Source organism: Streptomyces sp. NPDC127098, assembly GCF_042722465.1.
GTDB lineage: Bacteria > Actinomycetota > Actinomycetes > Streptomycetales > Streptomycetaceae > Streptomyces > Streptomyces millisiae.
In genome coordinates, this window is sequence record NZ_JBHXFJ010000008.1 from 1 (window position 1) to 115343 (window position 115343).

The 115343-nt window shown below is 74.3% G+C and carries 94 protein-coding genes, 1 tRNA gene and 1 pseudogene (1 of these 96 running past the window's edge); 44 read left to right on the forward strand and 52 right to left on the reverse strand.

The window, feature by feature from the left end; all coding sequences use genetic code 11:
- Positions 1-134 precede the first annotated feature (134 nt).
- Complete coding sequence (locus tag ACFWI8_RS07755; protein ID WP_387087043.1) at positions 135-803, reverse strand: DUF305 domain-containing protein; 669 nt, start codon at positions 801-803, stop codon at positions 135-137.
- A gap of 92 nt (positions 804-895) precedes the next feature.
- Entirely contained in the window at positions 896-1300 is a 405-nt protein-coding gene (locus ACFWI8_RS07760) for a DUF6153 family protein (RefSeq protein WP_387087045.1), read from the reverse strand.
- 106 nt (positions 1301-1406) lie between these two features.
- Between ACFWI8_RS07760 and ACFWI8_RS07765 the strand changes: the two genes are divergently transcribed.
- Positions 1407-1883 carry a general stress protein gene (locus tag ACFWI8_RS07765; RefSeq protein WP_387087047.1) on the forward strand — a complete coding sequence of 159 codons (477 nt, stop codon included), beginning with the start codon at positions 1407-1409 and terminating at the stop codon, positions 1881-1883.
- 27 nt (positions 1884-1910) lie between these two features.
- Here the strand turns inward: ACFWI8_RS07765 and ACFWI8_RS07770 are convergent, their stop codons facing one another.
- Positions 1911-2171 (reverse strand): HPr family phosphocarrier protein, encoded by a 261-nt coding sequence (locus ACFWI8_RS07770; RefSeq protein ID WP_387087049.1) that lies wholly within the window; start codon positions 2169-2171, stop codon positions 1911-1913.
- A gap of 160 nt (positions 2172-2331) precedes the next feature.
- Here ACFWI8_RS07770 and ACFWI8_RS07775 point away from each other — a divergent pair, with 160 nt between their 5' ends.
- The 3 genes from ACFWI8_RS07775 (at position 2332) to ACFWI8_RS07785 (ending at position 5596) form a co-directional block, all read left to right on the forward strand.
- Positions 2332-3159 (forward strand): IclR family transcriptional regulator, encoded by an 828-nt coding sequence (locus ACFWI8_RS07775; RefSeq protein WP_387087051.1) that lies wholly within the window; start codon positions 2332-2334, stop codon positions 3157-3159.
- Positions 3160-3260: 101 nt separating this feature from the next.
- Positions 3261-3890: a dihydroxyacetone kinase subunit DhaL gene (gene dhaL, locus ACFWI8_RS07780; RefSeq protein ID WP_387087053.1), complete on the forward strand. Its 630-nt coding sequence runs from the start codon at positions 3261-3263 to the stop codon at positions 3888-3890.
- Entirely contained in the window at positions 3887-5596 is a 1710-nt protein-coding gene (locus ACFWI8_RS07785; protein WP_387087055.1) for a putative PEP-binding protein, read from the forward strand. The genes dhaL and ACFWI8_RS07785 overlap by 4 nt, the downstream gene beginning before the upstream one ends.
- Positions 5597-5670: 74 nt before the next feature.
- Here the strand turns inward: ACFWI8_RS07785 and ACFWI8_RS07790 are convergent, their stop codons facing one another.
- Together ACFWI8_RS07790 and aroQ are read right to left on the reverse strand one after the other, a co-directional pair.
- A complete protein-coding gene (locus ACFWI8_RS07790) occupies positions 5671-8109 on the reverse strand; it encodes a SpoIIE family protein phosphatase (protein WP_387087057.1) in 2439 nt (812 codons plus the stop codon).
- Positions 8110-8308: 199 nt separating this feature from the next.
- Positions 8309-8779, reverse strand: a complete 471-nt coding sequence (gene aroQ / locus ACFWI8_RS07795; RefSeq protein ID WP_387087059.1) for a type II 3-dehydroquinate dehydratase — start codon at positions 8777-8779, stop codon at positions 8309-8311.
- Between the two features lie 148 nt (positions 8780-8927).
- Here aroQ and ACFWI8_RS07800 point away from each other — a divergent pair, with 148 nt between their 5' ends.
- From ACFWI8_RS07800 to ACFWI8_RS07855, 12 genes are all read left to right on the forward strand, one after another.
- On the forward strand, positions 8928-10223 hold the full coding sequence (locus ACFWI8_RS07800; RefSeq protein ID WP_387087061.1) for a nitrate/nitrite transporter: 1296 nt from the start codon (positions 8928-8930) through the stop codon (positions 10221-10223).
- Positions 10224-10356: 133 nt separating this feature from the next.
- Positions 10357-11361, forward strand: coding sequence for a hypothetical protein (locus ACFWI8_RS07805; protein WP_387087063.1), 1005 nt, complete (start codon positions 10357-10359; stop codon positions 11359-11361).
- Positions 11362-11604: 243 nt separating this feature from the next.
- Complete coding sequence (locus ACFWI8_RS07810) at positions 11605-13143, forward strand: ABC transporter substrate-binding protein (RefSeq protein WP_387087065.1); 1539 nt, start codon at positions 11605-11607, stop codon at positions 13141-13143.
- 50 nt (positions 13144-13193) lie between these two features.
- Positions 13194-13862 (forward strand): haloacid dehalogenase type II, encoded by a 669-nt coding sequence (locus ACFWI8_RS07815; RefSeq protein WP_387087067.1) that lies wholly within the window; start codon positions 13194-13196, stop codon positions 13860-13862.
- Between the two features lie 18 nt (positions 13863-13880).
- A complete protein-coding gene (locus ACFWI8_RS07820) occupies positions 13881-15158 on the forward strand; it encodes an NAD(P)/FAD-dependent oxidoreductase (protein WP_387087069.1) in 1278 nt (425 codons plus the stop codon).
- Positions 15159-15203: 45 nt separating this feature from the next.
- On the forward strand, positions 15204-16151 hold the full coding sequence (locus ACFWI8_RS07825) for an ABC transporter permease (RefSeq protein ID WP_387087071.1): 948 nt from the start codon (positions 15204-15206) through the stop codon (positions 16149-16151).
- Positions 16138-17022, forward strand: a complete 885-nt coding sequence (locus ACFWI8_RS07830; protein ID WP_387087073.1) for an ABC transporter permease — start codon at positions 16138-16140, stop codon at positions 17020-17022. The genes ACFWI8_RS07825 and ACFWI8_RS07830 overlap by 14 nt, the downstream gene beginning before the upstream one ends.
- A 77-nt stretch (positions 17023-17099) precedes the next feature.
- On the forward strand, positions 17100-17792 hold the full coding sequence (locus ACFWI8_RS07835; RefSeq protein WP_387087075.1) for a GntR family transcriptional regulator: 693 nt from the start codon (positions 17100-17102) through the stop codon (positions 17790-17792).
- A 17-nt stretch (positions 17793-17809) separates the two neighbouring features.
- A complete protein-coding gene (locus ACFWI8_RS07840; protein WP_387087077.1) occupies positions 17810-18856 on the forward strand; it encodes an ABC transporter ATP-binding protein in 1047 nt (348 codons plus the stop codon).
- Positions 18796-19899, forward strand: coding sequence for an oligopeptide/dipeptide ABC transporter ATP-binding protein (locus tag ACFWI8_RS07845; RefSeq protein WP_387087079.1), 1104 nt, complete (start codon positions 18796-18798; stop codon positions 19897-19899). Before ACFWI8_RS07840 ends, ACFWI8_RS07845 begins: the two co-directional genes overlap by 61 nt.
- Entirely contained in the window at positions 19880-21361 is a 1482-nt protein-coding gene (locus ACFWI8_RS07850) for an aldehyde dehydrogenase family protein (RefSeq protein ID WP_387087081.1), read from the forward strand. The genes ACFWI8_RS07845 and ACFWI8_RS07850 overlap by 20 nt, the downstream gene beginning before the upstream one ends.
- A gap of 86 nt (positions 21362-21447) precedes the next feature.
- Positions 21448-22107, forward strand: coding sequence for a GntR family transcriptional regulator (locus ACFWI8_RS07855; protein WP_387087083.1), 660 nt, complete (start codon positions 21448-21450; stop codon positions 22105-22107).
- 34 nt (positions 22108-22141) lie between these two features.
- Here ACFWI8_RS07855 and ACFWI8_RS07860 read toward each other — a convergent pair whose 3' ends face one another.
- The 4 genes from ACFWI8_RS07860 to ACFWI8_RS07875 form a co-directional block, all read right to left on the reverse strand.
- Positions 22142-22489 (reverse strand): ArsR/SmtB family transcription factor, encoded by a 348-nt coding sequence (locus ACFWI8_RS07860; RefSeq protein ID WP_387087085.1) that lies wholly within the window; start codon positions 22487-22489, stop codon positions 22142-22144.
- 2 nt (positions 22490-22491) lie between these two features.
- Positions 22492-24447 carry a heavy metal translocating P-type ATPase gene (locus tag ACFWI8_RS07865; protein ID WP_387087087.1) on the reverse strand — a complete coding sequence of 652 codons (1956 nt, stop codon included), beginning with the start codon at positions 24445-24447 and terminating at the stop codon, positions 22492-22494.
- A gap of 286 nt (positions 24448-24733) precedes the next feature.
- Positions 24734-25663, reverse strand: a complete 930-nt coding sequence (locus ACFWI8_RS07870) for a M56 family metallopeptidase (protein ID WP_387087089.1) — start codon at positions 25661-25663, stop codon at positions 24734-24736.
- 4 nt (positions 25664-25667) lie between these two features.
- Entirely contained in the window at positions 25668-26057 is a 390-nt protein-coding gene (locus ACFWI8_RS07875; protein ID WP_311600493.1) for a BlaI/MecI/CopY family transcriptional regulator, read from the reverse strand.
- 166 nt (positions 26058-26223) lie between these two features.
- Here ACFWI8_RS07875 and ACFWI8_RS07880 point away from each other — a divergent pair, with 166 nt between their 5' ends.
- On the forward strand, positions 26224-27603 hold the full coding sequence (locus ACFWI8_RS07880) for an LCP family protein (RefSeq protein WP_387087091.1): 1380 nt from the start codon (positions 26224-26226) through the stop codon (positions 27601-27603).
- Here the strand turns inward: ACFWI8_RS07880 and ACFWI8_RS07885 are convergent.
- The gene (locus tag ACFWI8_RS07885; protein ID WP_387087093.1) at positions 27600-28700 is read right to left on the reverse strand and encodes an N-acetylmuramoyl-L-alanine amidase; all 1101 of its coding nucleotides are present in this window, start codon (positions 28698-28700) and stop codon (positions 27600-27602) included. The genes ACFWI8_RS07880 and ACFWI8_RS07885 overlap by 4 nt on opposite strands.
- A gap of 132 nt (positions 28701-28832) precedes the next feature.
- Positions 28833-29603, reverse strand: coding sequence for a putative protein N(5)-glutamine methyltransferase (locus tag ACFWI8_RS07890; RefSeq protein WP_387087095.1), 771 nt, complete (start codon positions 29601-29603; stop codon positions 28833-28835).
- Between the two features lie 300 nt (positions 29604-29903).
- Here ACFWI8_RS07890 and ACFWI8_RS07895 point away from each other — a divergent pair, with 300 nt between their 5' ends.
- From ACFWI8_RS07895 to ACFWI8_RS07910, 4 genes are all read left to right on the forward strand, one after another.
- A complete protein-coding gene (locus ACFWI8_RS07895) occupies positions 29904-31598 on the forward strand; it encodes a thiamine pyrophosphate-binding protein (RefSeq protein ID WP_387087287.1) in 1695 nt (564 codons plus the stop codon).
- A gap of 11 nt (positions 31599-31609) precedes the next feature.
- Positions 31610-32839 carry a formyl-CoA transferase gene (gene frc / locus ACFWI8_RS07900; RefSeq protein WP_387087097.1) on the forward strand — a complete coding sequence of 410 codons (1230 nt, stop codon included), beginning with the start codon at positions 31610-31612 and terminating at the stop codon, positions 32837-32839.
- A 3-nt stretch (positions 32840-32842) separates the two neighbouring features.
- Positions 32843-35050 (forward strand): acetate--CoA ligase family protein, encoded by a 2208-nt coding sequence (locus ACFWI8_RS07905; protein ID WP_387087099.1) that lies wholly within the window; start codon positions 32843-32845, stop codon positions 35048-35050.
- Between the two features lie 119 nt (positions 35051-35169).
- Entirely contained in the window at positions 35170-36636 is a 1467-nt protein-coding gene (locus tag ACFWI8_RS07910) for an OFA family MFS transporter (RefSeq protein ID WP_387087101.1), read from the forward strand.
- Here the strand turns inward: ACFWI8_RS07910 and ACFWI8_RS07915 are convergent.
- The gene (locus ACFWI8_RS07915; RefSeq protein ID WP_387087103.1) at positions 36623-37300 is read right to left on the reverse strand and encodes a GntR family transcriptional regulator; all 678 of its coding nucleotides are present in this window, start codon (positions 37298-37300) and stop codon (positions 36623-36625) included. The two genes, ACFWI8_RS07910 and ACFWI8_RS07915, sit on opposite strands and share 14 nt — an antisense overlap.
- 274 nt (positions 37301-37574) lie before the next feature.
- Between ACFWI8_RS07915 and ACFWI8_RS07920 the strand changes: the two genes are divergently transcribed.
- On the forward strand, positions 37575-38177 hold the full coding sequence (locus tag ACFWI8_RS07920) for a CGNR zinc finger domain-containing protein (RefSeq protein WP_387087105.1): 603 nt from the start codon (positions 37575-37577) through the stop codon (positions 38175-38177).
- A gap of 10 nt (positions 38178-38187) precedes the next feature.
- Here ACFWI8_RS07920 and ACFWI8_RS07925 read toward each other — a convergent pair whose 3' ends face one another.
- Positions 38188-39084, reverse strand: a complete 897-nt coding sequence (locus ACFWI8_RS07925) for a hypothetical protein (RefSeq protein ID WP_387087107.1) — start codon at positions 39082-39084, stop codon at positions 38188-38190.
- A 185-nt stretch (positions 39085-39269) separates the two neighbouring features.
- On the opposite strand from ACFWI8_RS07925, the gene ACFWI8_RS07930 reads away from it, so the two are divergent.
- Positions 39270-40628, forward strand: coding sequence for an NAD(P)/FAD-dependent oxidoreductase (locus ACFWI8_RS07930; RefSeq protein WP_387087109.1), 1359 nt, complete (start codon positions 39270-39272; stop codon positions 40626-40628).
- 34 nt (positions 40629-40662) lie between these two features.
- Entirely contained in the window at positions 40663-42540 is a 1878-nt protein-coding gene (locus ACFWI8_RS07935) for a hypothetical protein (RefSeq protein WP_387087111.1), read from the forward strand.
- A gap of 10 nt (positions 42541-42550) precedes the next feature.
- Here the strand turns inward: ACFWI8_RS07935 and ACFWI8_RS07940 are convergent, their stop codons facing one another.
- From ACFWI8_RS07940 to ACFWI8_RS07955, 4 genes are all read right to left on the reverse strand, one after another.
- On the reverse strand, positions 42551-43207 hold the full coding sequence (locus ACFWI8_RS07940; protein WP_387087113.1) for a DsbA family oxidoreductase: 657 nt from the start codon (positions 43205-43207) through the stop codon (positions 42551-42553).
- A complete protein-coding gene (locus ACFWI8_RS07945; protein WP_387087115.1) occupies positions 43204-43347 on the reverse strand; it encodes a hypothetical protein in 144 nt (47 codons plus the stop codon). Before ACFWI8_RS07945 ends, ACFWI8_RS07940 begins: the two co-directional genes overlap by 4 nt.
- A gap of 92 nt (positions 43348-43439) precedes the next feature.
- A complete protein-coding gene (locus tag ACFWI8_RS07950; RefSeq protein ID WP_387087117.1) occupies positions 43440-44207 on the reverse strand; it encodes an NPP1 family protein in 768 nt (255 codons plus the stop codon).
- A 222-nt stretch (positions 44208-44429) separates the two neighbouring features.
- On the reverse strand, positions 44430-45473 hold the full coding sequence (locus tag ACFWI8_RS07955; RefSeq protein WP_387087119.1) for an NAD(P)-dependent alcohol dehydrogenase: 1044 nt from the start codon (positions 45471-45473) through the stop codon (positions 44430-44432).
- 439 nt (positions 45474-45912) lie between these two features.
- Here ACFWI8_RS07955 and ACFWI8_RS07960 point away from each other — a divergent pair, with 439 nt between their 5' ends.
- On the forward strand, positions 45913-47835 hold the full coding sequence (locus ACFWI8_RS07960) for a caspase domain-containing protein (RefSeq protein WP_387087121.1): 1923 nt from the start codon (positions 45913-45915) through the stop codon (positions 47833-47835).
- Here the strand turns inward: ACFWI8_RS07960 and ACFWI8_RS07965 are convergent, their stop codons facing one another.
- The 8 genes from ACFWI8_RS07965 to ACFWI8_RS08000 form a co-directional block, all read right to left on the reverse strand.
- Positions 47836-51645 carry a CHAT domain-containing protein gene (locus ACFWI8_RS07965; RefSeq protein ID WP_387087123.1) on the reverse strand — a complete coding sequence of 1270 codons (3810 nt, stop codon included), beginning with the start codon at positions 51643-51645 and terminating at the stop codon, positions 47836-47838.
- Positions 51642-52310, reverse strand: coding sequence for an RES family NAD+ phosphorylase (locus ACFWI8_RS07970; RefSeq protein ID WP_387087125.1), 669 nt, complete (start codon positions 52308-52310; stop codon positions 51642-51644). The genes ACFWI8_RS07965 and ACFWI8_RS07970 overlap by 4 nt, the downstream gene beginning before the upstream one ends.
- Before the next feature lie 4 nt (positions 52311-52314).
- A complete protein-coding gene (locus tag ACFWI8_RS07975) occupies positions 52315-52962 on the reverse strand; it encodes a hypothetical protein (protein ID WP_387087127.1) in 648 nt (215 codons plus the stop codon).
- A complete protein-coding gene (locus ACFWI8_RS07980) occupies positions 52959-54002 on the reverse strand; it encodes a hypothetical protein (protein ID WP_387087129.1) in 1044 nt (347 codons plus the stop codon). Before ACFWI8_RS07980 ends, ACFWI8_RS07975 begins: the two co-directional genes overlap by 4 nt.
- 184 nt (positions 54003-54186) lie before the next feature.
- Positions 54187-55176 (reverse strand): sugar-binding transcriptional regulator, encoded by a 990-nt coding sequence (locus ACFWI8_RS07985; RefSeq protein ID WP_387087131.1) that lies wholly within the window; start codon positions 55174-55176, stop codon positions 54187-54189.
- A 10-nt stretch (positions 55177-55186) separates the two neighbouring features.
- Positions 55187-56701 carry an FGGY family carbohydrate kinase gene (locus ACFWI8_RS07990; protein ID WP_387087133.1) on the reverse strand — a complete coding sequence of 505 codons (1515 nt, stop codon included), beginning with the start codon at positions 56699-56701 and terminating at the stop codon, positions 55187-55189.
- Complete coding sequence (locus ACFWI8_RS07995; RefSeq protein WP_387087135.1) at positions 56698-57723, reverse strand: transketolase family protein; 1026 nt, start codon at positions 57721-57723, stop codon at positions 56698-56700. The genes ACFWI8_RS07990 and ACFWI8_RS07995 overlap by 4 nt, the downstream gene beginning before the upstream one ends.
- Positions 57720-58601: a transketolase gene (locus tag ACFWI8_RS08000; RefSeq protein WP_387087137.1), complete on the reverse strand. Its 882-nt coding sequence runs from the start codon at positions 58599-58601 to the stop codon at positions 57720-57722. Before ACFWI8_RS08000 ends, ACFWI8_RS07995 begins: the two co-directional genes overlap by 4 nt.
- Positions 58602-58801: 200 nt before the next feature.
- Here ACFWI8_RS08000 and ACFWI8_RS08005 point away from each other — a divergent pair, with 200 nt between their 5' ends.
- The 7 genes from ACFWI8_RS08005 to ACFWI8_RS08035 are packed head-to-tail and all read left to right on the forward strand — an operon-like array spanning position 58802 to position 69163.
- On the forward strand, positions 58802-59794 hold the full coding sequence (locus tag ACFWI8_RS08005) for a sugar phosphate isomerase/epimerase family protein (protein ID WP_387087139.1): 993 nt from the start codon (positions 58802-58804) through the stop codon (positions 59792-59794).
- Between the two features lie 56 nt (positions 59795-59850).
- The gene (locus tag ACFWI8_RS08010) at positions 59851-61383 is read left to right on the forward strand and encodes an ABC transporter substrate-binding protein (RefSeq protein ID WP_387087141.1); all 1533 of its coding nucleotides are present in this window, start codon (positions 59851-59853) and stop codon (positions 61381-61383) included.
- 19 nt (positions 61384-61402) lie between these two features.
- Positions 61403-62344 carry an ABC transporter permease gene (locus ACFWI8_RS08015; RefSeq protein WP_387087143.1) on the forward strand — a complete coding sequence of 314 codons (942 nt, stop codon included), beginning with the start codon at positions 61403-61405 and terminating at the stop codon, positions 62342-62344.
- Positions 62341-64131, forward strand: coding sequence for an ATP-binding cassette domain-containing protein (locus tag ACFWI8_RS08020; RefSeq protein WP_387087145.1), 1791 nt, complete (start codon positions 62341-62343; stop codon positions 64129-64131). The genes ACFWI8_RS08015 and ACFWI8_RS08020 overlap by 4 nt, the downstream gene beginning before the upstream one ends.
- A complete protein-coding gene (locus ACFWI8_RS08025) occupies positions 64128-64955 on the forward strand; it encodes an ATP-binding cassette domain-containing protein (RefSeq protein WP_387087147.1) in 828 nt (275 codons plus the stop codon). The genes ACFWI8_RS08020 and ACFWI8_RS08025 overlap by 4 nt, the downstream gene beginning before the upstream one ends.
- Positions 64956-64957: 2 nt before the next feature.
- The gene (locus tag ACFWI8_RS08030; RefSeq protein ID WP_387087149.1) at positions 64958-66721 is read left to right on the forward strand and encodes a DUF5605 domain-containing protein; all 1764 of its coding nucleotides are present in this window, start codon (positions 64958-64960) and stop codon (positions 66719-66721) included.
- Between the two features lie 12 nt (positions 66722-66733).
- Positions 66734-69163 carry a beta-glucosidase gene (locus tag ACFWI8_RS08035; protein WP_387087151.1) on the forward strand — a complete coding sequence of 810 codons (2430 nt, stop codon included), beginning with the start codon at positions 66734-66736 and terminating at the stop codon, positions 69161-69163.
- Positions 69164-69269: 106 nt separating this feature from the next.
- Here the strand turns inward: ACFWI8_RS08035 and ACFWI8_RS08040 are convergent.
- The 3 genes from ACFWI8_RS08040 to ACFWI8_RS08050 form a co-directional block, all read right to left on the reverse strand.
- Positions 69270-69343: transfer RNA gene (locus tag ACFWI8_RS08040), tRNA-Thr, on the reverse strand.
- Positions 69344-69608: 265 nt separating this feature from the next.
- Positions 69609-71204 (reverse strand): alpha/beta hydrolase, encoded by a 1596-nt coding sequence (locus ACFWI8_RS08045; RefSeq protein WP_387087153.1) that lies wholly within the window; start codon positions 71202-71204, stop codon positions 69609-69611.
- Positions 71205-71248: 44 nt separating this feature from the next.
- Positions 71249-72451, reverse strand: coding sequence for a DNA polymerase III subunit delta' (locus tag ACFWI8_RS08050; RefSeq protein WP_311596229.1), 1203 nt, complete (start codon positions 72449-72451; stop codon positions 71249-71251).
- 145 nt (positions 72452-72596) lie between these two features.
- Here ACFWI8_RS08050 and ACFWI8_RS08055 point away from each other — a divergent pair, with 145 nt between their 5' ends.
- On the forward strand, positions 72597-73298 hold the full coding sequence (locus ACFWI8_RS08055; RefSeq protein WP_387087155.1) for a choice-of-anchor P family protein: 702 nt from the start codon (positions 72597-72599) through the stop codon (positions 73296-73298).
- Here the strand turns inward: ACFWI8_RS08055 and tmk are convergent.
- The 8 genes from tmk to ACFWI8_RS08095 all read right to left on the reverse strand — a co-directional run bounded on the left by tmk (position 73295) and on the right by ACFWI8_RS08095 (position 86449).
- Positions 73295-76270 carry a dTMP kinase gene (tmk, locus tag ACFWI8_RS08060; protein ID WP_387087157.1) on the reverse strand — a complete coding sequence of 992 codons (2976 nt, stop codon included), beginning with the start codon at positions 76268-76270 and terminating at the stop codon, positions 73295-73297. The genes ACFWI8_RS08055 and tmk overlap by 4 nt on opposite strands.
- A gap of 211 nt (positions 76271-76481) precedes the next feature.
- Positions 76482-79310 carry a type I DNA topoisomerase gene (gene topA / locus ACFWI8_RS08065; protein ID WP_387087159.1) on the reverse strand — a complete coding sequence of 943 codons (2829 nt, stop codon included), beginning with the start codon at positions 79308-79310 and terminating at the stop codon, positions 76482-76484.
- A 214-nt stretch (positions 79311-79524) separates the two neighbouring features.
- The gene (locus ACFWI8_RS08070) at positions 79525-81069 is read right to left on the reverse strand and encodes a methyltransferase (RefSeq protein ID WP_387087161.1); all 1545 of its coding nucleotides are present in this window, start codon (positions 81067-81069) and stop codon (positions 79525-79527) included.
- Positions 81070-81122: 53 nt separating this feature from the next.
- Positions 81123-81848 carry a small secreted protein gene (locus ACFWI8_RS08075; RefSeq protein ID WP_387087163.1) on the reverse strand — a complete coding sequence of 242 codons (726 nt, stop codon included), beginning with the start codon at positions 81846-81848 and terminating at the stop codon, positions 81123-81125.
- A gap of 114 nt (positions 81849-81962) precedes the next feature.
- Positions 81963-82916, reverse strand: a complete 954-nt coding sequence (locus ACFWI8_RS08080; protein ID WP_387087164.1) for a phosphorothioated DNA-binding restriction endonuclease — start codon at positions 82914-82916, stop codon at positions 81963-81965.
- A 50-nt stretch (positions 82917-82966) separates the two neighbouring features.
- Positions 82967-85312 carry a sodium-translocating pyrophosphatase gene (locus ACFWI8_RS08085; protein WP_387087166.1) on the reverse strand — a complete coding sequence of 782 codons (2346 nt, stop codon included), beginning with the start codon at positions 85310-85312 and terminating at the stop codon, positions 82967-82969.
- 223 nt (positions 85313-85535) lie between these two features.
- Positions 85536-85955 (reverse strand): ATP-binding protein, encoded by a 420-nt coding sequence (locus tag ACFWI8_RS08090; protein ID WP_387087289.1) that lies wholly within the window; start codon positions 85953-85955, stop codon positions 85536-85538.
- Positions 85956-86107: 152 nt separating this feature from the next.
- The gene (locus tag ACFWI8_RS08095) at positions 86108-86449 is read right to left on the reverse strand and encodes an STAS domain-containing protein (protein ID WP_052847650.1); all 342 of its coding nucleotides are present in this window, start codon (positions 86447-86449) and stop codon (positions 86108-86110) included.
- A 136-nt stretch (positions 86450-86585) separates the two neighbouring features.
- Here ACFWI8_RS08095 and ACFWI8_RS08100 point away from each other — a divergent pair, with 136 nt between their 5' ends.
- The gene (locus ACFWI8_RS08100) at positions 86586-88985 is read left to right on the forward strand and encodes a DEAD/DEAH box helicase (protein WP_387087168.1); all 2400 of its coding nucleotides are present in this window, start codon (positions 86586-86588) and stop codon (positions 88983-88985) included.
- Positions 88986-89084: 99 nt separating this feature from the next.
- On the opposite strand, the pseudogene ACFWI8_RS08105 reads toward ACFWI8_RS08100, so the two are convergent.
- The 7 genes and pseudogenes from ACFWI8_RS08105 to ssd form a co-directional block, all read right to left on the reverse strand.
- Positions 89085-89375: pseudogene (locus tag ACFWI8_RS08105) on the reverse strand (Rv3654c family TadE-like protein); the annotation flags it as partial.
- Entirely contained in the window at positions 89359-89733 is a 375-nt protein-coding gene (locus ACFWI8_RS08110; RefSeq protein ID WP_387087170.1) for a TadE family type IV pilus minor pilin, read from the reverse strand. The pseudogene ACFWI8_RS08105 and the gene ACFWI8_RS08110, both read right to left, overlap by 17 nt.
- A complete protein-coding gene (locus tag ACFWI8_RS08115) occupies positions 89720-89926 on the reverse strand; it encodes a DUF4244 domain-containing protein (RefSeq protein WP_387087172.1) in 207 nt (68 codons plus the stop codon). The genes ACFWI8_RS08110 and ACFWI8_RS08115 overlap by 14 nt, the downstream gene beginning before the upstream one ends.
- Before the next feature lie 62 nt (positions 89927-89988).
- Positions 89989-90606, reverse strand: coding sequence for a type II secretion system F family protein (locus tag ACFWI8_RS08120; protein WP_387087174.1), 618 nt, complete (start codon positions 90604-90606; stop codon positions 89989-89991).
- Complete coding sequence (locus tag ACFWI8_RS08125; RefSeq protein WP_387087176.1) at positions 90603-91481, reverse strand: type II secretion system F family protein; 879 nt, start codon at positions 91479-91481, stop codon at positions 90603-90605. Before ACFWI8_RS08125 ends, ACFWI8_RS08120 begins: the two co-directional genes overlap by 4 nt.
- Complete coding sequence (locus ACFWI8_RS08130; RefSeq protein WP_387087178.1) at positions 91478-92698, reverse strand: TadA family conjugal transfer-associated ATPase; 1221 nt, start codon at positions 92696-92698, stop codon at positions 91478-91480. The genes ACFWI8_RS08125 and ACFWI8_RS08130 overlap by 4 nt, the downstream gene beginning before the upstream one ends.
- Positions 92695-93765: a septum site-determining protein Ssd gene (gene ssd / locus ACFWI8_RS08135; protein WP_387087180.1), complete on the reverse strand. Its 1071-nt coding sequence runs from the start codon at positions 93763-93765 to the stop codon at positions 92695-92697. The genes ACFWI8_RS08130 and ssd overlap by 4 nt, the downstream gene beginning before the upstream one ends.
- Before the next feature lie 478 nt (positions 93766-94243).
- On the opposite strand from ssd, the gene ACFWI8_RS08140 reads away from it, so the two are divergent.
- Entirely contained in the window at positions 94244-95062 is an 819-nt protein-coding gene (locus tag ACFWI8_RS08140; protein ID WP_387087182.1) for an HAD family hydrolase, read from the forward strand.
- 266 nt (positions 95063-95328) lie between these two features.
- Here ACFWI8_RS08140 and ACFWI8_RS08145 read toward each other — a convergent pair whose 3' ends face one another.
- Complete coding sequence (locus ACFWI8_RS08145; RefSeq protein ID WP_387087184.1) at positions 95329-96201, reverse strand: oxidoreductase; 873 nt, start codon at positions 96199-96201, stop codon at positions 95329-95331.
- Positions 96202-96319: 118 nt separating this feature from the next.
- On the opposite strand from ACFWI8_RS08145, the gene ACFWI8_RS08150 reads away from it, so the two are divergent.
- Positions 96320-97309 carry an ATP-binding protein gene (locus ACFWI8_RS08150; RefSeq protein WP_387087186.1) on the forward strand — a complete coding sequence of 330 codons (990 nt, stop codon included), beginning with the start codon at positions 96320-96322 and terminating at the stop codon, positions 97307-97309.
- Here ACFWI8_RS08150 and ACFWI8_RS08155 read toward each other — a convergent pair.
- Positions 97297-98586: a hypothetical protein gene (locus ACFWI8_RS08155; protein WP_387087188.1), complete on the reverse strand. Its 1290-nt coding sequence runs from the start codon at positions 98584-98586 to the stop codon at positions 97297-97299. The two genes, ACFWI8_RS08150 and ACFWI8_RS08155, sit on opposite strands and share 13 nt — an antisense overlap.
- Positions 98587-98879: 293 nt before the next feature.
- On the opposite strand from ACFWI8_RS08155, the gene ACFWI8_RS08160 reads away from it, so the two are divergent.
- The 4 genes from ACFWI8_RS08160 (at position 98880) to ACFWI8_RS08175 (ending at position 104898) form a co-directional block, all read left to right on the forward strand.
- Positions 98880-101204 (forward strand): bifunctional SulP family inorganic anion transporter/carbonic anhydrase, encoded by a 2325-nt coding sequence (locus tag ACFWI8_RS08160; protein ID WP_387087190.1) that lies wholly within the window; start codon positions 98880-98882, stop codon positions 101202-101204.
- Positions 101205-101383: 179 nt separating this feature from the next.
- Positions 101384-103345, forward strand: a complete 1962-nt coding sequence (gene acs / locus ACFWI8_RS08165; protein WP_387087192.1) for an acetate--CoA ligase — start codon at positions 101384-101386, stop codon at positions 103343-103345.
- A gap of 180 nt (positions 103346-103525) precedes the next feature.
- Positions 103526-103963 carry a phage holin family protein gene (locus ACFWI8_RS08170; protein WP_311596275.1) on the forward strand — a complete coding sequence of 146 codons (438 nt, stop codon included), beginning with the start codon at positions 103526-103528 and terminating at the stop codon, positions 103961-103963.
- Complete coding sequence (locus ACFWI8_RS08175) at positions 103960-104898, forward strand: alpha/beta fold hydrolase (RefSeq protein ID WP_387087194.1); 939 nt, start codon at positions 103960-103962, stop codon at positions 104896-104898. Before ACFWI8_RS08170 ends, ACFWI8_RS08175 begins: the two co-directional genes overlap by 4 nt.
- A gap of 368 nt (positions 104899-105266) precedes the next feature.
- On the opposite strand, the gene ACFWI8_RS08180 is transcribed toward ACFWI8_RS08175, so the two are convergent.
- The 3 genes from ACFWI8_RS08180 to nth form a co-directional block, all read right to left on the reverse strand.
- Positions 105267-106466 (reverse strand): MarP family serine protease, encoded by a 1200-nt coding sequence (locus tag ACFWI8_RS08180; RefSeq protein ID WP_387087196.1) that lies wholly within the window; start codon positions 106464-106466, stop codon positions 105267-105269.
- Between the two features lie 13 nt (positions 106467-106479).
- Positions 106480-107166, reverse strand: coding sequence for an NUDIX hydrolase (locus ACFWI8_RS08185; protein WP_387087198.1), 687 nt, complete (start codon positions 107164-107166; stop codon positions 106480-106482).
- A 68-nt stretch (positions 107167-107234) separates the two neighbouring features.
- Positions 107235-108083 carry an endonuclease III gene (gene nth, locus ACFWI8_RS08190; protein ID WP_387087200.1) on the reverse strand — a complete coding sequence of 283 codons (849 nt, stop codon included), beginning with the start codon at positions 108081-108083 and terminating at the stop codon, positions 107235-107237.
- 287 nt (positions 108084-108370) lie between these two features.
- Here nth and ACFWI8_RS08195 point away from each other — a divergent pair, with 287 nt between their 5' ends.
- Positions 108371-109045: a Crp/Fnr family transcriptional regulator gene (locus ACFWI8_RS08195; protein WP_132933688.1), complete on the forward strand. Its 675-nt coding sequence runs from the start codon at positions 108371-108373 to the stop codon at positions 109043-109045.
- Between the two features lie 31 nt (positions 109046-109076).
- On the opposite strand, the gene ACFWI8_RS08200 is transcribed toward ACFWI8_RS08195, so the two are convergent.
- The gene (locus ACFWI8_RS08200; protein WP_387087203.1) at positions 109077-109910 is read right to left on the reverse strand and encodes an MBL fold metallo-hydrolase; all 834 of its coding nucleotides are present in this window, start codon (positions 109908-109910) and stop codon (positions 109077-109079) included.
- Positions 109907-110758, reverse strand: a complete 852-nt coding sequence (locus ACFWI8_RS08205) for an NUDIX domain-containing protein (protein WP_387087205.1) — start codon at positions 110756-110758, stop codon at positions 109907-109909. Before ACFWI8_RS08205 ends, ACFWI8_RS08200 begins: the two co-directional genes overlap by 4 nt.
- A 99-nt stretch (positions 110759-110857) precedes the next feature.
- Between ACFWI8_RS08205 and ACFWI8_RS08210 the strand changes: the two genes are divergently transcribed.
- Genes ACFWI8_RS08210 through ACFWI8_RS08220 form a run of 3 tightly spaced genes read left to right on the forward strand, consistent with a single transcriptional unit; the run spans position 110858 to position 112656 of the window.
- On the forward strand, positions 110858-111415 hold the full coding sequence (locus ACFWI8_RS08210) for a hypothetical protein (RefSeq protein ID WP_387087207.1): 558 nt from the start codon (positions 110858-110860) through the stop codon (positions 111413-111415).
- A gap of 10 nt (positions 111416-111425) precedes the next feature.
- Entirely contained in the window at positions 111426-112001 is a 576-nt protein-coding gene (locus ACFWI8_RS08215) for a SigE family RNA polymerase sigma factor (protein ID WP_387087209.1), read from the forward strand.
- The gene (locus ACFWI8_RS08220) at positions 111979-112656 is read left to right on the forward strand and encodes a hypothetical protein (RefSeq protein WP_387087211.1); all 678 of its coding nucleotides are present in this window, start codon (positions 111979-111981) and stop codon (positions 112654-112656) included. Before ACFWI8_RS08215 ends, ACFWI8_RS08220 begins: the two co-directional genes overlap by 23 nt.
- Before the next feature lie 609 nt (positions 112657-113265).
- Here the strand turns inward: ACFWI8_RS08220 and ACFWI8_RS08225 are convergent.
- Positions 113266-114492 (reverse strand): M20 family metallopeptidase, encoded by a 1227-nt coding sequence (locus ACFWI8_RS08225; protein WP_387087213.1) that lies wholly within the window; start codon positions 114490-114492, stop codon positions 113266-113268.
- A gap of 57 nt (positions 114493-114549) precedes the next feature.
- Positions 114550-115343: the 3' portion of an AbgT family transporter gene (locus ACFWI8_RS08230; RefSeq protein ID WP_387087215.1), read on the reverse strand. 796 nt of this gene lie beyond the right edge of the window; the window shows 794 of its 1590 coding nt (coding positions 797-1590); its start codon lies beyond the right edge, outside the window — the gene reads right to left on this strand; it ends in the stop codon at positions 114550-114552.

Genomic DNA, 115343 nt, shown 5'->3' on the forward strand with positions numbered 1-115343 from the left:
CGTGGCGGCTTCTCCGCCGGCCCGCGGCGCGGGAAAGGGCGGGCGGGTGGGAGAGAGCCCCGCGCGGGGCCGCGCCGGTGGGTGGGACGGCGACCCCGCGCGGGAGCGCTGCGCGGTGGTCCCGCGCGCCAGCGCTACGCCGCGTCGATGAGTTCGTTCATCCGGGCGATCTCGTCGCTCTGGGTGGCGACGATGTCCGCGGCCATGTCGAGCGCGGGCTGGTACGCCCCGCCGGACTGCTCGGTCTCCGCCATCTCGACGGCGCCCTCGTGGTGCTCGATCATCATCCGCAGGAACGCCGCGTCGAACTCGGCGCCGTCGGACTGCTCCAGGCTGGACATGTCGTCCGGCGACATCATCCCGGCCATGTCGTGGCCCGAGTGGTCCTCGTCCTCGGCCGGGACGTCCTCGCCCCAGGCCGTCAGCCACTCCGTGAGCGTCGCGATCTCAGGCGCCTGGGCGGCCTCGATCGCCTCGGCCAACTCGACGACCTCGGGCGACTCGGCGCGGGACGCGGCGAGCTCGGCCATCTCCACGGCCTGGCGGTGGTGCGGGATCATCCCCTGGGCGAACGCCACGTCGGCGTCGTTCCACTCGGCTCCAGGCTCGGACTGCTCGGGCTCCTCGGAGCCCTCCGACGGGGTCTGGCTCTCGGCGCTGTCGTGGCCGCCGGAGTGGCCGGCGTCCGAGTCGCCTTCCTCGGTGCCACAGGCGACGAGGACGGCGGTCGCCGCCAGGCCGGCGGCGGACAGGGCGGCGGCGCGGCGCAGCCGGGCGCGCAGGGGGGAACGGTGTGCGGTCATGGTGGTGCGACTCCTGTACATGTCCCGACAAGGGACGAAGGCATGGAAGGGCATGGCGTGGCGGCGGCCGGCGAGGCCGCCGTGGGTTGCCCCTATATGCGGAGGAGTTGCAGTTCGCTGAGCGAGGGCGGGGCCCGGCCGCCCGGGTCGTGCGCCGGGCCCGGGCCCGGCGCGCCGGCCTGGGTGGCCACGGCGGGGGCGAGCGGGGAGAGCGTGGGCGCCTGCGGCGCGTGGGTGCCGCCGACGGCGGCCGCGGCGCAGGCGGGGTCGGCGTGCTCCGGGTGGCCGCCGGACTCGTGACAGAGCCGCTCGGCCGTGGCCGACAGGCCGTCGTCCGCGGCCATCTCCGACTGGTGCCCGGGGGCCGCGGCGACGGTCACCGAGGGAGCCAGGCCGTGCATCGCCAGCAGGCCGGCGAGCAGGGCGAGCACGGTCAGCGGTCCCGCGGCCCAGCGCGGCACGCGCCATGCCGGGTGGGGGTATCGCTGCCGTGTCACGTGCCCATCCTAGGCCGATGGTCGGCCCGGGCGGGCCCGAGGGCTCGCGTTGCGGGCCGGCGGGGGCGGTCGCACGCTGGTGGGAGAGCCAGGAAGGGAGCCCGCGATGACCCAGCCCCCGGCGGTCGATCGGCCGGTCGTCGGCTCGTACCCGGACTACGAGGGTGCGCAGCGCGCGGTCGACTTCCTCTCCGACAACCACTTCCCGGTGGAGCACACCGCGATCATCGGCAACGACCTGCGGATGGTGGAGACGGTGCTCGGCCGGCTGACGCTGGGCCGGGCGGCGCTGGCCGGGATGGCCACCGGCGCCTGGTTCGGACTGCTGGTCGGCCTGTTCCTGACGGCGTTCAGCGCCAACAACCACCACGTGCTGGTGCTGATCTTCGCCGGCCTGGTCTACGGCCTCGTCTTCGGCGCGATCTGGGGCTTCGCCTCGCACGCCGTCACCAGGGGCCGCCGGGACTTCTCGTCGCGCAGCCAGATCGTGGCGGCGCGCTACGACGTGGTGGCGGACGAGAAGGTGGCGGACGAGGCGAAGAACCTGCTGATCAAGCTGGGCTGGCGGCAGGGCCAGCCGTGAGTCGCGCGCGGGCGGGCGCGTGGGAGGTCACTCGGCGGTCGCCAGGATCTCCGCTATGGCCTTGGCGGCCTCGTCGGCGTCCTCGCCGGTGGCGCGGACCGTGACGGAGGCGCCCGCGGTGGCGCCGAGTCCCATGACGCCGAGCACGCTGGCCGCGTTGACGGTGCGACCCGCGTAGTCGAGCTCGACGGTGCTCTGGAAGCCGGCGGCGGCCTTGGTGAGCTGGCCGGCGGGGCGGGCGTGCAGGTTGGCGGGCAGGATCACGGTGGTCTCGGAGCGTGCCGACATGGCGTGCCTCCTTGGGGGTTGCGGCGAAGGACGAGAGGTCGACCCCGCGGGCGGCGCGAGTACGATGCCGACGGGTGCGCCCATGAACGCCGATGTTAAATACCGGAACGTGATTCAGCAATACTGAACACTTCGCAGCTCAGGGGACGAGGGAGTGGCCATGGTCCAGGCGGTGCAGCGGGCGGTCCAGATCCTGCGGGAGCTGGCCACGGCGGGGCCCCGGCTCGGCGTCACCGAGCTCGCCGACCGCCTCGGCGTCGCCAAGCCCACGGCGCACGCGCTGCTGCGCACGCTGGAGGCCGAGGGCATGGTCACCCAGGACCCGGAGAGCTCCAAGTACCTGCTCGGTCCCGACCTGCTGCTGCTCGGCAACGCCTACCTGGACACCCAGGAGCTGCGGACCCGCTCGCTGACCTGGGCCGACCTGCTCGCCTCGCGGGCCGGCGAGGCGGTGTGGGTGGCGGTGCTCACCGGGGACCACGTGCTGGTGGTGCACCACGCGTTCCGGCCGGCCGGCGCCGTGCAGATCCTGGAGGTGGGCGCCAGCATCCCGTGGAACGCCTGCGCCCTGGGCAAGGCGATGGTGGCCTGGGCCCCGGACGAGGCGCGCGAGCGGCTGCTCGCCGGTCGGCTCGGGGTGCTCACGGGGGCCAGCGTGACCGACCCCGAGGCGCTGCGCGCCCAGCTCGACGCGACCCTGACCACCGGTTACGCCCTGGAGGACCAGGAGTCGGCGCTCGGCGACGCCGGGATCGCGGCCCCCGTGTTCGGGCGCGGCGGCGAGGTGGCCGGGGCGATCGGCGTGGTGGGCCCGGTCGAGCGGCTGCTCGCCGAGCCGGCCAGGCAGGAGCTCGCGGTGGCGGTGCGCGAGACGGCCCGAAACCTCTCGCGTGATCTCGGCGCCCCGCGCGGCGCCGCCCGCCCACCGCGGCGGGGCCGTGACCAGAGCGCGCCACCCACCGTGCCGACCCCCACACCCGCCGCTTGACACCCCCGGAACGCGTGCTTAACTTCCGATCAACGTTCAGCGATGACGAACCCCTTTCCGGGCATCTGGGGAGTCCGGCACCTGGGGAGTTGGGAGACCCCGTGGACACCGATCTCGCACTGTCCTGGGTGCGGGCCGTCGCCGCGGCCATGGCCCAGCACGAGGAGCGGCTCACGCAGCTCGACTCGGCCATCGGCGACGCCGACCACGGCACCAACATGCGGCGTGGCTTCGCCACGGTGGTCACCGCCCTGGACGACCGGCCGCCAGGCTCGGCCGCCGACCTGCTGACCTCCACCGGGCACCTGCTGGTCAGCGGCGTGGGCGGCGCCGCGGGACCGCTGTACGGCAGCGCCTTCCGGGCGCTCGGTCGCGCACTCGCCACCCCGGACGCCGACCTGGCCACCGCCCTCGCCGCGGCGCTGGACGCGGCCCGCGAGCTGGGCGCCGCGGCCCCGGGTGACAAGACCATGATCGACGCCTTCGCGCCCGCCGTCGACGCCTTCGCGCGCCGGACCGCGGCCGGCGACGACCTGCCGGCCGCGGCCGACGCCGCGGCCGAGGCCGCCGAGCGCGGCGCGCGCGACACCATCCCGCTCCAGGCCAGGCGCGGCCGGGCCGCCTATCTGGGCCCGCGCAGCGTCGGCCACCAGGACCCCGGCGCCGCCTCGACCGCCCTGCTCTTCCGCGCCCTGGCGGACGCGGCCGCCCGATCGGAGACCACGCGATGACCGCCCCCACCACGCCGCTGCGCTTCCCTGGACAGGCCGCCGCGCCCGGCATCGGCCTCGGCCGGCTGCTGCGCACCGACCGCCAGGTCGACCTCGACGCCGCCCCGGCCGGCGACCCGGAGTCGCTGGTCGGCGAAGCCCTGGAGGCGGTCGCCGCCCGGCTGTTCGCGCTCGCCGAGACGCTGCGCGGCCAGGGGCGGGCCGAGCAGGCCGACATCATGGGGGTCGGCGGCCAGATCGCCGGCGACCCCGAGCTGCGGGCCGGCGCCGTCGCCCGGGCCGCCGCCGGTCTGCCGCCGGCCAGGGCGATCGACGAGACGGTCACCCAGTACGCCGACGCGATGGCCGCGCTCGACGACCCGGTGCTCGCCGAGCGCGCCGCCGACATCCGGCAGGTGGGCCGCCGCGCCCTGGCCTGGCTGGCCGGCGAGCGCGCGCCGGGGACGGACGTGCCGGGAGAACCGCTGGTGCTCGCGGCCCGGGAGATCGGCGCCGCGGACCTGCTGGAACCGGGCCGCACGGTCGGCGCGGCCGTCACCCTCGCCGGCGGCCCGAACTCGCACGCCGCGATCGTCGCCCGCTCGCTCGGCATCCCGCTGCTGCTGGCCGCGGACCCCGGGCTGCTCGACCTCCCCGACGGCGTCGAGGTGCTGGTCGACGGCGGCACGAACGGCACCCCGGCCGCCACCGCCCACCCGGTCGCCGAGGAGCGGGCCGCCGCGCTGGCCGCACTCGCCACGGCCCGCGAGCGGCGGGCCGCGCTGGCCGCCGGCCGGCACCTGCCGGCGGAGACCACGGACGGCCACCGGATGGTGCTGCGCGCCAACGTGGCCACCGCCGACGACGCGCGGGCCGCGCTGGCCGCCAACGCGGAGGGCGTCGGCCTGCTCCGCACCGAGCTGCCGTTCCTGGACGCCGCCGCCTGGCCGAGCCGGGAGCAGCACGTGGCCGCCGTCGCGCCGGTGCTGCGGGCGCTGGCCGGCCGTCCCGTGGTGGTGCGCACGCTGGACTTCGCCGACGACAAGCTGCCGCCGTTCCTCGCCGCCACCAACCCGGGTGGCCGGATCGGACGCGGGCTGCCGCTGATGCTGGCCGCGCCCGACGCGTTCGCCGACCAGTTCCGGGCACTGCTGGCGGCGGCCGGCACCGCGGGCGCCGACCTGCGGATCATGATCCCGATGGTGGCCTCACCTCAGGAGCTCGCGGCCTGCCGCGCGCTGCTCGACCGGGCCACCGCCGAGCTCGGCGTGGCGGCGCCGCCGCTCGGCGTGATGGTGGAGCTGTCCGAGGCGGTGGCGGCGGTGGACGAGCTGGCCCGCGACGCGGCGTTCCTCTCCATCGGCAGCAACGACCTGACGTGCCAACTGCTGGGCGTGGACCGCAGGGACCCGGCCGCCACCCCGGCGCTCGCCGCCCACCCGACGGTGCTGCGGGCCATCGGCGAGGTGGCGGAGGCCGGGCGCCGGCACGGCCGGCCGGTCTCGGTCTGCGGCGACGCCGCGGCCCACCCGCTGCTCGTCCCGCTGCTGGTCGGCCTCGGCTGCGACGTGCTGTCGGTGGCCCCCGGCGCGCTGGACGCGGTGCGGGCCCGGGTGCGCGGGCTGCGGCACGCCGACTGCGTGGCGCTGGCCGCGGAGGCCCGCGCCCTGGACTCGGTCGAGCAGGTCTGGAAGCTGGTCGAGCGGGCGGCGCCGCCGCTGGACTAGCCACGGGATCCGGTCGCGCTCGACCGGTTCCTGTTCCGCCCCGCGCGCCCCGCGCCCCGGCCGACGATGCCTGACTAGCCCTGGCCGGAGAGCTGCTGCTCGGCCCAGATGGTCTTGCCGCTCGCGGTCTGCCGGGTGCCCCACTGCTGGGTGAGCTGGGCGACCAGCAGCAGGCCGCGGCCGCCCTCGTCGAAGGTGCGGGCCCGGCGCAGGTGCGGGGCGGTGCTGCTGCCGTCGGAGACCTCGATGATCAGCGAGGTCTCGCCGCGCAACAGCCGTAGCTGGATGGGCGGTTCCGCGTGCCGGATGGCGTTGGTGACCAGCTCGCTGACCACCAGCTCGGTGACGAAGGCCGCCTCGGTGAGGTCCCAGGCGACCAGTTGCTCGGCGGCCGCCTTGCGCGCGGTGGCGACCAGCGCGGGCTCGGCGGCCAGGTCGAGCGTCGCCACGTGCCGCGCGTCCAACGCCCTGGTCCTGGCCAGCAGCAGCGCGGCGTCGTCGGTCTGCCGCTCGGGCAGCAACTCGCCCAGGGCGCGGTCGCAGATCTCGTCCAGGCTCCCGGCCGGCTCGGCCAGCGCGTCGTGCAGCAGCCGCTGGCCCTGCTCGATGGCCCGGCCGCGCGGGGTGATGAGGCCGTTGGTGCTGAGCGCGACCAGGCTGCCCTCGGGCAGCACCACCTGGGTGGCCTCGAACGGCAGGCCGCCGACGCCGAGCGGCGGCCCGGGGCTGATGTCGACCGGGATGGCGGTGCCGTCGGGACCCGTGATGACGGGCGGCGGGTGGCCGGCGCTGGCCATGGCGCAGATCCGCGAGACCGGGTCGTAGACGGCGTACAGACAGGTGGCGCCGACCTCGCCGATGGTCGCGGCGGTCGGGTCGGCGGCCTCCTCCTGCTCCGCGAGGTGCGAGACCAGATCGTCCAGGTGGGTGAGCAGCTCGTCGGGCGGCAGGTCGACGTCGGCCAGGGTGCGCACGGCGGTGCGCAGCCGGCCCATGGTGGCCGAGGCGTGCACGCCGTGGCCGACCACGTCCCCGATGACCAGGGCCACCCGGGTGCCGGAGAGCGGCACCACGTCGAACCAGTCGCCGCCGACGCCCATCCGCCCGGCGGCCGGCCGGTAGCGGGAGGCGACGTCCACCGCGATCTGTCCCTGGAGCTGGCGGGGCAGCAGGCTGCGCTGGAGTGCCAGGGCGGTGCCGCGCTCCCGCGCGTAGCGGCGGGCGTTGTCGATGCTGACGGCGGCGCGGGCGCACAGCTCCTCGGCGAGCAGCAGGTCGTCGCCGACGAAGGTGTCGGGGCGGGTGCGCAGCAGCCGGGCGATGCCGAGCACGATGCCGCGGGCGCGCAGCGGGACGGTCATCATGGTGCGGAAGCCGTAGGTCTCGGCGCGGGCGCGACGCTCGGGGTCCTCGCGCAGCCAGCGGCTGAAGTCGGGATCGTCGAGGTCGCTGAGCACGAGGCCGCCGGTGGCCAGGGCGCGGGCGGGCGGCGAGTAGTCCGGGTAGCGGTCGAGCCGGCCGACGGGCAGCGCGGCCTCCGGGACGCCCTCGTGGAGGGAGCGCTGGGCGGCCCGGTGCATGGTGTAGCCGCCACGCTCGGCGGCCATGGTGGGCTCACCGCCGGTGGCGACCTGCGGCAGCAGGTCGACGATCGCGAAGTCGCAGAGGGACGGCACCAGGATGTCGGCGAGCTCCTGGGCGGTGGTGGAGACGTCGAGGGTGCCGCCGATGCGGTCGCCGGCCTCCTTGAGCAGCGTGAGTCGATCCCGGGCGCGGGCCTGCTCCGTGACGTCCACGGAGACGACGAAGACGCCGCGGACGACGCCGGACGCGTCACGGATCGGGGAGACGTTGACGGCCCAGGTGATCGCCTGGGGGTTCTCCGCCGTGCCCGCGGCGACCTCGAAGGCGATCTGCCGGCCGTCACGCCCCACCTCACGCAGTCGTTCCGCGACGTACCGCAGGGCCCGTGCGCCCTGGGAGTCGGGCTGGGCGAAGGGATTGTCCGGGTGCCGGTCCTCGCCGGGGGCGAAGAGACCGTCGAGGGGACGGCCGATCATCTCCTCCTCGGTGAGGCCGAGGTGACGCCGGACCGTGGCGTTGGCCCAGAGGACGTGGCCCTGAGCGTCGTAGATGGCCAGCGACTCGCCCGACTGTTCGTAGGCCAGGGCCAGTATCGCCAGCGGGTCCTCGGCGGGCCGCGCCGCCTTGGTGGCGAGCAGCAGCCAGCGGGGCTCGCCGCCGTCCTGGAGGGGGCTGGCCGCGACCTCGGCCGCCACGGTGTGGCCCGCGCGGTGCCGCAGCCGCAGCGTGCCGCGCCAGCCCTCGGGTCCCGGGGCGGCGGGCGGCGGGGCCTGGCCGAGCAGGGGCCCGGCCGACCGGCCGACGACGTCGCTGGCGGCGTGGCCGAGCAGCCGCTCGGCGCCCGGGCTCCAGGCCCGGATGACGCCGCCGGCGTCCACCACGGCCGAGGCGGTGTCCGCCCCGGGGGCGCCGCCGCCCGGTCCTTCCATCCCGCTCATCCTCACCATCGCGCCGTCAGGAGCAGGCCAGCGAAGGTCGCAAATCCGCTCATATCCAGGAAAACGGTATCGCCAGGCAGGTGAGTTCCGCCATGCACGGCTGCCATCAGCGGGACGCCAGGCGAGGTCCGCCGATGGTACAGCGCACCACGGCGTCCGGCGCCGCCCCGTTTCCTGACGGCGCGGCAGCTCAGCCGGTGGCCAGCAGCCGGCAGGCGTGCTCGACGGCGAGGGCGTAGCCGTGGACGCCGCAGCCGGCGATGACGGCGGTGGCGGCCGCGGAGACGTAGGAGTGGTGGCGGAACGGCTCGCGGCGGTGGATGTTGGAGATGTGCACCTCGATGACGGGCAGCCCGTCGCAGGTGGCCAGGGCGTCGAGCAGCGCGACCGAGGTGTGCGAGTAGGCGGCGGGGTTGATGACGATGGCGGCGTGGCCTGCGCGGGCCTCGTGGATCCAGTCGACGAGCTGGCCCTCGTGGTTGCTCTGCCGGCAGTCGACGGTCGCGCCGTGCCGGGCCGCCGTCTCGGCGCACAGCCGTTCCACATCGGCCAGGGTGTCGGCGCCGTAGATCTCGGGCTGCCGGGTGCCGAGCAGGTTGAGGTTCGGGCCGTTGAGGACCATCAGGGTGGGCGCCTCGGGCGCTGGCGTCACGTGGGTCATGGCCCCCATCATGGCGGCCGGCGCCGCCGCCCGGCCAAACGCGCCCACCGTCCCCGATCACCACGTATCCGGTGAGATCGGTCACGACGCCCGTCCTGGGTTTGGTCGCCGTCGAGGCCGGCTGGAATCCTTGACGATCGTGGAGACGGTGCGGACTGGGACGGCGGAGCGGAGCGGGACGAGTCCGACCGGAGCCACCCTCCCCACCCGGCGTTCCTACGCCATCTGGGCCGTCGGCGTGCTGGCCTACGCGTTCTCCATCATGCAGCGGACCACCCTCGGGGTGTCGGGTCTTGAGGCCGCCGAGCACTTCGCGGTCTCCCCCGCCCAGCTGTCCACCTTCGTCTTCGTGCAGGTCATCGTCTACGTGTCGATGCAGATACCGGCCGGCCTGCTGGTGGACAGGTGGGGCGCGCGGGTGACGGTGTGCCTCAGCGGCACGGTGGCGGCGGCCGGGCAGTTCCTGCTGGCCTTCGCGGGCGACCTGACCACCGCGATCCTGGCCCGGGTGGTCGTCGGCATGGGCGACGGGCTGATGTTCGTGTCGGTGCTCGCGCTGCTGCCACGCTGGTTCCCGGCCCACCGGGTGCCGCTGGTGACCCAGCTGACGACGATCCTGGGGCAGTTGGGGCAGATCCTGTCCGCGCTGCCGTTCCTCGCGCTGCTGCGCGCGGCCGGCTGGTCGACGGCCTTCGGCTCGGCCGCGAGCCTGAGCCTGCTGGGCGCGGTGCTGGCGCTGGCCGTGCTGCGGGACGCTCCGCCCGGGTCGCGGCCGGCGCGCGGGGGCGTGTCGGCGCGGGCGGTCCTCGGGCAGTTGGGCGAGATCTGGCGCCGCCCCGGCACCCGGCTCGGCTTCTTCGGGCACATGGCGACCCAGTTCTCGATGATGGCGTTCTCCCTGCTGTGGGGCGTGCCGTACCTGGTGTCCGCGCAGGGCCTCTCCGCGTCGGCGGCCAGCGGGCTGCTGACCCTGTTCGTGCTGGGCACCATCGCCATCGGGCCGGTGCTCGGGGTGCTGACGACGCGCCACCCGATGCGCCGTTCCTGGTTGCTGCTCGGCGTGCTGGGCTCGACGGTGGCGGTGTGGACGGTGCTGCTCGCGCTGCCGGGCCGGGCGCCGTTCTGGCTGCTCGTGGTGTTGATCGTGGTGCTGTCGGCGGGTGGCCCCGGCTCCGTGGTGGGCTTCGACATCGCCAGGACGACCAACCCGGCGGGCCAGCTCGGCGTGGCGCAGAGCATGGTGAACCTGGGCGGCTTCACCGCCTCGCTCGCGGTGCTGGTGTCGATGGGCGTGGTGCTCGACGCGGCGGGCGGATACACCTTCGACGCCTTCCGGCTGGCGTGGCTGGTGCAGTACCCGTTCTGGGCGCTGTCGCTGACGGGGCTGCTGGTCACCCGGCGCAAGGCCCGCCGGGTGGCGGCCGCCGCGCCGGTCGCCGACTGAGCCGCGCGGGGCCCGTGGGGTCGGGTGACCTCAGTCGGCTTCTTGTGAACGCGTCGGCTTCTTGTGAACGCGGCGACTCCCGTGATCAGATGGGGACTCGACCGTTACCCAACCGAGATCCAGGGAGGCCGCGTTGCCCATCTCGAGCCCCGCTCCCCTCAGCCGCCGGCGTTTCCACCGCGCCGGCGGCGGCCTGCTCGCCGGGGCGACGCTGGCCGGCCCCGTCGCCTTACTCAGCGCGAGCCGGGCGGCGGCCGCCGTGCCCGACTCGCCGCGGTTCCGGTTCGAGGGGGCCGGCGGCAACCCGATCTGGCGCCGGTCGTTGCACGCCAACTGGGTGATGCAGTCGTTCGCTTACGACAACGAGCGGCAGCACGTCTACTTCGTCCAGCACAACTCGACCAACACCGACCCGGCGCGCGTCGGCGACCTCTGGGTGACCAGGACCGACACCTCGGGGAACCAGCTGGGCTCCATGGCGCTGCACGGCTTCGGGCACGGCGTGCAGATCGGCGTCGAGCCCTACCAGGGTGAGGTCTACCTGTGGACGGAGTGGCGCACCAGCCCCAGCGGGTTCGGTACCAGGATCGGCCGGTTCCGCTTCGTCAACGGGGCCACGCTGGCCGCGGACGACCCGTCGATCCAGGACCGCACCCCCACCATCGGGGACGCGATGATCGCGCCACAGCCGGCCGTCGACCCGTGGACCAACCGTTTGCTGGTGCGGTACAAGGTGGCCGAGGACATGCCGCGGCTCGCGGTCTTCAGCCTCGACGACGCGCGGGCCGGGCGGCTCGGCAGGGAGCACCGGCTGGCCGAGCGGGCCCTGCCGTCCCGGGGGGCCTGGGGCGCGAGCAACCCGTTCCAGGGCTTCGCCGGCTGCGGTCGCTACGCGTACCTGCTGGAGGGGGCGGTGGGCGGCGACGCCTGTCTGACCGCCGTCGACATCAACGCCACCGGACAGTCGACCGTGGTGGACCGGTTCGTCACCGACGCGGGACAGTCACTGGCCGGGCGTGAGCCACAGGGCATGGCCGTCTGGATCGCCTCGGGGGCACCCCGGTTGGCCTTCGGCTTCCACTCGAACACCGCGGGCACCCGGCAGGCGACCGTCTTCTACAAGAGCGAGTTCGCCTGATCCCACGTCGGCGCCCGCCGGCATCACCGCAGTTCAGCACGGCACCGCCCCGGTGCTCGCCCCTCGGCCAACGGCCCGGGTGAGCGCCGGGGCGGTCGCGTTCGTGCCGCCGCCGGCAACCTCTTGTTTACGAAAGATTGTAGACAAGAGGCAGTTGACGCTCCTAACGTGCTCCCTCAACAGCCGGCGCGAGGCTGGGCTGGGCCCGCGGCCCTCAGGGCCGTCGTCGAATGGGTGAGTGCTATGCGAAAAGCGCGTGTGACCTGCGGACTGTTGGTACTGGCCCCGGTGCTCGGAGCCTGCGGCATGGGGGGCGCCGGCTCGGCCGACGACGGGGGCGGCGGCGCCGGGGGCGAACGCGCCGTCGTGATCGACGAACCCTTCGGGCCCGCGGCCGGCTGGGCGTTGGAGACCGACGACTCGTTCGTGCTCTCCAAGGTGGGCTGTCTCGAGACGCTGGTGCGGCGCGAGGCGGACGGCTCGATCGAGCCGATGCTGGCCACCTCGTGGGAGCAGGTCGAGCCCACCGCCTGGGAGTTCGACCTCCGCACCGGCGTCAGCTTCCAGAACGGCGAGCCGATGGACGCCGAGGCGGTGGCCGGCGCCCTGACCCACGCCCTCGACGTCACCGCCCCCGCCTCGGTCTTCTCACCGGAGACGGTGACCGGGGTGGCCCCGGTGGACGGGGACACGGTGCGGATCACCACCGTCGAGCCCGACCACCTGATGCCCGAGCGGCTCTCCACCCCCAACACCGGGGTGCTCGCGCCGGGCGCCTACGGCGAGTCGGCCACCGATCCGCAGACCACCTGCACCGGACCCTTCACCATCGTCGAGGAGGTGCCCCAGCAGTCGGTGCGGCTGGAGCGCAACGCCTCCTACTGGGGCGGCGAGGTGCGACTCGACGCCGCCGAGGTGCGGTTCGTCACCGACGCCACGCTGCGGGCCACCCAGATCCAGACCGGCGAGGCCCAGATCTCCCGGAAGATGCCCATCACCAGCGTCACCGCGCTCAGCGAGACGGACGGCGTCACCGTGGAGACCACCGAACTCTCGCGAACCACCCAGCTGGTGCTCAACAACGCCCGCGCGCCCTTCGACGACGAGCGGGTGCGGCGCGCCGTCCAGGCCGCCGTCGACACCGCGGAGATCAGCGACGCGGTCTACCCCGGCGCCTCGCGGCCGGCCGTCGGCCCCTTCGCGCCCGACGAACCGTTCGCGCCCACCGGCGCCGAGCCGGTGACCGCCGACCCCGAGGCGGCGGCCGCGCTCTTCGAGGAGGCCGGCGTCGACCCCGGCTCGCTCGACCTCACCCTGACCGTCTACACCGAGGGCACCGGCTTCGCCGACCTCGCGGCCGTCATCCAGGAGCAACTGCGCTCCACCGGCGTGCCGGTGGAGATCGAGACCGCCGACTACGCCTCCGTCGAACCCAGCCTGCTCGACGGCGACTTCGACCTGGCGCTGCTCTCCCGCAACCACCTGGGCGACATGCCGGACCCGCTGGGCTTCCTGACCGCCGACTACTCCTGCGACGGCGGGTTCAACATCACCCAGCTGTGCGACCCCGAGGTGGACGAGCTGATCACCCGGGCCCGTGGCACGGCCGACCGGGACGCGCGCTACGCGCTCTACGCCCAGCTGGCGGCCGACCTCCAGGAGCGGGCCGTCAACGTCTTCCTGGTGCACGAGACCGAGACCGTGGCCCACTCCGGCGTCACCGGCTTCACGCTGCACCCCTACTACACGCTCACCGCCGACCTGGCGCTCGCCGACGGCTGAGCCGCCCGCCGCACCACCCACGGGAACACACCGCTCAGAGAGGGAGACCGATGATCGACTTCCGCCCCAAGTTCATCAGCTTCGACTGCTACGGCACCCTGACCCACTTCCAGATGTCCGCCGTCACCCGGGGCCTGTACGCCGACCGGATATCCGAGGAGCGGATGGAGGACTTCCTCGACGACTTCGAGGCCTACCGGATCGACGAGGTGCTCGGCGCCTACCAGCCCTACCCCGAGGTCATCACCAACGCCCTCAGGCGGGCCACCGCCCTCTGGAACCTCCCCTACCGGGACTCCGACGCCGAGGCCATCGTGGCGGCGGTGCCCACCTGGGGCCCGCACCCGGACGTGCCGGAGGCGCTGGCGAAGCTGGCCGAGGCGTTCCCGCTGGTGATCCTCTCCAACGCGGCCGACGACCAGATCGGCGGCAACGTGGCCAAGCTCGGCGCCCCCTTCCACGCCGTGCTCACCGCCCAGCAGGCCCGCGCCTACAAGCCGCGCCTCGCCGCCTTCGAGTACATGTTCGCCCAACTCGGGTGCGCGCCGGGCGACCTGCTGCACGTCTCGTCCAGCCTGCGCTACGACCTGATCCCCGCCCACGACCTGCGGATCACCAACAAGGTCTACCTGAACCGGGGTTACGAGCCGAGCACCCCCTACTACGGCTACACCGAGATCACCGCGCTGACCGAACTGCCCGCGCTGCTCGGCCTGTGACGGAGAGGAGGTAAGGACGTGAAGTCCGTTCCCTACTGGCTGGACACCGCGCCGGCCGTGCCCGACCGCACCGGAGTCGCCCTGGACGGGCGGACCGACGTGGCGATCGTGGGCGCCGGCCTCACCGGTCTCTCCGCCGCGATCCACCTGGCCCGCAAGGGCGCCGACGTCACGGTGCTCGAACAGGACACCGTCGGCTTCGGCGCCTCGGGCCGCAACGGCGGCATGTGCACCACGGGTCTTGCCATCGGCTTCCCGACCGCCGTGGCCCGCTACGGCGTCCCCACCGCCAAGGCGCTCTACCTGGCCTACAACGACGCCATCGACACCGTCGAGAAGCTGGTGACCGAGGAGTCCATCGACTGCGACTTCGCCCGCACCGGCAAGCTCAACCTGGCGTGCAAGCCGGCCCACTACGAGCGACTGGCCCGCACCCACGAGGCGCTGGCCGAGATGATCGGTTACCAGACGGAGCTGATCCCCAGGAGCGCGCTGCGCTCCGAGGTCGGCACCGACCACTACCACGGCGGCCTGGCCGACCCGCAGGGCGCGGGGCTGCACGTCGGCAAGTTCGTGCGCGGCCTCGCCGACGCGGCCGAGCGCCTCGGGGTGCGGATCCTGGAGGGCACCCCGGTGACCCGCACCCGGCGGATCGCAGGGCACCGGCACGACGTGGTCACCCCGATCGGCACCGTCCGCGCCGACCAGGTGCTGTTCGCCAGCGGCGCCTACACGGGCTCCTCGTTCCGCTGGCTGCGCAACCGGATCGTTCCGGTCGGCAGCTTCATCGTGGTCACCGAGCCGCTCCCGCAGGAGCTGGTGGACGAGCTGATGCCCACCCGCAGGATGGCCTCCGACACCAAGAACATCCTCTACTACTTCCGCATCACCCCCGACAACCGACTGCTGTTCGGCGGCCGGGCCAGGTTCGCCATGTCTGGCGCGGCCTCCGACCTCAAGAGCGGCAGGATCCTCCGCAAGGGCATGCTCACGGTCTTCCCGCAACTGGCGGGCGTCCGCCTCGACTACTGCTGGGGCGGCCTGGTCGACCTCAGCCTCGACCAGATGGTGCACGCCGGCGAGCACGAGGGGCTCTTCTACTCCGCCTGCTACTCGGGGCACGGCGTCCAGATGGCCACCCACATGGGACGCCAGATGGCCGACGTGCTCGGCGGCGACCCCTCGGCCAACAGCTTCCGCGGCCTCGCTTTCCCGCGCGTGCCGGGACACTTCGGACCGCCGTGGTTCCTGCCGTTCGCGGGCGCCTACTACCGGGCGCTCGACGTCATCCGCTAGCGAGCCCGCCGGCCGACGACGGACGGCCGGAAGGAGGTGCGTCCCATGCTCAGATTCGCCCTCAGACGGGCCACGGTCACCCTGGCCACGCTGCTCGTCGTCTCCCTGCTCGCCTTCCTCATCCCCTACCTCAGCGGTGGCGACCCGGCCCGGGCGGTGCTGCGCTCCCGGGTCTCCGACAACGCCCTCGACCCGGCCGCCGTCGAGGCGCTCAAGGCCGACCTCGGCCTTGACCGGCCGCTGCTGGCCCAGTACGTCAGCTGGCTCGGCCGGGTACTCGGCGGCGACTTCGGCCTCTCGTTCACCAGCCGGGCCCCGGTCGCCGAGCTGCTGGGCGACGCGCTGGGCGTCTCGGTCACCCTGGCCGTGATCGCCCTCTCCACCGCCGTGCTGATCGCGGTGCCGCTCGGCACCCTGGCGGCCACCCGGCACGGCGGCCGCCTCGACCACGGCATCACCCTGCTCACCCAGGGCTTCGTCGCCATCCCCGAGTACTGGCTGGCGCCGGTCCTCGTCCTGGTCTTCTCCCGCTACCTGGGCTGGCTGCCGTCGGCCGGCTGGGAGACCCCGGCCTCGCTGGTGCTGCCCGCCCTCACCCTGACCCTGCGGCCGCTCGCCTACGTGCTGCGGATCACCAGGGCCGCCATGATCGACGTGCTGGCGGCCCCCTACATCACCGCGGCACGCGGCCGGGGCCTCGGCCCGGGCGCCACCCTGCTGCGGCACGGCCTGCGCAACGGGCTGCTGCCGGTGCTGACGCTCTCCTCGGTCTGGTTCGCCGGGCTGCTCGGCGGCTCGGTCGTCATCGAGGTCCTGTTCAACATCCCCGGCATGGGCCAGCTGGTCTACAAGGGGGTCGTCAACCAGGACATCCCGGTGATCCAGGGCGGGCTGCTCTGCGTCGTCGCGCTGGCCATCGCCGTCAGCACCATGGCCGACCTGGTCGGCGAACTGATCAATCCCACCGCGAGGGTCCGTCATGACGCTCACTGAACAGGCCCCGGCCTCCCACCCGTTGGCCCGCGCCCCGGGCCGGCTGACCGGCACGCTGCGCCGGGTCCGCGGCCAGCGCGCGACGGTGCTGGTCGGCGGCGCGGTCTTCGCCGCCGTGGTGCTCGTGCTGCTGCTCACCCCCTGGATCGCCCCCTTCGACCCGGCCGCGCAGGACCTGACCCGGCGGATGGCCGGACCGAGCGCCGACCACTGGCTCGGCACCGACCACCTCGGCCGGGACGTGCTCAGCCGGCTGATGCACGGCGGCCGGTTCTCGGTCACCGTGGCCGCCGTCACCCTGCTGCTCTCGGCGCTGATCGGCACCCTGGTCGGGGCGTTCAGCGCCCGGATCGGCGGCCTGCTCGACGAGGTGCTGATGCGGGTGGTCGACCTGCTGATCGCCATCCCCGACGTGATCGTGGCGCTCTTCCTGATCGCCGTTCTCGGCACCGGGCACTCCACTCTGATCGCGGCGCTCACCGTCGTCGGCTGGACCCCGTTCGCCCGCCTCGCCCGGGGCCTCGCGCTGGAGATCAACGGCCGGGACTTCGTCGAGGCGGCCGAGGCCCTGGGCTGCTCGCGGACCTTCATCGTGGTGCGGCACGTCATCCCCAACGCGCTGCGGCCGGTCACCGCGCTCGGCTTCCTCCGCTTCGGGCACAAGCTGATCACTGTCGGCGGCCTCTCCTTCCTCGGGCTCGGCGTGCAGCCACCGGACTCGGACTGGGGCGCGATGCTGCTCGACGCCCAGCCCTACCTGGAACAGGCGCCGCTGCTGGTCCTGGTGCCCGGGCTCGCGATCTTCGTCACCGCGCTCAGCGTCACCCTCGTCGGGCAGGGGGTGGAGCCACACGCCGACGACCGCGCCTGACCAGCCCGAGGACAGACCCGACGACAGGAACGCCCCGATGACAGAAACGCTGCGATGACAGAAAAGAAGTGCCCGCGATGACCACCTCACCCATCACCCCCATCCCCCGCCGCACCCTCGTCTCGCAGGTCACCGAGCAGCTGAGGGAGGGCATCTACCACGGCGTCTTCCTGCCGGGCAGCCAACTGCACGAGGCCGAACTCGCCGAACGCCTCGGCGTCAGCCGGGGACCGATCCGGGAGAGCCTGCAACGCCTCATCCAGGAGGGGTTGTTGTCCAGCCAGCCGCACCGGGGGGTGTTCGTCCCGGTGCTCAGCGAGGCGGACATCGTCGACGTCTTCTTCGCCCGCGAGGCGGTGGAGGCCGCCGCGTTCCGCCAGGTGATGGCGGCCCCGGCGCCGGCCGGCCTGCTCGACGCGCTGCGCCGGGTGGTCGACGAGATGGCCGACGCCGTCGACACGGACAACTGGCGGGCGCTCGGCGACATCGACGTGCGGTTCCACCGGCTGGTGGTGAACGCAGCCGGCAGCCACCGGCTCAGCCGGATGTTCGACACGCTGATCTCCGAGACCCGGCTCTGCCTCAACATGTACGCCGACCTCGAACCCGCCAGGCTCGACCTGCTCCCGGAGCACCGGGAGCTGGTGGAACTGATCGCCGGCGCCGACCTGGAGACCGCGCTCGCCACCCTGCAACGGCACTTCGCCGAGGCCGTGGTGACGCTGCGGCACCGGCTGCGCCAGTCGCAACGCTCAACTCCCGCCAGCTGAGGACAAGGAGGCCGGAGATGAACCGGCGATCCCGACCGCAACCGAGCACCGCCACCCCGCCACCCGCCGCCGCCCCGGAGGCGACCGACGTCGCGCTCGACATCCGGGGCCTGCGCGTCGCGTTCGGCGACGCCACCGTCGTCGAGGGCCTGGACCTGACCGTCAGGCGCGGCGAGATCCTCGCGCTGGTCGGCGAGTCGGGCTCGGGCAAGAGCGTCACGGCCCGCGCCGCCATGGGCCTGCTGCCGTCGGGCGCCCGGATCACCGGCGGCTCCGTGACGCTGGACGGCGAGGACCTGGTGGGCCTCGCCCCGCGCCGGATGGACCGGATCAGGGGCAGCCGGGTGGCCATGCTCTTCCAGCAGCCGCGCGCCATGCTCGACCCCACCGCCACCGTCCGCGACCAGGTCGCCGAGCCGCTGTGGCTGCACCGTGGCCTCAGCCGCCGGGAGGCCAGGCGGCGGGTGCCCGGGCTGCTGCGCGACGTGGGCATCCCGGAGCCGGAGCGCCGGGCCAGGGCCTACGCCCACCAGCTGTCCGGCGGCATGGCGCAGCGGGTGATGATCGCCGCCGCGCTGGCCGGCGACCCCGGGCTGCTGATCGCCGACGAACCGACCACCGCGCTCGACGTCACCGTGCAGGCCCAGATCCTGCGGCTGCTGAAGCGCCGGCAGCGGGAGTCCGGCATGTCGGTGCTGCTGATCACCCACGACCTGGGGATCGTCGCCACCACCGCCGACCGGGTGGCCGTGATGTACGCCGGCCGGATCGTCGAGGACGGGCCGGTCGCCGAGCTCTTCGACTCCCCCCGACACCCCTACACCCAGGCGCTGTTGCGGGCCTCGCTGCTGCGCCGGGAGGCGGACCGGCTCTACACCATCCCGGGCAGCGCGGCCCGGGCCCGCGAGCTGCGTCGAGGGTGCAGGTTCCGGCCGCGCTGTCCGGTGGCGGACGGCACGGACGTGGCGGGCTCCTGCGAGAACGAGGAGCCGACGCTGAGCAGTTGCGGCTCCGGACACCGCTGCCGCTGCTGGGCGCGGCCGGCCGAGGCGGTGGGCGGGTGAACGCGCCGCTGCTGAGCGTGGAGGGACTGGTCAAGCACTTCCCGGTGGGCGCCCGCTCGTTGACCGGGCGGCGTAGCGCCGTGCACTCGGTCGACGGCGTGTCGTTCGCCGTCGAGCCCGGCGAGGTGCTCGGCCTGGTCGGCGAGTCGGGCTGCGGCAAGACCACCCTCGCCAGGGCGGTGCTCGGCCTGGTGCGCGCCGACCGGGGACGGGTGGTGTTCGACGGCGCCGACATCGCCGGGCGCGGCCGGGCGGGCCGGCGGGCGTTGCGCCGGGAGATGCAGCTGGTCTTCCAGGACCCGCACGCCGCGCTCGACCCCAGGATGCGGCTCGGCACCAGCCTGGAGGCGCCGCTCGCGCAGCACGGCGTCGGCGACCGGGCCGAGCGGCGCGCCCGGATCGCCGCCGTCCTCGAACAGGTCGGTCTCGACGAGTCGTTCCTCGGCCGGCGGCCGGCCGAGTGCTCCGGCGGCCAGCTGCAACGCGTCGTGGTGGCACGGGCGTTGCTGCTGCGGCCGCGCTTCCTGGTCTGCGACGAGCCGACCTCGGCGCTGGACGCCTCGATCCGCGCGCAGATCCTCAACCTGCTGATGGAGCTCAAGGAGAGGCTCGGCCTCACCCTGCTGATCATCTCCCACGACCTGCGGGTGGTCCGGCACGTCTGCGACCGGGTGGCCGTGATGTACCTCGGCCAGCTCGTCGAGGTCGCGGCGCGCGACGACCTCTTCGAGCGGCCCGCGCACCCCTACACCAGGGCGCTGCTCGCCGCCTCACTGCCCGAACGCCCAGCGGCGGACGCGGAGTTCGGCGCCCTGCGCGGCGAGCCACCGAGCCCGCTCGACCCGCCGCCGGGATGCCGGTTCCGGCTCCGCTGCGACCTGGCCGGAGACCGCTGCGCCACCGAGGCGCCGCCGCCGCTGGCGGCCGGCGGCGCGGGGCACACCGTCTCCTGCCACTACTGGGACTCCCGGCCGGCCGGCCCGTCGTCGCCCGGCGCCGGAACACACGCGAGAGAGGCACCCGATGCACACCACGACCGATGAGCAGCCGGCCGCGACCAGGCCGGGCGCACGGCCCTGGCTCCCGCCCGCCGGGGCGTTCTGGGCCGGCCGGTGGCGGGACGGCGCCGAGGCGTTCGCCGTCCACGACCCGGAGGACGGCCGCCGCCTCGGCGAGGTCGCGGACGTCACCCCGGCCGAGGTGGACGCCGCCGTCCGGTCGGTGGCGGCGGCCGTGTGGGGCGGCGCGCCCTGGCCCGCCTGGCGGCGGCGCGAGGCGCTGCACCGGGCCGCCGAGCTGTTGGGTGAGCGCCGGGCCGAGTTGGTCGGGCTGATCTCGGGCGAGGGCTGCAAGACCGTGCGGGAGGCGACGGCCGAGGTGGCGCGGGCCGCCGAGACGCTGCGTCTTTCGGCCGAGTGCACCGGCCGGCTCACCGGCGAGACCCTGCCGTTCGACGACACGGCGCGCGGCGCGGGCCGGCTCGGCTGGTACACACGTGAGCCGGTCGGCGTGGTGGCGGCGATCACGCCGTTCAACGACCCGCTCAACCTGGTGGCGCACAAGCTGGGTCCGGCGCTGGCCGGCGGCAACGGGGTGGTGCTCAAGCCGGCCGAGGCGACGCCGCTCACCGCGCTCGCCTTCGCCGCCGCGCTGCTCGACGCCGGCGTGCCGGCCGGCCGTCTCGCGGTGCTGCCCGGCGCCGGCGCGCGGGCGGGGCGGGCGCTGGTGGGGCATCCGCTGGTGGACCTGGTGTCGTTCACCGGCGGGCACCGCACCGGTGCGGCCGTCGCCAGGGCGGCGGGGGCGAAGAAGACGCTGATGGAGCTGGGCGGCAACAACTGTGTGCTGGTGCTGGCCGACGCGGATCCGGCGCGCGCGGCCCGGGCCGTGGTCGAGGGCGCGTTCGGGGTGGCCGGGCAGAACTGCCTCTCGGTGCAGCGGGCGTTGGTGGCGGCCGAGTCGTTCGACGACTTCCTCGCCGAGACGCTGGCGGCGACCGGGCGGCTGCGGGTGGGCTCCAAGCGCGACCCGCTCACCGACGTGGGCCCGCTGGTCTCGGCCCGGGAGGCGGCCCGGGTGGGCACGTGGGTGGCCGAGGCGGTGGCCGGCGGCGCCCGGGTGCGCGCGGGCGGCCGGCGGGAGGGCGCGTTCCACTGGCCGACGGTGCTCACCGACGTCCCGGCCGGGGCCCGGCTCACAGCCGAGGAGGTGTTCGGCCCGGTGCTGACGGTCGGCGCGTTCGGCGACCTGGATGAGGCGGTGGCGCTGGCCAACGCCACCGACTTCGGCCTCCAGGCCGGCGTGTTCACCGCCGGGATCGACGCGGCGCTCACGGTGGCCGAACGGCTGCGGGTGGGCGCGGTGATGATCAATGACAGCAGCGACTTCCGGATCGACGCGATGCCGTTCGGCGGGCCGAAACGCTCGGGCGTCGGCCGGGAGGGGGTGCGGTACGCGGTGGAGGCCATGACGGAGCCCAAGATCGTGGCGATTCGGCGCGGTTGATTTTCGGCCGTGCTGCGGGACCCGCGGCCGTGGGCCGACCCCCGCGCTGTAAGCTGTCAACAATCCGAATGACAGCTAGGGGAATCGTGACCGAAGTGATTGAGGGACTCGTCCCGATCACGCGCCGCACCACCTCGAGTCTCATCGTGGACCAGCTCAGGGAACGCATCGTGGACGGCACGTTCCCGCCGGGCAGCCAGATGGCCGAGGCCCAACTGGCGGCGACCTTCGGGATCAGCAGGGGCCCGGTGCGCGAGGCCCTCCAGCGCCTGGTGCAGGAGGGGCTGCTGGTCAACATCAAGAACCGCGGCGTCTTCGTCATCGAGCTCGGCCCCGGCGATCTGGCCGACGTCTGTCTCTCCCGGCGGTTGATCGAGCGCAAGGCCGCGTCGCTGCTGTGGAAGAGCAAGGACGAGCGCCACCTGTCCCGCCTGGCGGCGGCCGCCGGTGAGCTCGCGGCGGCCGAGGGCGAGAGCTGGGCCAGGATCGTGGAGCTGGACCTCGCCTTCCACGAGATCCTGGTGGCGTCCGCGGAAAGCCCGCGGCTCTCCCGGATGTTCGCCACCCTCGCCGCCGAGACCCGCATCGGGCTGGCGACCAGGCCGGGCGCCGGGCGGCGGCCGACGGAGCTGGCCGCCGAGCACCGCACGCTCGTCGAGCTCCTGCGGGACGGCACCGAGCGCCGACTGCTGGCCGCGGTCGACGCCCATCTCGACGCCACGCTGCGGCAGTTGACCGACGCGTAGGGCGCGGTCGCGCCGAGGGGCAGCCGGCCGGGCCTCAGGACGGTTGGGACGTGACCGGCTCGGCCGCCGCCTCGGGCGCGGCGGCGCCGAGCACCGCCCGCAGCACCGTGTGGATCGCCGGGTCGGCCACCGTGTAGTACATGAACGTGCCCTGTCGGCGCGCCCGGACGGCGCCCGAGAGGCGCAGCTTGGACAGGTGCTGGCTGACCGCCGCCGGGTTGGCGCCGACGATCTCCGCCAGGCAGGCCACGTTCGTCTCGCCCTGGGAGAGCGCGTACAGCAGCCGGAGCCGGGTGGGGTCGCTGAGGATCCGCAGCAACTCGGTCGCCTGGTCGACGACCTCGGGCTCCGGTACGTGAAACCCCTCGATACCCGCGTGCATGGCTACATGCTAGCGCCGCGGGCGCGCCGCCAGGCGGCCGTGCGCAGCAGCCGGAGGCCGTTCAGGCCGACCAGCACCGTCGAGCCCTCGTGCCCGGCGACGCCGAGCGGGAGCGGCAGGGTGCCGACGAGGTCCCAGAGCACCAGCACGGTGATGAAGGTCCCGGCGATCACCAGGTTGGCGACCACCACCCGGCGGGCCCTGCGGGCCAGCGCGATCACGGCCGGCACCGCCACCAGCTCGTCCCGGACGACGACCGCGTCGGCGGTCTCCAGGGCCAGGTCGGAGCCGGCCCGGCCCATGGCGACGCCGAGGTGCGCGGCGGCCATGGCGGGCGCGTCGTTGACGCCGTCGCCGACCACCAGCGTCTGCTGCCCGGCCGCCTGGAACTCGCGCACCGCGCCCACCTTGTCCTGCGGCAGCAGCCCGGCGCGCACCTCACTGATGCCGGCCTCCCCTGCCACCCGCTCGGCGGCGTCGGCGTTGTCGCCGGTGAGCAGCACCGGCGGCGCCGCGGTCAGGGCGGCGACGGCCCGCACCGCCTCGGCGGCGTCGGGGCGCAGCCGGTCGGTGATGCCGAGCACCGCCGCCGGCTCGCCGTCCACCCGCACCAGCACGGCGGTGCTGCCGGCCGCGACCAGCTCGCGCTCGCCGCCCGTGCCCGCCGCGCCGACCTCGACCAGCCGGCCCGCCACGCGCGCGGTGACGCCCCGGCCGGGGGCCGAGACGAAGTCCTCGACCGGGCCGCCGGGCTCGATGCCGCGTTCCGTCGCCGCGGCGACCACGGCGCGGGCCAGCGGGTGCTCGGAGCGGTGCTCGGCGCCGGCGGCCAGCCGCAGGATCTCCTCCTCGCCCAGCGCCACGCCGGGCAGCGGGCACAGCTCGCTCACCCGCGGGCTGCCCTCGGTGAGGGTGCCGGTCTTGTCGAAGGCGACCCGTCCGGTGTCGGCGAGCCGCTCCATGACCACGGCCGACTTCACCAGCACGCCGTGCCGGCCGGCGTTGGCGATGGCGGACAGCAGCGGCGGCATGGTGGCCAGCACCACGGCGCAGGGCGAGGCGACGATCATGAAGGTCATCGCGCGCAGCAGGGCGTCGTCGAAGCCGTGGCCGAGCAGCAGGTAGGGAATGCCGAACACCAGCAGCGTGGCGACGACCACGCCGGCCGAGTACCGCTGCTCCACCTTCTCGATGAACAGCTGGGTGGGGGCCTTGGTGTCGCTGGCCTCCCGCACCATGGCCACGATCCGCGCCACCACGGAGTCGGCCGCCGGCCGGTTGACGCGCACCCGCAGGGCTCCGCCGCCGTTGAGGGTGCCGGCGAACACCTCGTCCCCCGGCAGCTTCGGCACCGGCAACGGCTCGCCGGTGATGGTGGCCTGGTCGACGTCGCTCGCCCCGTCGACGACCTCGCCGTCGGCGCCGAGCCGCTCCCCCGGCCTGACCAGGATCTCGTCCCCGACGACGAGCTCGGCGGCGGGCACCGTCTCCTCGGCCCCGTCCGGGCCGAGCCTGGTGGCGTGCTCGGGCGCGAGGTCGAGCAGCCCGCGCACCGAGTCGGCGGTGCGCTGGGTGGCGAACGCCTCGAGGGCGCCGGACGTCGCGAAGATGACGATCAGCAGTCCGCCGTCCAGCACCTGCCCGATGGACGCGGCCCCCACGGCGGCCACGATCATCAGCAGGTCGACGTCGAGTGTCTTCTCCCGCAACGCGTTCAGCCCCGCCACGAGCGGCTCCCAGCCGCCGGCGGCGTAGCAGGCCAGGTACAGCGTCCACGCCAACCAGCGCGGCCCGCCGGCCAGATCGACCACAAGACCGCATCCGAACAGCGCCGTCGCGGCGGCGGCCCAGCGGATCTCGGCCAACTCCCACATCCGCGTGGCACCGCCGCGCGCGGGCGGCGCCGGAGGCGCCGGGGCGGGGTTGTTCGCGGTCTCTGTCGCCTGTGTCGTCGCCATGCGGTGTCACTCCGTTCGGTCGGGGCCGCGACGGACTCTATCGCATACTCGCGCACATACGCATATACGCGGGTGCGCGGCGGTGGCTGATCGCCGCCCGTGGTTCCCCACCCACCCGCCCTCTCACGTGGCACGGCGGTGACGGCGCCCGCGAAGCCGCCGCCGGTCGGCCGGAGGCCGAAAGGCGGGTGGGTGGGTGGGGGGAAAACCCAAGGCCGGCGTCGGCTCCGCACCAACCGCCACCACCACACCCCGAAAGGGCGGGTGAGTGGGGGCACATCCCCGGCTACGCGGCCAGCGCCGCCCGCAGGATCACCGTCAGCGCCACGGCCGCGTTGAGCGAGGAGAGCGCCGACGCCGCCGCGCCGCCCGCCGCGATCCACGCGGCGAGCCCGGCCGGCGTGTACGCCGGTGGCCAGCCGGCCGCCGGCGGCACCGGGCCGAGCAGCGCCGCGACCCGCCGCGGCACGGGACCCGGCGCGGCAAGAGCCGCGAACGTCGGCGTCGGGGTGGCCGCGCCGACCAGCGCCGCCCGGCCGACGGCCCGCGCCATCAGGCGCCGGTCGCCGACCAGTTGGGCGGCCTCCTCGTCGGCCCACCGCTCCGCGCCGTAGGCGACGGCCGTCCGCAGCGGTCGCAGGAACGGGTGGGCGCGGGCGGCGAGTTGCGCGACGAGCAGGAAGCGGTGATGGCGGTGCGTGAGGTGGGCGCGCTCGTGCGCGAAGAGCGCCCGCCGCTCCCGGCCGGTCAGGCAGGCGAGCATCGCCGTGGAGACCACGACCCGTCCTCGGACACCGGGGAGGGCGTAGGCGTAGGGGGTGTCGTCGGGCAGCACGGCGACCGAGGAGGGCGGCAGGCCGACCAGCGCGCGCTCCGCCTCGCGGCGGACGCGGCGGTGGCGCCAGAGCGTCAGGCCGGCGGCGCACGCGACGGCCACCAGGGCCGGGATCGAGGCGCGGCCCATGACGTCGTCGAAGGGGACGGCGGCCCGCACCTCGGGGTCGGACCAGCTGTCGGGGAGCGGGTTGCCCGGCACGGCGGCCGTGCCGACGACCGCGATGAGGGCCAGGCAGAGCGTGCTGCACAGCGCGAGCACCGCGCCGACACCGGTCAGCAGCCAGGTCGCCCGGCGCGGGTGGAGGTGCTGCTCGGCGAGCCTGGCGATGGGCCAGGCGGTGACGGGCAGGACGAGCGGCAGCAGGACGAACAGGCCCATGGCGTCAGTCCTCCGGCTCCTCGGTGGCCTGGGCGAGCAGCAGCCGCAGCAGCCGCTCGTCGTCCGGGGAGAGGCCGGTGACGAAGCTGGCGAGCACCGCCTCGCGGTCCGACTCGCGGTCGAGGACCCGGCGCATCCGCAGGGCGGCGAGCGCGGCCTCGTCGGCGGCGGCCGACCAGACGAAGGAACGGCCGGCACGCTCCCTGGTCACGGCCTGCTTGGCCAGCAGCCGGGAGAGGATGGTCATGACGGTGGTGTAGGCGAGGTCGCCGCCGAGCCGCTCCTGGACCCAGGCGGCGGTGACCGGTCCGGTCGCCTCGTGCAGGGCGGCGAGCACCTGGGCCTCGAGCTCCCCCTGTCCGCGCCGGCGCGCGCGTGCGTCCCCTGCGGTCACGTCAGCCGCCCTTCGACCCTGTGCGCACGCGCACTTCCGCTCGTCCGTCCCGGGGTTCATGGTACTGACCAGGAGGCCGCGTCACAGCCACCTTCTACAGTGCTGTAGATTTCAGCCCCCTGATCCACCACCCACCTTGGGCCCGACACCGAACGGGGGGACCGGCGTGGCCGGCACACACCGAAGCAGGCGCGCGCGGTCGGCGCCGCCCAGCCGGGGCAGGCGGATCCTGCTGTGGACCGCCGGCGGTCTCGCCGTGCTGGTCCTGGCGGCGACCGGCGCCCTCGGCTGGCTCTACTACCAGCTCAACGGCAACATCCAGGCCGCCGAGATCGAGGACCGGCTCGGCGACGACCGCCCTGAGGACCTGAGCCCCGACGCCATGACCATCCTGGTGGCGGGCTCCGACACCAGGGAGGGCACGGACGGATCGTACGGCCAGGCCGAGGGCATGCGGTCGGACACCATGATGGTCGTGCACGTCGCGGCGAACCGGGAGTGGGCCACCGTGGTCTCCATACCCCGGGACTCCTGGGTCTCCATACCCGCCTGCGACCTGGGCGACGGCACCGAGTCCGAGCCGCACCAGGGCAAGATCAACGAGTCCTTCGCGCTCGGCGGCATGAACGGGGACGTGGGCGGCGCCGCGGCCTGCACCATCAGGACGCTGGAGCAGAACACCGGGCTGCGCATCGACAACTTCGTCTCGCTCGACTTCCTCGGCTTCCAGGACATGGTCGACGCGCTCGGCGGCGTCGACGTCTGCCTCGACGAGCCGATCCAGGACGACAAGGCCCACGTCGACCTGCCGGCCGGCTGCCAGACCCTGGACGGCGAGGACGCGCTCGGCTTCGTCCGGGTCCGCTACAGCGTCGGCGACGGCAGCGACATCGGCCGCATCGAACGCCAGCAGGACTTCATGCGCTCGCTCGCCGAGAAGGCGCAGTCCAAGCTCACCGACCCGACCGCGCTCTACGACTTCCTCGACGCGGTCACGAGCTCGCTCACCACCGACCCGGAACTGGCCGGGCTCCGCCCCCTCTACGACCTGGCCGAGGACCTCCAGGGCATCCCGGAGGAGAACCTGACCTTCCTCACCGTCCCCAACTACCCCCGCCAGCTCGACGTCCCCGAGGACACCGCCAACGTCGTCTGGGAGTACCCGTCGGCCGGTCTGCTGTTCGACGCGCTGGCGCGCGACGAGCGGATGACCGAGGACGACCTGGCGGCCGCCGCCGAGGAGTCGCCCGCCCTCCGACCGTCCGAGGTCCAGGTCCTGGTGCTCAACGGCACCGGGGTCGCCGGCCAGGCCGCCGAGGTGGCCGAGCGGCTGGGCGACGCCGGCTTCACCGTGGTGGGCACCGGCAACGCGGAAGGCGAGGTGGCCCGCACGGTCGTCGGCCACCCCGAGGGACTGGCCGAACAGGCCGAGCTGCTGGCCTCCCGACTGCTGCCCGCCGCGGCCACCGAGCCCGACGCCACCGGCCAGCCAGGAGTCCTGACCCTCACCGTGGGCGCCGACTTCGCCGGCGTGCGCGGCGGCTAGTCGGCGTTCACCAGGTCGAGGTAGTGGTCCCAGTCCCAGTTGGGGCCCGGGTCGGTGTGGTCGTTGCCCGGCACCTCGACGTGCCCGACGATGTGCTCGCGGTCGCGCGGGATGTCGTAGCTGTCGCAGAGGAAGCGGGTGAGCGCGGCCGACGAGCGGTACATGGTCTCGGTGAACCAGGCGGGCTCGTCGATGAAGCCCTCGTGCTCGATGCCGATCGACGAGGCGTTGGCCGACTTGGCGTGCCAGGCGGTGTCGGCGTCCCTGACCATCTGGGTGACCTCGCCGTCGCTCGACCGGACCACGTAGTGCGAGCTCACCCGGGCCGCCGGGTTCTGGAACCAGGAGATGGTGCCGTCGTAGTAGCCCTGGGCGACGTGCACCACGACCGTGGTGATCGGCGATGTCCTGCCGGGCTCGAAGTTCTCCTCGTGCGCCGGCTCCCAGCGGGCCGACGGGTAGTCGGGGCCCGGGTCGTCCGCGTCGGCCAGCGAGTCGAGGAGGTCCGCGTACCGGCCGCGCTCCGGGATCACCGGCTGGCCGTGGACCAGCACGGTCTCCCCGGTCGGGGTGCGCGCCTCGACGCCCTCGGTCAGCAGCGCGTAGACGGCGTCCGCGTAGCCGGCGGCCGTCGCGTCGTCCCCGCCGCCGTAGCGGGCGACGACCTGGTACCAGGCGCCGGGGTCGGCCCGCTCGGCCGCGTCGAGGCCGAGTCCGTCGGCGTACGAACGGAGCACGGCGGCGGCGCCCATGATGTTGTCCCCCTGGTCGTGGCGCAGCTCGTCGCGGTCGGTGCCGGTGAGCTCGGCGGCCAGCGCGAGGGTCTGCTGCACCGGGTTCTCGACCAGGTGCATCACGCCGTAGCCGCCGGCCTGGCTGGGCCGCCCCTGATGTCCGTCGAGCCGGGTCTGGCCGTACCCGACGGCGACCAGCAGGTCGCGGGGCATCCCGTAGACGTCGGCGGCGCGCGTGAACGCGTCGTTCATCGGCCCGGTGCCGGGGCCGTGCGCGGCGGCGGCGCCGGCGGTCCCGGCGACCAGGGTCAGCAGCGCGGCGCTCAACGCGACGCCCACGGCGAACGGCCGGTGTGTCGTCATGGGCCTGCCCTTCCTCACTGCGGCGCGGTCGGCCGGTGAGAACCGGCCAGGAGAAGTCATGCCACGCCACTTGCGCACCGAAGCGGACCCCACCCGAAAGCGACCGAAACCAATCGCTCGGCCGATGGCCCGTCAGGTCGCCGCGCGGGCCCCGACGACGACGGTCGCCTCGTGTTCCGACGAGTGGTCGAGCCGGGCGACCAGGCCGGCGGCGGTGAAGGCGGCGAGGGCCGCGGGCGCCTGGCGGTCGCTGGTCTCCACCAGCAGGTGGCCACCGGGCGCGAGCCAGTCGGGCGCGCCGTCGGCGACCCTGCGCAGCACGTCGAGGCCGTCGGCGCCGCCGTCGAGGGCGAGCCGTGGCTCGTGCTCGCGCGCCTCGGCCGGCAGCAGCGCGACGTCTCCGGTGGGCACGTAGGGCACGTTCGCGACCAGCACGTCCACCCGGCCGCGCAGCGCCGCCGGCAGCGCGTCGTACAGGTCGCCCCGGTGCACCCGGCCCCCCGTCCCTTCGAGGTTGCGGCGGGCGCACCGGACGGCGGCCGGGTCGAGGTCGGCGGCGTGCGTCTCGGCCCCGTCGAGCAGCGTGGCCAGCGCGGCGCCCAACGCGCCGGAGCCGCAGCACAGGTCGACCACCACGGGCCTGGGCGGGGCGAGCGCGGCGGCCCGCTCGACCAGGAACTCGGTGCGCCGCCTCGGCACGAAGACCCCGGGCTCGACGGCGATCCGCAGCCCGTGGAACTCGGCCCAGCCCAGCACGAGTTCGAGCGGCTCGCCGCCGGCCCTGCGGTCGACCAGCGCGTCGAGCTCGGCGGACGTGCGGGCCGCCTCGGCCAACAGCCGGGCCTCGTCCTCGGCGAAGACACAGCCGGCGGCGCGCAGTCGCGCGACGGGATCGGACATCATCCGCCGTACGTTACCGGCCTGCCGGCCTGAGCGGTCCGAAGGCCCCTCGCTCACCGCCCGGCCGCAAGGCCGTCCGCACCGACCGGCTCCGCTTGTCGCCGTACTCGCCCGATACCCGTACACATGCGGAACCTTCGGACCGCTGCGGCCGGCAGGCCGTAAAGGGTTGGCGAGAATCTGCCAACGCCCCCTGGACACAGTCCTGTCGATGCGAGATAACAGGCACATACAGTATTCGTCGACTGTATGCAATAAACCATGGCCCCGACCATCGCGTCGAACGAAGGGACGGAACTGGTCATGCCCAAGGACACCCCGGACACCTCAGAACAGCTCATATCAGGCGGGCACCTGGTCGCCAAGGCCCTCAAGAACGAAGGTGTGGACGTCATCTACACCCTGTGCGGCGGCCACATCATCGACATCTACGACGGCTGCGTCGACGAGGGCATCGACGTCATCGACGTGCGGCACGAGCAGGTGGCCGCGCACGCCGCCGACGGACACGCCAGGATCACCGGCAAGCCGGGCTGCGCGGTGGTCACCGCGGGCCCCGGCACCACGGACGCGGTCACGGGAGTGGCCAACGCGTTCCGGGCCGAGAGCCCGATGTTGCTGATCGGTGGTCAGGGCGCCCACAGCCAGCACAAGATGGGCTCGCTCCAGGACCTGCCCCATGTCGACATGATGGCGCCCATCACCAAGTTCGCGGCCACCGTGCCGGTCACCGAGCGGGTGGCCGACCTGGTGTCGATGGCCTTCCGCGAGTGCTACCACGGCGCCCCAGGGCCGTCGTTCCTGGAGATACCGCGCGACGTACTGGACGCCAGGGTGCCGGTGTCCAGGGCGCGGGTCCCCAAGGCCGGCGGCTACCGCGCCTCCACCAGGACCGCCGGCGACCCGGCGGCGGTCGAGCGCCTGGCGGACCTGCTGGTGCACGCCGAGAAACCGGCCGTACTGCTCGGCAGCCAGGTGTGGACGGCCCGGGCCACCGAGCCCGCCATCGAGCTGGTCAGGCAGCTCAACCTGCCGGCCTACATGAACGGCGCGGGGCGTGGCACGCTGCCGCCCGGCGACCCCAACCACTTCCAGCTCTCCCGCCGGCACGCGTTCAGCAACGCCGACGTCATCGTGATCGTCGGCACGCCGTTCGACTTCCGGATGGGCTACGGCAAGCGTCTCTCCCCCGACGCCACCGTGGTCCAGATCGACCTGGACTACCGGACCGTCGGCAAGAACCGGGACGTGGACCTGGGCATCGTGGGCGACCCGGGACTGATCCTGGCCGCGGTCGGCGAGGCCGCCACGGGCCGGCTCAACGGCGGTGCCTCGCGGCGCAAGGAGTGGCTGGAGGAGCTGCGGGCCGTGGAGGCGAAGGCCATCGAGAAGCGCCTGCCGCAGCTGCGTTCCGACGCCTCGCCGATCCACCCCTACCGGCTGGTCAGCGAGATCAACGACTTCCTCACCGAGGACTCCATCTACATCGGCGACGGCGGCGACATCGTCACCTTCTCGGGGCAGGTGGTGCAGCCCAAGTCGCCGGGGCACTGGATGGACCCCGGGCCGCTCGGCACCCTCGGCGTCGGCATCCCGTTCGTGATGGCCGCCAAGCACGCCAGGCCCGAGGCCGAGGTGGTGGCGCTCTTCGGCGACGGCGCGTTCTCGCTCACCGGCTGGGACTTCGAGACGCTGGTCCGCTTCGACCTGCCGTTCGTCGGCATCGTCGGCAACAACTCCTCGATGAACCAGATCCGTTACGGCCAGAAGGCCAAGTACGGGGACGCCAGGGAGCGGGTCGGCAACACCCTCGGGGACGTGCCGTTCGACCAGTTCGCGCGGATGCTCGGCGGCTACGGCGAGGAGGTCAGGGACCCGGCGGACATCAGGCCGGCGCTGGAGCGCGCCCGCGAGTCGGGCAAGCCGTCGCTGATCAACGTCTGGGTGGACCCGGACGCCTACGCCCCGGGAACGATGAACCAGACCATGTACAAGTGAGGAGGCCGACGATGGCCAAGGCACTCGAAGGCGTACGGATCCTGGACATGACGCACGTCCAGTCCGGGCCGTCGGCGACGCAGATGCTCGCCTGGCTCGGCGCCGACGTGGTCAAGCTGGAGGCCCCCACGGGCGACATCACCCGGCAGCAGCTGCGCGACCTGCCGGACGTGGACAGCCTCTACTTCACGATGCTCAACTGCAACAAGCGCAGCATCACGCTCAACGCCAAGTCGCCGCGCGGCAAGGAGCTGTTGACCGAACTCATCGGCCGGTTCGACGTGCTGGTGGAGAACTTCGGGCCCGGGACCCTGGACCGGCTCGGCTTCCCCTGGGAGCGGATCCAGGAGATCAACCCCCGGATGATCTACGCCAGCATCAAGGGCTTCGGCGACGGCCCGTACACCAAGTTCAAGGCGTACGAGGTGGTGGCCCAGGCGATGGGCGGCTCGATGTCGACCACCGGCTTCGAGGACGGGCCGCCGCTGGCCACCGGCGCCCAGATCGGCGACTCCGGCACCGGCATCCACTGCGTGGCCGCCATCCTGGCCGCCCTCTACCAGCGGCACGCCACCGGGCGCGGCCAGCGGGTCAACGTGGCGATGCAGCACGCGGTGCTCAACCTCTGCCGGGTCAAGCTCCGCGACCAGCAGCGTCTCGCGCACGGCCCGCTCGCCGAGTACCCCAACAAGACGTTCGGCACCGAGGTGCCGAGGTCGGGCAACGCCTCGGGCGGCGGCCAGCCCGGCTGGGCGGTGAAGTGCGCGCCCGGCGGCCCCAACGACTACGTCTACGTGATCGTGCAGCCGGTCGGCTGGGCCCCGATCGCCGAGCTGATCGGCCGGCCCGAGCTCAAGGACGACCCGGAGTGGGCCACCCCGGCGGCCCGGCTGCCCAAGCTGGCGAAGATGTTCCAGCTGATCGAGGAGTGGTCGAGCACGCTGCCCAAGTGGGAGGTGCTCGAGCGGCTCAACGCGCACAACATCCCCTGCGGCCCGATCCTCTCCACCGAGGAGATCATCGCCGACCGCAGCCTCGCGGACAACGAGATGATCGTCGAGGTGGAGCACCCCGAGCGCGGCCGGTTCACCACGGTCGGCAGCCCGTTGAAGCTCTCCGACTCCCCCGTGGACGTCGAGCGTTCCCCGCTGCTCGGCGAGCACAACGAGGACATCTTCCGAGGCGAACTCGGCCTGGACGACGAGGAGTTCCGGCTCCTCGCGGCGAATGGAGTGATCTGAGCGATGACCACGGAGAGCACGGAGACCACGGATTCGGAGGATTCGACGGCGCCGGCGCCGCACGAGCGGCAGGCCGTGCGCGACCTCCTCGACACGGTGCGGGCCGAGGGCCGGACCGTCCTCACCGCCCCCGAGGGCAAGGTGGTCGCCGACGCCTACGGGATCGCGACGCCGGCCGAGGGGGTGGCCGAGACCGCAGACGACGCCGTCGCGCTCGCCGACCGCATCGGCTTCCCCGTGGTGCTGAAGATCGTCTCCCCCGACATCTCGCACAAGAGCGACGCGGGCGGGGTGCTGGTCGGCCTGGGCGACGGGGCCGCGGTGCGCGCGGGCTTCGCGACCGTCGTCGCCAACGCCAGGGCCTACGACCCGGAGGCCAGGATCGCCGGCGTCCAGGTGCAGCGGATGCTGCCACCCGGGCAGGAGGTCATCGTCGGCGCCGTCACCGACCCGACGTTCGGCAAGGTGGTGGCGTTCGGGCTCGGCGGGGTGCTGGTCGAGGTACTGAAGGACGTCACCTTCCGGCTCGCGCCCGCCTCCCGCGAGGACGCGCTGTCCATGCTCGACGGCATCGGCGCCGCCGAGGTGCTGCGCGGGGTGCGGGGCGCGCCGCCGGTGGACCGGGAGGCGCTGGCCGGGCAGATCGTCCGGGTCTCCAGGCTCGTCGACGACTTCCCCGAGATCGCCGAGGTGGACCTGAACCCGGTGATCGCCACGCCCGAGGGCGCGGTGGTCGCCGACATCAGGATCGTGCTGGCCGGCGAGCAGCCGAAGCAGCGCCGACGGCACTCGCGCGAGGAGATCCTGCGCACCATGGGTCGGCTGATGAAGCCGCGCGCGGTGGCGGTGATCGGCGCCTCGGCCGAGCGCGGCAAGATCGGCAACTCGGTGATGCGCAACCTCATCGACGGCGGCTTCGCGGGCGACATCTACCCGGTGCACCCGAAGGCCGACGACATCGAGGGCCGCAAGGCGTACCGCAGCGTGCTGGACATCTCGTCCGAGGTGGACGTCGCGGTGTTCGCGATCCCGGCGAAGTTCGTGCCGGCGGCGCTCGAGGAGGTCGGCCGCAAGGGCATCCCCAACGCGGTGCTGATCCCCTCGGGCTTCGCCGAGACCGGCGAACACGAGCTCCAGGAACGGGTGGTGGCCATCGCCGAGGAGCACGGCGTGCGGCTGCTCGGGCCCAACATCTACGGCTACTACTCCACCTGGCAGGACCTCTGCGCCACCTTCTGCACCCCCTACGACGTCAAGGGCGGGGTGGCGCTGACCTCGCAGAGCGGCGGCATCGGGATGGCGATCCTCGGGTTCGCCCGCACCACCAACACCGGCGTCTCCGCGATCGTCGGGCTCGGCAACAAGTCGGACCTGGACGAGGACGACCTGCTCACCTACTTCGGGGAGGACGAGAACACCGACTGCGTCGCCATGCACCTGGAGGACCTGAAGGACGGTCGGGCCTTCGTCGAGGCGGCGCGGCAGACCGTGCGCAAGAAGCCGATCGTGGTCCTCAAGGCCGGTCGCACCGCGCTCGGCGCGCGCGCCGCCGGCTCGCACACGGGCGCGTTGGCGGGCGACGACGCGGTCTACGACGACATCCTGCGACAGGCGGGCGTGGTCCGCGCGCCGGGCCTGGCCGACATGCTGGAGTACGCCCGGGCGTTGCCGGTGCTGCCGACGCCGCAGGGCGACAACATCGTGATCATCACCGGCGCCGGCGGCTCGGGCGTGCTGCTGTCGGACGCGGTGGTGGACAACGGACTGAGCCTGATGACGATCCCGCCCGACCTGGACGAGGCGTTCCGCAGGTTCATCCCGCCCTTCGGGGCCGCGGGCAACCCGGTGGACATCACCGGCGGCGAGCCGCCGTCCACCTACGAGGCCACCATCAGGCTCGGCCTCGAGGACCCGCGCATCCACGCCCTGGTCCTGGGCTACTGGCACACCATCGTCACTCCGCCCATGGTCTTCGCGGAGCTGACGGCACGGGTGGTCGGCGAGTTCAGGGACCGGGGGATCCACAAGCCCGTCGTGGCGTCGCTCGCCGGAGACACCGAGGTGGAGGCCGCGTCGGCCTACCTCTTCGAGCGCGGCGTCGTCGCCTATCCGTACACCACGGAGAAGCCCGTGGCCGCGCTGGGTGCCAAGTACCAGTGGGCGCGGGCGGCGGGGCTGCTGCCGCCCAGGGGGGCCACCCCCTCGGGCTGACGGCAACCGCACCACCTCAGCACGCCGGTCCCCCGCGCGCCCCACGCGCGGGGGAGCCGGTGGCGAAGAGAACCGGACAGGGGGCGCTGACCAGACTCTTCGGACGCGAGGGAAACGTTATGACCACAGCGAACGCGCCGGCGACGGCGCGATTCCGCGAAGTGACGGACGCCAACGGGCGGGTCTACCGGGTCGGCGAGACCGACCGGGACATCATGGGCCGGCCACGATGGACGATGGTGCTGCTGCCGTGGATCGCGATGATGGGCATCAGCATCTGCGAGTACGCCTTCGGCGCGGCCGAGGAAACGCTGCACGACGCGCACGGTTGGTCCTCGACCAACATCTTCTGGCTGCTGAGCGTCTGGGTGTTCTTCCAGGCGGCGGTGGCCTTCCCGGTGGGGCAGTGGCGCGAGAGCGAGAAGCTGTCGGCCCGCTCCGCCATGCTGCTGGGGGCGCTCGGCGCCTTCCTCGGCTTCCTGGCGCTGAGCCACGCGCCCAACGTGTTCTGGGCCTACCTGGGCTTCGGCTTCTTCGGCGGGACCGGCGCCGGCTTCGTCTACGCGACCAGCGTGAACATGGTGGGCAAGTGGTACCCGGAACGGAAGGGCGGCAAGACCGGCTTCGTCAACGGCGGATTCGCCTACGGCGCGGTGCCCTTCGTGTTCCTCTTCACGTCCTACATGGACACGGACAACTACACCGTGGTGCTCGACTGGGTCGGCGTGTACGCGCTGCTGGTGGTGGGCATCTCCGGGCTGTTCTTCAAGGACCCGCCGAAGAACTGGTGGCCGGACCACGTCGACCCGCTGCAGAAGCACGCCGACGCCAGGACCGCGCGGGCGCTGCAGAAGAACCCGCCGGCGGTGCGGCAGTACACCCCGGCGGAGGCCAGGCGCACCCCGGTGCTGTACCTGATGTGGTTCTGCCTGCTCTGCACGGCGGGCGTGAACATCTTCGGCATCGCCTTCCAGGTGCCGTTCGGCGACGACATGGGCTTCGCGGGCGGGATCGTGGCCACCGCGATGTCGCTGAAGGCCATCGTCAACGGCACCGGGCGCGGCGTCATCGGCTGGATATCCGACCTCTACGGCCGGCGCCAGACCCTGACGTTCGTGTGTGTGGTGCTCGGCATGGCGCAGTTCGGCGTGTTGTGGTCGGGCTCCATCGGCAACATGCCGCTGTTCCTGTTCTTCTCGATGATCTCCGGATTCGGCGGCGGCGCGATCTTCCCGCTGTTCGCCGCGATGACCGCGGACTTCTTCGGCGAGAACCACAACGCCACCAACTACGGGATGGTGTACAGCTCGAAGCTGGTCAGCGGCCTGCTCGGCTCCGGCATGGGCGCGGTCGTGGTCGCGGCGTGGGACTACGAGGGCGCGTTCATCCTGGCCGGCGCCATCGGTCTGTTCTCCGCCGGACTCTCCCTGCTGCTACGGCAGCCGGGCCGCGAGGGGCCGCGCAAGGTCGCGCCCAATCCACACCCCATCAGCCGGGACGTGGAGGCGGAGACACTGACGGAACCGGCGACGGAACCGGCCGTGGGGCTCACCGAGCCCGTGCACAGGGAGGTCAGGAGGGCCTGAGCTCATGGTAGGAACGCCGGGTGTGCTCGGTGTGCTGGCGCATGATGCGGGTGGCGCGCTCGCCGTCACCGTCCCTGAGGGCGGCGACGAGTTCGCGGTGCTCGATCCAGGACGCCATGCCGCGCTGCCGTGCGACGGGCGAGTAGTACCAGCGCACCCGGCGGCCCACCTGACCGATCAGCTCGGCCAGCACGGCGTTGGCCGCCATCTCCAACACGGAGGCGTGGAAACGGGTGTTGAGCTCTATGACGCTCTCCACGTCCTCCGCGCGGGCGGCGGCCTCGCCGCGGTCGCACAGCTCCTCCAGGGCGGCGATGCCCTCGGCGTCGGCCCGCCCGGCGGCCAGCCGGGCGGCCTCAGCCTCCAGCAGGGTGCGGACGGTGAGCAGCTGGTCGGCCTCCTCGTCCGTGGGCTCGTGCACGAACGCGCCCTGCGCCGGCCGCAGATCGACCCACCCCTCGGTGCTGAGCCGCTGCAGCGCCTCGCGCACGGGCTGCCGGCTCACGCCGAGGTGGGTGGCCAACTCGCTCTCCACCAGGTGCTGTCCAGGGCGGAGGGCGCGGGACGTGATGAGCTCGAGCAGGGTCTCGTACACCCGCTCACGCAGCGGGCCCGGCCGCTCGAGCCGGGGCACGGTGCCCTGCGTCAGCCCCTTGGACAGCATCCCGACGCCCCTCCCGATTGCATTTCGTCTACAGGATCCTGGAGACCCAGGGTACGAGAGTGCCCCACCCAACGGGTGCCCCGGGACGCGTGATCTGTTTCACAACCGCACGCTTTACCTTCCCTTTCCCCATCCCAGAACGTGTACGCGGCCGGGGTGTTCAGATGCGCCTTCGCCTCGGCCACGCACACCGAAGGGGGCCGGACGGCGGGATGCGCCCCCTGCGCCGTCCGGCCCCCGTCAACTCCCCTGGCGCGCCCGGCAGAATGGAGCCATGGTGGCCGGGGACAGCTGGATCAGGGACGGAGGCAGGGTCTGCCTCGACTTCGTCAACACGCTGCTCGACCGGGGGTGTTCGCCGCGCGAGACCCTGCCGGCCCCGCCGGAGCTGGTCGGCTGGCTGGCGGGCGCCGGGCTGCTCGCCGCCCCGGGCGCGCCAGCCGGGCCCCCGGCGGCTGAGGAGGGGTTGCTGACCACCGCGCACCGGCTGCGGGAGGCGATCGACCGCACGGTGCTGACCGTGCGGGACGGCCGGCTGCCGGCCCACGTGGACGTCGAGGTGATCAACGAGGCGGGCACGGCCGCGCCCGCCCCCGTGCGCCAACTCGTCGTCGCCGATGACGAGCTGGCGCCGGGCAGTGCCACGCGGGAGGCCGGCGACCCGGCCGCCGCCCTGGGCCTGGTGGCCCAGGACGCGATCGACCTGGTGCTGACGCCGGCCGTGCGCCGAGTGCGGGTCTGCGGCGGCGAGCGTTGTGCGCTGCGCTTCCTCGACCGTTCCCCGGCGCACAACCGCCGCTGGTGCTCGATGGCCCGCTGCGGCAACCGGGTAAAGGCCCGCCGTCACCAGGCCAGGCACGGCGCCGCGCGGGCCTGAGCCGCGGGACTCACAGGCCGTAGCGGCTCCGCAGATGGCGCCAGAAGTCCCTGGCCATCCAGCGGTCGAACTCGGTGATCTGGCTGGCCGTGCCGGCCTTCATCAGGAAGCCGCCGACGCCCGTGGGCGTCCAGTCGTAGAAGTCGTCGAGCCCCAGTGTGTGCCCCATCTCGTGGAGCAATATATGGATGTTGTCCTGGTTGACGGCGCCCATGTAGTACTCGCGGCCCATCCGCTGGCCCCAGTCCCCGCCGGCGCCGCCGCCGAAGCCGTCGGTCAGCCACAGCGACTGGTCGAAGTGGCGTGCCGCGCCGCCCGGACAGCGTGAGTAGTTGCCGTCCTGGTGGTGGAAGCGGTCGCACTCGGGGGCACAGCGCGGGGCGCCACCGCTGTCCAGGTTCCCGATGTAGAGGTCGACCGAGTTGTCGTTCCACTGCAGCAGCGAGCGGTCGCGGGCGGCCCAGCCGACGACCTGCACCGGAACCTGGGCGTAGGGGAAGTTGCCCCAGCCGCGCAGGCCGTCGAACCACTTGGTCCACTGCCGCTGGACGGACGCGTTGATCTGGTCACGCAGCTGCGCGGTCACCGGCGTGTTGGACTCCCAGCGGACGCAGTACTGGAGCCGGCCGCCGTTGGCCATCAGCTGGTCCCAGCCGTAGTTGCGGAAGCCGTAGAGGTTGCCGTAGGTGCTCTCCACGTGCCGCCAGACCTCGTCCAGGCCCTGGGCCAGGTTGGCGGGCGGGGTCCAGTCGTCGGCCGCCGCCTGTTCGGCCGCCACCTCGGCGGCCGCCTGCCGGTTCGCGGCGGCCGAGGGGCTGGCGTACACCGCGGCGACCACCATCGTCAGCGCCGCGACCAGGCCCGACCGCCATAAGCGGCGGGCCAGGGCGCGCGTGCGTCGTGGCATGCGCGTTCCTCTCTGTTGGGGGGTGCAATGTCACCCACTAGTGGCCGCCGAGGCGCCGATGGTTGCCGGGCGCGCGCCGTCCGGCGGCGCTGCGCTGGCGAGCCCCGGCGTCCCGTGTAAGCCTGGGCTGAGCCGATGGGCCCCAAGGCCGATCGCGCCGGCAACCGTCGCAGAGGGAACCAGCCATGGGTACACCGAACGACCGAACCAGCATCGTGATCGTCGGCGGCGGCTTCGCCGGGGTGGAGTGCGCCCGCCGCCTCGAACGCCGGCTGCGCCCGGAAGAGGCCCGCATCACCCTGGTCTCCCCCGCCGACTACCAGCTCTACCTGCCGCTGCTGCCGCACGTCGCGGCCGGCGTCGTCACCCCGCAGTCGGTGGCGCCCTCACTGCGCCGGCTGCTGCGCCGCACCGACCTGGTGCCGGGGCGGGCGCTCGGCGTCGACCCGAGGTCCCAGGTCTGCGTGGTCCGCACCATCAACGGCCGCACCCTCGACCTCTCCTACGACCACCTGGTGCTGAGCCCCGGCAGCGTCACCCGCTCCTTCGACATCCCCGGCCTCCGCGAGCAGGCCCGCGGCATGAAGACGCTGGCGCAGGCGGCCTTCCTGCGCGACCACGTGATCGCCCAACTCGACCTGGCGGCCGCCACCCTGGACGAGGCGGAGCGAGCCGCCCGACTCCAGTTCGTGGTGGTCGGCGGCGGCTACGCCGGCACCGAGACGCTGGCCGGGCTCCAGCGCCTCACCGCGGCCGCCGCCCGCCGCTACTACCCGCGGCTCAACGCGGACCTGATCCGCTGGCACCTGCTCGACGTCGCCCCCCAGCTGCTGCCCGAGCTGGGCGAGCGGCTCGGCGCCGAGGCGCTGCGGCTGCTGCGCGAACGCGGAGTGCACATCTCGCTCGGCACCACGGTGCGGTCCGTCAGCCCGGACTCGGTCACCCTCACCGACGGCCGCACGCTGGCCTCGCACACCCTGATCTGGACGGCCGGGGTGGCCGCCAGCCCTCTGGTCGACTCGCTCGGCTGCGAGACGGTGCGCGGCCGGATCGCCGCCAACCCCGACTTCACGGTGCCAGGACTCGACCGGGTGCTGGCCCTCGGCGACGCCGCCGCGGTGCCCGACCTGGCCAGGGGCGACGGCGCGGTCTGCGCCCCCACCGCGCAGCACGCCACCCGGCAGGGCCGGCACGCGGCCGAGAACCTGGTGGCGCGGCTGCGCGGCCACCCGATGACGCCGTACCGCCACCGCGACCTCGGCCTGGTCGTCGACCTCGGCGGGCGGGAGGCGGTCTCCAAGCCGTTCGGCATCCAACTCACGGGTTTCCCCGCGCAGCTGGTGGCCCGCGGCTACCACCTCGCGACGCTGCCGACCAGCGCGGCGCGCTTCCGCACCGGCGCCAACTGGCTGCTCAACGCGGCGGTCGGCGACGACTTCGTACGCATCGGCTTCCTCGGCGAACACTCGGGCACGGTACGGGAGTTCGAGCAGACCGACGCCTACCTGAGCCCGGAGGAGGTGCGGGCGCGCAGCCGGCGGTGAGGGGCCGTCGCCGACCGGCCCTCATAATGCACGGGTGATCGAACGCGAGATCGTTCCGCTGCCGCCCGACCGGATACCGGGCGGCACCCGTGACTGGCGCTCCGCCGACGCGCACCGCTGGCTCGCGGCGGGGCCCGCCCGCTGGTCCCGGCCCTGGTGGGCCGTGGGCGCGCTGCTGGTCGCGGGTGTCCTCGCGCTCGCCGCGTCGCCGGTCCCGGTCTGCTCGGAGGCGGCGCCCTGCGGCCCCGAGTGGCCGGGGGCGCTGCTCGCGGGCCTCGCGCTGCTCCAGCTCTACTGGGTCTGGCGGCTGCCGGGCCTCGCCCTGCTGACCCTGGGCCCGACCACCGCCCTCTGCCTGCTGACCGACTCGGCGCTCGGCGCGGCCGAGGACGTCGGCCGGCTCGCGGTGCTGCTGGCCGCCGGCTTCGCGCTGGCGAGCGCGGGCCACCGGCGGGCCGCGTACCACGCGCAGCGCCGGCTCGCCCTGGACGCGGCGGGACCCGCGCGACACCCGCTGCCACCGGCCGCCGCCGCGTTCAACCGCGGCACCTTCTCGCTCGCCGTCGGCTCGCTGCTGCTCGCCGGCGCGACGCTCGCGGCCTGGCAGGGCGCGCGCGGCGTCTCCGACTTCGAGGCACGCGCCGCCCGGGCCACCGTGGTCAGGGCCGAGGTCACCCGGCAGGGCGAGGACGAGATCTCCCTCACGCTGCCCGGCGAGGAGGAGCCGAGGACCGTCGGCGCCTACGCCGAGGACTACCCGGTGGGCGGCGAGATCGCGGTGCTGGTCGACGGCGACTGGCTGCGTCTGGTCGCCGAGCCCTACGACGCGGCCGGCTGGCAGTTCCTGATGCTGCTGCTCGGGGTGCCGGGCGTCGGCTTCCTCGCCAACGGCCTGGACGGCCGGCGCCGCGCCCAGTCGCTGCGCTCCACGCCGCTGCCGACCCTGCGGGTGCTGGTGGCCGAGGACCACCGGGGCCGCACGGTGGTGCACCCGGTCGACGACCCGGCCGGCGCCCGGCCGGTGCTCTCCTTCGACTCGCTGACCGCCCTGGACGACGCGGAGGAGGGCACGGACGCGGACGCGGGGTCGGCCGCCAGGGCCGCGCTCGACGCGGCCCTCGGCGCGCTGCGCGACGCCGACGAGCCGTCGCCGCTGCGCGAGGGCGTGCTCTACGGCGCGCCCCGGCCGGGCGGCGAACTCGCCCTGCTCGCCGTCGCCTTCGACGAGCCCGTGCTCGAGTGCTCCACGTCGCCGGTCAGGGCGGCGCGGCCGGCGGCGCCGCGGCCCGCGCCTGAGCCGCGCCCCCGCCGCTCCCGACGCCGGGCCGTGGCGGCCGACCCCGTCTCCGGCGCGGCCGTGGAGGCCGCCGCGGCCAGGCTCGGGCCCAACACCGAGCCGCTGAGCTGGTCGGCCGGCGCCGTCTCGCGGTTCGTCGGCCTCGGACTGCTCCTCGCCCAGCTCGGCCTGGTCAGCACCCTCGGCTCCGGCGAGCCGGCCCCGCACTGGCTGCTGCTGCTCGGCCTGCCGGCCACCCTCGGCGCCAGCGCCACCGCCCTCAACTGGCGGATCACCGCGGACCGTCGGGGCCTGTGGCTGGCCGGCGGCTGGCGGGTGCGGCACATCCCGTGGGAGCGGCTGACCACCGTGCGGCACGACGGCGACGACATCCGCTTCGGCGTCGGCGGCGCGGAGCCGGTGTCGCTGGCCTTCACCGGATTCGCCTGGCTGGAGCGCCGTCTCGGCCACCAGCCGCGCGCCGCCCGGGCGGTCGAGGAGATCCGCGCACTGCTGCGCCACCCGGAGCTGCGGCCCGAGCACGACGCACGGGCCGCCGACCACGGCGCCCCGCTCGGCCCCGTGCTCGTCGCGGTGATCGCGCTGACCGCGATCACCGTGCTGCTCCTGTGGTGAGGTTGCCGCGTCAGCGGCCGGCGGCGGCGCCCTCGTAGGCCTGCCGGAGCGCGGCGGCGAAGGTCTCGGTGGGCTGGGCGCCCGAGACCCCGTACCTGCCGTCCAGCACGAAGAACGGCACGCCGCTGATGCCGAGGCGCCTGGCCTCGGCGAAGTCGGCCCGCACCTCGGCCGCGTAGGCGTCGCCGGCCAGGGTCTCGCGGATCTCGTCCTCCGGCAGGCCGACCTCGACGCCGAGCCGCACCAGCGTCTCGTGGTCGTCGACGACCTGGCCCTCGCCGAGGTGCGCGGCGAGCAGCCGTTCGTGGGTGCGGTCGCCGAGGCCGTGGGCGGCGCCGAGGTGGGCGAGCCGGTGGGCGTCGAGGGTGTTGACCGACACGGCGCGGTCCAGCCGGTACGTCAGGCCCTCGGCGGTGGCCAGCTCTGTGACCCGCTGGGTCATCTCGCGCACCTGTGCCGGCGAGCCGCCGGTCTTCCTGGCCAGCACGTCGAAGGTGGGCTCGCGGACGCCCACGGGGTGGGAGGGGTCGAGCTGGAAGCTGTGCCAGCGCACCTCGACGTCGTCGGCGTGCTCGAAGGATGCGAGGGCGGTCTCCAGGCGGCGCTTGCCTATGAAGCACCAGGGGCAGACGACGTCCGACCAGACGTCCACGCGGAGGGTGCTCACAGCTGGCACACCCCGTCCACGCAGACCGGGCCGGCGTCGGAGCCGAGGACGATGAGCCCGGGCGCCTCCGCCGGCGCCTCCGCCACGGTTTCCACCTCTTCCACGTGCTCCGGGGTCTCGGTGGGCTGAGAGGTCGGCATGGTGGCTCCCACGGGGTCGGGGTCGGTTACTTCTTGTGCCTGACCCCACTGTACGCAACCGCCGGGGCGATCCGGCGGGCCGGGCGCCGCGCTCAGGAGTAGGGGTCGAACGGCACCCCGTCGGGCAGGGCGCGGTCCAGGTGGGAGGCGAAGCTGGCGTCCCTGAGCCCGAAGGTGGCGGAGCCGAAGTCCGCCTGGCCCAGCCGGTCGCGCAGCCCGGCCGGGTAGCCGTTCCAACCGACCAGCGGCGGGTACTGCCAGGTACCTTCGTGGTTCTCCGGCGGCTCGTCGTTGGAGTTCGCGGGGCGGAAGCAGTGGGTGCTGACGCCGTCCTTGTGGTACACGATCTTGGGGTGGGTGCCGTCCCAACGGATCTGGTCGGCGCGGTAGATGTCGAAGTCGCCGTGGGCCGACGTGGCGACGTACTGCGCCTGGTCGTTCCGCACCCAGACGACGACGTGCTCCCAGTCGTGCCGATGGCCGCCGAGGCCGCTGCCCGCCACCGCCTGGTCCTTCTCGAAGTAGAGCGCGTACATCACGGCGCACCACTCCCCGTCGCACCTGGTGCGGGCGTACCCGTTGGTGTTGTCCAGGTCCCAGGCGTCGCGGCACTGGCCGTTGAGGGCGCCGCTGGGGTTGAGTCCGCCGTTCAGGGTGCCGTCCGGGCCGATGGCGGGGGTGGGGTAGCAGCCGTCGGTGTCGTAGTCGTAGGCCGGCTGGAAGGTGCGCTCCAGCGCGTCGGCGTTGGCCGGCAGCGCCCGCGGCGGGTCGGCGAGCGCGATGCCGGGCAGGCCGACGACCAGCGCCAGCGCGCCGCCGATGACGAGGGCGGCCCTGCGGATGTGCGCTCTCTTCTCCATGCGTCCTCCCGGTCTGCGCCCAGCGGATCCCGTCGGCATTGTCATGCCCAGACCATGATTGGGGAACCCCGGTGACGCCGGCCCGCGCGACGCGTGTCCGCCGGTTGAAGCCTCGGCCAACAACGCACGCCCGTCGAGGAGTTCACCCCCGGGCCCGGACAGCGCCGCGCCCCGCGCGGAGCGCTCGGGGGCGGCGCTCCGCACGGGGCGGGAGGTGGCGGTTCAGTTCAGCGTCGAGACGTCGATCACGAACCGGTACCGCACGTCGGAGGCCAGGACCCGCTCATAGGCCTCGTTGATCTTCTCGGCCGGTATGACCTCCACGTCGGCGCCGATGCCGTGCTCGGCGCAGAAGTCCAGCATCTCCTGGGTCTCCCGGATGCCGCCGATGGCCGAGCCGGCGAACGACTTGCGGGCCATGAGCAGCGAGAACACGTTGAGCGACAGCGGCTCCGGCGGGGCGCCGACGTTGACGAGGGTGCCGTCGACGGCGAGCAGCGAGAGGAAGGCGTCGAGGTCGATGCCGGCGCTGACCGTGTTGACGATGAGGTCGAAGGAGCCGGCGAGCCGCTCGAAGGTGCCGGGGTCGCCGGTGGCGTGGTAGTGGTCGGCGCCCAGCCGCAGCCCGTCGTCGCGCTTCTTCAGCGACTGCGAGAGCACGGTGACCTCGGCACCCATCGCGTGCGCGAGCTTGACGGCCATGTGCCCGAGCCCGCCGAGGCCGACGACGGCCACCCGGCGGCCGGGGCCGGCCTTCCAGTGCCGCAGCGGCGAGTACGTGGTGATGCCGGCGCACAGCAGCGGCGCCGTGGCGTCGAGCGGCAGCGCCTCGGGGACGCGGACGACGAAGTCCTCGGTGACGACGACGTGGGTGGAGTAGCCGCCCTGGGTGAGGGTGCCGTCGACGTCCACGGCGCCGTAGGTGCCGATCATGCCGTTGGCGCAGTACTGCTCGTCGCCGCGCCGGCAGGCGTCGCACTCGCGGCAGGAGTTGACCATGCAGCCGACGCCGACCCGGTCGCCGACCGCGTGCCGGGTGACCTCGGGGCCGACCTCGGCGACGATCCCGACGATCTCGTGGCCGGGCGCCAGCGGGTAGCTCACGGGACCCCACTCGCCGCGGACGGTGTGGATGTCGGAGTGGCAGATGCCGGCGTACCTGATCTCGATCAGCACGTCGTGCGGGCCGACGTCCCGGCGCTCGATGGTGGTCGGGGCCAGGGGCCCGGTGGGGGATGTCGCGGCGTAGGCCTTGACGTTCAGCACGTTTCTCCAGCGTGGAAGGCGGGTGGGGTCTGGTGGTACGTGCTCCACCCTGCTGCCCCGGCACGTCACCAGGAAGACCGTGGCGCGCCGGGGAGCCGTGTTCCGGGTTGTGCCAGGGCCCCCCACGGGCCCCGGCGCGGGGGGGGGCCCGCCGCGCGCCGGCGGCGCTCACCGCCGGCGCGCCCCCCCGCTCCGTGCCGACCGGCCGCACGATCCGGCGTGGTTGCTCGTAATGCGCCACATGTCCCCCGACTGCCCGAGCCGTTCGCGGTCGCGCGCCTGACCTGGCATCAGCTCCCCCGGGCGGCTCCCAGCATAGAGACCCGACGCCTCCCCGGCAGCCGATTGACGACTCGTGGTCAAAAGACGCCCCGAATTCGCCCGGCAACCGACCGGGGCCGCCCCCGGACCGCCCGGGCGCACTGCCACACTTGCGGCCGTGGGCACGCTGTACGCACTCCTCGTGGGCATAGACGACTACTCGACGCACGGCGAGCGGTCGCTGCGCGGCTGCCTCAACGACGTGGCCGCTGTGGAGGAATGGCTGCGGCAGCGGGTCCGTGACCGGTTGCGTCCGCTGGTGCTGCGCGACGGCGAGGCCACCGCGGCGGCCGTCGCCGAGGGCGTCTCCGAGCACCTGGGGCGGTGCGGCCCGGACGACAGCGCCCTGTTCTGGTTCTCGGGACACGGCACCAGGTTTCCCGCCGAGCGGCCGGAGGACGTGCGCAAGGAGGCCACCGGCTGGTGCCAGGCGCTGGTCTGCGCCGACCGACCGCTCGTGGACAGCCGGCTCGGTCAGCTGCTCGACGCGGTGGCCGCCGGCGGCGGGCACACGGTCGCCGTGCTCGACTGCTGCTACTCGGGAGGCGCGACGCGCCAGAGCCGGCTGGTCGCCCGCTTCCTGCCCCCGGCCCCCGGATGGCGCGCCCCACGCGACGCCACGGCGACCGCCTCACCCGCCCAACCGGCCGGGCAGCGCCACGTGTTGCTCGCCGCCAGCCGCCTCGACCAGCTCGCCCACGAGGACGTGGTGGACGGCCGGACGCACGGCCTCTTCACCCACGCGCTGCTCAGCGTGCTCGGCACCGGCGCGTACCGGGGCGCCACCTGCCGCGAACTGCTCGCCGCCGCACACGCCCGGGTGCAGGTGGCCGCCGAGGCGCAGCACCCGGTGCTCCACCCCCACCACCCCGGCGGCCCCGCCGACCGACCGTTCCTTGGCACCACCGGGGCCACGGCTCCGGCGCCACACCTGCTGCGCCTCGGCCGGGACGGCTGGGAGGTGGACTGCGGCGGCGCGCACGGGCTTCGGCCGGGCGGCGACGGCACGGAGTTCACTGTGACCGGCCGGGCCACGGCCGGACCCGCCCACACCGTGCGGGCGAGGCAGATCCTGCGCGACCGCACCCTGGTGTGGCCGGCCGGGTGGGAACCGGACCCGGAACGCGTGTACCCCGTGGCGTTGTCGGCCCTCGACCTGCCGCCTGCCATGGTCACCGTGGAGGCGGCGGGCCGGGCCGAGTCCGAGTTGCTGGAGGACGCGCTGCGCACCGTGGGGCCCGGCGGCATGCCTTCCCCGCTGCTGCGCCGGGAGGCGTCGGCCGACGCCGCGGCCGGGCTGCTGCTGCTCCGCGTCCGGGCCGCCGCCGGGCGGGCCGAGGTGTTGCGCCGCGACGGCAGCGCCTTCGTGGCGCCGCTGCCCCTCGGCGATCCCGGGGACGCCCGCCGGGTCGCCGCCTGCCTGGTCCATCTGGCGCGCTGGCACCAGATCCGCGACCTGGAGAACCCCGCGGCGCTGGCCCGCTCCCCGGTGCGCGTGGAGGTCGTCCCGGTCGAGGGCGACGAGGGGGCGCTGTCTCCCGGTGACGGGGTACGGGAGTTGGTGTGCCGGTACACCAGGACGGCCAGCGGCTGGCGGGCCCCGCGCGTCGCGATCCGGCTGCGGAACCGCTCGCACCGCACGCTGTGGTGCGCGCTGTTCAACCTCACCGACAGCTATCGAAGCCACTCGGTGCTGTTCCCCGGCGACTTCGTCGGCCCGGGCCGCACCGGTCACGCGCTCGACGGCGACCCGGTGCAGCTGTCCCTGCCCGCCGGCAGCGTGCCGAGGTCCGGGGCCACCGTCCGCGACTGGCTGAAGCTCGTCGTGGCGGAGGGAGAGCTGAACACCGTGCCGTTCCACCTCGACGCCTGGGACCCGGCCACCGCGGCCCACCGGATCGCCTCGGGCCAGGCCGTCGACGGGACGTTGCGGCTGGCGCCGCCCGGGGGCGCCCACCGCGACCTGGGCCCGGCGCCGGTGGAGCGCGGCCCCGGCGACTGGACGACGTACACGCTGTCGCTGCGCACCGTCGTGCCGTGATCACCTGCCGAGGTGGATGAAGCCGGCCCAAGCCGCCAACTCGTGCGGGTCGGCGGCCCGCGCCCGCTCGGCGAGCGAGGTGGGCATGGCCGGCGGGATCCGCCGGTCCGGGTCGAGCATCCACAGCTGGGCCCGGCGCACCGCACGGCCCGGCGGTTCGCCCTCCCGACGCAGGAACCAGTGGGTCATGAACATGAGCACCGACGTGGCGTCGTCCGGAACCGGCCACAGGGAGCCCACCACCGAGCGGGCCCCCGCGACCAGGAAGGCGGTCGACAGGCTGTACGCCTCGTTGTGGCCACGCCCGGAGACGTGGCTACGGCAGGCGGCGAGAACCACGAGACTGGCCCCGGCCGGTCCCGCGCCATGTGCCTCGGTCAGCGCCTCGGCGGCCAGGTCGCCGCCGGCGAGCGAGAGATGAGCGCTGTGCGCGGCCCCCTCCGTCACCGTGCCGTGGCAGGCGAGATGGAGCACGGCCCCGGCGCTGGCGGCGCCGCGCAGCCACGCCAGCACCTCGGCCGGGGTGCCCGCCCCGTCCACGGGGCCGTCCGCGCGCCGGCCGAGGAAGCGGCCAGCCGGGTAGAGCACCCGCTGCACGGCATCCGCCTCCTCACCCGCGTACCGCAGGTCACCCGTCGGGTCGCCGACCACCAGCGCCGCGTCGCCGGGCGGCGCGGGGATTCTCGCGGCCACCTCACACAGCAGCCGGGCGGACGCGGCGTACGAGATCTCGGCGCGCTCGATCGCGTACCGCCGCCCACCACCGGCCGCCGGCCCCCAGGCGGCGTGCCAGGGCACGACGCCGAAGGAGCCCATGGGAACCAGCACCAGCTTGAGCGGGCGCCCGGACGTCGCCTCCGGCGCCAGGACGTCGAGCAGCGGGTCCATCGCCGCGTACCAGGCCCAGGAGCACAACCGGTCGAGCTGTCGGCGCGGCGAGGAGCCGGCGGCCCCCTCGTCCACCGGCCCCAGGTCGCGGGCGTCCCGCCCCGCGGGTCCGTACGCCCGCAACGGCGCGGCCCGTTCGTCGAGTCGCGGCAGCGGCATCGAGCCAACCCGGCCGCGCGCGGTGACGATGACGGCGGCACCGCCACCGTCGTCCGACGCGGGCACCAGATAGGCGAGCGCGTCGGCCTCGGTGGCCCGGAGCGCGCGAGCGATGTCCTCCGTCTCCGGCGGGTCGAGCAGCGCCTGCCTGGCCGTCGACTTCCCGGCCTGCCCGGTGAGCACGTCGAACACCCGGCGCCGCAGGTCGCTGCCGGGCCCGTCGCGCTTCCCGGTGGCGGCGCGCCACTCGCGGGCCAGGTCGGCACGCCCCTCGGTCTCCAGCCGCTCGGGCACCGAGGCCGACGTCAGCGCGGAGTGGAGCACCAGGCCACGGCACGCGTCGAGCGCCCGGACGGCCTCCGCCGGCGCCCCGTCGGCCAGGCACCAGGCCGCCACCTCGAGGGCGCCGGCGGTGGCCGCGCGGGCGGCATCGGCGGCGTGCCCGGTGCCGGCCTGGAGCAGCGTGGCCCAGGCGAGACCACGCAAACCCGCCAGTCCGGTCCGGCGGCCAGCGAGGCGGTCGCCGACGCCGTCCCGGGCGCGGTAGGCACGGGCGAGCGCGAGGTTGGCGTCGGCCCACACCGGGCTGGCCGGACCCTCGGCGACCTGGACCGCCCGCTCCAGCAGGCCGACGCTCCGGGCCAGGAGCGCGGCGCGGCGGGACGGCAGCGGCTCGACGCCGGCCAGTGCGAGGTGGTTCGCCCCGAGCGAGGCCGCGAAGCGCAGCCAGGCCTCGGAGCCCTCGCCGACCAGCTCCAGGGCCTCCTCAAGCAGGCCGTTCGCCTCCCTCACCCCGCCCGGGTCCCGCCGTTCGAGTGCCCGGGCGGCGCGCACGAGGCCGGTCGAGCCGAGCACCCAGCCGCCGTGGCCGCGCGGGAACATGGCCGCGCCCCGCCGCACCTCGGCCACGGTCCTGCGGGCCGCCGGCGAGGGGCGGGACGGGAGGCCCGACGCGCGGGCCAGGCCGTCGCGTTCCAGGGCCAGGTTCTCCAGCGCCACCCAGAGGTCCACGCCGGCCGGGTCGTCGGCGGCCAGCGTCGCGAGCACCTCGACCACCCGGTCGACGGCGCCGTCCACCGCGGGAAGGTCCCGGCGCCGAACCGCCTCGCCGCCCGCCATGACGGCGGCCTCCGCGGCCAGCAGCCGCCCCCGGTAGGAGTCGGGTGCCACGGCCCGCATCGCCTCCTCGGCCGCCCTCAGCCCGGACTCCAGGTCGTCCCGGCCTCCGAGCAACCGGCCGCGTTGCGTCGCCTCGATCATCCGCAGGCTGACGAGTGCGGGCCCGGAGGCGCCGAGTTCCTCGGCCAGGTCCAGGTGGTGGCGCACCTCGTCCAGCCGGTAGTCGCCGGTGGCCGCGCCCTCCTGGAACCGGGCAACGGCTGTCACCAGGTGCGCCCGGGCCCGCCAGGCGTCGTCCCGTCCTGGGGCGTTCAGGGCCGCGTCGATCAGTGCCCCCCGCTGCTCCTCGGTGATGTGCGTGCCCCGGGGGTCGAACTGAAAGAGGGTGGAGAGCAGGTACAGGGCGGCCTCGGCGTGCCCCGCCGCGCCCTCGTGTGCCGCCCAGTCCGCGTACAGCCGGTCGAAGGTGGCGGCCGCCCGTTCTGGTCGGTAGGACAGGTCGGTGGTCGTGGCCCCGGCGTCGGCACGCTCACTGAAGTCGACGTGGGCCAGCCCCTCCTGGATGCTCCGGCTGACCGCTCGCAGACTCGCCATCAGCTCGCCCGGCGCGGGGAGCTCTTCGGCGCCCGGCGGGAGCAGCCCGAGCTCGGCCTGCTCATGCCGTGCCCACAGCAGCGCGACCCGGCAGGCCCGCCACACCAGGGGTTCCAGGTCCGGGCAGCTCAGCGCCCGCTCGGCGCCGGCCACCACGTCCGCGAGCCGGTCCGGGTCCCGGTCGTCCAGGTAGCGCTGCTGTTGGAGGCCGACCAGCAGCGCCCCGGGGATCCAGGCGGTCGTGCCGTCCCCGGCGTCGTCCCAGGCGTCGACGGTGTGCCGCAGGAGGCGAAGCGCCCGCTCGCGGCCGGCCTCGTCGTCCCTGGCCGCGGCGCGTTCGTACAGCAGCCGGGCGAACAGGTCGAGGAAGACGGCGGGCACGACCGTCAACGCGTCGGGTTCCGCGAGCAGTCGCTCGATCTCCGTCTCGGCGAGCGCGGCCTGCCGCGTGTCCCGCCGCCGCAGGGCGAGAGCGGCCCTGAGGTAGGCGCGACGGAGCAGCGCCTCCCGGAGCCACCAGGTCTCCCGCCCCTCGCCCGGCACGTCCTCCAGCAGCTGGTCGAACTCCCGCCGCGCCGCCTCCAGATCGTCCGAGTCGTCGGTGGCCATGCCGGCCAGCATCAGCGACCTGGCGAGGCCGAACCGCAGCCCCGCGGCGTCGGCCTCGGGCAGCCCGGCATCGAGCAGGGCCCGGAAGTGGCCGGCGGCGGCGAGGAAGTCGGCCACGTCCCTGGTGCGGGCGCCGCGCTCGTGCCGCAGGTCGGCCAGGTGGGCGTGGAGCGGGGCGACGTCCGCCGCCTCGCCCGGCCGCTCCCGCTGTTCGGCCAACGCCTCCTCCAGCAGGGGCAACGCCTCCTCCGCCAACGCGGCCCGCTCGGCCATCTCCTCCGTCTCCTGGTAGCGCTCGGCGAACGCCAACGCGAGGCGCAGGCGGTCCTCGGCCTCCCGCGGGTCCGGTGCCGTGCCGTCCCGCTCGTGCCGGGCCGGGCTCGACGCGCCGGCCGGCGACCGGTCACGGGCCACGCGCGCGGCGGGCTCGGTCTCGCTCACGCCGCCCCGCTCTCGGGCGGCACGGCGGCCAGGTAGCCCTCGAGCACGGCGTTGAGCCAGCCGGTGCCCCGTGGCGTGTCCAGGTCGACCGGGGGAACGTCGGCGTTAACGAGCGTGCCGTCCGCGCAGCGGTCGCCGAAGAGGACCAGGGCCCGGTCGGCGGGCTCCCGCTTGGACGGCCAGAGGAAGCCCTGGGCGTCGGGCCCCGCGCCGGCCCTGATCCAGTGACCCCAGTCGCGCGTGAAGGGATACTCGGCGGCCTCGGCCTGCACCAGCCAGGAGTCCTGGCCCACCGCGGCCAGGTCGCGCCCGGAGACCAGCGGCACCACCCGCACCTCGCGGGCCAGCCGCAGCACCGAGACGCGCCGCCCGCGCACGGTGCGGCGTGGCAGGAGGCGCGGCCGGTCGGACGCCTCGAACGGCACGGATCTCAGCAGCGTCTCGCAGATCGCGGCCTCGACGGTGAGGCCGGCGTACAGATAGCCGTAGGGGTCGCAGCGCGTGCCGTCGAACCGGCCCCCGCCGTAGAGGCAGTGGGCCGGCACGGGGTTGAAGGCGGTGGCGGCGCGCCTGGCCGAGTGCACCCGGTACAGGAGCGTGCCGGCGGCGAGCACGTGTCGTCGCGGCGTTCCCGGCAGCGCGGGCGGCGGCGGAAACCTCCCCATGCGGTCAGTCTCCCTCCAGCAGGTAGCGGGCGGTGGCCGGGAGCGCGCCGCCCGCCGCCGTGCCGACCAGGTGGGCCGGGACGGCACCGGCGAGCCAGGCGTTCGGCGACAGCCACCAGTCTGCGGCGCCCCAGGGGTCGCGGGCGGCGTCCAGCACGCCGTTCACCTCCACGGCCTCGGGCCACGGGCTGCCGTCCGCGGCGAACTGGAAGGAGGGGTACCGGGGTTCTCCGCCCTCGCCCGGCAGCCGGAGCAGTCCTGGTGCCTCCGGGTCGCCGCCGCGGCGGCGCAGTTCGTCACCGTTCACGGCGGCCGCGGCGAGCAGCCGATCGCGGACCGGGCCGAGCACGGGCCCGACCATGCGGTGGCCGTCGAGCAGCAGGACCGCGAGGTCGGCGGCGGTGAGGCCCTGGACCTCGACCTCCGTCGCCGGGCCGGACCAGCGGCCCGCGACACCGTCGGGGAACCGCTCGGGCAGCAGTCGCGCCACCGCGCGCGCCGCGCGACCCGCCGCCAGCGCACGGCGCTCGCTGCCCGCGGGTGCGGCGCGCATCTCGCGGAGGAGCGCGCGGAGTTCGGCGTCGCCGGTGACGCGGGGACCGATCTCCTCCCACTCGGCGGCGGCCGTCGCGAGAACACCGAACGCGTTCATGCGAGAAGCAGCCGCTCGACGAGCGCCCCCCGGGCGGGGTCACGCACCACGAAGTGGACGTCCCAGTCGGCGCCGCGGGCCAGTTCGGCCTCGACCGCCGACCAGACAGCGGCCAGGCTCGCCTCGTGCGACAGGCCGCCGCGGCCGGAACCCAGCAGGGGTAGGCAGACCGAACGCAGGGGCGGGTCGAAGGCTGGGGACTCCGCGCCGAGCACCGCGAACGCCCGGGTGACGGCACGGGTCACGTCGCTCGGCAGCACGTCGTAGTCGTTGGTCCCAGCACGCGGCACCGCTATGGCGGCGTGGTAGACGCGGCGCACCCCCTGCGCCGCCAGGGCGCCGGAGCCGGTGGGCACCACGGTGCCGGGCAGCGCCGGCCGGCCGAGCAGTCGATGCCCGGTCAGCCACTCACGCACCTCGTCCTGGATCGGGTCCTCGACCAGCCCTCCTCCGGCGTCGCGCACCGCGCCGGCTCGCCGCAACGACGCCGACACCGAGGACTTGTACGCCTCGGGCAGGGCGAAGAAGACGTTGGCCGGCGAGACCACCACGTCCACGTCACGGAGCAGGTCCACCGGGTGCGCGTGCAGGACGACCGGCACCTCGGCGCGGCCCACCGTGACGCGCAGCGTCCGGTGCGTCGTGGCACGCACCGCCGTCACGCCGGACGCCGACGGGTCGGCCCCGCTCGCGATCCGCACCACCTGTTCCGCGACCTCGCCCAGGACCACCACCTCCTGGTGCTTGCGGAACCGCTCGACGCTCACCCCGTACAGTTCGGCCGCCCGTCGCCGCCGGTCGGCGGCCGGCCAGTCCCTGGTCCCCCGGGCGAGGCCGAGGCTGTACGCCGCCGCCTCGCGCAGCGTGCCGGCGTCCACCCGCGCCACACCGGCGCGCAGCAAGCCCTCGACGTCGTCGTACGCCGCGGCGGCCGCGGTCAGCGACGGCACCGCGAGCTGACGCAGGCGCGGCAGGCCGAACCGGCGAATCTCCCTCACCTCGCCGAGAATTGACTCGTAGTCGGGCAACGCGGCGGACATGCCGATCAGCATGGCACCGCGCTTTCCGGCCTCACAAGCGGCAGCCCCCGCACCCGTGATGACACCACAGGCGGTGGGGCGGAACCGGGTCGTCGCCCGGTCGCTCCCCGGGCGGCGGGCGACGGGCGGCGCTCCGCCTCAGGCCAACGGCGGCAGCGAGTCGGCGAGTTCGCCCACCGCGTGATCAGGGCTCTTCGAGCAGGCGGCGGGCCGTGGCGATGTCGGTGACGAGCGCGGTGATCCACCGGCCGCGGACCGCCGCGCGCACCGCGGTGTACTTGCGCTCCCAGCCGGCCACCGCGATGCGGCGCGGCACGGTGCGCAGCTGGTCGACCGAGATGCCGACGGTCCGCTCGCCGAGGCCGGCGTCGACGTACACGCCGTTCTCGTCGAAGAAGCGCTGGCAGATGTCGCCCACCGCGCCGAGGGCGCGCAGCCGCGCGATGTCGTCCTCGGTCACCGCGTTGCCGCTGAGCCGCAGCAGGGGCGAGGGCTCCAGGCTGCCGATGCCGACCAGGGCGGCGGTCAGCTGCTGCCACGCCTGGCTGACCTCGCGGACCGCCGGGTCGTTCAGCAGCGAAAGGCGGGCCTCCACCGAGCCGACCATGCCGGGGGCGCGGACGAACAGCGGGGTGGCGCCGGTCAGTTCGGCGAGGCCGGCGGTGAGCCGGGTCGCCTGCACCTGGCCCTGCGGGTCGCCGACGCCGCCCATGAGCTGGACCACCTTGGCGGCGCCCGGCGCCTTGGCCGGCCGCATCGCGTCGACGGCGGCGAGCAGCGTCTCGCTCCAGGTGGAGATGCCGATCAGGTCGCCGGGGTGGAAGGCCGTCTCCAGGTAGCTGGCGGCGGCGGTGCCGAGGGCGCGCAGCAGGGTGTGCGAGTGGCCCGGCAGGTCGTCCCCGTCGACGACCACGACGTCCGTCAGCTGGTAGCGCTCGGCGAGCGCGTCCTCCAGGTCGCTGTGGATGCCGGGCGGGGCGACCACGACGGTCCTGACCACGCCGAGCTCGGTCGCGGAGCGCAGCAGGCGGGAGACCCTGGCCTGGGACAGGCCGAGGGCGCCGGCGATCTCGGCCTGCCGCATGCCGCGCTCGTGGTACATGCGGGCCACGCGCACGATCAGGCGGAGCCGGTCCACGGAGTCGCGGTCGGAGAGGTCTGGACGCTGGGGCACACCCCGAACCCTACTGACCGCCGGGCCGATGAGGGCCCGGGGCCGGCTCGGGGCGGAGCCGCGCCCGGGCGACGGCGTCGTGCCAGGCGGCGACGCGGCGGGCGCGCTCCGGCTCGGGAGACCGCGGCCGGTACACGTCCTCGGGGCCGCGCGCGGCCGCGAGACGCTCCGGGGTGGTGAGCCCCAGGGCGCGTCCGGCCAGGTGCGCGGCGCCCAGCGCGGACAGGTTGCCGGCGTGCGGGCGGCGCACGGTGCGGCCCGAGGTGTCCGCCTGGAGCCGCATCAGCGTGGCGTTGCCGGTGGCGCCGCCGTCGGCGAGCAGCGTGTCGATCCGCCGGCCGACCGTGTCGAAGCCGGCCACCAGGTCCTCCACCTGGAAGGCGATCGACTCCAGGGCGGCCCTGGCCAGTTCCGGCAGCCCGGTGGCGAAGGTGAGCCCGGAGACGAGGCCCGTCGCGTCGTTGTCCCACCAGGGCGCGGCGAGGCCGCCGAAGGCCGGGACCAGGTGCACCCCGCCGGAGTCGGCGGCGGCCCGGGCGGCGAGGTTCGCCTCGTCGGTGCCGAACAGGCCGGCGAGCCAGCGCAGGGTGGCGCCGGAGGAGCGGATGTTGCCCTCCAGGGCGTAGGTCGGGGCGCCGTCGTCCCAGGCCACGGTGAGGCAGAGCGGCGAGCCCTCGGCCTGGGCCGGGGCGTCGATCAGCCCCATCACGGAGGAGCCGGTGCCGTAGGTGACCTTGACGCTGCCCGGCGCGCGGACGCCGTGGGCGAGGAGCGCGGCGTGCGAGTCGCCGAGCACCGCGGCGACCGGGGTGCCGTCCAGCAGCGGGGGCAGCCCGCGCACCGGCGGGAAGGGACCGGTCGAGGCGGTGACGCGGGGCAGGACGGCGCGCGGGACGCGGAACAGGTCGAGCAGCCGCTCGTCCCACTCCCTGGTGTGGACGTTCAGCAGCTGGGTGCGGGAGGCGTTGCCGACCTCGACGAGGTGTTCAGCGTGCCCGGCGCCGCCGCCGAGCCGCCACAGCAGCCAGGAGTCGACGGTGCCGAGGCAGAGCTCGCCGCGCCGCGACCTGACGCGCTCCGGGTCGTGGCGGTCGAGCAGCCAGCCGGCCTTCAGGGCGCTGAACATGGGGTCCAACGGCAGCCCGGTGGCCGCCCTGATCTCGGGCCCGACGCCCGCGGCGAGCAGCTCGGCGCGGGCGTCGGCCGTGCGCCGGTCCTGCCAGCCGAGCATCGGCCCGAGGGGGCGCCCGGTGGCCCGCTCCCACAGCAGGCAGGACTCGCGCTGGCTGGAGAGGCCGACCCCGGCCACCCGGGCGGGGTCCTGCCCGGCCAGGCAATCGCCTACCGCCCGGACCACGCTCGCCCAGATCGCCTCGGGCGACTGCTCGACCCAGCCTGGTCGGGGGTGGGCGACGTCGAGGGGCGCGGACGCCGCGGCCACCACCCGCCCGGCGCCGTCGACGAGCAGCGCCTTGGTGGCGGAGGTGCCCTGGTCGACGGCGAGGAGCAGCGGATCCCTGGTCATGAGACCGAGGATGGCAGGCCGAGGACCTCGCGCGCGGCCCGGTGGATGCCGTCGACGGTGAGGCCGAAGTGCTCCAGCAGGTGTTCCGCGCTGCCGGTCGGCGCGAACCCCGACACGCCGAGCAGCCGCAGCGGGGTGGGGTGGTGCTGGCCGGTGAGCGAGGCGACGGCGGCGCCGAGCCCGCCGCTGACCGTGGCCTCCTCGGCGACGACGATGCCGCCGGTCTCCTCGGCGGCGCGCAGCAGCGTGGCCTCGTCCAGCGGGTCGACGAACGGGGTGTTGAGGACGCGCGCCGAGACGCCCTCGGCGGCCAGCCGCTCGGCCGCGTCGAGGGCGCGTGGCACGAGGGTGCCGACGGCCACCAGCGTGACGTCGGTGCCGTCCCGCAGGACCAGCGCCCGGCCGGGGGCGAACGGGGCGTCGGCGGGGACGACGTCGGGCACCTTGAACCGGGGGACGCGCAGGTAGCTCGGCCCCTCGTGGGCGTACGCCCAGCGCACGGCGGCCCTGGTCTGCGCCCGGTCGGTGGGCACCACGACCGGCAGGTCGGCGACGGCGCGCAGCCAGGAGAGGTCCTCGACGGAGTGGTGCGTCGGCCCGAGTTCGCCGTAGGCCATGCCGGGGCTCTGGCCACACAGCACCACCTTGAGCCCGCTGTAGGCCACGTCGGCCTTGATCTGCTCCAGGGCGCGGCCGGTGAGGAAGGGGCCGGCGGCGGAGACGAAGGGGACGAGCCCTGCGTTGGCGAGGCCGGCGCCGACGCCCACCATGTTCTGCTCGGCGATGCCGACGTTGATCAGCCGGTCGGGGAACTCCTCGCGGAAGGCGACCAGGTTGCTGGAGCCGACGGAGTCGTTGCAGACGACGACCACCCGCTCGTCCTCGCGGGCGAGGTTGCTCAGCTCCTCGGCGAAGGTCCCGCGGCAGTCGTACGCGGGGGCGTCGGCGAACGGCCGGCCGCTCGTCTCGGGACCGGCTGCGGACACGGCTTCGGGCACTGCTTCGGGCACGGTCTCGGTCACCTGCTGAGCTCCTTCGCGGCGGCGCGCACCTGGTCCTGGTTCGGCACCTTGTGGTGCCACTCGGCGCGGTCCTCGATGAACGACACGCCCTTGCCCTTGACGGTGTGGGCGACGACGGCGACGGGCCGTCCGGTGGTGGACGGGGCGAGGGCGGCGCACAGCGCGGCGTGGTCGTGGCCGTCGACCTCGCGCGCCTCCCAGCCGAAGGCGGTCCACTTGTCGGCCAGCGGGTCGAGGCCGACGGTGTCCTCGGTGCGGGCGCCCTGTTGGAGCCGGTTGCGGTCGACGATCGCGGTGAGCCGGTCGAGGCGCTGGTGTCCCGCGGTCATGGCCGCCTCCCAGTTGCTGCCCTCCTGCAGCTCGCCGTCGCCGAGCACGACCACGGTCCGGCTGCCGTCGCCGCGCAGCCGGGCGCCGATGGCGGCGCCGACGGCCACCGGGAACCCGTGCCCCAGCGGTCCCGTGTTGGTCTCCACGCCGGGGACCTTGCGGCGGTTGGGGTGGCCGTTGAGGTCGGAGTACGGGGCCATGAAGGTGGCCAGCTCGGCGCGCGGGAAGTAGCCGCAGCGGGCGAGGGTCGCGTACAGGGCGGCGGCGCTGTGGCCCTTGCTGAGGACGAAGCGGTCACGCCCTGGCGCGTCGGGGTGCTCGGGGTCGACGTCGAGGACGGCGCCGAAGAGGGTGACCAGGATGTCGGTCACCGAGAAGTCGCCGCCGATGTGGCCCATGCCGGCCCGGTCGATCATGTCCAGCACGTCGAGCCGGACGTCGGTGGCCATGGCGCGCAGGAGCGGGGCGGCCCGTTCCGGTTCCTCGGCGCGAACGGTCGACCGCAGCTCCCGGTAGCGCGCCACCGCGGGAGGGTCAGAGCGCAGCATGTGAATATCCATTCAATTGCTGATGTTTATTACCCCGATACTGCGGCGCATCCCTCGGCACCGTCAAGCCCGCGCCGTTCCATCCCCTTTTGCGGGGCCACAAGAACCATCCGCAACAACCTTGACACGCGCCATTCACCGGTTCTACGGTCCCGACCGTCAAGAAGATGCAGTGCTGAATAAAAATTCAGGGAGCGCCAATGACGTCCGCACCGCCCTCAGCAACCCGCGCCTTCGCCGGTGGGATGTGGTCCTTCGGTCGGATCATCGACAGGTACGCGACGGACGGCTACGGGCCCGAGGTCGGGACGCTGCGGACCATCGAGCTGGCCGCCGCCTCGGGCGAGCTGGTCGGGCTCGACCTGAACTACCCGTTCGACCCCGGGGTTTCGGTGGCCGAGGTGAAGGCGGCGCTGGACACGCACGGCCTGGTCGCCACCAACATCACGCCGGTGATCTACGACCGCCGGTTCCGCAGCGGCTCGTTCACCGCGCCGGACGCCGCGACCCGGGCCGCGGCGCACGAACTGGCCGAGGAGGCCGTCCAGGTCGCCGCCGACCTCGGCGCGCGCTACGTGAAGTTCTGGCCGGGCCAGGACGGCTACGACTACCCCTTCCAGGTCGACTACGCCACCCTGCGCCGGCACGCGATCGAGGGCGTCAGGGACGTCGCCCGCAACCACCCCGACGTCACCTTCGCCATCGAGTACAAGCTCAAGGAGCCCCGCAACCGGCTGTTCTGGTCCACCGCCGCGGCCAGCCTGCTGGCCATCGAGCAGACGGGCGTGGACAACGTGGGCCTGGTCGTCGACTTCGGCCACTCGCTGTTCGCCAAGGAGAACCCCGCCGAGGCCCTCACCCTGGCCCACTCCATGGGCCGCCTGGTCGACATCGAACTCGACGACAACTACCGCGAGTGGGACGACGACCTCACCGCCGGCGCCCTCCACCTCGTCGAGACCCTGGAGTTCCTCCACGTCACCCGCGAGATCGGCTGGTCGGAGCCGTTGAAGCTCGACCTCTTCCCCTACCGCGAGGACCCCACCGACGCCGTCCGCGAGTCCGTCGCCACCCTCCGCGCCCTCGAGGACCGCGCCGCCCACCTCGACCTGGACCGGCTGCGCGCCGCCCAGGCCGACCACGACGCCATGACCGCCCAGCGCCTCGTCAGGGCCGCGCTGCTCGGAGCATGATCCACCACTCCACCACCATCGCATTACGATGACGTAATAAGCCGAGGAGTCACCTTATGCGTTCATTGCGACGAACGCGCAGCGCGATCGGCATGGTCGCCGCCGTCGGACTGTTGTTGACGGGCTGTGCCGGCTACGTCGACCAGGGCGGCGGCTCGGCCGACGACCTGGTGCTCGGCAGCACGGTGGTGCCCGCCTCCTTCGATCCGGCGCAGGCCGGGGACGCCAACTACGTCCCCTACTTCCAGGCCGCCTACGACACCCTGATCCGCCGGGAGCCGGACGGCGGTCTCGCGCCGATGCTGGCCACCGACTGGTCGTACGACGAGAGCAGGACCGTGCTCTCCATGGCCCTCAGGGACGACGTCACCTTCAGCGACGGCGTCGCCTTCGACGCGGACGTGGCCAAACAGAACCTCGAACGGTTCCGGGACGGCACGGGCCCGCTCGGCCACTACCTCGCCCTCCTCGAGGAGGTCGTGGTGGTGGACCGGAACCACGTCGAGCTCCACCTGAGCGCCCCCGACCCCTCGCTCCTCGTCCACCTCGGCGACGCGGCCGGGCTGATGGCCTCCCCGGCCGCCTTCGACTCACCGGACCTCGCCACGGTGCCCGCGGGATCTGGCCCCTACGTGATGGACACCTCGGCGACCGTCCAGGGCTCGTCCTACGTGTTCACCCGGCGCGACGACTACTGGAACCCCTCGCTCCAGCACTACGAGCGGCTGAGCTTCGACATCTTCCCCGACGAGACGGCCCTGCTGAACGCCCTCAAGACCGGCCAGGTCGACGCGGGCAACCTGAGCAACCGCAACAACGTCAACGAGGCGGAGCGGGCCGGCATCGAGATCGTCAGGCCCGACATCCACGTCTCCTGGGTCGGCCTGATCATCTTCGACCGCACGGGCACCACCATCCCGGCCCTCGGCGACGAGCGGGTCCGCCGCGCGATCAACCACGCCTTCGACGGGCCGCGCATCCTGGAAGCCCTCTACGACGGGCAGGGCACCCCCACCCAGCAGATATTCAGCGAGGCCTCGGACGCCTACGACCCCGCGCTCAACGACACCTACGACCACGACCCGGCGCTGGCCCGCGAGCTCATGGCCGAGGCCGGCTACCAGGACGGCTTCGACATCACGATGCCGACCAGCGCGTTCTTCGACCAGCCGACGCTCCAGATCATCCGCCAGTCACTCGCCGACATCGGCATCCGCGTCACCTACGAGGACGCGGGACAGGACCTGATCAGCCGGATGCTCGCCGGCGACTACCCGATGAGCCTCATGTTCCTCGGGGCCCCCGTCGACTGGACGCTCGTCAACTCCTACCTGACGCCCGACTCCGCGTGGAACCCCTTCCACGCCCAGGACCCGGAGCTCAGCGCGCTGATCGACGCCGTGCCCGCGGCCGACGACGGCGAACAGGCCGAGCTCTTCGGCGAGATCAACCAGTACATGGTGGACCACGCCTGGTTCGCCCCCTGGTTCTGGATCGACGAGACCTACGCGGTCAACGACGGCACGGACGTGGTCCTCCAGACCCAGCAGAACGTGCCCTCCGTCTACAACTACACGCCGTCGGCGTGACCGGGGAGGACGACCACCCATGCTCTCCTACATCGTCCGCAGACTGGCGGCCGGCGTCGTCCTGCTGTTCGTGATCAGCGGCATCGCGTACGCCACCATGTTCCTCTCCGGCGGCGACATCGCCCGCCGGCTGCTCGGCCAGATGGCCACCGAGGACCAGGTCGCCGCCAAGGCCGGCGAACTCGGCCTCGACGAACCCCTGGTCACCCGCTACTTCGACTGGCTCGGCTCGGCCCTCGGCGGCGACTTCGGCCGCTCCTGGTTCACCGGCGAACCCGTCGCCCAGGCGCTCGAGAACCGGCTGCCGGTCACCCTCACCCTGGTCATCGGCACCACCCTGGTCGTCGCGGTCGTCTCGGTGCTGCTCGGCACCGCGGCCGCCGTGCGGCGCGGCTGGCTCGACCGGGCCGTCCAGCTCCTCTCCGTGGCCGGCTACGCCCTCCCGGGATTCTGGATCGCGCTCCTCCTCGCGCTCGTCGTCGCCGTCGAGCTCGGCTGGTTCCCCGCCACCGGCTACGTCCCGTTCTCCCTCTCGGTGGCCGGCTGGCTGTCGACCATCACCCTGCCCATCGCGGCCCTGTCGATCGGCGCCGTCGCGTCCACCACCCAGCAGGTACGCGGCGCCATGATCGACGTCCTGCGGCAGGACTACATCAGGACCCTCCGCAGCCGGGGCCTGCCCCGGCACCGGGTGCTGCTCCGCCACGCGCTGCGCAACGCGAGCGGGCCCGGGCTCACCGTCCTCGCCCTGCAGTTCATCGGGCTCATGGGCGGGGCCGTCTTCGTCGAGCAGATCTTCGCCCTGCCGGGCATCGGACTGCTCGCGGTCAACGCGACGACCAGGGGCGACATCCCCATGGTGATGGGCGTCGTCGTCGTGACGGTCGTGCTCGTGACCGTCGTCAACCTGCTCATCGACATCGCGGTGGGCTTCCTCAACCCGAAGGCGCGCGTCCGATGACCACCGAAGCCACCGCGGCCCCGGCCGTCGGTCCCGACCGTCGCGTCGAGCGACGCGGACTGACCGCCCAGGTACTCAGAAACCCCCTCGGCGCCACGGCCGCCGCCGTGCTGCTGCTCATCGTCCTCAGCGCCGCCCTGGCGCCGGTGCTCGCCGCCCACGGGCCGAACGACTCACAGCTGGCCGACGTGCTCGCGCCGATGTCGGCCGACCACCCGCTCGGCGGCGACAGCGCCGGACGCGACCTGCTCTCCCGACTGCTGCACGGCGGCCAGCTCAGCCTCCTCGGCGGGGCCTTCGCCCTGGCGGTCGCGCTGTCCTTCGGCGTGCCGTCCGGGCTGGTCGCCGGCTACTACGGCGGCTGGGCCGACGGGATCTCAGGATGGCTCACCAACCTGGTGATGGCCCTCCCCGGGGTCATGGTGCTGCTGGCGGTCAGGGCCGCCGTCGGCCCGTCGATCTGGATCTCCATGGGCGTCTTCGGGGTGCTGCTCGCGCCGTCCTTCCACCGCCTGGTCCGCTCCTCGGTGGTGGCGGTGCGCAACGAGCTCTACGTCGACGCGGCGCGCGTCGCCGGCCTCTCCGACCGGCGGATCATCGCGCGGCACGTGCTGCGCGCCGTCCGGGCACCCATCGTCATCCAGGCGGCCATGATCATGAGCCTGGCCATCGCCATCCAGGCCGGCCTTGAGTTCCTCGGGCTCGGCGACCTGACCAGGCCGAGCTGGGGCATGATCCTCAACGAGGGCTTCCAGAACATCTACCGGGCCCCCGGCATCCTGCTCTGGTCGGGGCTGCTGCTGAGCCTGACCAGCGCCTCGCTGGTGCTGCTCGGCAACGCCGTGCGGGACGCGCTCCAGGGCTCCGGTGAGTCCGCGGCCACCCCACGACCCGCGACGCCCGCCCCAGTGGCGGAGGTCGACACGCCGGACCCGACGCCCGCGCCGGAGTCCGCGCTGCTGGCGATCGACCGGCTGACCGTCGGCTACGGCGACGGGAACGACGGCTGGCGGCCGGTCGTGGACGGCGTCTCGCTCCACGTGTCGGCCGGCGAGGTGCTCGGCCTGGTCGGCGAGTCCGGCTCCGGCAAGACCCAGACCTCCCTCGCGGTGCTCGGCCTGCTGCCCGAGGGCGGCGCCGTGCTCTCCGGCGCGATCAGGTTCGACGGCGTCGACCTGGCGACCGCGCCCCGCAAGGCCCGCGAGTCCCTGCTCGGCACCCGCATCGCCTACGTGCCGCAGGAGCCGATGAGCAACCTCGACCCCTCGTTCACGGTCGGCGACCAGCTCGTCGAACCCCTGCGGACCCGCCTCGGCATGTCGCGGACCGGCGCCCGCGAGCGCGCGCTCGAACTCCTCGCCCGCGTCGGCATCCCGGAACCGCGCCGCGCCTTCGCCTCCTACCCGCACCAGATATCCGGCGGCATGGCGCAGCGCGTCCTCATCGCCGGCGCCGTCTCCTGCGAACCCGACCTGCTCATCGCGGACGAGCCCACCACCGCGCTGGACGTCACCGTCCAGGCCGAGATCCTCGACCTGCTGCGCGACCTCCAGCGGGAGCACCGCATGGCGCTGGTCCTCGTCACGCACAACCTCGGCGTGGTGGCCGACGTCTGCGACCGGGTCGCCGTGATGCGCGACGGGCGCCTCGTCGAGGTGGCGGGCGTCCGGGAGATCTTCGCCGACCCCCGCCACCCCTACACCCGCCAGCTGCTCGGCGCCACGCTGGAGGGCGCACCGCCCAGGGCCGCCTACCAGGCCCCCGCCACCACGGAGGTCACGGCATGACATCGCCACTTCTTGCCGTCGAGGACCTGGTCGTCGACTTCCCGACCCGGGGCTGGCGCCGGCCGCCGTTCCGGGCGCTCAAGGGCGTCAGCCTCGACGTGCGCCCCGGCGAGACCGTCGGGCTCGTCGGCGAGTCGGGCTCCGGGAAGACGACCCTGGGCCGGGCCGTGCTGGGCCTCGCGCCCGTCACCAGCGGCCGGATCGTCTTCGACGGACGGGACATCACCCGGGCCGGCCGGGCCGAGCGCCGCGCCCTCGCCTCCGACATCCAGGTCGTCTTCCAGGACCCCTACACCTCGCTCAACCCGTCCATGCGGATCACCGAGATCCTCGCCGAGCCGCTGAGCGTGCGCGGCGCCTCTGCGCGCGACGCCGAGCGGCGAGTGCGGCAACTGCTGGACCAGGTCCGGCTGCCGAGCGACGCCGGGGACCGGCTCCCCCGCGAGTTCAGCGGCGGGCAGCGGCAGCGGATCGCGATCGCCAGGGCCCTGGCGCTCGGCCCCCGCCTCGTCGTGTGCGACGAGCCGGTCTCCGCGCTCGACCTCTCCACCCAGTCCCACGTGCTCGACCTGCTCGTCGACATCCAGCAGTCCACCGGCGTCGCCTACCTCTTCGTCTCGCACGACCTGAGCGTGGTCCGGCACATCAGCCACCGGGTCGCGGTGCTCTACCACGGCGAGATCGTCGAGACCGGGGACGGCGCCGAGGTCACCTCGGCCCCCACCCACCCCTACACCCAGCGGCTGCTCCTGGCCTCCCCGGTCCCCGACCCGGCGGCCCAGGAGCGCCGCCGGGCCGAGCGTCAACAGCTGCTGAGGAGCTGACCGTGTTCACACCGACGTCCAGGATCTCGGCCGCCCTGGAGAACGACGCCGCGCGCGCCGTCCTCGCCAGGTACCTGCCGGGGGTCGTCAACTCGCCGATGCTCGGCCAGCTCAGGGGGATGCCGATCGGCGTCGTGGTCGAGCACGACACCGCGGCCGCCGCCGACCCCACCCTGCGCGAGCGCCTCTTCGCCGAACTGGCCGCCATCGACGACCAGGGCGCGGGCGACCCGCGGCCCGAGGAGCCGCCGATCCCGCCCGACCCGGCGTACGAGGGCGCCGACGTGCCGCGCGCCTCCGCCACGGCCCGGTTCCCCGACCAGTGCGCCCAGTGGGACGTGTTCGAGATCGAGATCGCGGGACCCGCGCACGGCAACCCCTTCGTCGACGTCGACCTGACCGCGACCTTCGACGACGGCGAGCGCGAGCTGCGGGCCGGCGGCTTCTACGACGGCGACGGCACGTACCGCATCAGGTTCATGCCGGACCGCGCCGCCGTCTGGACCTTCACCACCTCGTCCACCGCCCGCTCCCTCGACGGCCTCACCGGTTCGTTCGTGAGCGGCCCCCCGGCCCCCGGCCGGCACGGCCCGGTGCGCGTCGCCGACGGCCACCACTTCCGGCACGCCGACGGCACCCGGTACCTGCCGATCGGCACCACCGCCTACGCCTGGACCCACCAGCCGGAGCGGCTGCGCACCGCCACCCGCCGCGCCCTGGCGGAGAGCGCCTTCAACAAGGTCCGGATGTGCGTGCTCCCCAAGGCGTACCTCTACAACACGGAGGACCCCGAGCTCTTCCCCTTCCCCCGGTGCGCCTCGGGCTCGGGCGACTGGGACACCACCCGCTTCGACCCCGCCTTCTTCCGCCGCTTCGAGGACGAGGTCCTGGCACTGCGCGAACTCGGCGTCGAGGCCGACGTCATCCTCTTCCACCCCTACGACCGCTGGGGCTTCGCCGAGCTCGGCCGGGCCGCCGACGACCGGCTCGCCCGCTACGTGGTGCGGCGCCTCGCCGCGTTCTCCAACGTGTGGTGGTCGATGGCCAACGAGTACGACCTGATCCGGACCAGGACCGAGGACGACTGGGAGCGGCTCGCCGCCCTCGTGACCGAGGAGGACCCGGCGGGACACCTCACCTCGATCCACAACTGCTTCGGCTTCTACGACCACTCCCGGCCGTGGATCACACACTGCAGCGTGCAACGCGTCGACGTCTACCGCACCGCCGAGAACACCGACGAGTGGCGGAAGCGCTGGGGCAAGCCCGTCGTGATCGACGAGTGCGGCTACGAGGGCGACATCGACCAGGGCTGGGGCAACCTCACCGGCGAGGAGATGGTGCGCCGGTTCTGGGAGGGCGCGGTCCGCGGCGGGTACGTGGGCCACGGCGAGACCATCCTCAACGAGGCCGAGGAGCTGTGGTGGTCCAAGGGCGGCGAACTGGTCGGCGACAGCCCGGCCCGCATCGCCTTCCTGACCGAGGTCGTCGCCGACTCCCCCACCGGGGTGCTCGACCCGCTGCCCTCCGAGTGGGACGCGCCGCGCGGCGGGGTCGCGGGCGAGTACGAGCTGGTCTACTTCGGCTTCAACCGCCCGCGCTTCCGCAACGTCGTCCTCCCGCCGGACGGCCGGTTCGCGGTCGACGTGCTCGACACCTGGGCCATGACCGTCGACCGCGTCGCCGACGCGGCGAGCGGCACCCTGCGCGTCGAACTCCCCGGCCGCCCGTACACGGCCATCCGCGTCACCCGCGTGACCGACTGAAGGAAGAAGTTCATGCCCCTCACCCTCGACTCCCCCGAACTCCACCGGCTGGTCGCCGAACTCCCCCTGGAGACCAAGGTCAAGCTACTGACCGGCCAGGACTTCTGGACGACCTGGCCCGTCGAGTCGATCGGCCTGCGCCGCATGGTGCTGTCCGACGGGCCGTCGGGGGTGCGGGGCGAGGTGTGGGACGAACGCTCGCCCTCGCTCAACCTGCCGTCCGCGACCGCCCTCTCCTCCTCCTGGGACCCGGACCTCGCCTACCGCTACGGCGCCGTGCTCGCCGCCGAGGCCCGCCACAAGGGCGTGGACGTGGTCCTCGGCCCGACCATCAACCTGCACCGCTCACCGCTCGGCGGCCGCCACTTCGAGGCGTTCAGCGAGGACCCCGTCCTCACCGCCGACCTCGCCGCCGCCTTCGTGCGCGGCCTCCAGGACCACGGCGTCGCCGCGACCCCCAAGCACTACGTCGCCAACGACTACGAGACCGAACGCTTCACCGCCAGCACCGAGGTCTCCCAGCGCGCGCTGCGCGAGCTCTACCTCCTCGCCTTCGAGAAGGCCGTGGTCGAGGCGCGCCCCTGGCTGGTCATGTCCGCCTACAACGCGATCAACGGCGTGACCGCCACCGAACACGAGCTGCTGGACACCCCGTTGAAGTCCGAGTGGGGCTTCGACGGCGTCGTCGTCAGCGACTGGACCGCCGTCCGCTCCCTCGCCTCCGCCGAGGCTGAACAGGACCTCGTCATGCCGGGCCCCGAAGGCCCCTGGGGCGAGGCCCTCGTCACGGCCGTCCGCGAGGGCCGCATCCCCGAGACCACCATCGACCGCAAGGTCCGGCGCATCCTCCTCCTCGCCTCCCGCGTCGGCGCCCTCGCCGGCCACGAGCCCGCGGCGCCACCCCGCCTCACCGCCTCGGACAACGTCGCCTTCGCCCGCCACGCCGCCACCGCCGGCACCGTCCTCCTCGCCAACGACGGCACCCTGCCCCTCGCCCCCGCCGGCCTGCGCCGCGTCGCCGTCATCGGCCAGAACGCCAAGCACGCCCGCACCCAGGGCGGCGGCTCCGCCACCGTCCTGCCCGAACACGTCGTCAGCCCCCTCGAAGGACTGCGCGCCGCCCTCCCCCACGCCGACGTCACCCATGCCCTGGGCGCGGTCGCCCACGACGGCCTCACCGAACTCCCCCTCTCCCACATCACCAACCCGGCCACCGGCGAACCCGGCATGCTGGTGCGCTTCCTCGACGCCGAAGGCACCGAACTCTTCCGCGAGGACCGCCGCTCCACCGCCCTGGTCTACTTCGGCGGCGACGCGCCCATCACCACCGCCGCCACCATCGAGTTGTCCGTCACCTGGACCCCGGACGCCACCGGCGACACCCTGCTCGGCTTCGCCTCGGTCGGCACCGGCCGCATCCACGTCGACGACCGCCTCCTCACCGAGGACACCGCGACCGCCGTCGGCCAGGACCTCGGCGCCAGCCTCCTGGCCCCACCCGCCATCGCCGCCCCGCTCCACGTCACCGCCGGCACCCCGCTCGCCCTCCGCGTCACCTTCGACCTCACCTCCCGCGACCGGGCCATGGGCGGCACCTTCGCCATCACCCTCGGCACCAAGACCGCACCCCACGACCCCGACACCCTGATCGCCGAGGCCGCCAGGGCAGCCGCCGAGGCCGACGTCGCGATCGTCGTCGTCGGCACCAACTCCCAGGTCGAGTCCGAGGGCTTCGACCGCACCGACCTCGCCCTCCCAGGACACCAGGACGCCCTCGTCACCGCCGTCACCGCCACCGGCACCCCCACCGTCGTGGTCGTCAACTCCGGCTCCCCCGTCCTCCTCCCCTGGCGAGACGACGTCTCCGCCCTCCTCGTCACCTACTTCGCCGGCCAGGAGATGGGCAACGCCCTCGCCGACGTCCTCCTCGGCCACACCGAACCCGGCGGCCGCCTCCCCACCACCTGGCCCGCCACCACCGAGGACGTCCCCGTCCTCGACACCACCCCCACCGACGGCGCCCTCCACTACACCGAGGACATCCACATCGGCTACCGCGCCTGGCTGAAGTCCGGCACCACCCCCGCCTACCCCTTCGGCCACGGCCTCGGCTACACCACCTGGACCCTCGCCGACCTCACCGCCACCACCGACACCATCCACCTCACCGCCACCAACACCGGCCCCCGCCCCGGCAAGCAGGTCATCCAGGTCTACCTCTCCCGCCCCCACTCCACCCTCGACCGCCCCACCCGCTGGCTCGCCACCCACACCACCATCACCGCCACCCCCGGCGAGACCGTCCCCCTCACCATCCCCCTCCCCCACCGCGCCTTCGCCGACTGGCAACCCAACGGCTGGCACTACGAACCCGGCCCCTACGAGTTGTTCGTGGGCACCTCGGTCACGGACCTCCCGCTGCGGACGACGGTCCACCTGTAACCGATGAAGGGGCCGGCAACAGAGGCCCTCCCCCACGGCGACGGCGACGCGTCCGTTGAACGACGAAACCCCAGGTCAGAACAATCTGACCTGGGGTTCTCGGATGAGCCGCCTGAGGGAATCGAACCCTCGACCTACGCATTACGAGTGCGTCGCTCTGGCCGACTGAGCTAAGGCGGCGAGGCGCTGCGGGCCCCCGTTGGGGGTACAGCGCTGGTTAGTCTACACAGGTTTGGGGGGTGCGCCCGAACGCCTTCTGCGGAGGAGGTCGTCGGTCGCCTCGCGCAGGGCGCGGAGGTGTTTGGACCAGCGGCGGCAGTCTAAGCAGCTGGTCAGGTGGGTGTCGAGCTCATGCTCGGTGACCTCCGGGGGCAGGGGGTCCCCCATGGATCTCGCCGATATGGCGGTGCGGAAGCGGATGCACGGCATGGGTACATGATCCCAGTCACGAACAGGTGGTTCCGTCCTCCGGGCTGATGTTCTCCAGCAGATAGCGGTCGACGGCGGAGTCGACGCACGGGCTGTTGCCGCCGTAGGCGCCGTGGCCGTCGCCGTCGTAGCTGAGGAGGATGCCGGAGGAGAGCTGGTCGGCCAGGCCCTCGGCCCAGGCGTAGGGGGTGGCGGGGTCGCGGAGGGTGCCGACGACCAGGATGTCGGCGGCGCCTTCGGCGGCGATGCTCACGGGTTCGCCGGTGGGCTCGACCGGCCAGGCGGCGCAGAGCAGGGTGGCCCAGGCGAAGTCGCGGCCGAAGGTGGGTGAGGCGTCCTCGAAGGAGCCGATGGTGGTCTCGAGTTCGGCGACGTCCGCGTTGCCCGCCGGGCTGTCGAGGCAGCTGATGGCGGGGAAGGCGAAGTTGGAGCTGCCGTAGGAGCCGTCGGGGCCGCGCTCGTTGTAGTCGTCGGCGAGGGAGAGCAGCCCGGCGCCGTCGCCGTCGTTGATGGCGGACGAGAGGGCCTGGCGGAGGTCGGGCCAGAGGAACTCGGCGTACAGCGCGTTGGCCACGCCGGTGGTGGCCAGGGACTCGGTCAGCTGGCGGTCCTCGCCGGTGGGCAGCGGCTCGGCGTCGACCTGCTCGAAGAAGGCGCTCAGGCGACTGGACGCGTCGTCCGCGCCCTCGGAGCCCAGCGGGCAGTCGGGGAAGGACGAGGTGCAGTCCTCGGCGAAGGAGCGGAACGCGGTCTCGAAGCCGCCGGACTGCTCGCGGTCGGTGTAGAGGGTGGGCAGGCGCGGGTCGACCGCGGCGTCGAGCACGAGGCGGCCGACGTTCTGCGGGTAGAGGCCGGCGTAGACGGCGCCGAGCTTGGTGCCGTAGGAGAAGCCGAGGTAGTGCAGTTGGTCGTCGCCGAGGACGGCGCGGAACACGTCCATGTCGCGGGCGGTCTCGATGGTCGAGATGTGGGAGAGCAGGTCCTCGCCCGAGTTCTCCGCGCAGGCGGTGGCGAACTCATCGAAGGCGGCGAGGAGTTCCTCTTCCTCGGCCTCGTCGTCCGGGGTGCGGTCGGTGAGCGTGTACTCGTCCATCGCGGGGCCGTCGAGGCACTCGACGGGCTGGCTGCCGCCGGTGCCGCGCGGGTCGATGGCGGCCATGTCGTAGCGGGCGAGCACCTCGGACGGGAAGATGTACTCGGCGGAGCTCTGCGTGAAGTCGACGGCGGAGGCGCCGGGGCCGCCCGGGTTCATGAGGAGGGCGCCGATCCGCTGGTCGGGGTTGGTGGCCGCGGAGCGGGTGACGCGCAGGTCGATGTCGCCGCCGCCCGGGTTCTCGTAGTCGAGGGGGACGGTGAGGGTGCCGCACTCGTATCCGCCGCCGCAGTCGGACCAGCTCAACTCCTGCTCGTAGTACGGCTGGAGCTCGGCCGGGATCGCCTCGGGCAGCGGTTCGAGGGGCGGGGCGTCGGGCGGCGGCTCGACGGTTCCGGTGGCCTCGGACGAGCCGTCGTCGGACTCCAGGGGCGGCCCGCCCCTGGAGGTACAGGCGGTGGCCAGAAGGGCGGTGGCGACGCAGAGCGTCAGGGCGGTTTTGCGTGGTGCGCGCATCATTCCCCCGTTGTCCGTGGTGCGGCCTGCCCAAGGAGCGTATCCGCTCAGCGCAGGGCCATGGTCATCGCCTCGACGGCGAGCAGGGGCGCCACGTTCCGGTCGAGGGCGGTGCGGCACTCGAGGATGGCCTCCATCCGGCGGAGCGTCTGCTCGGGGCGGGAGGCCGCGGCGACCCGCTCGACGGCGGCCGCGCTCTCGCCGCCGGACAGGGCCACGGCCGAGCCGAACTGGCGGGCGAGCACGTCCCGGTAGAAGGCGGTGAGGTCGGTGAGGGCCAGGTCGAGCGCGTCCCGCTGGGTGCGGGTGGCGCGGCGCTTCTGACGGTCCTCGAGCTCCTTCATCGCGCCCGCGGTGCCGCGCGGCAGCCGCTTGCCCTCGGCGGCGCCGAGGGCGGCGCGCAGCTCCTCGGTCTCCTTCTCGTCCAGCTCCTCGGCGAGCTGCTTGGCGTCCTCCGCGGCGGCGTCGACCAACTCCTGGGCGGCGCGCAGGCAGCCGCCCACGTCCCCGACGCGCTCGGGGAGCCGCAGGACGGCGAGCCGGCGGGCCCTGGCCCGCTCGTCGACGGCGAGCCGACGGGCGCGGTCGACGTGGCCCTGGGTGGCCTGGGCGGCGGCGTGCGCCACCTCGGGCTCGACGCCGTCCCGCCGGATCAGCAGGTCGGCGACGGCGCCGACGGGCGGGGTGCGGAGCGAGAGCTGGCGGCAGCGGGAGCGGATGGTGGGCAGCACGTCCTCGATGGAGGGCGCGCACAGCAGCCAGACGGTGCGCGGCGCCGGCTCCTCGACGGCCTTCAGCAGCACGTTGCCCGCGCCCTCGGTGAGGCGGTCGGCGTCCTCCAGGACGATGACCTGCCAGCGCCCGGAGGCGGGCGAGAGCTGGGCGCGGCGGACCAGCTCCCTGGTCTCCTTGACGCCGATGGTGAGCAGGTCGGTGCGGATGGCCTCGACGTCGGCGTGGGTGCCGATCAGGGCGGTGTGGCAGCCGTCGCAGAAGCCGCATCCCGGCTGGCCGCCGAGCGCGCGGTCCGGGCTGACGCACTGGAGCGCCGCGGCGAACGCCCGGGCCGCGGCGGCCCGGCCGGCGCCGGGCGGGCCGGTGAACAGCCAGGCGTGGGTCATGGCCGAGCCGGAGAGCTCGGGCTGCTCGCCGCGCTCGACGGCGGTGACGAACGCGTCCGCGTCCCGCGCGGCGGCGGCGAGCTGCGCCGCGACCCGCTCCTGACCGACCAGGTCGTCCCAGACCGCCATGCCCACGCTCCTCTCCACCGCCGGAACCGCGTCGGAACCGCTCCACCGCTACGACCGACGACGACCATTGTGCGGCACGGCACCGACAGCGCCGCCGTTCGGAGGAATTCACGCCGAACGAGCGGGCGTATGTGATGTTCTCCGCATGATGCGCATGTCATTCGGCGGGCCGGCCACGGGGGCGTGGTTGGCGACGGCCGTCACACTGCTGCTGGTCGGCGGGGCACTCGCCGCCGCCACCGACGCCACCACCGCCTCGGCCGCGCCGGCCGACACCGTCGCGCCCGGGTCGAGTTCGGCGCTCGGCCTGGCCTCCACCCTCGGCGGGGTCGACGTCGTCGAGGCGCACGCCCACTACCCCGAGGGCCCGCTGCGGGTCACCGTGGACTCGGTCGAAGTCGGCGCGGCCGCCTCCGAGGGCGGGCCCTCGGGCACCGCGCTCGCCGCGACGGCCAGCGTCACGGGCGACGACACCACGGGCCAGACCGCTGCCAGGGCCGGCGTCGAGGCGCTGACGCTTGACCTGGGGGGCGGCACGTTGACCACCGGGCCGGTCAGCGCGGACTGCTCGGCGGGCCCTGGCCAGGCCACGACCGGCCTCGTGGCCCTCACCGACGCCGGCCTGACCCTGCCGGGCCGCGACCCCCTGACGTTCGACCAGGCTCCGGCGCCCGACACCGTCGTGCACCTGCCGGACGGCCTCGGCCGGGTGGTGCTCAACGAGCAGCTCGCCGGGGCGGACGGCGCGCTGACCGTCAACGCGCTGCGCCTGGAGACGCCCGACGGCGAGCTGACGCTCGGCAGCGCCGGCTGCCGGGGCGGCGGGCCGCTCGACGAGGCGGACTAGCGCCGGCCGCGGCGGTCGTCGTCCTCGCCCTCGTCACCCTCGCCCCGGTGCGGGCCGAGCAGTTCGTCGGCCAGCGTGGGCAGGTCGTCGAGCGGCGTCTCCTCGGCCCACTGGGGCCTCGGCCGCGGCCGGTCGGGGTCGAGCTGCGGCAGCGGCCGCGTCTCGTCCACCGAGTCGTCCCGCTCGCCGGGGCGGTGGGCCGGCGGCCGCGGCGCCTCGGGGCGCGGGATGACCGCCGTGTCCTCCTCGTCGGGGGTGACGGGGCGGTGCGTCGAGGGCTTGGGGAGCTGGACCGTCTCGGCGTTGTCCGAGACCTCGCCCGGGGCGTCACGCCTGGCCTCCCGCGCGGCCTGCTCCGCGGCGGCGCGCCGCGCCTCCTCGGCGAGCAGCGCCTCCTCGGCCTTCCGTTGCTTCTCGATCCGCCGTGCCTCGGCCTCGGCGCGCAGCCGCGCCTCCTCCTCGGCCGCCCGGCGGCGGCGCTCCTCCTCCTCGCGGAGCCTGCGCTCCTCCTCGGCGCGCCTGCGGGCCTCCTCCTCGGCGCGGCGCCGCTCCTCCTCGGCACGCCGACGGGCGTCCTCGGCGCGGAGCCTGAGCTCCTCGGCACGCCTGGCCTCCTCGGCCAGCCGGCGGGCCTCCTCCTCGCGCCGCTTGCGCTCCTCCTCCTCGGCGCGCAGCCTGGCGAGCTCCTCCTGCCGCTCGCGCTCCCGGCGCTCTTCCTCCTCCTTGCGCTGGCGCTCCTCCTCGGCGCGCCTGCGGGCCTCCTCCTCGGCCTTGCGGCGCGCCTCCTCGCGGGCGCGGACCTCGGCCTCGGAGAGCGGCAGCATCTGGTCGAGCCGGTGCCGGGCGGCGGTGGTGACGGACTCCGGGTCCTGGCCGGCGTCGACCACCAGGTAGCGCGCCGGGTCGGCGGCGGCGAGCGCCAGGAAGCCGGCGCGCACCCGCTGGTGGAACTCGCTCGGCTCGGACTCCAGGCGGTCGGGCGCCTCGGTGAAGCGCTCCCGCGCCGTCTCGGGGGAGACGTCGAGCAGCACCGTCAGGTGCGGGACCAGGCCGCCGGTGGCCCAGCGCGAGATGCGGGCGACCTCGGTGGGCGACAGGTCGCGGCCGGCACCCTGGTAGGCGACGGAGGAGTCGACGTAGCGGTCGGTGATCACCACGGCGCCGCGCTCCAGCGCGGGCCGGATGACGGTGGCGACGTGTTCGGCCCGGTCGGCCGCGTAGAGCAGGGCCTCGGCCTGATGGGAGAGGCCGCCGGAGGAGACGTCGAGCAGGATGGAGCGCAGCCGCTGGCCGACCGGGGTGGCGCCCGGCTCCCGGGTGACGACGACCTCGTGGCCCTTGCCCCTGATCCACTCGGCGAGCTTGTCGACCTGGGTGGTCTTGCCCGCCCCGTCGCCGCCCTCGACGGCGATGAAGAAGCCGGTGGCGGCCTGGCCCGAGGGGGGTTCGACGTTGCGCCGGACGGCGTCCGCCAGGTCGCGGCGGAGCGGGACGCCGCGCCGGTCGTCGGTGCGGCCGAGCACGACGGCGGCGACCGGCAGCAGCAGGGCGCCGACGATCATCAGGGTGAAGGCGGCGCCGCCGTGCTGGATGACGAAGTCGCCGCGCTCGACGCGGTGCGGGCCGATCAGCGCGGCCGCCAGCGGGGCGGCGACGGCGGCCAGGGCGATGGCGAGCCGCACCACCGCGTGCAGGTGGCGGGTGAGCTCGGGGCGCCGGAACTCCTCGGTCTCCTGGTCGAGCAGCACGTGCCCGCTGTGCGCGGCGATGCCCGCGACGACGCCGGTGGCGAGCGCCGTGAACAGCACCGTCGCCGGGTCGGAGATCATGCCCACGCCGAACAGGCCGAGCCCGGTGAGCGCCAGGGCCAGCGCGAAGAGGCGGCGGCGGGAGAGCGCGGGGACGGTCACGGGCGCCAGGCGCACGCCGGCGGCCACGCCCCCGGTGAGGCCGAGCACCAGCAGCCCGAAGGTGACCGGGCCGCCGCCGAGGTCCCCGGCGCGCAGCACGCCGAGCGCCACGGCCGCCGCGATGGCCGCCGCGGCCGAGGCGCAGCCGAGCACCAGCACGGGGATGGCACCGGTGCGGCCCTTGAACGGTTCGGTGCCGGCGGCCGGCCGGCGCAGGCCCTCCAACGGCGAGACCGGGCGGCGCGGGTCGGCCGCGGGCAGGTCGAGCGTGACGAGCACGGAGACGGCAGCCGCGAAGAAGCCGGCGGCCACGTAGGAGGCGAGCGCGGCCTGGTGGGTGTCGAACCAGTCGAGCCCGGTGGCCAGCAGGTTGCTCGCCAGCGAGGCGGCGACCAGCGCGACTGCCGCGGCCGGCAGCGCGAGGTACCCGCCGCGCAGCCAGAGCCGGCGCAGCGCCTCGCGGTGGTCGGGCAGCGGGCGGATCGCCGCGCCCTCGGGGGGCGGCGGGGGGAGCAGCGCGGGGGCGACCCCGTCCCGCGCGGTGGTCCACAGGCTCTCGCCGATGCCCAGCAGGAACACGGTGCCGAGCAGGTAGGCGTAGGCGCTGTCCGGCGTCCAGTCGATCCAGAGCGGCGCGATGATCAGCAGGGCCGCGCGGACGCCGTCGATCGCGACCATGGTCCACCGCCGGTCGAGCGGCCCGGCCGGGGAGAGCAGTCCGGCGATCGGTCCGAGCAGCAGGATGCCGGCGAGGCCGGTGGCGACCAGGCGGACGGCGAGCGCGACCGTGACGGCCAGCGCCACGCCCCGGTACTCGCCGCCGAACAGCGGCTCGCCGCCGTCCGCCGGGAGGTGCAGGGCGGCCTGCACGCTGAGCAGGAGAAGGACGAGCAGCGCGAGCGCGTCGCCGGTGGCGCCGCTGATCTGGGCGTCCCAGAGGCGGCGCAGCGCGGGCACCTGCAGCAGGGCGTGTCTGGCGCGTTCACGCGAATCGGCGGCGAGTGCCTCGTCGGTGGCGCCGCAGGTGGGGTCGACAACCTGTGGTTGCTCTGCTCGCGTCATTCGGCCAGAGTAACGCTCGCCAGTGACAGCCAGCGCACCCGCCCGAACATTCGCCCGGGCAACGGGACCGCGCGCGAACCGGGTTACGCGCCTGGGCGCTCCGCTGGGAGAGTCGCCACAGGCCGTCGATCACGTGCGGGCCCCTCGCGGCTGATCGTGCGAACACGCGGGTGAGCCGCACGACGCGGAACGGCGAGACTGCTCAGGCGCCTCAGTCCGTGGACGGGGAGTCCTTCCTGGCAGCCGTCTTCTTGGCGGCGGTCTTCTTGGTCGCCGTCTTCTTCGCGGCCGTCTTGGCGGTGGCCTTCTTGGCAGCCGTCTTCTTCGCCGGGGCCTTCTTCGCCGCCTTCTTGGTCGTCTTCTTCGCCGGCCCCTTCGCCCGCTTCTCGGCCAGCAGTTCGTAGCCGCGCTCGGCCGTGATCGTCTCCGGGTCGTCGTCCCGGCGCAGCGTCGCGTTGGTCTCCCCGTCGGTGACGTACGGGCCGAACCGCCCGTCCTTCACCACCACGGGACGGCCCGTCACCGGGTCCTCGCCCAGCTCCTTCAGCGGCGGCTTGGCCGCGGCCCGGCCACGCTGCTTGGGCTGCGCGTAGATGGCCAGCGCCTCCTCCAGCGTGACCGTGAACATCTGCTCCTCGGTCGCCAGCGAGCGCGAGTCGGTCCCCTTCTTCAGGTAGGGACCGTAGCGGCCGTTCTGCGCCGTGATCTCCGCGCCCGACTCGGGGTCCACGCCGACCACCCGCGGCAGCGAGAGCAGCCGCAGCGCGTCCTCCAGCGTCACGGTGTCGATCGACATGGACTTCAACAGCGAGGCGGTGCGCGGCTTGACCGCGTTCTTGCCGGTCCTGGGGGTGTCCTCGGGCAGCACCTCGGTGACGTACGGGCCGTACCGGCCGTCGCGCGCCACGATCGGGTGACCGCTGTCGGGGTCGGTGCCCAGCTCGAAGTCGCCGCTCGGCTTGGCCAGCAGTTCCTTGGCGAGGTCCACGGTGAGCTCGTCGGGCGGCAGGTCCTCCGGCACGTCGGCCCGCTTGCCGGGCTCGCCCGGCTCGGCGTCGGCCGCGGGCGGCGCCTCGACGTAGGGGCCGTAGCGGCCGACCCGCAGCACGATGCCCTCGCCCACGGGGAAGGAGGAGATCTCGCGGGCGTCGATCGCGCCGAGGTCGGTGACCAGTTCCTTGAGGCCGCCGAGGTGGTCGCCGTCCCCGTTGCCCGCGTCGGCCGCCGCGCCGGCGGCCGCGCCGGCCTGGCCGTTCTCGCCGAAGTAGAAGCGGCGCAGCCACGGCACGGCCTCCGCGTCACCGGTGGCGATGCGGTCGAGGTCGTCCTCCATCTTGGCCGTGAAGTCGTAGTCGACCAGCCGACCGAAGTGTCGTTCGAGCAGGTTGACGACGGCGAAGGAGAGGAAGGAGGGGACCAGCGCGGTGCCCTTCTTGAACACGTAGTGCCGGTCGAGGATGGTGCCGATGATGGAGGCGTAGGTGGAGGGGCGGCCGATCTCGCGCTCCTCAAGCTCCTTCACCAGGGTGGCCTCGGTGTAGCGCGCGGGGGGCTTGGTGGCGTGGCCGTCCGGGGTGATGGCGCGGGCGGTGAGCGGGTCGCCCTCGGCGACCCGCGGCAGCCGGCGCTCGCGGTCGTCGACGTCGGTGCCCGGGTCGTCCACGCTCTCCACGTACGCCTTGAGGAAGCCGTGGAAGGTGATCACCTTGCCGGTCGCGCTGAACTCGCAGTCCCGCCCGTCGGCGCTGGTGCCGCCGACGCGGACGGCGACCGACTGGCCGACGGCGTCCTTCATCTGGGAGGCGACGGTGCGCTTCCAGATCAGCTCGTAGAGCCGGTACTGGTCGCCGGTCAGGCCGGTCTCGGCCGGGGTGCGGAAGCGGTCGCCCGAGGGGCGGATCGCCTCGTGCGCCTCCTGCGCGTTCTTCACCTTGCTCGCGTAGACGCGCGGCCGGTCGGGCAGGTAGTCGGCGCCGTAGAGCTGGGTGACCTGGGCGCGGGCGGCGGCGACGGCGGTGTCGGACAGCGTGGTGGAGTCCGTCCGCATGTAGGTGATGAAGCCGTTCTCGTAGAGCCGCTGCGCGACCTGCATGGCGGCCTTGGCGCCCATGCCGAGCTTGCGCGACGCCTCCTGCTGGAGCGTGGTGGTGCGGAACGGCGCGTAGGGCGAACGGCGGTAGGGCTTGGACTCGACGGAGCGCACGGCGAAGGTGGCGTCCGCCAGCGCGCGCGCCAGGGCGCTCGCGCTCTCCTCGCTCAACGCCTGGACCTGGTCGGGATGGCGCAGCTGCCCGTCGGGGCCGAAGTCGCGGCCCTGGGCCACCCGGCGGCCGTCGAGCGCGGCGAGCCGGGCGTCGAACGTCTCGCCCCCGGGCACGGTGGCGAAGGTGCCGGTGAGATCCCAGTACTCGGCGGAGCGGAACGCGATCCGCTCGCGCTCCCGCTCGACCACGAGGCGGGTGGCGACGGACTGCACGCGGCCGGCCGAGAGCCGCGGCATGACCTTCTTCCACAGGACCGGCGAGACCTCGTAGCCGTAGAGCCGGTCGAGGATGCGGCGGGTCTCCTGGGCCTCGACGAGGAGCTGGTTCAGCTCGCGCGGGTTGTTCACCGCCTGCCGGATGGCGTCCCTGGTGATCTCGTGGAAGACCATGCGGCGCACCGGGACCTTGGGCTTGAGCACCTCCTTGAGGTGCCAGGCGATGGCCTCGCCCTCGCGGTCCTCGTCCGTGGCGAGGTAGAGCTCGTCGGAGTCGGCCAGCAGCTCCTTGAGCTTCCTGACCTGGTCCTTCTTGTCGCTGTTGACGACGTAGAGCGGCTCGAAGTCCTCGTCGACGTTCACCCCGAGGCGGGCCCAGGGCTCACTCTTGTACTTGGCCGGCACCTCGGCGGCGCCGCTCGGCAGGTCGCGGATGTGCCCGACGCTCGCCTCGACCACATAGCCGGGACCGAGGTAACCCTTGATCGTCTTCGCCTTGGCGGGCGACTCGACGATCACAAGTCGGCGTCCGCCGTTCGCGGTCTCGCTGGTCGGGGACAACTCTCGCTCTTCTCTCCTGCCCGGGGAAAGTACTGACGGTGCGGAGTGTGACGGTACATCCCCGCTTCGTGTCAAACGGGAAAACCCCGCAACGCATCTCGAACGGTAACCCGAGATCAGCCATTCCCGCCGCCCGGAGACACCCACCGGGTCGCGCGTGCCCGGCCGCGACGCTCACGCACCGTCACGAACGCGGGCCCCTGACGGCCGGCCCTCAGCCGACGCGCTCCCCCTGCGGGACGAGAAACCCCTGCTCAACGAGAGGGCGCAGCCAACCGGCCGCACCGGCACGGAGAGTGACGGAGTCCTCCCCGAGGAGGTGGGCGATGGCGTCCACGATCGCGCCGGCCACGAGTGTTCCGTCACAGCCGCCGGCGAACCCGGCGCTGACGGTGTCCATGGCTCGGGCCCGCAACATGCCGTGGCGCTGGCGCAGGACGACGTGTTCCGGGTCCTCGGCGCCCGGGCTGCCGAGCTGTTCCTGGACGATGCCGTCGGCGAGCAGGTAGCGGTGCCTGAGCAACGCCGTGTCGTCGTGGGCGCGCAGGAACTCCTGGCGTTCGAAGTGAGCCGGCACCAGCGGGCCGAGCGGCTGTTCGACGCTGTGCGGCCAGTCCTCGACGGTGATGGTGGGGTCGGTGGTGCCGGTGTGGCGCAGGGTGATCCAGCCGAAGCCGACGGCCTCGGTGCGGCGGGCGGCGAACTCGTCGAGCCAGGCGTCGTAGGCCGCGGCGTAGCCGGCGGGGTCGCCGCGGTGGGCGCCGGCGTCGCGCAGCCACAGCTCGGCGTACTCGGTGACGTCCTGCCGCTCGCGCTGCACGATCCACGCGTCGCAGCCGGGCGGCACCCAGGCGGCGACCCGTTCCCGCCAGTCCTCGCCGGTGACATGCTGCCAGTTGGCGAGCAGCTGGCACCAGCCGCCCTCGGCGAGGTGCGCGGCGGAGCCCTGGACCAGGCGGCGGCAGAGCTCGTCGCCGCCCAGGCCGCCATCGCGGTAGGTGAGCGTCCCGTCGCCGTTCGAGGGGGCGATGACGAAGGGCGGGTTGGAGACGACGAGGTCGAACCCGGGTTGGTCGGCGACGGGTTCGAAGAGCGAGCCCTCGTGGAGGGCGGGCGCCGGCGCGCCGGAGAGGGCGAGGGTGGCCGCGGCCATCCGCAGGGCGCGCGGGTTCACGTCGGTGGCGGTGACGTGCTCGGCGTGCTGGGCGGCGTGCAGGGCCTGAACGCCGCTGCCGGTGCCGAGGTCGAGGGCGCGGCCGACGGGCCGGCGGACGGTGAGCGCGGCGAGGGTGGCGGAGGCGCCGCCGACACCGAGGACGACGTCGGGGCGGCGGCCGGCCGCGCCGGCGGCGCCGCCCACGGCACAGCCGAGGTCGGAGACGACCCACCACTCCTGGCCCTCGGGCCCCGCGTAGGGGCGCACGTCGACGGTCGCGCGCAGCTCGTCGGCGTCGGGCGCCAGCCAGCCGTCGGCGAGCGCCGCGTCCAGCACGGGCCCGGGCAGCGCGGCGTGGGCGGCGCCCCGGGGGACGGCGTCCTGGAGCAGGAAGAGCCGGACGAGGGTGGCGAGCGGGCCCGCGTCCCCGCGGACGGCGCGCCGCGCCGGGACGGTCTCGCCGCGGGCGAGGGCGGCGTGGGCGGCGGCGCCGAGGAGTTCGGGGAGGCCGCCGGGGGTGAACGAGGCCGCGAGCAGGGCCTCGCGCAGCGGTGCGGTGCCCGGCCCAGGGGCGGGGAGTCGGGTGTGGGTCACGGGCACCATTGTGCGGACCGGCCCGGGTGGGCCGGTCCGCACGGGTGGTCGGAAGGACCGGGTCAGCCGTTGGCGCCCTCGAGCTCGGTGCCGCTCGGCTGGTCGGCGTCGTCGCCCTCGGCGCTCTGGTTCTCGGTCTCCTCGCCGGCGTCGGCGTTCTCCTCGGACTCGGCGTCGCCCTCCGACTCGCCGCCGTCCTCGGCCCCGCCCCCGGACTCGGCCTCGGCCGAGTCGTCGCTCGGCGCCTCGGCCGGGCCCTGGCAACCCTCCTGACGGGCCATGGCCTCGCCGAGCTCGCCGGACTGGAGCTCGTTGAGCGCCTGGTCGCCGCTCTGACCCAGCTCCTGGAGCTGGCCGGCGACGCCCTGCAGGCCCTCGGCGAACGCGGCCTGGTCCGAGGTGTCGAGACCCTCGACGGTCTGCTGGAGCTCGGCGTAGGAGTCGGAGATCGCGCGCAGTTCCGAGACCGCGTCCTCGCGCAGCTGGGCGCCCTCGTCCACCGGCGGGTCGCCGGCGGCCTCGACGGCGTCGGCGAGGGAGGCGTAGGCCTCGGCGATGTCCTGGAACGCCGCGGAGTCGGCCTCCTGGACCTCGGCCGGTGAGCGGTCGCCCGCGCTGGCGTCCGTGATGGCCGCGTTGGCCGCCTGGATCTGTGCCACCTGGGGCTGCACCTGGTCGCAGACGTTCTTCGCCCACTCGTCGGTCTGCGCGGCGCTGTCGTCTCCGCACGCGGACAGCGTGAGCATCAGGGCCGCACCACTCGAGAGTGCCAGCGCGAGCTTCTTCATCACCGTTTCTCGTCCCTTCGTGCCACGGGGGGCGCTGGGCGCGAACTTACACGCAAGGGCTTCCCTCGTCCGAGTGACGGCCGGAGCGGTTTACCCGGAATATAGCCATTTGCACTAGCGTTCGGCGCTCCCGGCGAGCGCTCGGCCACGCTTGAACACCTGTGTGTCATGCCACTCCACGAAGTGCGCCGCCGGCGCCTCCTCGGCGCGGCGTGGCACGGTCAACGGCTCGCCGTCCAGGTCCGCTACGGCCAGACCGGCCCGGCCGCGGGCCACGTACAGCGCGGAGACCCGGATCCGCCGCTCCGGCGTGAGACCGAGCACGCCGAAGTCGAAGAGCGTGTGATGAAGCGAACAGAGCGCCAGCGCGTTGGGCAGCTCGTCCGGTCCTTCCTGGCTGTGCCAGCGGATGTGCGCGGCCTCCAGCCCCACCGGGTCGCGGCCGAGCGCCCCGTCGAAGCCGCACATGGCGCAGGCGTAGGCGTACGTCCGCAGCACCTCCTCGGCGAAGCCGGCCCGCCTGACGGGCCGGCGGCGGCCGGCCGGGGCGCCGTCGACGACCAGCCGCAGCGCCGCGTCCTCGAGCTCGGTCAGGTCGAGGCCGGCGGCGGCGCAGACGGCCGGTTCGAGCGCGGGCGTGAAGTGCTGGTCGAGCAGCAGCCGCACCGCCCTGGCCGGCACGCCGGGCGTGGCGAGCAGCGCCTCCACCTCGGGCCGCAGCCGACCGTGCGCGCCCTGCCGGTGCAACCAGCCGCTCTGGTCGGGGACGCGCGCGTCGAGCGGGGTGCCGGTGGCGTCCCTGAGGTCCCAGAGTTCGCGCTCCAGGTGGACGAACGGCATCGCCGCCCGCCGCCTGGCACGCCCCCGGTCGCTGACCGCGGGGCCGAAGTCGTTGATCATCCGGCTCACGGGCTCCTCCGCCTCGGCGTAGGAGACCGCCGTGCTGCCCCGCGCCACGAAGCGCCCCACGAGCCACAGCAGGAGCAGCGGCTTGTGGGGCGCCCGGCGGCCGGCCACCTGGGCCCGGCGGAGCGAGGCGAGCAGCGTCAGCAGTTCGTCCTGCGTCATGCGGTTCAGCCTGCCACGGCCGGCCAAGTGGCCGGCCGTGGCAGGCGACTTCAGCTGCCCTCGGCGGCCGGGAGCGGCGCCGGAGACGGGGTGTCCTCGACGGCGATGCCGCGGCGGCGCGAGACGTGCACGGCGCCGGCGATGACCAGCAGCGCGGCCAGGGCCAGGGCGACGCGGACCGGCGTGCTGGCGTCGTCGCCGTAGGAGAGGGTGATGACCGCCGGCGCGATCAGCAGCGCCACCAGGTTCATGACCTTCAGCAGCGGGTTGATGGCCGGGCCCGCCGTGTCCTTGAACGGGTCGCCGACGGTGTCGCCGATGACGGTCGCCGCGTGCGCCTCGCTGCCCTTGCCGCCGTGGTGCCCGTCCTCCACCAGCTTCTTGGCGTTGTCCCAGGCGCCGCCCGCGTTGGCCAGCAGGACGGCCATCAGGACGCCGGCGCCGATCGCGCCGGCCAGGAACGAGCCGAGCGCGCCGACGCCGAGGCCGAAGCCGACGGCGATCGGGGCGAGCACCGCCAGCAGCCCGGGGGTGGCGAGCTCGCGCAGCGAGTCGCGGGTGCAGATGTCGACGACCTTGCCGTACTCCGGCTTCTCGGTGTGGTCCATGATCCCCGGGTGCTCGCGGAACTGCCGCCGCACCTCGTAGACCACGGAACCGGCGGACCGGGAGACCGCGTTGACCGCGAGGCCGGCGAAGAGGAAGACCACGGCCGCGCCGATGACCAGGCCGACGAGGTTGTTGGGCTGGGATATGTCGAGACTGAGGCCGGTCTCGCCGAGCACCTCGGCCGCGCTGAGGCCGACGTCGCCGGTGGCCTCGGCGATGGCGTCCCGGTAGGAGCCGAACAGGGCGGCCGCCGCCAGCACGGCGGTGGCGATGGCGATGCCCTTGGTGACGGCCTTGGTGGTGTTGCCGACCGCGTCGAGATCGGTGAGCACCCGCGCGCCGTCGCCCGTCACGTCGCCGGACATCTCGGCGATGCCCTGCGCGTTGTCGGCGACCGGTCCGAAGGTGTCCATGGCGACGATCACGCCCACGGTGGTCAGCAGCCCGGTGCCGGCGAGCGCCACGGCGAACAGCGCCAGCATGATGGTGCCGCCGGCCAGCGCGAACGCCGCGTAGACGCTGAGCGCGACCAGCAGCGCGGTGTAGACGGCGGACTCCAGGCCGAGCGAGAAGCCGGAGAGCACGACCGTGGCCGGGCCGGTGCGCGAGGTCTTGCCGATGTCGCGCACGGGTCGGCGGCTCGGCTCGGTGAAGTAGCCGGTGAGCTGCTGGATCAGCACGGCGAGCACGATGCCGATGGCGACGGCGGCCAGCGCGAAGAGCCGTGGGTCGGCGTCGTGAGCGAGGATCGCGGAGTCGTCGACGCCGTCGAGGTCGGCGAAGCTCGCGGGGAGGTAGGCGAAGGCGGCGACGGCCACCAGCACCAGCGAGATGCCGGCGGAGACGAAGAAGCCGCGGTTGATCGCGGTCATGGCGCTGCGGTCGCCGCGCCGGGGGGCGACCAGGAAGATGCCGGCCATCGCGGTGAGCACGCCGATGCCGGGCACCAGCAGCGGGAACGCGAGGCCGGCGTCGCCGAACGCGACGGTGCCCAGGATGAGGGCGGCGACGAGGGTGACCGCGTAGGACTCGAAGAGGTCGGCCGCCATGCCGGCGCAGTCGCCCACGTTGTCGCCGACGTTGTCCGCGATGGTCGCGGCGTTGCGGGGGTCGTCCTCGGGGATGCCCTGCTCCACCTTGCCCACCAGGTCGGCGCCCACGTCGGCGGCCTTCGTGAAGATGCCGCCGCCGACGCGCATGAACATCGCGATCAGCGCGGCGCCGAGCCCGAACCCCTCCAGGACGCGGGGCGCGTCGGCCGCGTACACCAGGACCACGCAGCAGGCGCCGAGCAGGCCGAGGCCGACGGTGCACATGCCGACCACGCCGCCGGTGCGGAAGGCGATGCGCATCGCGGTTTCCCGGCCCGCCTCACGCGCCGCCGCCGCCACCCTGACATTACTGCGCACCGCCAGCCACATTCCGAGATATCCGGTCGCCGCGGAAAAGACCGCGCCGATCACGAAGAACACGGAACGGCCGGCGCGCTGTCCCCAGTCGTCGGCGGGCAGCGCCAACAACAGAAAGACCACGGCGACGGCGAAGAAGGCGAGGGTGCGCAGCTGACGGGCGAGATAGGCGTTCGCGCCCTCCTGGACCGCGGCGGCGATCCGCCGCATGGACTCGGTGCCGTCGCCGGCGGCGAGGACCTGCCTCACCAGGGCCAGGGCCACCCCGAGCGCGGCGAGCGCGACCACCGCGACCACCACGACGAGGCCCCGGTTCCCGCCCGTGAGCTCGGCGGCCTCGACCGCCCCGGCTGCCTGCGGGAGATATGGATGTGCCATTCGTCCTCCTTGACGCTCAGCCGTGATCCGAGAACAGACAGACGTGGCCGGAGTGTAGAGAGGCGTTGGACATCAAGACAGGGGCCGGGAAGGGGAATTACCGTGAATCAACGTGCCCGGCGAAGAAGGATCTTCGCCGGGCACGGAGAATTAAGATCGAAAAGGAGATCCAAAAGAAGATCGAATTCGAGGATCACACTCGAAGATCGAATTCGGGGGGCGATCAGGGGATGACGGCGGTGGCCGTGGGCCAGCTCATGCGGATCTTGCCGCCGTGCCCGTCGGAGATCACCTCGACGTCGTCGACCAGGCCGCTGATCACGGCGAGGCCCAGCTCGTCGGTGTCCTCGGCGGCCTCGGCCGCCGTCTGGTCCCTGGGCGCCGGAACCGCGCTCGGCGCGTCGTCGCCGACCTCGATGGAGAACGACTTCTCGCCCTCCGTGAGCGCCACCCGCACCGGGCTGGTCAGCCCGTGCAGGGCGTGCAGGCCAACCGCACGGCTGCACGCCTCGCCGACCGCGAGCCGCAGCTCGTCGAGCACCGACTCGTCCACCCCGGCGCGGCGGGCCACCGCCGCGGCCACCAGCCGGGCGGTGCGCACGTGCTCCGGGGACGCGCTGAAGCGGAGTTCCACGGTGGCCATACCATCCCCCTCGATCCTGCGGGCACACGCCGCCCCGGCCGCGACACGGAGGACGCCGAACGCGTCGGCACCACCGAGGCCCGGAGCGGTCACCTGATCATTCTTACGCTGCCGGGGCGCGCGGCCGCGCGGGGCGGCGCGCCGACGGCGCCTCAGTCGGTGGCCGCGATGGCCTCGTCCACGGACTCGTGGATGGGGAACACCTTGGTCAGGCCGGTGATCCGGAAGATCTTGAGGATGCGCTCCTGGTTGCACACCAGGCGCAGCGACCCCTCCTGGGCTCGAACCCTCTTCAGCCCGCCGACCAGCACGCCGAGACCGGTGGAGTCCAGGAAGTCGACGCGCTCCATGTCCACCACGAGGTGGTGGTTGCCGTCGTTGACGAGCTCAACCAGCTGTTCGCGCAACTTGGGCGCGGTGTAAACGTCAATCTCGCCGCCTACCTCGACGACCGTACGGTCGCCAACGGTTCGGGTCGACAGGGACAGGTCCACGGATCCTCCAGCACCTTGCTATCGAGCGGTCGCCCCCCATGGATCGGCAGCCGCCAGGGCATTCAACCACTTACCGCCTGCCCAGCACGACGTCTTACAGCCATTGTCCGTCAGACCAGTGACAGACTCGACGGCGATGTCCTCCGTGCACCCACCGCCGCGAGCGGGCGAGAACAACGGCCGCCGGCCGTCGCCGCGGGCTGTCCTGGACCGCCTGGGAGGCCACCGGGACCGGGCAGAACGGATCACTCACACGGAGCACGTGCCCGCCCGTCCCGGCAGCCATGCCGAATGGCCGGCGGAGATACGCCCCGAGGTCGTCGCCGCCGTGGCGGCGGCCGGCATCGACCGGCCCTGGGCCCACCAGGCCCGCGCCGTCGAGCACGCGCTGCGCGGCGAGTCGGTGGTGATCGCCACCGGCACCGCCTCCGGCAAGTCGCTCTCGTACCAGGTGCCGGTGCTCGACGCGCTGCTCGGCGCGGCCCCCGGGCCGCGGCGGGAGGCGACCGCGATCTACCTGGCGCCGACCAAGGCCCTGGCCGCCGACCAGCTGCGCGCGATACGCCGGTTGGCCGCGCCGCTTGGCACCGCCGTGCGCCCCTCGGTCTACGACGGGGACACCCCGCACGAGGAGCGGGCCTGGGCCAGGGAGCACGCGAACGTGCTGCTGACCAACCCGGACATGCTGCACCGCGGGCTGCTGCCCGGGCACCGCCGCTGGTCCTCCTTCCTGCGCGCGCTGCGCTACGTGGTGGTCGACGAGTGCCACGTCTACCGGGGGGTGTTCGGCTCGCACGTGGCCCAGGTGCTGCGCCGGCTGCGGCGGCTGTGCGCGCACTACGGCGCCGAGCCGGTGTTCCTGCTGGCCTCCGCGACCACCGCGGAGCCGGGGGCCGCCGCCGGCCGGCTGACCGGGCTGCCCGTGGCGGAGGTGACCGAGGACGCCTCGCCGCGCGGCGAGTTGGTCTTCGCCCTGTGGGAGCCGCCGCTGACCGAGGCGCTGGGCGAGCGCGGGGCGCCGGTCCGCCGCACGGCGACCGCCGAGACCGCCGAGCTGCTGACCGACCTCGCCGCGCAGGGGGTGCGCACCGTCGCCTTCGTGCGCTCCCGGCGCGGCGCCGAGCTGATCTCACTGATCGCCCAGGAGCGGCTCGCGGAGACCGACCGGGCACTGGCCGGCCGGGTGGCGGCCTACCGCGGCGGCTATCTCCCCGAGGAGCGCCGGGATCTCGAGCGGGCGCTGCACGGCGGCGAGCTGCTCGGCCTGGCGGCCACCACGGCGCTCGAACTCGGCGTCGACGTGGCCGGGCTCGACGCGGTGCTGCTCGCCGGCTATCCGGGGACCAGGGCGTCGCTCTGGCAGCAGGCCGGCCGGGCCGGCCGGCAGCGGCAGGGGGCGCTCGCCGTGCTCGTGGCCCGCGACGACCCGCTGGACACCTATCTGGTGCACCACCCGGACGCGCTGTTCCGGCAGCCGGTGGAGAGCACCGTGCTCGACCCGGGCAACCCGTACGTGCTGGCCCCGCACCTGTGCGCCGCGGCGGCCGAACTTCCGCTGACCGAGGCCGACTTCGCCGGCGACGAGGCGCTGTTCGGGCCGACCGCGGGCGAGCTGCTGCCCAAGCTCGCCGAGCGCTCGCTGCTGCGCGGGCGCGGCTCGTCCTGGTACTGGACACGCCGGGAGCGACCGGTCGACCTGGTGGACATCCGCGGCTCGGGCGGCGACCCGGTGCGGGTGGTGGAGGCGGGCACCGGCCGGCTGCTCGGCACGGTCGACGCGGCGGCCGCGCACGGCACCGTGCACGACGGCGCCGTCCACCTGCACCAGGGGCGCACCTATGTGGTCAGGGAGCTCGACCTGGCCGACTCCGTGGCGCTGGTCGAGGAGGCCAACCCGCCCTGGAGCACCTCGGCCCGGGAGGTGACCGAGCTCGCGGTGCTGGAGACCGACACCGAGGTGCCCTGGGGCGACGCGCGGCTCTGCTTCGGCTCGGTCGAGGTCACCCACCAGGTGGTCTCCTATCTGCGCCGCCGGCTGATCAGCGGCGAGGTGCTCGGCGAGACCCGGCTCGACCTGCCGCCGCGGACGCTGCGCACCCGCGCGGTGTGGTGGACGATGACCGACGACCAGCTGGACGCCGCCCGGATCGCGCCGGAGATCCTCCCCGGGGCGCTGCACGCGGCCGAGCACGCCGCGATCGGGATGCTGCCGCTGTTCGCCACGTGCGACCGCTGGGACATCGGCGGCGTCTCCACCGCGCTGCACCCGGACACCCTGATGCCCACGGTCTTCGTGCACGACGGCCACCCGGGCGGCGCCGGCTTCGCCGAGCGCGCCTTCCACACCGCCCGGCGGTGGCTGACCGCGACCAGGGACGCGATCGCCGCCTGCGAGTGCCGGAGCGGCTGCCCGTCCTGCATCCAGTCGCCCAAGTGCGGCAACGGGAACGAGCCGTTGCACAAGCGGGGCGCCGTCCGGCTGCTGACCGAGCTGCTGCGCGGCGCCGAGGGCAGCGGGCCCGACAACGACCGGTGAGCTCGCCGCCGGCGGGGCGGCCAGGGCCTCGGAGCCCGGCGGCCCGGCCCGGGCCCTGGCCTCGGCCCGGTAGGGGCCGGCGGTGGCCTCGGCGGTGAGGTCGGCGATCTCGCCGACCAGCTGACAGCGGGTCAGCCGGGCGTCGTGCTCGCCGGCCAACCGCTCGGCCAGCGCGCAGGCCGCCTCGGCGCCGGACAGGGCAAGCTCGGCGGCGGCCAGGGCCGCGAGGTCGGCGGCGGTCGCCGCGCGCTGCCGGGCGCCGAGCACCTGGCCGAGGGTCAGCAGCACGCCGAACACCAGGCACAGCACGGCGCCGCAGCCGATCGCGACCACCGTGCCGGAGCCCCGGTCGCCCGCGGCCGGCCGGCGGGGCTCAGCCGGGCTCGGCATGTGCCACCGCCTCCCCCGAGACCGGGAGGGCGAGCGGCCCTGGGCCGGGCGCGCCCACCGTGACCAGGACCCGGTGCAGGCCGCCGTCCCGCTCGACGCGCACCTCGGCGCCGCCGGGCGCGGCGGCCAGCGCCACCGCGGTGACCTCCGCCGCCGGTTCGCCGCGGGCCGCTGCGCGCGCCCCGGCCCGGGCCGCGTCGCCGCAGCGCAGCTGGAGGGCGACCGCGCCGAGGCCCCACAGCAGCATGCCGAGGAGCAGCAGCAGGGCGGGCACCGCCAGCGCGCTCTCCGCCGTGACGAAGCCGCCGTCGCCCCGGCCGCCCCGGCGGCCACCGCCGCTCCGGTCACATCGGCGCACTGAGCGCCCCCTCGATCAGCTCCTGCAGGGCGCCCCGCACCCCGCCCCCCGTGACGATCTCCAGCAGGATCGTCGCCAGCCCCACCGCGGCCAGCGTGCCGATCGCGTACTCCGCTGTGCTCATCCCGGCGTCCCGCCGCAGGGCCGCCCGTCGCCAGGCCCACCCGCGGGCCACCTCACGCGTTCCACGCATCGTTCTCGTTCCTTTCCCTCGCCATGTGTCATGGGTGTGTCGTGTCGAGCGGCCGCCGGCGGTCACCGCAGCGGCTCGGTCAGGCCGAGCACCACGGGCGCGACCCCGATGAGCAGGAAGCTCGGCAGGAAGCAGAGGCCGAGCGGGGCGGTGGCCCACACCGCGGCCCGGCGCGCCCGGGCCTGCCCCGACCGGCGGCGACGGGCCCGGCTCTCGGCCGCCTCGGCCGTCACCGCGGCGACCACCGGGGCACCGCTGGTGCCGGCCAGTTCGAGCCGCCTGGCCAGCCCGGCCGCGCCCGGCAGCCGGCCGAACCTGCCCCAGACGGCCACCGGGTCGCCGCCGAGGCGCAGCTCGGCCGCCGCCCGCAGCAGGCCACGGCCGACCGGGCCGTCCAGCGCGGCCCCCACCGCCCTCGCCGCCTCGCCCGGCGCCGCCCCGGCGGCCAGACAGGCCACCAACAGCTCCGCCGCGAGCGGGAGTCGCGGATCCTCAAGGGGGCGCTGGCGGCGCCGCCAGGGCGGCCGGCCGCCTCCCCTGGCGGGCCGGGGCGCGCCGGTGGCCGGTCCTTCGAGCCCGCCTCGTGGGGCCCTGAGCGGCGCGCCGCGGAACGCCAGGGCCGCCGCGAGCACCGACGCGAGCAGCAGCACGGGCGGGGCGGCCGCCGCCAGGGCGCTCATGCCCCGCCTCGCTCGGCCGCGCGGGTCAGGACGCGGCACCAGACCACCCCGCCCCACTCCAGCACCACTCCGGCGAGCAACAGGCCGAGGCCCGGGGACGAGCCGAGCAGCACCTCAAGCGGCGCGACGCCCATCGCCGAGCCGAACACCAGCCCGAACAGCGGCAGCCCGGCGAGCACCAGGGCGCTGGCGCGCGGCCCGGCCAGCTGCGCGCGCAGCTCGTCCTCCTGGTCGCGCTCGGCGCGCAGCGCGGCAGCCACCCGCTCGAGGCCGGTGGCCAGCGAGGCCCCGCCGTCCACCGCCACCTCCCAGCAGGCGGCCACGCCACGCAGCCCGCCGGCGCCCGGCTGGGCCGCGGCGGCGCACAGCGCCGCCGGCACGTCCCCGCCGTACCGGGCGGCCGCGAGCACCACGGCGCCCGGCTCGCCGAGCCCGGCCAGGCCGGCGGCGAGCACGGCGCGGGCCGGCTGCCGGCCGGCGCGCAGCTCGCCGGCGAGCGAGGCGCAGAAGGCGATGACGGCGGCCCGCCGCAGCTCCGCCTCGCGGCGCTCCGCCACCCCGCGCCACCAGCGCACGGCCAGCGGCGCGACCGGCACGGACGCCACGGGCGGCAGCCAGGAGCTCCCCCAGAGGCCGAACAGCAGCCCGCCGGCCAGGCACCAGAGCACCACCCGCCGCTCGGCCGGCTCAGCCAGCCTGGGCGGCGACCAGCGCGCCCGCCGGAGCGCCGGCCAGGCCGCCCGGCGCCGCGCGGGACGCGGGCCGCCGACGGCCGCCAGGCGGGCGCCGGGCCGCCGCCCGTGGACGTCGACCAGCAGCCACGCCCCGGCACCGGCGAACAGCGCCGCCGCGAACCCCACCAGATGCGCGCTCACGACGCCGACTCCCCTCGCCCGGCGCACAGCTCGGCGAGCCGACCCCAGCCGGGCCCCGGCCGGAAGCCATCGGAGCTCCAGCCGGCCGCCCGCACCGTGTGCACGAGGCCGCCGCCGTCCCGCTCGAGCACGTGGATCTCGGCGATCCTCCGCTGTCCCGTGACGCGGTCCCTGCCGAGGTGGATCACGGCGCACAGCGCGGCCGCCAGCTGGCTGTGCAGCGCGGCCCTGGACAGCCCGGCCGTGCTGCCGAGCGCCTCGAGCCTGGCCGGCACGTCGGCCGCCGCGTTGGCGTGCAGGGTGCCGCAGCCGCCCTCGTGGCCCGTGTTGAGGGCGGCCAGCAGGTCGGTGACCTCGGCGCCCCGGCACTCGCCGACCACCAGCCGGTCGGGGCGCATCCGCAGCGCCTGGCGCACCAGGTCCCGAAGGGCGACGCGGCCCACACCCTCCTGGTTGGCCGGCCTGGTCTCCAGCCTGACCACGTGCGGGTGGCTGGGCCGCAGCTCGGCCGAGTCCTCGACGAGCACGATCCGCTCCACCGGGTCGACGAGGCCGAGCAGCGTGGACAGCAGGGTGCTCTTGCCCGAGCCGGTGCCGCCGCTGATCAGGAAGGAGAGCCGGGCGGCCAGGATGGCCCGCAACAGCCGCTCGCCGCCGGGCGGGACGGTGCCGGCCGCGGTGAGCTCGGCGAGCGAGAAGGCGCGGGGGCGCACCACCCGCAGCGAGAGGCAGGGCGAGCCGACGACCACCGGCGGCAGCACCGCGTGCATCCGGGTGCCGTCGGGCAGCCGCACGTCGGCCCAGGGCCTGGCGTCGTCGAGACGGCGCCCGGCCGCGGCGGCGAGCCGCTGTGCGAGCCGGCGGATGGCGGCCGCGTCCGGGAACCTGACCGGTGCCCGCTCCAGGCCCTGGCCGCGGTCGACCCAGACCTCGTCAGGACCGTTGACCAGGACGTCCGTGGTGCCGGGCGTGGCCAGCAGCGGCTGGAGCGGCCCCGCGCCCACCAGCTCGGAGCGGAGCGCGCCGACGATCGACAGCACGGCGCTGTCGCCGAGCAGCCGGCCCTGGGCGCGGAGCGCCGCCGCCACCCGGCCGGGCGTCGGCTCGGCGCCCTCGGCGGCGAGCCGCAGCCGCACCTCCTCGAGCAGCCCGGCAAGCCCTGGCACCTCGGGCAGCTCGGCGGCCGGCACCGGTCCCGGCACGGTCGGCGCGCTCATGCGACGGCCTCGGCGCTGGGCAGGGCGCGGTCGAGCAACGCCGCGGAGAACCTGGCCAGTACGCCCTTGGCGTCGGCCCCCGGCGGCTCGCCGGACTCGGCGGCCGCGCGCAGCCCCGGCTCGTCGGGCAGTTCGCCGGCCAGCGGGAGCCCGAGCAGCCTGGCCAGCTCGGCGCCAGGCAGCCCGGCGGCGGAGGCCCGCGCCACCACCCGCAGGTCACGCACCAGCGCCCCGGCCGTGGCCACCACCCGCCGCGCCGCGGCTGCCGCGCGCAGCTCGCCGGGCACCACGAGCAGACCCAGGTCGAGGCTGGTCAGTGCCTCGGCGACCGACTCGTCCACCGTGCGCGGCAGGTCGATGACGACCACGCCGCCGCCGCGCCTGGCGGCGGCGAGCACCGAGCGCATCGCCTCGGACGGCAGCCGGGCGACGTCCGAGCGGTCCCAGCTGAGCAGGCTGAGCCCGTGTGGTCGGGGCAGCGACTCGTCGAGCGCCGTGCCGGACAGCCGGCCGCGCGCCGAGACGAAGGCGGGCCAGCGCGGCCCCGACGCGCCCTCGCCGCCGAACAGCAGGTCGAGGCCGCCGCCCAGCGGGTCCCCGTCGACCAGGGTGGTGCGCCGGCCCTGCCGGGCCGCCGTCACGGCGAGCGCGCAGGCCAGCGACGAGGCCCCGGCGCCGCCACGCCCGCCCAGCACGCCGACGGTGAGGGCCGGTGGCCCGGCCGGCTCCACCGCGTCCGCGATGCGGTCGGCGAGCCAGCTCTCGTCGGACGGCAGGTGCAGCACCTGCTCGGCGCCGAGCGCCACGCCGCGGGCCCAGATGGTGTGGTCGTCGAGGTCCCGGCCGACCAGCAGCACCCCGGGGCGGCGGCCGGGCCAGCGGTCGACGCCCGGCCGCGCCGCGGCCCGGTCGTCGCCGACCAGCACCAGTGGTGCCCGCTCCCAGCGCCCGGCCGGCGGTGGCGCCCCGGGCACCACCTCGGCCTCCGCCCCGGCCGCCGCGCACAGCCGCAGCAGGTCGTCGAGGAGTTCCTCGTCCTCGGTGAGAATCAGAATGGATTCGGCCATGGCCCGTCCCCGTTCGCCGTGGTGTCCCCCGGGGGCGTCGGCCCCCGCGGTCACGCCCGGCACCCGGTCGGTGACCGAGCGCCGCGGCGCGACACCACGGTGCGTCCGATCCCGGGCGCGTGGGGATCTCGGCCGAAATCTGTGGACGACCCGGCCGTTGTGGATAACTCGTTCACCCGATTCGGCTACTCAGGGTGAGGGTTTCCACGGAACGCACGCCGCGGCCACGGTCCGCCCAGGAACGCGAGAGGGCCGGCGCCACGGCCGGCCCGAGTGGTGAAAAGGCCCCCGGACATGCGACGACCCCCGCCGGGGGGGAGAGCGGGGGTCGTCTTCCTCGGCCGACTCGGGGGGGAGGAGTCGGACCGGGTTAGCACGGTCGCGAACGATCCGTGACTTCCATGGTGTACCCGAGAGCCCTCTCAGGCAAACCCACGCGCCCCAGGGTACGCCGAATGGCGGGCCGTATGCTCAGAGCGTGGAAACCCTGCCCCAGCCACGCACCGCCGCCTTCTTCGACCTGGACAAGACGGTCATCGCCAAGTCGAGCACCTTCACCTTCAGCCGGCACTTCTACCAGGGCGGGCTGATCAACCGCCGCGCCGTGCTGCGCACCGCCTACGCCCAGTTCGTCTACCTGCTCGGCGGCGCCGACCACGACCAGATGGAGCGGATGCGGGAGTACATGTCGGCGCTCTGCCGTGGCTGGAGCGTGCGCCAGGTCGGGGAGATCGTCGCCGAGACGCTGCACCAGGTGATCGACCCGATCATCTACGACGAGGCGGCCTCGCTGATCGAGCGCCACCACGCCGCGGGGCGGGACGTGGTGATCGTCAGCTCCTCGGCCGCCGACCTGGTCGAGCCGATCGGCGAACTGCTCGGCGCGGACCGGGTGGTGGCCACCAGGATGGCGGTGGCCGACGGCCGCTACACCGGCGAGATCGACTACTACGCCTACGGCCCGACCAAGGCGGAGGCCATCACCGAGCTCGCCGCCTCCGAGGGGTACGACCTGACCCGCTGCTACGCCTACAGCGACTCGATCACCGACGTCCCGATGTTGGAGACGGTCGGCCACCCGCACGCCGTCAACCCGGACCGGGCACTCCGCCGTGAGGCGGCCGCCCGCGAATGGCCGGTTCTCGCCTTCGAGCGCCCGGTGCGGCTCAAGCAGCGGCTGCCCGGGCTGCCGCCCAGGCCGGCGCTCGCGGCGGGTGCGGCGGTGGCCGCCGCGGCCTGCGCCGCGGGCATCGTCTGGTACGCCAGCCGCCGCAGGACGGCCGCGCGCCGCGTCTGAGCGCCAGCGCCAGCGACACACGCGAAGCGGCGGCGCTCCCTCAGGTAGCGCCGCCGCCGACATGCCCATCGGGGTATCAGTGCGTGCACAGAATCTCGTGGCCCGGTTGGCGGGTCGGCTACGCGTGGGTCCCCGGTGTTCATGTGTCCCGGTCCATGGGCCGTTGAGTCCTTTGTACTCCGATGGGGCCAAAAGGGAAACGGGGGGCGCGAGATTTTACCTTTCGCCCCCTTCTCGCCCTTCTCGCCCTTCTCGCCCGCCCGCGCTCAGGCGGCGCCGCGCTGCAACGCCTCGCACACGGCGACCGATTCGCGCGCGCCGAGCTCGATCGCCCTGCCGCAGTGGACGATCCACCCCGCCACCCCGTCCCTGGTCCCCGACGCGTAGCCGGCGAGCGCGGCGAGGTAGGCCGGCCGGCCGAGCTCCGCGTGCCCGACCTCGGCCGGCGCCACGGACTTCGGGTCGAGCCCGCCCCCGACCAGCACGATCCGTTCCGCCGCCCGCGCGACCTCGCCGTTGTGCGTGACGAACGGGCGCAGCGCGGCCAACTCGCCGTGCACCACGGCGGCCGTCACCAGCGCCGGCGCCGACGTGCCGCCCAGCACGAGGCGGCCCAACGCGTCGAGCCGGGCCGCCACCTCACCGGCGTCCGGCGCCGGGGCGCCGTCGCCCCACTCGTCGTCCGCGACCGCCTCGCCCGGCAGCCTGGGCCGGCCCACGGCCTCCTCGGCCGCCGAGCCGCCGCCGGCGGCCACCAGGTGCAGCCGCGCGAGCACCCGTAGCGGCGAGACCGGCCAGATCCCGAGCGACTGCCCGGCCTCCGCGGTGAGTCGCAGCGCGGCGCCCACCGCCCGCGCCTGTGGGTCCGCGCCGAAGTCGCTGCGGCGGCGCACCTCTTCGAGCGCCCAGTCGGCGCCGGCGAGCGCCGCCGAGGCGCGGGCGCCGCGCAGCGCCGCCTCGGCCGCGATCTCCGGGCTGCGGCGGCGCATCACGCGGTGCCGGTAGACGCCGTCCACGGCGGCGCGCACCGACTCGACGGCGTCCGCCACCCCGGGGAGCTCGGCCAGCGGCGCCAGCGGATCGCCCGCGGGGTCGGGGGCGGTCGAACGGCGGGGGTTCGGGTCTGCGTCGGCGGTCATGCCCCGAAGCCTAGGCGGGGCCCGATCGCGGTGAACCTCCCGGCACGACCCACACGTTCGAGTGGCCCCGTCCCTCGAACGGCCTTGGGCCGGCCCGCCCCGGGCTACGCTAATGAACATGAAGATCGCTTTCGTAGGCAAGGGTGGCAGCGGGAAGACGACGCTGTCCTCGCTGTTCATCCGGCGCCTCGCGGCCCGCCGGGCCCCGGTGACCGCGGTGGACGCCGACATCAACCAACACCTCGGCGTGGCGCTCGGGCTGACGGAGGAGCAGGCCGCCGCGGTGCCCCCCATGGGCGAGCGGCTCGGCCTGATCAAGGACTACCTGCGCGGCGCCAACCCGCGGATCCTCTCGGCCGAGACGATGATCAAGACCACGCCGCCGGGCGAGGGTTCGCGGCTGCTGCGGCTCGGCGAGGACAACCCGATCTTCGACGCCTGCGCCCGCGCCGTCCCGTTGGACGACGGCGTCGCGCGGCTGCTGGTCACCGGGCCCTTCACGGAGGACGACCTGGGCGTCGCCTGCTACCACTCCAAGACCGGCGCCGTCGAGCTGGTGCTCAACCACCTGGTGGACGGGCGCGGCGAGTTCATGGTGGTCGACATGACGGCCGGCAGCGACTCGTTCGCCTCCGGCATGTTCACGCGCTTCGACATGACCTTCCTGGTGGCCGAGCCGACCCGCAAGGGCGTCTCGGTCTACCGCCAGTACCGGGACTACGCGCGGGACTTCGGGGTCGCGCTGCGCGTGGTGGGCAACAAGGTGCAGGGCCAGGAGGACCTGGACTTCCTGCGCGCCGAGGTGGGGGACGACCTGCTGGTCGCCTTCGGCCAGTCGGACTGGGTGCGGGCGCTGGAGCGCGGCAGCGGGCGGCCGTTCGGCGATCTCGAGCCGGAGAACGCCCGGGCTCTGGACGTGCTCATCGACGCGGCCGACGCGGCCTACGCCCGCCGCGACTGGGAGCGTTACACGCAGCAGATGGTGCACTTCCACCTGAAGAACGCGGCGAGTTGGGGGAACGAGCGGACCGGGGCCGACCTGGCCGCGCAGGTCGACCCCGGCTTCACGCTCAGCGAGGCGCGGCTGCCCAGCCCTCAGCTGGCCTGAGCCCGCCCGGGCGGGGCGCTGAACCCGAAGGCGGCGGGCCTGATCCCGCCGAGGAACGCCTGCCAGCCGCCGGGTGGGCTGACTCCGACGTCCAGGGTCCGCAGCAGTTCGAGCACGGCCGGGTCCTGGGCGTCGAGCCAGTCGACGAGTTGCCGGAAGGAGACGCACCGCACGCCCTCCTTCGGGCACACCTCCTTGATGACGTCCTCGACGGCGCGCATGTAGATGCCGTCGTTCCAGTCCTCGAAGTGGTTGCCGATGATGAGCGGCGCCCGGTTGCCGTGGTAGGCGCGGTCGAACGCGGCGAGCAGCCCGCCGCGCATCTGCTCCTCCCACACCGGGTGCATGGCCGGGTCGCCGCTGCCCTCGCCCGACTGGTTGTACATGTAGTTGTAGTCCATCGAGAGCGTCTCGAACTCGCGCCCGGGCATCGGGACCTCCTGGAGCGGGATGTCCCAGACGCCCTCGGGGCTCTTCTCCGGCCAGACCTGCCGGCCGCTGCCGCTTGAGTCGTAGCGCAGTCCCGTCTCGGCGGCGGCCTTCAGCAGGTTCCGCTGGCCTTCCAGGCAGGGCGCGCGGCCGCCGACCAACTCCTTCTCGTAGTCGAAGGGCAGCGGTTCCAGGTCGTGGAACCCGGTGGTGGTGCGCCAGTTCTCGACCATCCACTTCGCCTGTGTGATCTCGCTCACCCACTGCTCGACCGACCAGTCGCCCACGCCGCCGGGGCCGCAGAAGTGGCCGTTGAAATGGGTGCCGATCTCGCTGCCGTCCAGCCAGGCGGCGCGTAGTTGTTCGATGGTGGCCCGGATGTTCTCGTCGCTGAGGTAACCGATGTCGGAGGCGCCGGGCGCGTGCCCGGGCGGCCGGTAACGCTGCCGCTCGCTCTCGGGCAGCAGATAGAGCCCGGAGAGGAAATAGGTCATGCTCGCGTCGTTTTCCTCGGCCACCTCGCGGAAGTGGGAGAACAGCCGGTTGCCGTCCTCGCCCGCGCCGTCCCAGGAGAAGACGACGAACTGCGGTGGCTCCTCGCCGGGTCGGAGGCGGATGGCCTTCGGCTGGTTGGGCTGCCGCCCGGTGTCGGCGGTCGAGCCGTCACCGATCAGCTTCCCGGCCTGCTCGAGGGACTCGCGGGACGGGGGCCCCGGATGGTCGGGCGAGGCCTCGCCCCGCTTCTTCGGCTCCTGATCCCCGCCGCCGTCCGGCTCGTCGCCGAAGGTGCCGCAGCCGGCCACCCCGAGCAGCAGCGCGGCGGCCGCCGACCACCGAACCGCTCGCATTCCACGCAAGACCACCATGGGTCCTCCCACACCTCATCGGTACGCCAGTCCCAACTTCATAAGAGATGTGGAAGTGAGATGTTAATACGACAAGCGGATTGAATGATTATTTAGCTCGTAAGGAGTAATTTCCGTGTGGAGGCTTTCCCCGAGTAGTCGACGCCTTTACGCGCCATTACTCTTCATTTACTGACGCTTGAGCCTGGCCATACCTTCACGGTCGGTTCTCTTCCGAAATCCTTCGAAGCCCACGTCGACCACCCTCGCCAGCACCTCCTGGACGGAGACGGAACATGTCCGCCTGCGCCCCTCGCCGACCCGACGTATCCGCGTCGATCTCCGTGTTCCTGATCGCGCTGCCGCTCTCGCTCGGCATCGCCCTCGCCACCGGGGCCCCGCTCCAGGCGGGCCTCCTCGCCGCCGCCGTCGGCGGCCTCGTCGCCGGCGCCCTCGGCGGCGCCCCGCTCCAGGTCAGCGGCCCGACCGCCGGCCTCACCGTGGTCACCGCCGAGCTCATCCAGGAGTACGGCTGGCGCGCCACCTGCGCCATCACCGTGCTCGCCGGCCTCACCCAACTGGCGCTCTCCGCACTGCGGGTGGCCCGCGCCGCCCTGATGGTCAGCCCCGCCATCGTGCACGGCATGCTCGCCGGCATCGGCATCACCATGGCCCTCGCCCAGCTCCATGTCGTCCTCGGCGGCAGCCCGGAGACCTCCGCGCTGGACAACCTGCGCGACCTGCCGGGCCAGTTGACCGACCCCCACCTCACGGCCGCTGTCGTCGGCGGCCTCACGGTGGCGGTGCTGCTCGGCTGGCCCCGGCTGCCGGGCCGGACCGGCGGGGCGGTGCGCGGCGCGGTGCCGGCCGCGCTCGCCGCCATGACCCTGGCCACCCTGCTCGCCTGGGCGCTTGACCTGCGGCTGCCCCGCGCCGACCTGCCGAGCTGGAGCAGCCACTCGCTCTCCGGCATGCCGGAGGGCCCGGTGCTTGGCCTCGCGGCGGCCGTGCTCACCATCACCCTGGTGGCGAGCGTCGAGTCGCTGCTGTCCGCGGTGGCCGTGGACAAGCTGGCGACGGCCAGGCAGCGCGCCGGCGGGCCGCCGGTGCGCCGGGCCGACCTGGACCGGGAGCTGCGCGGCCAGGGCACGGGCAACGTGGTCTCCGGGCTGCTCGGCGGGCTGCCGATCAGCGGCGTCGCGGTGCGCAGCGCGGCCAACGTGGCGGCCGGCGCCGTCAGCCGCTGGTCCGCGATCCTGCACGGCTGCTGGGTGCTGCTGGCCACCGGGCTGCTCGTCGGGCTGCTGGAGCAGATCCCGCTGGCCGCGCTCGCCGCCCTGGTCGCGGTGGTCGGCGCGCAGATGGTCAAGATCACGCACATCCGCAGCGTCACCCGGCACCGCGAGGTGCTGGTGTACGCGGTCACGGCGACCGGGGTCACCTTCCTCGGCGTGCTGGAGGGCGTGGGCATCGGCATCGCGGTGGCCGTCGCGGTGGCGCTGCACCGGCTGACCCACACCAGGATCGGCCACGAGCGGCTGGCCGACGGCTCGCACCACATCAGGGTGCACGGGCAGTTGACGTTCCTCGCGGTGCCGCGGCTGAGCCGGGCGCTGGCGCTGGTCCCCGAACACGAGCCCGCCACCGTCGAGTTGGACGGCACGTTCATGGACCACGCGGCCTACGAGGCGCTGCACGACTGGCGGACGGCACACGCCGCGCAGGGCGGTCCTGTGGAGATCACCGGCCGGTCGGGGCGGCGGCTCCTGGACGACCTGTCCACGCCCCACCAGTGCCGGCCCTGGCTCCCCTGGCGCAACCACCAGTGCACGGCGGCGCCGCCGCCGGTCGCCGGCAGCCCGGGGCCGCTGCGCGTCGGCGACCACCACCCCGACCAACTGCTCGTCGGCGTGCGGAACTTCCAGCGCACCACGGCGCCGCTGGTGCGCCACGAGCTGGCCAGGCTCGCGGACGAGGGGCAGCGGCCCGGCGAGCTGTTCATCACCTGCGCCGACTCCCGCCTGGTCACCAGCATGATCACGTCGAGCGGCCCGGGCGATCTGTTCACCGTGCGCAACGTGGGCAACCTGGTGCCGCCGCCCGGCGCCGAGTCGGCCGACCACTCGGTGGCGGCGGCCATCGAGTACGCCGTCGACATGCTGCGGGTGCGCTCCATCACGGTGTGCGGGCACTCGGGCTGCGGGGCGATGCACGCCCTCGAGTCGCTCAGCCCGGACGGTCTGATCGAGTCGGAGGCGGCGGATCCAGCCGCGGCCAGCTCCCTCGACCGCTGGCTGCGGCACGGCCGGCCCAGCCTCGCCCGGCTCGCCCAGGCCAACGGCACGGCCGCCCGGCTCGACGCGCGGCCACCCGCCGACGCGCTGGAGGCCCTGTGCCTGACCAACGTGCTGCAGCAGCTCGACCACCTCGCCCTGCACCCGTGCGTGGCGCGGCGGATGGCGGAGGGCGAGCTCGATCTGCGCGGCATGTACTTCCACGTCGGCGAGGCCCAGGCGTACGTGTTGAACCGCGGCGTGGCCGCGGGCCCGGCTCCGGTGTTCGCGGCGGTGCGGCCCGACGAACGCCGACCCGACGCGTGCGCGGAGCCGCTGCCCGGCTGACCCGGCGCGGCCCGCGGGTGCCGTTCGTCGCGCGCCCGCGGGCCGCTCACCGCGCCTCGGTGCCGTTCGTCGCGTTCCCCCGCGACAGGTCTACACCACTCGTCCGGTTGCCCTTGTCAAAGCCCATCCGGACTGATGAGGTGTGCCCTGGGACACACCAGCACGCCGAGGGAGATGTCGTGAGTAAAGAGAGCCTGGCCAATCTCATGACGGAGGAGCGGCGGTTCGCTCCCCCCGCCGAGTTGGCCGCCGGCGCCAACGTCACCGCCGCCGCCTACGAGGCGGCCGACGCCGACCGGCCGGCGTTCTGGGCCGAGCAGGCGCGCCGGCTCAGCTGGGAGCAGGAGCCCACCCAGACGCTTGACTGGTCCAACCCGCCCTTCGCCAAGTGGTTCGCCGACGGCCGGCTCAACGTGGCGTACAACTGCGTCGACCGGCACGTCGAGGCCGGCCACGGGGACCGGGTCGCCATCCACTTCGAGGGCGAGCCGGGCGACTCACGCGCCATCACCTACGCCGAGCTCCAGCGCGAGGTCTCCAAGGCCGCGCACGCGCTCACCGAGCTGGGCGTCGAGGCCGGCGACCGGGTCGCCATCTACCTGCCGATGATCCCCGAGGCGATCATCGCGATGCTGGCCTGCGCCCGGATCGGCGCCCCGCACTCGCTGGTGTTCGGCGGGTTCTCCGCCGACGCGCTGGCCACCCGGATCGTGGACGCCGACGCCCGGATCGTCATCACCTCGGACGGCGGCTGGCGGCGCGGCGCGCCCTCGGCGCTGAAGCCCGCGGTGGACGAGGCGCTGACCCGCCCCGGCACGGAGGCGGTGCGCAGCGTGCTGGTGGTGCGCCGCACCGGCCAGGACGTGGCGTGGCGCGAGGGCCGGGACGTGTGGTGGCACGAGGTGGTGGACCGTCAGCCGGAGGAGCACACCCCGCAGGCGTTCGACGCCGAGCACCCGCTGTTCATCCTCTACACCTCGGGCACCACCGGGAAGCCGAAGGGCATCCTGCACACCTCGGGTGGCTACCTTACCCAGGTGGCCTACACCCACCACGCCGTCTTCGACCTGAAGCCCGAGTCCGACGTCTACTGGTGCACCGCCGACGTCGGCTGGGTCACCGGCCACTCCTACATCGTGTACGGCCCGCTGGCCAACGGCGCCACCGAGGTGGTCTACGAGGGCACCCCCAACACCCCGCACAACGGCCGCTGGTGGGAGATCGTCCAGAAGTACGGCGTGACCCTCCTCTACACCGCGCCGACCGCGATCCGCACCTGCATGAAGTGGGGCGACGACGTCCCCTCCGGCTTCGACCTCAGCAGCCTGCGCCTGCTCGGCTCGGTCGGCGAGCCGATCAACCCCGAGGCGTGGATCTGGTACCGCAAGCACATCGGCGGCGACCGCGTCCCGGTCGTCGACACCTGGTGGCAGACGGAGACCGGCGGCATCATGATCAGCCCGCTGCCCGGCGTCACCCACGCCAAGCCGGGCTCCGCGCAGGTGCCGCTGCCCGGCATCAGCGCCACCGTGGTCGACGACGACGGCAACGAGGTGGCCAACGGCTCGGGCGGCTACCTGACGCTGACCGAGCCCTGGCCGTCCATGCTGCGCACCATCTGGGGCGACGACCAGCGCTACCTCGACACCTACTGGTCCCGCTTCCCCGGCAGGTACTTCGCGGGCGACGGCGCCAAGAAGGACGCGGACGGCGACATCTGGCTGCTGGGCCGGGTGGACGACGTGATGCTGGTGTCGGGCCACAACATCTCGACCACCGAGGTGGAGTCGGCGCTCGTCTCGCACCCGAGGATCGCGGAGGCGGCCGTGGTGGGCGCCACCGACCCGCAGACCACCCAGGCCATCGTCGCGTTCGTGATCCTGCGCGGCGGCGCCGAGGAGGCCCCGGGCCTGGTGGACGAGCTGCGGGCGCACGTCGCCAAGGAGCTGGGGCCGATCGCCAAGCCGAAGAAGATCCTGCCGGTCGACGAGCTGCCCAAGACCCGTTCGGGCAAGATCATGCGCCGGCTGCTGCGGGACGTGGCGGAGAACCGCGAGCTGGGTGACGTGACCACGCTGACCGACTCCACGGTGATGGACCTGATCCAGGCCAAGCTGCCGTCCGCGGCCAGCGAGGACTGAGCGTTCTCGTTACGACGGCGTTACCCGTTCGAGGGGTTGAGGGGCGTCCGGTGTCCGCCGGGCGCCCCTATACCATTTGCGGCATCGCTCCCCCGGGCGAACATCCCACTACCGTCGTGCACCGGCAGCAACCACCTCCGGGCGCGACGCGTCCTGGAGAGAAGAGAGGGAGAGAACGCGATGACCGCAGCCGACGAGGGCCGCAGCCTGGGAGAGCTGGTCGCTTCGGCCACCGCCGAGCTGTCCGGCCTGGTGCACGACGAGATCGCGCTGGCCAAGGCCGAGTTGCGGCAGGACGTCAGGCGGGCGCTGCTCGGCAGCGTGGCCGGCATGGTGGGAGCCGTGCTGACGGTCTTCGCGGTGCCGCTGTTCAGCTTCGCGCTGGCCTTCTGGATCCACAACTGGTGGGGGATCTCGCTCGCCCTCTCCTGCACCATCGTGGGCGGCTTCTACGTGCTGCTCGCGCTGCTGCTCTTCCTGCTCGCCAAGAGCAGGTTCGGCCGGATCGCGCCGCCCGAGCGTTCGATCCGCTCCGCCAAGGCGTCGGCTTCCGTACTGTCGAGCGTCAGGCCCCGGCCGCGTGGCGTCCCCGCCGACGAGGCAGGCTCGTCCACATGACCGCTCCTGACCAGTCGGGGATGTGGTCCGCGGTCGTCCTACGGGACGGGCCGTGGACGCACCGTCATGTCGCCGCCAACGGCGCCCGCTTCCACATCGCCGAGCTCGGCGACGGCCCGCTGGTGCTGCTGGTGCACGGCTTCCCGCAGTTCTGGTGGGCCTGGCGGCACCAGCTCACGGCGCTGGCCGACGCCGGCTACCGGGCGGTGGCGATGGACCTGCGCGGGGTGGGCGGCAGCGACCGGACGCCGCGCGGCTACGACCCGGCCAACCTGGCGCTGGACGTCACCGGGGTGATCCGCTCGCTCGGCGAGCCGGACGCGGCGCTCGTCGGGCACGACCTCGGCGGCTACCTGGCGTGGACGGCGGCGGTGATGCGGCCCAAGCTGGTGCGCCGCCTGGTGGTGTCCTCGATGCCGCATCCGCGCAGCTGGCGTTCCGCGCTGCTGAGGGATCCGCGGCAGACGGCGGCGAGTTCCTACGTCTGGGGCTTCCAACGGCCCTGGCTGCCGGAGCGGCAGCTGGTGGCGGACGACGCGGAGGCGGTGGGCAGGCTGCTGCGCGAGTGGTCGGGGCCGCGCCAGCCGGAGCCGGAGGCCGTGGAGGTCTACCGGCAGGCGATGGCGATCCCGTCGACGGCGCACTGCGCCATAGAGCCCTACCGCTGGATGGTGCGGTCGATCGCCCGCCCGGACGGCATCCAGTTCAACCGGCGGATGAAGCGGCCGGTGCTGGTGCCGACGCTGCACCTGCACGGCTCGCTCGACCCGGTGATGCGCACCAGGAGCGTGGCGGGCTCCGGCGAGTACGTGGAGGCGCCCTACCGCTGGCGGCTCTTCGACGGGCTCGGGCACTACCCGCACGAGGAGGACGCGGTGGCGTTCAGCGCCGAGCTGATCGACTGGCTGCGCGACCCGGAGCCGGACCGCCGTTGACGCTCCGCTGTGGCCGGTCGGCCGCGCCAGCCGTTCCGCATGTGCCGGCCGCACGTGCCGGCCGCACAGGCCGTCGGCACAGGCCGGCCGCATACGCCGACCGACTTCGCATCCGGGAGGTTACTGACCTTGGAAGCGGGCAGGGAGCGGGTATGGGCTGGCACGACTACCGTGACGTGGCACGTGATCGACGCGGCGCTGGCGCCGCAACGCGGGCGCGGCTCAGCGCCGCGCGGCGGACCCGGGGCGGCTCGCTGCCGGATCCGCGGATCGGTTTCCCGGACATCCTGCGCCGGCGCGCCCGGTGGGTAGGGGTCCGGTTGCGGCACCCCAGGAGCTGATCCGGCGTCCGCCCCTCTTCCTCGGGCCTACAGCGCGCAGCCCTGGGTGTCGACCCGCCCCTCGGTGGCGCGGCCCAGGGCGATCAGCTCGGCCAACTCGTCGTTGGTGAGGGCGTATCCGGTGTCGGCGTCGTCCAGTGACTTGGCGAAGATCACGCCGAACACGCGGCCGTCCGGGGTGAGCAGCGGGCCGCCCGAGTTGCCGGGGCGGACGGTGGAGAAGAGGGAGTAGATGTCGCGGTCGACGGTGCCGCGGCGGTAGATGTCGGGGCCGTTGGCGTCGAAGCGCTCGCGGACGCGGGCCGGGCGCACGTCGAACGGGCCGCTCTCGGGGAAGCCGGCGATGATGGCGTCGTCGCCGGTGACGGCGTCGTCCTGGGCGAACTGGAGCGGCGGCGCGTCGAGCCCCGGCACGTCGAGCACGGCGATGTCGCGCTGCCAGTCGTAGAGCACGACCTCGGCGTCGAACAGTTCGCCCTCGCCGCCGATCTGCACGGTGGGCTCGGTGACGCCGCCGACGACGTGCGCGTTGGTCATCACGCGCTCCGCCGCGAAGACGAAGCCGGTGCCCTCCAGGACCTTGCCGCAACCGGTGGCGGTGCCCTCAACCTTGACGATGGACCGTTTCGCCTGCTCGACGACGGGGCTGGTGGCCAGCGCCGGGTCGGGTGGCGGGACGGCCGTGATGACCTCGTCGTCGAAGGGCGCGAAGACCTGGGGGAAGCCCTGTTGGGCGAGGACGGAGCCGAAGTCCGTGAACCAGCCGTCGGCCCGCTCGGGCAGGGCGCCGGAGAGGGCGCCGAGCACCCGGGAGTCGCGCACCTCACGGCCCACCGTGGGCAGCGTGGTCATGGCGAGCGCGGAACCTATCAGCCAGGCGACGAGCAGCATGGCCAGGACGTTGACCAGGGCGCCGCCGGTGGCGTCGAGCGCGCGGGCCGGGCTCCACGTGATGCGGTCGCGCAGCCGGTTGCCCCAGTGGGTGGTGAGGGCCTGGCCGATGGAGGCGGCGAGGAGCACGATGACGACCGCCGCGATCACGGCCGCGTCGGCCGGCTGGTCGCCGTCGTTCATCTCGCGCCACACCAGGGGCAGCGCGTAGACGGCGGCTAAGCCACCGCCGACGAAGCCCGTGACGGAGAGGACTCCGATCACGAATCCCTGCCGGTAACCGATGACGGCGAACCAGATCCCGGCCAACACCAGCAGCACGTCGAGGACGTTCATGACGGATACCGTCTCACGCGCCGTGGTCGAGTGGGATCTCCCGCCGGTGGTCCCACGGCTCCTCCCAGCCCGCGTAGTACAGGATCCGGTCGATGAGGCCGGCGGTGAAGCCCCAGACCAGGGTGTCGGCGACGAGGAAGCACGGGCCGCGGTAGCCGCTGGGGTGCAGGGCGGTGCCGCGGCTGGCGGCGGCGGCGAGCTCGGCGAGCGGCACGGTGAAGACGCGGGCCGTCTCGGCCGGGTCCACGGGCGCCACCGGGGTCGGCTCGTGCCACCAGCCGAGCACCGGCGAGACGACGAAGCCGCTGACCGGGATGTAGAGCCGGGGCAGGATGGCGAAGACCCGCACCCCGGCCGGGTCGAGGCCGGTCTCCTCGGCTGCCTCGCGCAGCGCGGCGCGCAGCGGGCCCTCGCCCTCCGGGTCGCCGTCGCCCGGGTCGAGCGCGCCGCCGGGGAACGAGGACTGGCCGGCGTGCGCCCGCAGGCTGGTGGCCCGCTGGAGCAGCAGCAGCTCGGGGCCGCTCGGCCCCTCGCCGAACAGCACGAGCACCGCCGACTGCCGGCCGCCCTCGGGTGGCGGGAGGAAGCGGCTGAGCTGCCGGGGGGTGATGGTGTGGGCGGCGCGCGCCAGGGGCCGCAGCCACTCGGGCAGCGCGTCGGGACCGACCCGGTGGATGTCGACGTGGTGCGCACTGGTCATGGGCTTCCTCCGGGTCGGTCCTGCGGTGGCGGGCCGGGCGGGGCCCCGGCCGGTGGGAGCCCCGCGGCTCAGGGACCCGCGGCCGGGGCCGGCTTGCCCGGGTAGTCGGCCGGGGGCTTGAGCCGCTGTCCTGGCTGGCCGCCCAGCTCGTACTTGAGGAGCTTCCTCGCCTTCTCCGGGTCCGTCTCGCCCTCGCCGTACGAGGGGCACAGATGCGCGACGGGGCAGGCGCCGCAGGCGGGCTTACGGCTGTGGCAGATGCGGCGCCCGTGGAATATCACCCGGTGCGACAGCATCGTCCACTCCTTCTTGGGGAAGATCTCGGCGACCGCGGCCTCGATCTTCTCCGGCTCCGACTCCTCCGTCCACCGCCAGCGGCGGACCAGCCGCTGGAAGTGGGTGTCGACGGTGATGCCGGGCTTGCCGAACGCGTTCCCCAGGACGACGTGGGCCGTCTTGCGGCCGACGCCTGGCAGCCGCACCAGGTCATCGAGGCGCCCCGGCACCTCGCCGCCGAACTCGTCCCGCAGGGCGGCCGAGAGCCCGATCAGCGACTTGGTCTTGGCGCGGAAGAAGCCGGTGGGCCTGATGATCTCCTCGACCGCCGCCGGATCGGCCGCCGCCAGGTCCTCGGGGGTCGGGTAGGCGGCGAAGAGCCGGGGCGTCGTCTGGTTGACCCGCAGGTCGGTGGTCTGGGCCGAGAGGACGGTGGCGACCAGCAGCTGGTAGGGGTTCTCGAAGTCCAGCTCTGGATGGGCGTACGAGAAGACGTCCGCCAGCACCCGGTTGATCTTTCTGGCCCTGCGCACCATGGCGACCCGGCTCTCCGGCCGCCCGGCACCCACCGAACGGGCGGCACCGGCTCGCCCGCGCGGAGCAGTGCGTTCGCCAACAGCGGAATCCTGGCTCGCGTTCACCCGCCCGGCTCCTCCTCATGGTTCCTCGCCGTGGTCCCCCACGGCCTCGTCCCTCCGCCACCACCGGGCGATCTCCCGGCCGTTGGCCACCCGGCCAGCGTAAACGGCGGCACCGACATTCGCCCGGGCCTCCACGGAATCACGGCCCGAACGGGCCCCTGGCGTAGGAGCGAGGGTTCCGGTAGGTCAGACTTGTGACTGATAGCACTGCCGGAGCGTCCGGCATGATGAGGGGCGTGACCGCGCCCCACCGCCCGGCGCACCCCGGCCGATAAGGAGAGGCACTCGTGGACGACGTTCTGCGGCGCGCCCCGCTCTTCGCGGCGCTCGATGACGAGCAGGCCGCTGAGCTGCGCGCTTCCATGACCGAGGTGACGCTCGCCCGCGGCGACACCCTCTTCCACGAGGGGGACCCGGGTGACCGCCTCTACGTGGTCACCGACGGCAAGGTCAAGCTGCACCGCACCTCACCCGACGGCCGGGAGAACATGCTGGCCGTGCTGGGCCCCGGTGAGCTGATCGGCGAGCTCTCCCTCTTCGACCCGGGCCCGCGCACCGCCACCGCCACCGCCGTCACCGAGGTCCGGCTGCTCGGCCTCGGCCACAGCGACCTCCAGCCCTGGCTGAGCGCCCGCCCCGAGGTCGCGGCCGCGCTGCTGCGGGCCGTGGCCCGCCGGCTGCGCAGGACCAACGACCAGATGTCCGACCTGGTCTTCTCCGACGTGCCAGGCCGGGTGGCGCGCGCGCTCCTCGACCTGTCGCGCCGCTTCGGCGTGCAGTCGGAGGAGGGCATCCACGTGGTGCACGACCTCACCCAGGAGGAGCTGGCCCAGCTGGTGGGCGCCTCCCGCGAGACGGTGAACAAGGCGCTGGCCGACTTCGCGGCCCGCGGCTGGCTGCGTCTCGAGGCGCGCGCCGTGATCCTGCTGGACATCGAGCGGCTGGCGCGCCGCTCGCGTTAGACCGCCCCCTCGGGTTCAGACCGCCTCGGGGTCAGACGACGAGGCCGTGCTCGCGCAGGTACTCCAGCTGCGCGAGCACGGACAGCTCGGCCGCCGGCCACACCGAGCGGTCCACGTCCGCGTAGACGTGCGCCACGATCTCGGCCGCGGTGTGGTGGCCGGCCTCGTAGGCCGTCTCCACCTCGGCGAGCCGCTTGGCGCGGTGCACCAGGTAGTAGTCGATCACCCCGACCGGGTCGCGCAGCACCGGGCCGTGCCCCGGCAGCACGGTCCCGAGCCCCTCGCGCTCGCTGAACTCGCGCAGTCGGCGCAGCGAGTCCAGGTACTCGCCGAGCCTGCCGTCCGGGTGGGCGATGATCGTGGTGCCGCGGCCGAGCACCGTGTCGCCGGTGAGCAGCGCCCCGTCGGCCGGGATGTGGAACGAGAGCGAGTCGGCGGTGTGCCCCGGGGTGCCGACCACCTCGATCTCCAGGCCGGCCACCCGGATCACGTCGCCGCCCGCGAGCCCCTCGTCGCCGAGCCGCAGCCGCGGGTCGAGCGCCCGCACCGGGCTGCCGGTCAGCTGGGCGAACCGGGGCGCGCCCCCGGTGTGGTCCGCGTGGCCGTGCGTCAGCAGCGTCATCGCCACGCGCCGGCCGGCCGCGGCCACCGTGTCGGCGACGCGCCGCAGGTGCGCCTCGTCCGCCGGGCCGGGGTCGACCACCACGGCCTCGGCGGAGCCCGGCTCGGCCAGGATCCAGGTGTTGGTGCCGTCCAGCGTCATGGGCGACGGGTTGGGCGCCAGCAGGCAGACGGACCGCTCGGTGGTCGGCCCGTCGAGCACCGCGTCGGCCGGCCGGCCCGGCAGTGCGGACGCGTCGGTCATGTCGTGCGCTCCCCACTCTCCTCGCCGCCCGCTTCCGGTTCCCTGGGCAGCCGCTTCTCGAACTCCTCATACCCGGGCCAGCTCAACACCACCTCGTCCCCGACCAGGCTGGCGCGCGCCAGCACCGGCTCCGGCTCGCCGCCGGCGGCGGCCGCGGCGAGCGCGGCGTCGACCGTCCGGTGCGGCAGCAGCCGCCGCAGGGTGGCCACGGTGGGCGGCATCATCAGCAGCTCGCGCCGCTCGTAACGGGCTATGGCGAGGGCGGGCGACAGCCAGCCGGTGTGGTCCGCCTCGGTCGAGGCGTTGCGGGCCCGCTGGCCGGGCGGGAGCGCGGCGACGAAGAACCAGGTGTCGTAGCGGCGCGCCTCGAACTCCGGCGTGATCCAGCGCGCCCACGCCCCCAGCAGGTCGCCGCGCGCCACCAGGCCGCGCCGTGCCAGCAGCTCACCGAACGGCGGCGGCGCCTCGGTGACCGCCTCGGGGACCACCTCACCGACGAGCCGGCCGGGCTCGGCGGCCGGCGCGGCGAGCAGCACGCCCGTCTCCTCGAACAGCTCGCGGACCGCCGTGTACCGCACGGACTCGTCGCCCGGGTCCATGGCGCCGCCGGGGAAGGCGTAGGCGCCGCCGGCGAACGCCATCGAAAGACGCCGGCGCAGCAGGAACACCTCGAGCCCGGCCGCGCCGTCCCCGCCGTCCCCGCCGTCCGCTCCGTCTCGCAACAGCAGCACGGTCGCCGCCACCCGCGGCACGACGGGCGTCAGCTCGCCCCGCGCCAACGCCCGGATCCGCTCCGGCCACTCGGGCGGGAACCACTGCCCGCCGCCACCCGCACTCCCCAGACCCATGCATGGATGCTACGGGCGCGTGCATCGATTCCGGATCCCGCGGCCGTCTGTTCTCGTGACAGCTGTTTCCGTGACAGCCGCACCACGAAGGAGACCCCCATGACCGGCTCGATCCGCTCGTCCGTCCCGCGCCGGGCGCTGCTCGCCGCCGCCGCGATCGCCTCGGCCGCCGTGCTCGCCGTGCCCGGCACCGCCTCGGCGGGCGGCAACGGAGTGCTGGAGGTGGCGCCGTACGAGGCCGTCGAGATCGACGACCAGCACCTGATGGCCCTGCTGCCCGAGGGGCGGCAGAACTACGTGGTCTCCCACCCGGACTACTTCACCGAGAGCCTTGAGCAGGCCAGGCAGCAGGTGGGCGCCGGCATCCGGCCCGACAGCATCAGCGTCGGGACGCAGCGCGTGGACGGCGAGACGATTCTCGTGCACGGCGCCTGGCGGCTCGACGAGCGGCCGTCCGAGATCGTCATCGTGCCGGAGGGGGTGGAGGGTTGGGGCTACGTCGCCCAGCCGGTGACGCTGGAGGGCGATCCGGGCTGGGGCGCCTACTACGCCTCGGCGGACACCTTCGGCGGCGACCTGCCCGAGTCGTTCACCGTGGTCGCGTACGACCAGGACCACGAGCCGTTCGACGAGATCGAGGTCACGCCGTGGCCGTGAGGCCGGCGCGATGACCGACGCGTGCGCCGAGGCCGACTTCACCGCGTTCGCCGTCAGCCGCTGGCCGCGGCTGCTGCGGACGGCCTACCTGCTGACCGGCGACCACCACGACGCCGAGGACCTGGTGCAGGCCGTCCTCGTCAAGGCGTACGTGAAGTGGCACCGGATCGGGGAGGCCGCCGACCCCGACGCCTACGCGTGGCGGATGCTGATCAACGCGCACCGCGACCGGGCGCGGCGGGCCAGGCTGCGCGAGTGGCCGCTGCCGTTCCTCCACGAGGAGGCGGGGGCGGCGGGTCGTGGCGCCGACCCCACCGAGGGGGTAGCGGACCGGGACGCCCTGGTGCGCGCGCTGCGGCGGCTGCCGGCGCGCCAGCGGGCGGCCGTGGTGCTGCGCTACGTCGAGGACCGCTCGGAGACGGAGACGGCGCGGCTGCTCGGCACCCGGGTCGGCACGGTGCGCAGTCAGGCTTCCCGGGGCCTGGCCAAGCTGCGGGAGGACGGGGCGGTGCGCTCGCTGCGGCCGGTGCTCGCCGAAGGACGGGAAACGGAGGTGGTCGCCGATGCCGCGCGGCGACGGGTGTGAGGACGCCGAGCTGATCGGCGAACGGCTGCGGGCCGCCGCCGACGCGCTGGTGCCGGGGCCGGCGCCGGTGGCCGAGCTGCTCGACCGCGGTCGCCGCGCGAGGCGGCGCCGCCGGCTGGCGACGGCCGCGACCGCCGTGGCCACGGCCGGCGCCTGCCTGGCCGCCACGCTGCTGGCCCTGCCGGACGGCGCGGCGCCCCCGCCGGCCCCCGCGCCTCCGGTGGCGCCGGCCCCGTCGCCCGAACACGTCCGGGTGGCAGAGCCGGGCGAGGAGGTGACGGTGGCGCCGGACGTCACGGTGCGGCTGTCGCCGGACGAGGACTACCGGCTCAGCGTCTCGGGCGACCCGATGGGGACCACCGGGGCCGAGTCGCCGGCGGCCTCGACGTCACCCCTCGAGGTCGCGCACTGGACCGTCTTCGGACGCGTCCTGTACCACGGCGTCTGGCGGTCCACGGACCCGCCGAGCCGGATCACCGTCGGGCTGGACGGACGGGAGTACCCCGCCACGCTGCTCGCCCTGCCGGGCGATCCCGGCTGGGGAGTCTTCTTCCTCGACGCGACGGACCTGACGGCGAGCCGGTCGGTCTCCGTCACCGCCTACGGCGCGGACGGCCGACCGTTCGCCTCGGAGAGCGTGGCGACGGGGCCGTGACGGGCCGACCTGGCGGTCTGAGCGCCTCGAAGGTCCGGCACCCGGCCGGGCGGAGGCCGCATCCGCGACCCGCCGGGCCGGCGAACGAGCCACGACGCGCGCGCCGCGCGCCGGACCCGCGAGCCGGTGGCCGGCAGGGCCGGCAGGTACCTCAGGCCCCATCGCCAACCGACGCACCGCGCCAGTAGGCCGACACCCCTCCGACCGCGCTCGCGACCGAGCCCACCCGGTGCCGCGCGTCGGAGCGGCGACGGCCCGCGAGCCCGGCGGCCGGCAGGGCCGAAGGGCGCCTCACGCCGGCCGCGAACCGGCGCTCCGCGCCGGGAGGCCAGCGCTCCTCCGACCGCGCTCGCCACCGAGCCCACCCGGTGCCGCGCGCCGGACTGGCGGCGGCCGGCAGGGCCGGAAGGTACCTCATGTCCGCCACCAACTGGCGCTCCGCGGCGGGAGGTGTCGTGCTCGCCTTCGACCGGTCGATCCACACCCACCCGCGCTCCGCGCCGAGCCCGGCGGCTGAGCACAGGCGGTGCTCGGCCCACCCGGCGTCACCGGTGCCCGTCCCCGCCAGACGCTCGCGGCCGAGCCCGCCCGGCGAGGGCGACGCGGCGGTCAGGCCGTCGCGGCCAGCGGGTCGGTGGCCAGCGAGCCGGCGGCGAGCCTGAGCAGCGTGCCGGCTGTCAGGGCCGTGCGGTCGGGGATGTCGGCGACCAGGACGTGTTCGTGGCGGGCGTGCGCGCCGTCGCCCGTGGCGCCCATGCCGCACAGGACGGGCCGGCCGAGCGCCGCGACGAAGTTGGCGTCGCTGCCGCCGCCGACGAACAGTTCGGCCAGCGGCTCGCGGATGGCCGTGGCGACCTCGTCGGCCAGCGCGAAGATCCGGCGGCCGGCCGGGCCCGGCAGCATCGGGGGGCGGTTCCAGCCGCCGTCCACGGTGACGGTGACCCGGGGGTCGGACGCGCCGAGGCCGGCCAGTACGCCGTCGATCCGCGCGCTCTCCTCCGCGCTGCCGACCCGCACGTCCACCAGGCAGTCCGCCCGGCCGGCGATCACGTTGCGCGCCGTGCCGCCGCTGATCCGGCCGACGTTGACCGTCGTGCCCCGGTCCAGGTCGGCCGCCGCGACCAGGTGTTGGATCACCTCGGCCATGCCGTGGACCGCGCTCGCGCCCTTCGTCGGGTCGAGGCCGGCGTGTGCCTCGACCCCGGTGGTGGTGAGGTTGAAGATGCCGACTCCCTTGCGCCCGACCTTGATGCCCCACTCGCCGCCCGGCTCGAGCACCAGCGTGGCCAGGGCCCCGTCCGTCGCGCTCTCGATGTACGGCCGGGAGACGACGCTGCCGGTCTCCTCGTCGCCGTTGAACACGAAACGCACGGTGGGGCACGGCAGTCCGAGCTCGCGCAGCTCCCGCAACGCCCGCAGCGCCCAGATGCCCTGCACCACGCCGGCCTTCATGTCGAACACGCCGGGGCCCGAGGCCCGCCCGTCGACCACGGTGAACGGCCAGTCGGCCGCCGTGCCGGCCGGCCAGACGGTGTCGTAGTGGCCGACGACCGTCACCAGGCCGGCGCCCGGGTCGCCCGCGTACTCGGCCTCCAGCACGTCGCCGAGCTCGGGCTGGCGGTGTCGGACGAGGCGGTCGGGCCGGCCGAGCCGCTCGTCGAGCAGCTCGGTGATCAGGTCGGCGGCGGCGTCGAGGAGCGCCTTGTCCTCGCTCGGGGACTCCTGCTCGACGAGGCGCCGCAGGTCGGTCAGGTGGTCGTCGAGCCGCCCGGGCTCGCGGCACCACTCGGCAAGACGTGACAGGTCGGGTGCGGGGGCTGGCGCGGGTGCGGGCATGGTCTTTCGGTTCTCCGGTGGATCGTGGCGTGCGGGTTGTTCGGTACGGACGGGAGGTCAGGGGGTCGGCGCGCCCGGGCCGAAGGGGATGCCGAGCGCGTACCAGCCGAGGAAGAGCACCGTCCACACGGCGAGCATCGAGATCGACACCGGCAGCGTCAGGGACATGAGCGTGCCGATGCCGGCGCGCGGCCGGTAGCGGCGGACGAAGCCGAGGCAGAGGACGAAGTAGGGGCTCATCGGCGTGATGGCGTTGGTGCAGGAGTCGGCGATCCGGAACAGCGCCCAGGTCGTCTCGGGCGCGACGTCGAGCAGCATCAGCATCGGTACGAACACCGGGCCGATCAGGGCCCACATCGCGGATCCGCTGGTGAGGACCAGGTTCATCAGGCTGACCACGAGGATGACGCCGACGAAGATCAGGGTGAGCGGCACGCCGGAGGAGTCGAGCAGCCGGGCGCCGCTGATGGCCATGACCTCGCCGATGCCGGTCCACCTGAAGTAGGCGAGGAACTGCGAGATCGCGAAGAACAGCACCAGGATCGGGGCGAGTTCGCGCAGTCCCTGGGCCATCAGGTCGGGGATGTCCCTGGCCTCGCGGACCGCGCCGACCGCCCGCCCGTAGGCGACGCCGGTGGCGAAGAAGAGCAGCGAGAGGAAGACGGCGACGTTGTGCACCAGCGGCGAGTCGATGACGGCGCCGTGCTCGCCGCGCAGCGGTGAGCCGGTCGGCAGCGCGGCGGCCGCGATGGCGGCGACCAGCACCAGCGCCGTGTAGCCGGCGTGGCGCAGCCCGCGGCGCTCGTCGGCGCTCAGCGACAGGTCGGGCAGCTCGTCGTCGCCGGTCGGGT

Excerpts from the sequence above, each read along its gene's own strand:
- ACFWI8_RS07755 (WP_387087043.1), bottom strand. The coding sequence starts at position 803 with ATGACCGCACACCGTTCCCCCCTGCGCGCCCGGCTGCGCCGCGCCGCC.
- ACFWI8_RS07765 (WP_387087047.1), top strand. The coding sequence starts at position 1,407 with ATGACCCAGCCCCCGGCGGTCGATCGGCCGGTCGTCGGCTCGTACCCG.
- ACFWI8_RS07770 (WP_387087049.1), bottom strand. The coding sequence starts at position 2,171 with ATGTCGGCACGCTCCGAGACCACCGTGATCCTGCCCGCCAACCTGCAC.
- ACFWI8_RS07775 (WP_387087051.1), top strand. The coding sequence starts at position 2,332 with ATGGTCCAGGCGGTGCAGCGGGCGGTCCAGATCCTGCGGGAGCTGGCC.
- ACFWI8_RS07785 (WP_387087055.1), top strand. The coding sequence starts at position 3,887 with ATGACCGCCCCCACCACGCCGCTGCGCTTCCCTGGACAGGCCGCCGCG.
- ACFWI8_RS07790 (WP_387087057.1), bottom strand. The coding sequence starts at position 8,109 with ATGGAAGGACCGGGCGGCGGCGCCCCCGGGGCGGACACCGCCTCGGCC.
- aroQ (WP_387087059.1), bottom strand. The coding sequence starts at position 8,779 with ATGACCCACGTGACGCCAGCGCCCGAGGCGCCCACCCTGATGGTCCTC.
- ACFWI8_RS07810 (WP_387087065.1), top strand. The coding sequence starts at position 11,605 with ATGCGAAAAGCGCGTGTGACCTGCGGACTGTTGGTACTGGCCCCGGTG.
- ACFWI8_RS07815 (WP_387087067.1), top strand. The coding sequence starts at position 13,194 with ATGATCGACTTCCGCCCCAAGTTCATCAGCTTCGACTGCTACGGCACC.
- ACFWI8_RS07825 (WP_387087071.1), top strand. The coding sequence starts at position 15,204 with ATGCTCAGATTCGCCCTCAGACGGGCCACGGTCACCCTGGCCACGCTG.
- ACFWI8_RS07830 (WP_387087073.1), top strand. The coding sequence starts at position 16,138 with ATGACGCTCACTGAACAGGCCCCGGCCTCCCACCCGTTGGCCCGCGCC.
- ACFWI8_RS07835 (WP_387087075.1), top strand. The coding sequence starts at position 17,100 with ATGACCACCTCACCCATCACCCCCATCCCCCGCCGCACCCTCGTCTCG.
- ACFWI8_RS07840 (WP_387087077.1), top strand. The coding sequence starts at position 17,810 with ATGAACCGGCGATCCCGACCGCAACCGAGCACCGCCACCCCGCCACCC.
- ACFWI8_RS07850 (WP_387087081.1), top strand. The coding sequence starts at position 19,880 with ATGCACACCACGACCGATGAGCAGCCGGCCGCGACCAGGCCGGGCGCA.
- ACFWI8_RS07860 (WP_387087085.1), bottom strand. The coding sequence starts at position 22,489 with ATGCACGCGGGTATCGAGGGGTTTCACGTACCGGAGCCCGAGGTCGTC.
- ACFWI8_RS07865 (WP_387087087.1), bottom strand. The coding sequence starts at position 24,447 with ATGGCGACGACACAGGCGACAGAGACCGCGAACAACCCCGCCCCGGCG.
- ACFWI8_RS07870 (WP_387087089.1), bottom strand. The coding sequence starts at position 25,663 with ATGGGCCTGTTCGTCCTGCTGCCGCTCGTCCTGCCCGTCACCGCCTGG.
- ACFWI8_RS07885 (WP_387087093.1), bottom strand. The coding sequence starts at position 28,700 with ATGACGACACACCGGCCGTTCGCCGTGGGCGTCGCGTTGAGCGCCGCG.
- ACFWI8_RS07890 (WP_387087095.1), bottom strand. The coding sequence starts at position 29,603 with ATGATGTCCGATCCCGTCGCGCGACTGCGCGCCGCCGGCTGTGTCTTC.
- ACFWI8_RS07895 (WP_387087287.1), top strand. The coding sequence starts at position 29,904 with ATGCCCAAGGACACCCCGGACACCTCAGAACAGCTCATATCAGGCGGG.
- frc (WP_387087097.1), top strand. The coding sequence starts at position 31,610 with ATGGCCAAGGCACTCGAAGGCGTACGGATCCTGGACATGACGCACGTC.
- ACFWI8_RS07905 (WP_387087099.1), top strand. The coding sequence starts at position 32,843 with ATGACCACGGAGAGCACGGAGACCACGGATTCGGAGGATTCGACGGCG.
- ACFWI8_RS07910 (WP_387087101.1), top strand. The coding sequence starts at position 35,170 with ATGACCACAGCGAACGCGCCGGCGACGGCGCGATTCCGCGAAGTGACG.
- ACFWI8_RS07915 (WP_387087103.1), bottom strand. The coding sequence starts at position 37,300 with ATGCTGTCCAAGGGGCTGACGCAGGGCACCGTGCCCCGGCTCGAGCGG.
- ACFWI8_RS07920 (WP_387087105.1), top strand. The coding sequence starts at position 37,575 with ATGGTGGCCGGGGACAGCTGGATCAGGGACGGAGGCAGGGTCTGCCTC.
- ACFWI8_RS07925 (WP_387087107.1), bottom strand. The coding sequence starts at position 39,084 with ATGCCACGACGCACGCGCGCCCTGGCCCGCCGCTTATGGCGGTCGGGC.
- ACFWI8_RS07930 (WP_387087109.1), top strand. The coding sequence starts at position 39,270 with ATGGGTACACCGAACGACCGAACCAGCATCGTGATCGTCGGCGGCGGC.
- ACFWI8_RS07945 (WP_387087115.1), bottom strand. The coding sequence starts at position 43,347 with ATGCCGACCTCTCAGCCCACCGAGACCCCGGAGCACGTGGAAGAGGTG.
- ACFWI8_RS07950 (WP_387087117.1), bottom strand. The coding sequence starts at position 44,207 with ATGGAGAAGAGAGCGCACATCCGCAGGGCCGCCCTCGTCATCGGCGGC.
- ACFWI8_RS07970 (WP_387087125.1), bottom strand. The coding sequence starts at position 52,310 with ATGGGGAGGTTTCCGCCGCCGCCCGCGCTGCCGGGAACGCCGCGACGA.
- ACFWI8_RS07975 (WP_387087127.1), bottom strand. The coding sequence starts at position 52,962 with ATGAACGCGTTCGGTGTTCTCGCGACGGCCGCCGCCGAGTGGGAGGAG.
- ACFWI8_RS07980 (WP_387087129.1), bottom strand. The coding sequence starts at position 54,002 with ATGTCCGCCGCGTTGCCCGACTACGAGTCAATTCTCGGCGAGGTGAGG.
- ACFWI8_RS07990 (WP_387087133.1), bottom strand. The coding sequence starts at position 56,701 with ATGACCAGGGATCCGCTGCTCCTCGCCGTCGACCAGGGCACCTCCGCC.
- ACFWI8_RS08000 (WP_387087137.1), bottom strand. The coding sequence starts at position 58,601 with ATGCTGCGCTCTGACCCTCCCGCGGTGGCGCGCTACCGGGAGCTGCGG.
- ACFWI8_RS08005 (WP_387087139.1), top strand. The coding sequence starts at position 58,802 with ATGACGTCCGCACCGCCCTCAGCAACCCGCGCCTTCGCCGGTGGGATG.
- ACFWI8_RS08010 (WP_387087141.1), top strand. The coding sequence starts at position 59,851 with ATGCGTTCATTGCGACGAACGCGCAGCGCGATCGGCATGGTCGCCGCC.
- ACFWI8_RS08015 (WP_387087143.1), top strand. The coding sequence starts at position 61,403 with ATGCTCTCCTACATCGTCCGCAGACTGGCGGCCGGCGTCGTCCTGCTG.
- ACFWI8_RS08020 (WP_387087145.1), top strand. The coding sequence starts at position 62,341 with ATGACCACCGAAGCCACCGCGGCCCCGGCCGTCGGTCCCGACCGTCGC.
- ACFWI8_RS08025 (WP_387087147.1), top strand. The coding sequence starts at position 64,128 with ATGACATCGCCACTTCTTGCCGTCGAGGACCTGGTCGTCGACTTCCCG.
- ACFWI8_RS08035 (WP_387087151.1), top strand. The coding sequence starts at position 66,734 with ATGCCCCTCACCCTCGACTCCCCCGAACTCCACCGGCTGGTCGCCGAA.
- ACFWI8_RS08045 (WP_387087153.1), bottom strand. The coding sequence starts at position 71,204 with ATGATGCGCGCACCACGCAAAACCGCCCTGACGCTCTGCGTCGCCACC.
- ACFWI8_RS08050 (WP_311596229.1), bottom strand. The coding sequence starts at position 72,451 with ATGGCGGTCTGGGACGACCTGGTCGGTCAGGAGCGGGTCGCGGCGCAG.
- ACFWI8_RS08055 (WP_387087155.1), top strand. The coding sequence starts at position 72,597 with ATGATGCGCATGTCATTCGGCGGGCCGGCCACGGGGGCGTGGTTGGCG.
- tmk (WP_387087157.1), bottom strand. The coding sequence starts at position 76,270 with ATGACGCGAGCAGAGCAACCACAGGTTGTCGACCCCACCTGCGGCGCC.
- ACFWI8_RS08070 (WP_387087161.1), bottom strand. The coding sequence starts at position 81,069 with ATGGTGCCCGTGACCCACACCCGACTCCCCGCCCCTGGGCCGGGCACC.
- ACFWI8_RS08075 (WP_387087163.1), bottom strand. The coding sequence starts at position 81,848 with ATGAAGAAGCTCGCGCTGGCACTCTCGAGTGGTGCGGCCCTGATGCTC.
- ACFWI8_RS08080 (WP_387087164.1), bottom strand. The coding sequence starts at position 82,916 with ATGACGCAGGACGAACTGCTGACGCTGCTCGCCTCGCTCCGCCGGGCC.
- ACFWI8_RS08085 (WP_387087166.1), bottom strand. The coding sequence starts at position 85,312 with ATGGCACATCCATATCTCCCGCAGGCAGCCGGGGCGGTCGAGGCCGCC.
- ACFWI8_RS08090 (WP_387087289.1), bottom strand. The coding sequence starts at position 85,955 with ATGGCCACCGTGGAACTCCGCTTCAGCGCGTCCCCGGAGCACGTGCGC.
- ACFWI8_RS08100 (WP_387087168.1), top strand. The coding sequence starts at position 86,586 with ATGTCCTCCGTGCACCCACCGCCGCGAGCGGGCGAGAACAACGGCCGC.
- ACFWI8_RS08115 (WP_387087172.1), bottom strand. The coding sequence starts at position 89,926 with ATGCGTGGAACGCGTGAGGTGGCCCGCGGGTGGGCCTGGCGACGGGCG.
- ACFWI8_RS08120 (WP_387087174.1), bottom strand. The coding sequence starts at position 90,606 with ATGAGCGCCCTGGCGGCGGCCGCCCCGCCCGTGCTGCTGCTCGCGTCG.
- ACFWI8_RS08130 (WP_387087178.1), bottom strand. The coding sequence starts at position 92,698 with ATGAGCGCGCCGACCGTGCCGGGACCGGTGCCGGCCGCCGAGCTGCCC.
- ssd (WP_387087180.1), bottom strand. The coding sequence starts at position 93,765 with ATGGCCGAATCCATTCTGATTCTCACCGAGGACGAGGAACTCCTCGAC.
- ACFWI8_RS08145 (WP_387087184.1), bottom strand. The coding sequence starts at position 96,201 with ATGACCGCCGACGCAGACCCGAACCCCCGCCGTTCGACCGCCCCCGAC.
- ACFWI8_RS08150 (WP_387087186.1), top strand. The coding sequence starts at position 96,320 with ATGAAGATCGCTTTCGTAGGCAAGGGTGGCAGCGGGAAGACGACGCTG.
- ACFWI8_RS08155 (WP_387087188.1), bottom strand. The coding sequence starts at position 98,586 with ATGCGAGCGGTTCGGTGGTCGGCGGCCGCCGCGCTGCTGCTCGGGGTG.
- ACFWI8_RS08160 (WP_387087190.1), top strand. The coding sequence starts at position 98,880 with ATGTCCGCCTGCGCCCCTCGCCGACCCGACGTATCCGCGTCGATCTCC.
- ACFWI8_RS08170 (WP_311596275.1), top strand. The coding sequence starts at position 103,526 with ATGACCGCAGCCGACGAGGGCCGCAGCCTGGGAGAGCTGGTCGCTTCG.
- ACFWI8_RS08175 (WP_387087194.1), top strand. The coding sequence starts at position 103,960 with ATGACCGCTCCTGACCAGTCGGGGATGTGGTCCGCGGTCGTCCTACGG.
- ACFWI8_RS08180 (WP_387087196.1), bottom strand. The coding sequence starts at position 106,466 with ATGAACGTCCTCGACGTGCTGCTGGTGTTGGCCGGGATCTGGTTCGCC.
- ACFWI8_RS08185 (WP_387087198.1), bottom strand. The coding sequence starts at position 107,166 with ATGACCAGTGCGCACCACGTCGACATCCACCGGGTCGGTCCCGACGCG.
- ACFWI8_RS08200 (WP_387087203.1), bottom strand. The coding sequence starts at position 109,910 with ATGACCGACGCGTCCGCACTGCCGGGCCGGCCGGCCGACGCGGTGCTC.
- ACFWI8_RS08205 (WP_387087205.1), bottom strand. The coding sequence starts at position 110,758 with ATGGGTCTGGGGAGTGCGGGTGGCGGCGGGCAGTGGTTCCCGCCCGAG.
- ACFWI8_RS08210 (WP_387087207.1), top strand. The coding sequence starts at position 110,858 with ATGACCGGCTCGATCCGCTCGTCCGTCCCGCGCCGGGCGCTGCTCGCC.
- ACFWI8_RS08215 (WP_387087209.1), top strand. The coding sequence starts at position 111,426 with ATGACCGACGCGTGCGCCGAGGCCGACTTCACCGCGTTCGCCGTCAGC.
- ACFWI8_RS08220 (WP_387087211.1), top strand. The coding sequence starts at position 111,979 with ATGCCGCGCGGCGACGGGTGTGAGGACGCCGAGCTGATCGGCGAACGG.
- ACFWI8_RS08225 (WP_387087213.1), bottom strand. The coding sequence starts at position 114,492 with ATGCCCGCACCCGCGCCAGCCCCCGCACCCGACCTGTCACGTCTTGCC.